The sequence below is a fragment of the Bradyrhizobium lupini genome, assembly GCF_040939785.1.
Lineage (GTDB): Bacteria > Pseudomonadota > Alphaproteobacteria > Rhizobiales > Xanthobacteraceae > Bradyrhizobium > Bradyrhizobium canariense_D.
This window is the reverse complement of the sequence record NZ_CP162553.1, coordinates 6,361,874-6,477,216: the sequence shown is the minus strand read 5'-3', so window position 1 is coordinate 6,477,216 and position 115,343 is coordinate 6,361,874. Positions and strand designations below refer to the sequence as shown.

Sequence of the window (115,343 nt, the reverse complement as noted above, 5' to 3'; positions counted from 1 at the left end):
GTAACCGCGTGGCCGCGGCGGGACAGTTCCTTGGTGATCTCCGACCCGGCCCGGCCCGAGGCGCCGGCAACTGCGATTTTCATGCAAGGCTCCTTTGCTTCTGTAGTAACCAACGGTGACTAAATATCGCAAAGAGCGCTGGTGTTAAGAGAGCACTTTGTGCTTACCTGATTACACGGGAGTAACCGGCGGCGGCCGGCAAATCAGCGGAATGGATCGTGAGGACCCGACGATGAAGCCAGACGTCTATGCAGCGAACTGCCCCACGCGACAGATCCTCGACCGCGTCGGTGACAAATGGGCGGTGCTGATCCTGCTGCTGCTGCGCGAGGATCCGATGCGCTTCAATCAATTGCGCCGCACGATCGAAGGCATTTCGCAGAAGATGCTGAGCCAGGTTCTCAAGTCGCTCGAGCGCGACGGATTGATCAAGCGTCACGCCATCGCAACCGTGCCGGTGACCGTGGAATATTCGATCACGCAGCTCGGCGTGACGCTCGCCGCCGCCGTCGATCCGCTGCGCGATTGGGCCGAACAGAATCTGAAAGACGTGCTCGCCGCCCAGCGCCGCTATGACGCGCAGTTGAAGGATGAAGCGGCGTAAGCCGCTACGCCTGCCCGGCCTTGGCGAGCTCGACCTCGACGCGCAGCTCGATCTCGGACAGCACCGAATCCAGGCCGGAATCGCCGGAGGACGATTTCAGGTTCGCCGCAGCGTCACGCAGCCGCATCACGGTCGTGGCGTCGAGCTTGCCGGAGAGGAGCCCCATCTTGAGATCGTCGAGCACGTCGAGCGCGGTCTTTCCGCGCACGACCGAGCGCTTGCGACGCTCGACGGGATCCTCCTCAATGCCTTGCAGCGCGAGCAGCCCGTCGATGTTGGCGGCCGCCTTCGGTGCGGCGGCGCCTCGCGTCTCCGGCGCCGACGAGGTGTCGGGTAGCACGAAGGTGCCTGAGCTCGTCCGCCTGGCCTGGCTGGCCGGCGTTCCAAGCGTGGTGCCGTTCGGTCCGTAGATGCGCATCGGAAGCAATCCGGGTGATCGATGCGCCACATTCGCCGTTTTATGGTTAACGGCCCGTAAACAGCTCGGCAAAATCTGCCGACAGGCGGCAGTTTCGCTCCTCAGGGACAACGCAGGCTGAGGTCGCTCGAAACAGATTTATTCAACCTATTCAGCGACCTACCCCCGCTGCCCCGAGTTGGCACAGTGCTCGCAAGGACAGCGTCGGACCAGCTCGTCATGGGAGTGTCGTGACGGTCCTTTGATTTGAGGAGCCTCGGGGAGCAGAGGATGCCAAGCGTTCGTTGGGTGAGACTTGTGGGGGTGGCCTGCGCCGCGCTGTCAGCGCTGGCGCTCTCGGTCAATTCTGCAAGCGCGACATCGCGCATCAAGGATCTCGCCAACATCGAAGGCGTGCGGCAGAACCAGCTCATCGGCTACGGGCTCGTCGTCGGTCTCAACGGCACCGGCGACACCCTGAACAACATCCCCTTCACCAAGCAGTCGCTGCAAGCGATGCTCGAGCGCATGGGCGTCAACATCCGCGGCGCCACCATCCGCACCGGCAACGTCGCCGCCGTGATGGTGACAGGCAATCTGCCGGCCTTCGCCACCCAGGGCACGCGCATGGACGTCACCGTCTCCGCGCTCGGCGACGCCAAGAATCTCCAGGGCGGCACCCTGCTCGTCACCCCGCTCCTCGGCGCCGACGGCAACGTCTATTCGGTCGCACAGGGCTCGCTCGCGATCTCAGGCTTCCAGGCCGAAGGCGAGGCGGCGAAAATCGTGCGTGGCGTGCCGACCGTCGGACGCATTGTCAACGGTGCCATCATCGAGCGCGAGATCGAATTTGCGCTCAATCGCCTGCCGAACGTCCGGCTTGCGCTACGCAATGCCGACTTCACCACGGCCAAGCGGATCGCCGCCGCGATCAACGACTATCTCGGCGTCAAGACCGCCGAGCCGATCGACCCATCGACCGTGCAGCTTGCGATCCCGCCGGAGTTCAAGGGTAACGTCGTCGCCTTTCTCACCGAGATCGAGCAGCTCCAGGTCGATCCGGATCTCGCCGCCAAGATCATCATCGACGAACGCAGCGGCATCATCGTGATGGGTCGCGACGTCCGCGTCGCCACCGTTGCGGTCGCACAGGGCAACCTCACCGTCACGATCTCCGAGAGCCCGCAGGTCAGCCAGCCCAACCCGCTGTCGCGGGGGCGGACCGTGGTCGCACCACGCAGCAGCGTCAGCGTCACCGAGGACGGCAAGAAGTTCGCCGTCGTCAAGGACGGCGTCTCGCTTCAGCAGCTCGTCGACGGCCTTAACGGTCTCGGCATCGGCCCGCGCGATCTCATCAGCATCCTGCAGGCGATCAAGGCCGCCGGTGCGATCGAAGCCGACATCGAGGTGATGTGATGCAGACCGGCATGGTCAACACCGCACGGCTCGCCAGCTCCGCCTTCTCGGTGGAGAGCCGCAATGGCCGGCCGGACTTCGATCTCGCCGCGGCACTGCAAAAGGTCTCGCCGAAGCAGCAGGCCAAGGCGCAGAAGATCGCCACCGACTTCGAGGCGATGTTCCTCAACAGCATGTTCTCGCAGATGACCTCGGGCCTGAAGGGCGAAGGCCCGTTCGGCGACACGCCTGGTACCGGCGTGTGGCGCTCGATGCTGACCGAGCAATATTCCAAGAACTTCGCCAACGCCGGCGGCGTCGGCATCGCAAGCGACGTCTATCGCACCCTGATCATGCAGCAGGCAAAAACGATCCGCACGGCATAAGGTCAAACGAGATGAACCATTTCAACGCCTCGCGTCAGCCCGTGCAAGCGCAGCGCCCGAACACCGCACCCGGCAGCGCCGAGTCGCGCAAGATCGCCGAGCAGTTGATGGATGCGATGAGCGCCCTGCTCGGTCTGATCGAGCGCGAGACCGAGCTCGTGCGCGCCGGCCAAGTCCGCGAGGCGATGACCCTCGAGAGCAAGAAGCAGGAGCTGTCGCGAAACTATGTCGGCGCCGTCACCCGGTTGAAGGCGAACCAAGCCCAGCTCGCCAAATCCGCGCCCGAGCTGCTCTCGACGCTGCATCGGCACCACGATGCATTCCGCGCGATGCTCCAGGTCAACCTCACCGTGCTCGCAACCGCTCACGCCGTGTCGGAGAGCGTCGTGCGCGGCGTCAACGCCGAGATCCAGAAGCGCAACGTGCCGAACACCTATACGGCCGCGGGACGACGCGCCACGCCGGGCCCGCGCCACATCACGCCGCTCGCGGTCAGCCGCTCGCTCTGAGCGCGCGCAACAACAAGCGACAATTTTATGAAAAACCGCGCGGCAACATCGTCGCGCGGTTAGGCACGTTTCCTTACCGGATGTTCAATCCCGGTGTTCCATGGTTGCGTATTGAGAGGGGTTGGGATTTGACTCACGTGAGGCAACCAGGAGGCTGCCATGAGTACAGATTTCAGCATCAGGCCGGTGGGGATACCGGTTGCCGTGCAGATCGTAGCGACGTCGAATGCGGCGGCGAACGAGGCCGTACAAACCGATCTGCCCGTGAGCCAGACAGTGGCCGCTGGCGAGGCGAGCGCGCCTGCACGCAATGATTTGCGAAGCAACGAGAACGTCTCACGCCAGGTCGTGTTCGACCAGGCGGCGGCGTCGTTCGTCTTCCAGGTCGTCAACGACAGGACCGACGCGGTGGTCAACCAGTTCCCCGACGAAGCAATGCTGCGCCGGCGGGCCTATTTCCATGCGCAGGATTTGAAATCCGAGCCCTCGCGTCCGGCCAGCACGGACCGCAGCGCCTGACAATCAGGCGTCGAGCGTCGCAACGGCAACATCGAGATCGCTCGAACCGGTCGCGGGACCGGTGACGACGTTCCTGATCTGCGTCTTGCCGGTATACGTCAGCATGAATTTGGTGTCGCCGAAGAAACGAGCCGTGCTCGATCACGGACGGCCGGACAGACCAGCGGCGATATTGCGGTTGATCTCGATCAGCGGACGGAAATGATCGAACTGCGGGCTCATCTGCAGTGCGGCGGTCTGGCTCAGCACGAACACGCTGATGTTGGCGATCTTCTGCCGGACGTCGATCGGCTGCGGATTGTTCTCGCGCATGGCCTCGCTCAGGAAAATCGTCCAGAGCTTGCGATTGAACATCAGAGCCTGCGTGGTCTGCTCGCTGAACGGCTCGGCGCTGTTGATCGCATCCTGAAGCTTGTTCGCGGCCTTGAGCAGGGTCTGCGCTTCGATGTCGCGAGGAGATGCGGTGGTCGTTGCAACACGCGCGTAGGCCGAGGCAGCGGAATTCGACATCAATCACACCCTGGAGGTTACCCAGCCCGTTGAACGCGCTTAAGGATTTCTTTCCCGACCCTAGGCAGCACCGCTTAAGATTTGCTTACGTGAGTGCTTGGAGGGGCTCCGGATAAATACGGGCCCGGAGTCCTTCGTCGTGAAGCTAGATGCGCGGATGCATGCTGTAAACACGCTTCCATGATGCGCATCAATCGCGATCCTGCCTTACCGATCTCAATAAAAACGGCGGAGCATGAGCCCCGCCGCGATATTCCGATTCAGTATCTTGCGCTCCGAGATTAGCGGAGCAGCTGCAGCACGCTCTGTTGCGACTGGTTGGCCAGCGACAGCGCGGACACCGCGATCGACTGGCGGGTCGACAGCGCCTGGCTGTTCGCCGCTTCCTCGTTGGTGTCGGCGAGCGTCAGGTTGGATGAGCCGGTCTGCAGCACGTTGATCAGGTTCTTCGAGAAGTCCTGGCGCACCTGCACGATCGAGAGGTTGGAGCCGAGCGCGGAACCTTCCGAGCGCAGCGTGCTCGAGGCCGCGTTCAGGCTCGTCAGCACCTTGTTGGTTGCGCCGTTGTCGATGAAGTCCGTGCCGGGGACGAGATTGCTGAGGCCGAGCCCCGCTGCGTTGAACACCACGCCATTGATGCCGAGCGTCGAGCTGCCGGTCTCGTTGAAGACCAGCTTCAGCGTGTCGCCGTTGAGCAGGTTGACGCCGTTGAAGGAGGAGTCCTGCGAGGTCGTGTCGATCTGCGCCAGGATGTTGTTGAACTGGCTGACCAGACCGGAGCGCGCCGTCTGTGCGACGGGATCCTGGATCGGGGGCTGTGCGGTGGTGAAGGCGAGCACACCGGTGAGCGTACCGCCGACCGCGCCGCCCGCGGCCGTCGAACCGAGTGTCGAAGAGGCGTATTCGTTGACGGTGGTGACGGTCAGCACGCCGTTGGCGTCGATCGTCGCCGTCAGATGGTTGGCCTGAAGCTGCACGTTGAGCTGGTCGAGCGTCTTGACCGTGCCGTTGGTGCCGTCACCGAAGGTGACGTTCACCGGCGTGCCGCCGTTGAACGAGCTGAAGGTGAGCGTCTTGCCGCTGACGCCGCCAACGCCGGAGGTGCGCGCCGCGCTGAAGGCGGTCGCCGTTCCGGTGTTGCCGCTGAGGCCGAATGCGGCGAGCGCATTGCCGGTGCCGGTGATCGAGAGGTCGGCGTTGATGCCGGTCGAGAGCGCCAGCTGGCCGCTGGTATTCACCGAGGACGGGATCTGGCCTGCGGTGGTCGAGAGCGTCGCGGCACCCAGGAAGATGCTGGCGGTCTTCACGCCGGTAGCAAGGTCGATCGAATTGAGCAGGTCAGTCAGCGTCGCGCTCTGGAGATAGATGGTCGAGTTGCCGTTGCCGTCGGTGACGATGTTGCCGCTAACGCCGCCGGAGGTCACGCTCGTGGCCGATTGCGGCGTCTCGGCGTTCTTGAAGGTAATGGTGTGGCCGTCGATGTTCAGCGTCGAGCCATCCTTGACGAGACTGCCGAGCGAACCCGCAGTCGTCTGGCGGTTGGCGCTCACGCTGGCATTGCCTGCGCCGGTCGCCGAGGTCAGTCCGAGCGCCTTCAGGAAGTCGGCCTTGCCAGTCACGCTCAAATCGGAACCGGTCGAGCTCTTCAGCGTAACCGCGCCCGCGGTAATGGACGACGGCGTCTGGGCCGTACCGACTGTCGCGCCGCTCGTCGCGATCGTGGCGGCGCCTGCGCTGATCGTCGCTGTCTTGACCCCGCTGGCAAGGTCCACCGCGCTGAGGAGGTCATTGACCGTAGCTGTGGGAGCGCCAGTCGTTCCCATGTAGATGATCGAATTGCCAGTGCCGTCCGTGGCGATATGGCCGCTCGGGTCGAGGCCCCAGCCGGTCGGCTGCGCCGAAGGTGCAGCACCGGTGCGGAACGTGACCGTCTTACCGTTCACGGTGATCGAGTCGCCGTCTGCCGGCGACGATCCGAACGTGGTCGCGGCGGTCGCCCCGATCAGCGTGTTGGTGCCGGCGAGGTTCGTGGCGTTGTCGGCTGCCTTGGCAACCGCGCCGGTCAGTGTGCCGGCGGTCGATCCGAGCGACGCACCGAGCGAGGCGCCTGACGTTACCGGCGTCACGCCGCCAGGTGCGCCGGTATAAAGCACGTTGCTGTTGGCGGTCGCGCTGGCATAGGAGGTCGTGCCGCGGAGATCGGCGGGCGTCGCACCGGGAATCGTGGTGGAGACGTTCGATTTGGTTGAGTAGCCGACCGTGGTCTGCAGCGCCTGGTTGGCGATTGACTTCGCAGAGTCGATCAGCTTCTGCAGCGAGGTGATGCCGGTGTTAGCGGCCTGGAGCACCTGGACACCGTTGTTGATGCCATCGAGCAGGTTGCTGATGTCGCTCGCCCGGTTATCCAGTCCCTGCGCCGTGAAGAAGTTGGTGGGATTGTCGAGCGCGGTGTTGACCTTCTTGCCGGTCGACAGCCGCTCCTGCGTCGTGGCCAGCAAGTCGGCCGTCGACTGCAGCGACAACAGGTTCTGGCGAACGGACGCCGAGAGAACGATGTTGGACATTGGCAGGTCTTCCTCTTGAACCGGATACGAATCGGCCACGCGGGTCTGGAAGCGGGCTTTTGTCCAGTATTAGAGCCTGTCCTTTAAAGTATGGTTAACGCCGGTTTAAGGGATACGGTTAATGCGGGGTTAGCGCCCCCTCCCCCGGTCTCACGCGGTTCCTGCGCCAAAAAGAAAGCGGCGGGGCCGAAGCCCCGCCGCTCGTAGTTATTGTTGTAATTACAGATACTTATTAGCGGAGCAGCTGGAGCACGCTTTGCTGCGAGGTGTTGGCCAGCGACAGCGCCGAGACCGCGATGGACTGGCGGGTCGACAGCGCCTGGCTGTTGGCCGCTTCAGTGTTGGTGTCGGCCAGGGTCAGGTTGGACGAGCCGGTCTGCAGCACGTTGATCAGGTTCTTGTTGAAGTCCTGACGGATCTGCACGACCGAGAGGTTCGAACCAAGCGCCGAGGCTTCCGACCGCAGCGTGCTGGACGCCGAGTTAAGGTTGGACAGCACCCTGTTGGTTGCGGCGTTGTCGATGAAGTCGACACCGACGCTCAGCGAGGCGAGGCCGAGACCCTTGGAGTTGTAGGTCACACCCGTGATGTTCAGGCTCGACTTGCCGGTCTCGTCGAACACCAGCTTGAGCTGGTCGCCGTTCAGCAGGTTGACACCGTTGAACGAGGAGTCGACCGAGGTCGTGTCGATCTGGTTCAGGATGTTGTTGTACTGCGAGACCAGGTTTGCTCGGGTCGACTGGGCCACGACATCCTGCACCGGAGTGGAGGCGGTCGTGAAGGTCAGCGACGAGGTCAGCGTACCGCCGATCGCACCACCTGCGACCGTCGACCCAAGAGTCGAGGACGCATAGTCGTTCGAGGCAGAAATCGTGAGCAGACCATTGGCATCGATCGTCGCGGACAGATTGTTGGCCTGGAGCTGCGAGTTGAGCTGATCGAGTGTCTTGACCGTGCCGTTGGTGCCGTCGCCGAAGGTGACGTTGACGGCGGTGCCGCCATTGAAGGCGGAAAAGGTCAAGGTCTTGCCGTTGATGCCACCCGTGCCGGACGTGCGGGCCGCCGTGAAGGCCGACGCATTGCCGGTGTTGCCGGCGAGACCGAACGCGGCGAGCGCGTTCCCAGTGCCGGTGATCGCGAGGTCGGCGTTGACGCCGGTCGAGAGTTTGAGCTGCCCGCTCAAGTTGATCGACGAGGCGATCTGGCCCGTCGTCGTCGTCACGGTCGCGGTGCCGCTGGCATTCGATGCAGACTGCACGCCGGTGGCAAGGTCGATCGCCTTCAGGAGGTCGGCAACGGTGGCGCCGCCGAGATAGACGGTCGAGTTGCCGCTTCCATCGGTGACGAGGTTGCCGGCAACGCCGGAGCCGGCCGGAACGTTGGCCGGAACCGGCGCATTGCCATCCTTGAAGCTGATGACATGACCGTCGACGTTCAGCGTCGAGCTGGTCTGGAGCAGCGAGGACAGCGTACCGGTGCCGGTGGTGCGGTTCGCCTGCACCGTCGCGGTGCCCGAACCCGCCGATGCGGTGAGGCCCAGCGCCTTCAGGGCGTCAGCCTTGCCGGTCAGCACCAGATCGGCGCCGGTCGTGCTCTGCAGCGAGATCTGACCGCCCGTGATGCTCGATGCGGTCTGGCCCGCAGTCTGAGCGAAGGCCGCCGTGCCCGCGGTGGAGGTGATCGTCGCCGTTTGCGTGCCGCTGGCGAGATCGAAGGCGTTGACGAAGTCGCCAACCGTGGTGTTGGCATTGAGGTAGACGGTCGAGTTGCCGGAGCCGTCGGTGACGACGTTGCCGAAGACACCGCTGGTGCCACCGATCAGAGTGGCTGCACCTGGGGTCGCCGCGGACTTCACGGTGACGGTCTTACCGTTGACGCTGAAGGTGTCGCCGTCAGCGAACTTGGTGGTGGCCTGCGTGGTCAGCGCGCCACTCGCACCGTAGATCAGCGTGGTGCCGGAGATGTTGGCGGGGGTACCGGCGTTGTCCTGCGTCACGGCGCCGGTGAGGACACCCGAGACACCGCCGAGCTTCGTGGTCGAAGCCGCAGCGGTCGCACCGCCGGCAGCGCCGGAGTACAGCACGTTGCTGCTCGCGGTCGAGCTGGCATAGGTAGTCGTGCCGCGAAGGTCAGCAGCAGTCGCGCCGGCGATCGTGGTGGAGACGCTGGACTTCGAGGAATAGCCGACAGTGGTCTGCAGCGCCTGGTTGGCGATCGACTTTGCGCTGTCGATCAGCTTCTGCAGCGAGGTCAGCCCGGTGTTGGCGGCCTGCAGTACCTGCACGCCATTGGCGATGCCGTCGAGCAGATTGTTGATGTCGCTGGCGCGATTGTCGAGTGACTGCGCGGTGAAGAAGTTGGTGGGATTGTCCAGGGCCGAATTGACGCTCCTGCCGGTCGACAGACGGTTCTGCGTGGTGGCGAGGAGGTCGGCGGTGGACTGGAGAGACAGCAGGTTCTGACGAACCGACGTGGATAGAACGATACCGGACATAACTCTTACCCTTCTGGTTTACGCGTCTTCGTTCGATCGCTTCGGATCGAGTGACGGGGACAGCGTGCCGCGACATGGCTAACAAAGGGTGAAACAACACGCGCCCGCATTAAGCGCGGGTTCACCATAAGCGCGCGGAAGGCGTAGTCGCGGCCGGCAATTAGGCTGAAATCATTGGCATTTATCCGCGCTTACTCTCCATTAACCATAACCACTGGTTACTTTTTTCAGAGCACTGCGTGGCTGCGAAATGTCGGCTGACGCACGAAAAAAAAGCGGCGGGGCCGAAGCCCCGCCGCCATGTCTTGCTTGCGATGTCGTCCGCTTCTTAGCGGAGCAGCTGCAGCACGCTCTGCTGCGACTGGTTGGCCAGCGACAGCGCGGAGACCGCGATGGACTGGCGGGTCGACAGCGCCTGGCTGTTGGCCGCTTCAGTGTTGGTGTCGGCCAGGGTCAGGTTGGACGAGCCGGTCTGCAGCACGTTGATCAGGTTCTTGTTGAAGTCCTGACGAACCTGCACGATGGTCAGGTTCGAACCAAGTGCCGATGCCTCCGAACGCAGCGTGCTCGACGCAGTGTTCAAGTTTGTCAGCACCTTGTTGGTCGCAGCGTTGTCGATGAAGTCCGTCCCTTGTGTCAACGCGGCGAGACCCAGACCCTTGGAGTTGTAGGTCACACCCGTAATGCTCAAGCTCGACTTGGCGGTCTCGTCGAACACCAGCTTGAGCTGATCGCCGTTCAGCAGGTTCACACCGTTGAACGAGGAGTCCTGCGAGGTCGAGTCGATCTGCGCAAGGATGTTGTTGTACTGGCCGACCAGGTTCGCACGCGAGGTCTGGGCAACCGTATCCTGGACGGGGGTCGAAGCCGTCGAGAAAGTCAGAGCGCTCGTCAGCGTGCCGCCGATTGCGCCACCGGCCGAAGCCGAGCCGAGCGTCGAAGACGCGTAGTCGTTGGTTGCATTGATGGTCAGCAGGCCGTTGGCATCGATCGTGGCAGTCAGGTTGTTGGCCTGGAGCTGCGTGTTGAGCTGATCGAGCGTCTTGACCGTGCCGTTGGTGCCATCGCCGAAGGTGACGTTGACCGCCGTGCCGCCGTTGAAGGAGCTGAAGGTCAAGCTCTTGCCGTTGATGCCACCCGTGCCGGCGCTACGTGCCGCGGTGAAGGCCGAGGCCGTGCCGGTGTTGCCGGCCAGGCCGAACGCCGACAGCGCGTTGCCGGTGCCGGTGATCGCGAGGTCGGCGTTAACGCCGGTCGAGATCTTGAGCTGGCCGCTCGAGTTGATCGACGAGGCGATCTGGCCGGTCGTCGTCGTCACCGTCGCGGTGCCGCTGGCGTTGGACGCAGACTGCACGCCGGTGGCAAGGTCGATCGCCTTCAGGAGGTCGGCCGCGGTGGCGCCGCCGAGATAGACGGTCGAGTTGCCGCTGCCATCGGTGACGAGGTTGCCGGCAACGCCGGAGCCGGCCGGAACGTTGGCCGCCGCGGGCGCATTGCCATCCTTGAAGCTGATGACATGGCCGTTGACGTTCAGCGTCGAGTTGGTCTGGAGCAGCGAGGACAGCGTACCCGTGCCGGTGGTGCGGTTCGCCTGCACCGTCGCGGTGCCCGAACCGACCGATGCGGTGAGGCCCAGCGCCTTCAGGGCGTCAGCCTTGCCGGTCAGCACCAGATCGGCGCCGGTCGTGCTCTGCAGCGAGATCTGACCGCCCGTGATGCTCGATGCGGTCTGGCCCGCAGTCTGAGCGAAGGCCGCCGTACCCGCGGTGGAGGTGATCGTCGCCGTCTGCGTGCCGCTGGCGAGATCGAAGGCGTTGACGAAGTCGCCGACCGTCGTGGTGGCGTTGAGGTAGACCGTCGAGTTGCCCGAGGTATCGGTGACGACGTTGCCGAGCACGCCGGTGGTGCCGCCGATCAGGCTGGCTGCCGTCGGGGCGGTCGCCGCCTTCACAGTGACGGTCTTGCCGTTGACGCTGAAGGTGTCGCCGTCAGCGAACTTGGTGGTGGCCTGCGTGGTCAGCGCGCCGCTCGCACCGTAGATCAGCGTGGTGCCGGAGATGTTGGCGGGGGTACCGGCGTTGTCCTGCGTCACGGCGCCGGTGAGGACACCCGAGACACCGCCGAGCTTCGTGGTCGAAGCCGCAGCGGTCGTACCGCCGGCAGCGCCGGAGTACAGCACGTTGCTGCTCGCGGTCGAGCTGGCATAGGTCGTCGTGCCACGCAGATCGGACGCGGTCGCGCCGGCGATCGTGGTGGAGACGTTGGACTTCGAGGAATAGCCGACAGTGGTCTGCAGCGCCTGGTTGGCGATCGACTTTGCGCTGTCGATCAGCTTCTGCAGCGAGGTGATGCCGGTGTTGGCAGCCTGCAGCACCTGCACGCCGTTGGCGATGCCGTCGAGCAGGTTGTTGATGTCGCTGGCGCGGTTGTCGAGCGACTGTGCCGTGAAGAAGTTGGTGGGATTGTCCAGGGCCGAATTGACGCTCTTGCCGGTCGACAAGCGGCTTTGGGTGGTGGCGAGAAGATCAGCGGTGGACTGGAGAGAGAGAAGGTTCTGACGAACCGACGAGGAGAGAACAATACCGGACATTGAGTGTTACCCTTCTGGTACGCGACGCAACAAACTTCGATTAGGATTAATCGATGTCCGGGACGGTGAACACAGACGGCTAACAAAGCATGAAGCGTGTCGCGCCAGTCCTTGCGCGGATTCACCATATGAGCGATCGGAGCCATCTCAGGCTCGTCCATATCGTCATGATAGCATGACGCTTTTTCGCGCAACGATCCGGCGTTTGCGACTTGTCAACCATAATCAGGGTAAGCAATCGGCTGCATCCGAATGCATCGTCCGCACTTCGTCCAGCGGCACTCTGATGCCGTTGCAAAAAAGCGGCGGGGCCGAAGCCCCGCCGCCATGTCTTGGTTGCGATGTCGTCCGCTTGTTAGCGGAGCAGCTGCAGCACGCTCTGCTGCGACTGGTTGGCCAGCGACAGCGCCGAGACCGCGATGGACTGGCGGGTCGACAGCGCCTGGCTGTTGGCCGCTTCGGTGTTGGTGTCGGCCAGGGTCAGGTTGGACGAGCCGGTCTGCAGCACGTTGATCAGGCTCTTGTTGAAGTCCTGACGCACCTGCACCACCGAGAGGTTCGAACCGAGGCTCGACGCTTCCGAACGCAGCGTGCTCGAGGCGGCGTTGAGGTTCGACAGCACCTTGTTGGTCGCAGAGTTGTCGATGAAGTCGACACCGCTGGTCAACGAGGCGAGGCCGAGACCCTTGGAGTTGTAGGTCACACCCGTGATGTTCAGGTTCGACTTGCCGGTCTCGTCGAATACCAGCTTGAGCTGGTCACCGTTCAACAGGTTCACACCGTTGAACGAGGAGTCCTGCGAGGTCGTGTCGATCTGGTTCAGAATGTTGTTGTACTGCGAGACCAGGTTCGCACGGGTCGTCTGTGCGACATTGTCAGCGACCGGGCTAGAAGCGGTCGAGAAGGTCAGCGACGAGGTCAGCGTACCGCCGATCGCACCACCCGCGGCCGCCGAACCAAGCGTCGAAGACGCGTAGTCGTTCGTCGAGGAGATGGTGAGCAGGCCGTTGGCGTCGATCGTGGCAGACAGGTTGTTGGCCTGGAGCTGCGTGTTGAGCTGATCGAGCGTCTTGACCGTGCCGTTGGTGCCATCGCCGAAGGTGACGTTGACCGCCGTGCCGCCGTTGAAGGAGCTGAAGGTCAAGCTCTTGCCGTTGATGCCACCCGTGCCGGCGCTACGTGCCGCGGTGAAGGCCGAGGCCGTGCCGGTGTTGCCGGCCAGGCCGAACGCCGACAGCGCGTTGCCGGTGCCGGTGATCGCGAGGTCGGCGTTAACGCCGGTCGAGATCTTGAGCTGGCCGCTCGAGTTGATCGACGAGGCGATCTGGCCGGTCGTCGTCGTCACCGTCGCGGTGCCGCTGGCGTTGGACGCAGACTGCACGCCGGTGGCAAGGTCGATCGCCTTCAGGAGGTCGGCCGCGGTGGCGCCGCCGAGATAGACGGTCGAGTTGCCGCTGCCATCGGTGACGAGGTTGCCGGCAACGCCGGAGCCGGCCGGAACGTTGGCCGCCGCGGGCGCATTGCCATCCTTGAAGCTGATGACATGGCCGTTGACGTTCAGCGTCGAGTTGGTCTGGAGCAGCGAGGACAGCGTACCCGTGCCGGTGGTGCGGTTCGCCTGCACCGTCGCGGTGCCCGAACCGACCGATGCGGTGAGGCCCAGCGCCTTCAGGGCGTCAGCCTTGCCGGTCAGCACCAGATCGGCGCCGGTCGTGCTCTGCAGCGAGATCTGACCGCCCGTGATGCTCGATGCGGTCTGGCCCGCAGTCTGAGCGAAGGCCGCCGTACCCGCGGTGGAGGTGATCGTCGCCGTCTGCGTGCCGCTGGCGAGATCGAAGGCGTTGACGAAGTCGCCGACCGTCGTGGTGGCGTTGAGGTAGACCGTCGAGTTGCCCGAGGTATCGGTGACGACGTTGCCGAGCACGCCGGTGGTGCCGCCGATCAGGCTGGCTGCCGTCGGGGCGGTCGCCGCCTTCACAGTGACGGTCTTGCCGTTGACGCTGAAGGTGTCGCCGTCAGCGAACTTGGTGGTGGCCTGCGTGGTCAGCGCGCCGCTCGCACCGTAGATCAGCGTGGTGCCGGAGATGTTGGCGGGGGTACCGGCGTTGTCCTGCGTCACGGCGCCGGTGAGGACACCCGAGACACCGCCGAGCTTCGTGGTCGAAGCCGCAGCGGTCGTACCGCCGGCAGCGCCGGAGTACAGCACGTTGCTGCTCGCGGTCGAGCTGGCATAGGTCGTCGTGCCACGCAGATCGGACGCGGTCGCGCCGGCGATCGTGGTGGAGACGTTGGACTTCGAGGAATAGCCGACAGTGGTCTGCAGCGCCTGGTTGGCGATCGACTTTGCGCTGTCGATCAGCTTCTGCAGCGAGGTGATGCCGGTGTTGGCAGCCTGCAGCACCTGCACGCCGTTGGCGATGCCGTCGAGCAGGTTGTTGATGTCGCTGGCGCGGTTGTCGAGCGACTGTGCCGTGAAGAAGTTGGTGGGATTGTCCAGGGCCGAATTGACGCTCTTGCCGGTCGACAGACGGTTCTGCGTGGTGGCGAGAAGATCAGCGGTGGACTGGAGGGAGAGGAGGTTCTGACGAACCGAGGAGGAGAGAACGATACCGGACATTGGGTGTTACCTTTCTGGTAAACGACGCTTACTGTTACGCGTCTGCATGGATCGAGTGATCCAGCGACCGGCGGACCGTGGGGCGGAGTCCTCTAACGAAACATGAAATGAAATCGGCGCTTTTGCTGAGTCGGCGCGCGATTCGGCCCATTTGCACACTGGCAACGCCACGCCGCCGGTCGATTTCAGCCTTGATATGATTGAGCTTTTGCACGGCATCGGCCGGGATTTACAACTCGTTAACTAGTCTTGATGGAGTATTGCGCCCTGATCCGCCGCAACACACGCTCGGTTACGAAAGCGTTGATGGAGAACAGGCATGGCCCTCAAGGTCGAGCTCAGACCGCACGAACGCATCATCGTCGGTAACTGCGTGATAACCAACACCGACCAGCGCGCCCGCCTTCTGATCGACGGCGACAACGTGCCGATCCTGCGCGAGCGCGACATCCTCACACCGGAGACCGCCGACTCGCCCGCCAAGCTCGTCTATCTGGCGGTCCAGCTCATGTACATCTCGCCGGATCCTCAGACCCAGCACGGCACCTATTTCAACCTGGTGCGAGACATCGTCACCGCGGTGCCGAGCTCCTGGCCGATCATCGAAGGCATCAACAACAACATCCTCAACGGCGACCTCTATCGCGCCCTGAAGGATGCCCGCAAGTTGATCGCCTATGAAGAGAAGTTGCGCGGCCAGTTCGAGGCCACCCATCCCAAGGCCGAAGCGAGCCAGGGCGACGTCAGCACCGCCGCCTGATCCTACGCGTTCGCGCGACCAGCCAACACGACCGACAACGGCCCCGGATCGTCTCCGGGGCCGTTGTCGTTCCAGACCTGCATCGAGCTAGTGTGCCGCGAGCGGCGGCGCATCGACCTCGATCACAGCGTCTCGGCTGCGACGCCCGCCGAATTCCAGCACGGCCGCGACCAGCGCGTCGATGTCGCTCTCGTCGGTACGGTGATTGACGATAGCGGCGCGGATCGCAAACCTGCCGTCGAGCGTCGTGCTTGAGGGCGCCGCGATACCGGACTCCTGGATGTCGGCAACGATCTCGCGGTTGACCTCGTCGGCAGCGCGGTAACGAAAGCAGACGATGTTGAGATTGACCGGCGCCAGCAATTCCAGCCGCGGCTCGGCGAGAACGCGCGTCTCCAGATATTTCGCCAGCGCACAGCTTCGTGCGATCACCGCACCGAGCCGATTTGTGCCGAACGTCTTCAACGTGAACCACGTCTTCAACGCACGGAAGCCGCGCGACAGATCGGGGCCGAGATCGCAGGGCCAGATTGCGCCGGCCGCAAGCCCCCTCGCCTCGCGACGCAGATAGGCCGCGGGCTGCGTAAAGGCCTGTCGATGCTGCTCGCCGTCGCGCACCAGCAGGAAGCCGGCGTCATAAGGCACCTGTCCCCATTTGTGGAAGTCGAGCGCAATGGAGTCCGCAAGCTCGATGCCGCCGAGCAGCGGCGCAAGCTCGGGCGACAGAATCGCGAGCGCACCGAAGGCGCCGTCGACGTGAAACCAGATTCCTTCCTCGCGACACAGCTCCGCGATCGCCTTGAGATCGTCGACCGCGCCGATATCGACGGTACCGGCGGATGCGACGACCAGGAACGGCCTGAAACCGACCTCACGATCGATCGCGATCTGCGCACGTAGCGCGGCAACGTCCATGCGATGATCGGTATCGACGCCGATCTTGCGCAGCGCATCGCTGCCGAGCCCAGCGATGTCCATCGCCCGCGAGACGCAGCCATGGGCGGCCCGCGATGTGTAAGCCGTGAGCAGCGCACCGTCATTGCCGATGCCGTACTGCCGCGCCAGCGTGCCGAGCGCGCTGGTGCGCGCCACCAGCACCGCCATCAGATTGGCCATCGACGTGCCGGTGACGAAGATGCCGCTCGCGCTTTCCGGGAAGGCGAACAGGCGTCGCATCCAGTCGACGACCTGGCGCTCCACCTCGATCGGCATGTGGTCGCGGCCGCCGAGATTGGCGTTGAGGCCCGCCGCGAGCATTTCCGCGACCATGCCGACCGCGGTACCGCCGCCATGCACCCAGCCCATGAAACCGGGATGGACGTTGCCGGTCGCATAGGGCGCGACATGTTCGGAGAAGTCGCGATAGACGTCGGCGAGGTCGTTCGCCTCGCGCGGCACATCGGCGTTGAACGCCGCACGAACGCCGTCGGGGATCGGCTGCCACACCGGACGCGCGCGAACGTTGGCGATGCCGTCGATCGTCTCGTCAAGCATGCGATGAGCGAGCGCGCGAAACTCGCTCCAGTCCTGCGGATCGAGCGAAGTGTGCGTGACGGAGCTTTGCGTGTTGCGGATGATCTCGTTCATGCTGCACTCTCCTCACTCGCTCTTGCATGCCGCGACAGCATCGCCGTGAATGCCACAAAGATCTTGCGCATCTGCGGCGGCTTGTACGGAAATACGGCCGGCGGATCCATGTTGTGCACAACGGCGGTATTGTCGGCTTCGAAGACCAGCAGCTCGCGGTTCTGGTTCTCGGCGCAATCGACGATGAAGTAATCGAGGCCGACGCGCCTGCTCATCTCGTCGAGCGCGATTTTGTGGCGCGCGGCGAAAGCATGGTCGAAGTCGAGCATGAAGACGGCTTCCTCGGCCCGCTTCTCCTCGCTGAACGCCATGAAGGCGTTGAGATACCAGATGTCCCAGCGATCGGCGATTGCCATGTGGCACGCATAGGCTTTGCCGTCGACCATCGCGAGACGATATTTGCGGTAGAGCCCGTCCGGACTCGCATAGTCGACGAAACGTGCGACGAAGAAGTCCTGCTCTTGTCGCTCGGCGAGATAGGCCGCGAGCGCTCCAGCATCGTCGAGTTTCGCGAGACCGACGCCGGCATGCGTACCGCGCGGCCGCACGATCATTGGAAAGCGCAGTTCGCCCGTGATCTCCTCGCAAACGATCCTGCCTCGCGAAAGCTCCGACAATTGCGCACGCGTCGTGGGGGCGGTCACGGGAATGTCGAGGCCGGGCACGCCCGTCAGCAGACGATACAGCTTGTCGCGATCGAGATTGCCAATGAGATCCGGACGATTGAGCAGCGGCTTCGGCCAGTGCGGCGCGGCCTTCTCGATCAGCGCGAGTGCCTCCCGGCACTCCTCGGAATCGGATGCGATCACGATGGCGACGTCGTGCTCGGGCAGAGTCTCCGGCAGGCCGATGCCCTTGACAACGTAGAGCGTCAACAGCTCGATGTCGGAATCTTCAAGCAGGAAGTCGATCGGCGTGTTGCCGCCCATGTCGATATCGGCGGCGAGCGCGAGCACGCGCAGGCGGGGTTTTGGAGCCGCGCAAGGCGTACGAAACAATTGGTGGAAGGAGAGCACCTCGGTCTGGATCACCAGCCCGGCCTCCTTCTCGCCGAGAAGCTGGGCAATCAGCGAGAGATCGAGGCCTTCGCCGGCCTCCGCCGTTCCCTCCTCGATCCGCGCCAGCAGCCGCTCGCGCAACGGATGCAGGTCGCCGCCCTCGAAGGCGCGGCGCGTCAACTGCGCAAAGCCGATGCGGTCGGCATGGGTCGGCGCGGTCACGCCGCCCGGCGCGGAAACTGGATGTTGCATCTCACACCTCGAACGCGGACTTTGCCGGCACGGCCGCAACCGCGCCACGGTCAAGCAGCAGCTCGATCTTCACCAGCACATGGGCGATGCGATCGAGAACGTGCTGCACATTGCGTTGCGCCTGCATTGTATTCGGCGACCATGCCTCGGTCACCAATCGTGCGCCGACGCAGAGGCGCAACACGGCCTGCGGCGCACCGTCCTGCCGCTCCAGTCGGACCGGCTGGCCGACGAGACAGCGCTGGGCGGTCACTTGCCGGTCCGCCGCGCTGCCGCTGATCTCCTCGGCCATGTCGCACGCCAGCGCCCGATGCACGGCGCTGGTCTCGGCGAGCGAGACCGGCTTGCCGCCGCGCAGCAGCGTGAACGGAAAGATCGTGGCTTGCACGAACTCCTCGTCGTCCGCGCCGGACTTCTCGATCGCGGTGGGAACGGCACGAAGCGACGGCGACAACGCGATCATGCTGTCGATGCCGGCTGCAAGCTCGGCCAGCATCCTGGCGCGGAAAGCCCCGGGCACGGCGTAGTAGCTGCCGATCTCGGCCAGCGCGGCCTCCCAGCGCAGCCATTGACCGAAATTCGGCCGGCGCTCGAACCGCGAGCGCAGCATCGTCCACGCCACCGGCCAGTCGCAGCGGCCGGCATAATCGAAGATGCCAGGCGCGATCCCGCCCATCCGGTCGATCGACCGCGACAGGCCTTTCGGCAGCAGCAGCGCACCGCTGAAGGCCGGTCCGCCGAAAAATTTCGAGCCGGTGATCAGCACCATGTAACCACGGTCGAGATAGGCGCGCAGCCGCCGGCGACCGAGCCGCGCCTGACAGGCATCGACGACAATTTGAACCTTGCGCGGCCAGCGCCGCGCGATCTCGTCGAGACACGCCTCGCTTGGGGCACGCCAACCGAGTTTTGACGAATCCATGATCTGCAACAAAACGCGCCGGCCTTGCGCGAGGCTGGTCTCGACCGCATGCAGCACCGCGGCATCGGCATCGGTGCGCATCGCAACGCCGGCCGCCATGTCGATCAGCGGCACCGCGATGCTGTCGCCGGCCAGCCCCGTCACCGCGCCGTCCTTGCGCACGGCCATGCCGCCTGCCGTCATCGTGCTGAAATGGTGGCCGCGTGCGGTATGCGGCGTCCCGCTTCCGGTCTGGTCGGCGCCGACCACGATCGTCACCGGCGCCGCGCCGAGCACCGCGCGGGCCACGAACAGGGCGTGAAGCTGGGAGTCCGTGCCGGACGGCGAGAACACGACGCCGATGCGCGACGAGAGCGCAAGGTGGCCGCGCAGCTCCTCGCGCATGTCCTCGCAGCGGGCGTCGAAGGCGATTTCGACCTCGTCGAACAGGCACTTGTGCATCAGCTCTTCGCGCGCCAGCGCGGCGCGGTCGTAGGCCATCTGCGAGATCGTCGATGCGGTCGCGGAGGCGAAATTCCAGAGCTCCGGCTCCGGCGAAGCCGCGCAGCCGTAGGCGTTGACACGGTCGTTCGGATCGAGCGCCAGCCGCGGATCTCCGCCGGAGGCGAGCAGCGTATCCAGTGGTGTGAAGAGATCGCGCAGGCGATAGCGCGAGCCGCCGACGGACGCGCGCTCGCTGGCTGACAGACGGGATGCGCCGGCGCTCATCCCGAAAGGCTCACGCCGCATCGGCCGCCGCCGCGGGCGCCGGTGCGAATTGCGAGGTGATGTCGCCGTGGAACACCGACGCTCCGACGTGATCGAGCGAGCTCTCGATGTCGGCCCAGATCTCACCGCCGATATCAGTCCAGCGTTTGCAGAAGGCGAAGTCCTCGGACAGATAGGTGCCGGTCGCCGCATCGATCATGCATTCGAACAAGGCAAACCGGTTGTGGCTCGCCGCCAGCGTATCGTGCGAATGCTCGTGGAAGAATTGCAGGGCCGCGTAGTCCGGATGGCGGCACATCGCCTCCAGCACGGAGCGCCGGATCATCAGGAAGCCGGTGCCGGCGTAGCGCACGCGGGTGAAGCCGTTCACCACCACGATGCGGTCGGGATCCTCGATCTCGAGCACGTAGTCGAGCGATGCGGCCGGCACGTCGGCGCGGCCGGACTGGATCGCCCGCGCGGCCTTGTCCCAGTTGATCCGCTTGATTGGATAACAGCCGGCGACGACGTCCGCGCCGCACTCGATCAGCCGGAACACCTGCTCCGGCTTGAAGCCGATGTCGGCATCGATGAAGAGGAAGTGCGTCGCTTCGGGATCGTCCAGGAACATCGCGGCCAGATTGGCCCGCGCGCGCGTGATCAGCGCATCGCCGTCGCGCAACAGAACCTTGAGCTCGAGATTGGCCATGCCGTGCACGGCGCGCTGGAGCGCGAAGATCGAGCTCGCATAGATGCTCGTCACCTGCCCGCCGAAACATGGCGTGGCCACCACCAGCTTCATCTTCTCCGACATCGTCAGCTCCGCCCCGCTGCAATCCTCACCAAGAGGTAAAGAGGCATGGTTAACGGCGCCTTAACGCCCGCTTACAGGAACTTGACGAGCGAGAGCTGCGCGAGGTTCGAGGTCACCTGGTAGGACGCCTGGAGCGCATTCTGGAGCGACAGGATCTCGCTCGCGACCTGGTCCGGCGAGGCTGATTCCGCCTGGTCGATGATGGTCTGGAGCTGCGCCTTGGCCTGGGTCTGGCGCGTGCCTGCGTCCTTCATGGTGTTCTGGGCCATTGCGATGTCGGTCTGGATGTCCTCGATGCGCTGCTGGCCTGGCTGCTTCGTCAGGGCCTGTGTCACCCGCAGACTCAGCGCGGCGACCTGCCCGCCCGAATACTGCCCGGTCGGTGAGGTCGAGAACGTCCCGAACACGGCGACCGCCTGCAGCTCCTTGCGGATCGCGTCCTCGTTCGCCTGCGCGCCATACTGCACCGTGACGGAATCGTCGACCCGGGCCATCGCGGTGGAGCGCGGCGAGCCGGGGCCGTCATTGCCCAGGTACCATTGCACGGTGGTGGCCGAGCCGTTCACCAGCGTCGTCGCCGAGCCGAGGGGCGACGAGCCGACGCGCAGCGGAGCCTTTGCCGCCGTGACCGGGGAGGTCGTGAAGCCGAGCGCCGCGAACGCCGTGCTGCTCGAGCTCGTGATGTTGAGGCTCCCGGGATCGTCCGTGTTGATCGTGATCACGCCGCCATGGATCGTCGACGGCTTCGTGGTGCCGGTGATCTGATCGATCTTGCCAAGCAGAGTTGTGATGTTGTCGGTGATGTTGATCTGGTTTGGGCCGCTGGCGCCCGAGGGGACAAAAGTCAGCGTCTGACCGTTCACCGTGATCGTATCGGGATTAACGGCAGGCGGACCCGCCGACCCCGCCTGGAACGCCGCTGAGAGGACTTCCGGGCCGCCCGTAGTCGCAATGCCGCTCAGCACAGTTGAACCGGTGATCTGAGGCGTCGACGCCACGCTGCCGCGCGTCACGCTGCTGAGACCGAGCGCCGTGGCCGCCGCGCCGCCGGTGACCGCCACGTCCGTGCCGGTGCCGGTCGCGATCTGGATATTGCCGCCGGCGCTCAGAGTTACGTTGGCGGCGGGGATGCCGGCGGCCGTCGCGATCGCATTCAAGATATCAGACACCTTCGCGGCGCTGCCCGAAGCCAGTCCGATAGTGGTATTGCCGCTGGCCGTTGTGGTGACGGTAGTGACGGTAGGGTCGAAGGTGATCGTGTGGGCGCCGCTCGCGCCGGTGATGGTCAGGGTGGTACCGGTCGGAGCGTTGGCGAGCGCGTTGAGAATGGTCCCGTTGAGATGGGGTGTCGCCGACGAATCGAGCGACGTGGTCGTAGACGCAGTCGCCAATGCGCTGTCCTGCAACGCGACCGAGCCCGTCCCGGTCGTGGAGGTATAGGAGCGCAGATTGCCGGTGGCCGCCACATTGGCAGTGGCGGATCCCGCCGTATTGAAGAAATTGTCCCCGGCGGTGACAGCGGACGCCGCCACCAGCGAGGTGCCGGCAAGCTTCTTAATCGCGGTGTTCAGCGCGGTGTTGAGGTTCGTCGCCGTGTTGTTCGGGTTGACCGGGACGCTTGCATCGATCGCAAAGCTGCCGACAGGCGTCGGCGTCGCGGTGGACGCCGTCAGGTCGATCTGCTCGGTCGAGCCGTCGGGCAGCGTGAACTGGACGCTGAGCTTGTCGCCATTCTTCGGATTGACGCCGTTGAGGTCGACCGAGAACGACACCGGCGAGCCGCTCGGGCCGGTGACCGTCGCGCCGGTCAGCGTCGAGGAGACCGCGGCGATCTTCAGGCCGAATGGCGATATGGCCGCGTCCTCCGACACCATCACAGAGCTCGGCGTCGGCTGTGGCGTAGCCAGCACCAGCCGGCCCATACCGTTAGCACCGAGGTCGGCGGCCTGGCGCTCCACCATAACGGTCTTGAAGCCCGCCTGCGTCGTGGTGCCGTTGATGATGTCGCCGGCATTCGCGACGGACGGCGTGTTGAAGGCGGTTCCGGAGAACAGATAGCGATTGCCGGACTGCGTGTTGAGAACGCCGACCATCGAGCCGAATTGCGCGGCTGCGGTGTTCTGCGCAACCGTCTGACCGTTGACGTTGAGATCCTGCGCGGTGTTGGCCGAGCCCGTCTGCACCGTGTTGCGGATCGTGGTCAGCGACTGCAGCGCGGTATTGGCGAGGTTGATGCTGACGTTGACGTTGGTCATCGTGTCGGTATAGGCGGCGATGTTGGAAAGCTGCGCGCGCCCGGCGATCGCAAAGCCCTCGTTGGTGCCCATCCCCGAATAGTTCTGCGACAGCTTGCCGGTCGAGAGCTGCGTCGACAGGTCGGTGAGCTGCTGATTGATGTTGCGGATCTGCGATCCGAGAATCGACGAGGAGTAATTGATGCTGCTGATCGACATGTTTCAGAGCCCTGTTACTTGTTACACTTGAGCCTGGAGCAACGTGTTCATCATGCCCTGCACCACCGACATCACATGGGCGTTGGCGGCATAGGCGTTCTGGAGCTGGATCAGGTTCGACATCTCCGAGTCCAGGTTGACGCTGGAGGTCGAGTTGAATTTCGCTTGGAGCGTCGAGACCACGACGCTCTGGCCCTGCTGGAGCGCGGTCGCCTGGGTCGCGGCGTTGCCCTGGACGCTCAGGAACTGCTGGAGGTAGTTCGAGACGCTGCCGGTGAAGGGCTGGCTCGCCGAGCCCAGACCGGATTGCGGCGAATAGGAGAACACCGCCGAGGTGAGCTGCGAATACAGATAGTCCGAGCGCTTGGTGTCGCCGGTCGGCGTCACCGGCGAAGTACTGTAGACCGAGAGCTTGGTCGGATCGGCGGTCAGCTGCGTGTTCACGGCGATGCGGCCGGCAAGGCCGGTCATCTGCGAGCCCGACGCCGTGATCGCACCGGTGTAGAGCGCCTGGCCGCCGTCGGTGAACAGCGGCAATTGCGGATTGCCCGAGGTCAGCGACGAAATCGTCCTGGTGGTCGAGGCCGAATTGACCTTGGCAAGGCCGCTGTTGTCGTCCGTGACGCGCAGAGTCGTCGGGGTCGCCGGCGACGGAGCGGCGGAGAAGGACAGATGCGCGCCGGGCAGCGCGGTGTTGAGCGCCGCCGCGATTCCACTCATGCCGCTGGAGAAATTCACGCCGATCTGAAACGGGTTGGCGTTGGTGGCGTTCGGAAGCGGCAGCGCCGCCGGATCGGTCACGTTGACGAGCGTGACCTGGCGCTGGGTGTTGGTAACTGTGTCCGTGTAGGTGATGTTGACCGTGTTGCCGGGTTGCGCGCCGGAAAGGTCGAGGTCGAATCCGGCCGGCGGGCCGGAGACGGTGCTGCCGGCCGTGGTCTTGTCAGACAGCGCGCTCGACATCGTGGCGGCGAGCTGGTCGATCTGGGTCTGTGCCTGCACCAGCGTCTGGTCGCGCAGCTTGAGATCGGCCGCGATCTGGCCGGACGAGACCACGTTGTTGGCGACGACGTCGATGTGCGAGCCGTTCGGCAGCTTGAGATCGAGTGCGCCGACGCCGGACTTGCTCGGATCGCCGTTGTAGAGCGAGGTCGCCGTCAGCGCGCCGGCGGAGGCAAAGGAGAATTGCGAGGCGAGCCCGGCGCCGACCAGCTGGAAGCCCGTGGTGGTGTAGATGTTGGCCTGGTTGGAGCCGTCGGTGGTGACACGCACGTCGACAAATTTCGACAGCGTGTTGATGGCCTGGTCGCGCTGGTCCATCAGTGTCGCGGCGGATGGATCGTTCGCCGAGAGGCCCTGGAGCCTGGTGTTGATGTCGGCGATCAGGTTCATCGCGGCGTTGGCCTGCTGCCCCGAGGTGCCGAGATCCTGCTCGACGTCGGAACGCAGCGACTGGATGCCCTTGGTGGTCACGTTGAGCTGCTGGGCCAGCCCCTGCGCGGCGCCGAGCGCGACGGTCTGTGCCGACGACGAGCCTGCGTTGGTCGACAGCGCCTGCAACGAAGTGGTGAAATTGTTGAGCGCGGTTTCGAGCGTGCCGCTGTTGCCGGGGGTGCCATAGACATTCTGAAGCTGCTTCAGGATGTTGGCCATCTGGTCGGCATAGCCGCTGCCACCGGTCTCGGTGCGCAGCTGGTTTTGCACAAAGGTGTCGAGTTCGCGGCTGACGCCGGTCGTCATCGCCGTCGAGCCGAAGTCGCCGGTGGTGACCTCGATCTGGTTCGGCGTCTGGACGACGTAACCCGGCGTCTGCGAATTGGCGACGTTCGAGGACACGATCGAGAGCGCGGCCTGATTGGCACGCAGACCGCTCATCGCACTGGCAAGGGCTGAACTCAAACCCATATCACTGGCCGCCTTTGGTTACGTCACGCGCGATCAGCGCAATACGTTGAGGAGGTCCTGCACCATCGAATTCGCCGTCGTGATCACCTTGGTGTTGGCCGAATAGGCCTGCTGGGTCACGATCAGCTTGGTGAACTCGTCGGCGATGTCGGTGTTCGAGCCTTCCAGCGACGAGCCGCTGATGCTGCCCGAGGCGCCGTCGATCGCAGGTCCCGACTGCTCGGTCGCAGAGAAAGCGCCGCCGTCGAGCGCCTTCAAATAGTTGGTGCCGTTGAAGTGCGACAGCGAGACCTGTGCGAGATCGAGGTTCTGACCGTTGGAGAAGGTGCCGACCACGAGGCCGTTGTTGTTGACGGCAACGGAGCGGAGCTGGCCTGCGGCATAGCCGTTCTGGGTGATGGTGTTGATCGTCACCGCGCCGCTGGTGCTGGCATATTGCGTCAGGCCGCCCTGGGAGATGTTGAGGGAGAGCGAGCCGAGCGACTGGCCGCTGACGCTGACATTGTTGATGGTAATGCCCGAGCTGCTCGGCGAGGTCAGCGAGCCGTCGGCGGCGAAGGTGAAGGCTTGTCCGGTATTGACCCAGCCGACTGTCGTGCCGGTCGCATTCGGATCGGTCTGGTAGAACAGGTTCCAGGTGTCGGAATGGCCGGTGCCGAGCGAGGCGCTGTCGGTCTTGGCCCAGCGCATTTGCAGGTTCACCGGCGTGCCCGCGGCGTTGTAGGCGGTGACCGCACCGCCGCTGATCGATTCCTTGGTGAACGTGGCGATGTCGTTGCCGATCACGCCGCCGGTGCCGGCCGTGCCGCCACCGCCGCGGTTCTTGGAAATGGCCGACGTGAAGCCGAGCGCAGCGAAGGCGGTGGAGTTGTTGGGGCTGGTCACCGTCAAGGTGGGATTGGCGATACCGGTGTTCAGCGTGATTACGCCGTTGTTGATCGAAGAACCGCTTGCACCGCTGAGGTTGTCGATCTTCTGAAGCAAGGTCGCGATGTCGTCCGTGACGTTGATCAGGTTCGGCGTCGCACTGGTGGCACCTGAGGCCACGAAGGTGATCGTATTGGCGCCTGCCGTGCCGTTGACCTGGATCGTGTTGCCGACCACGAAGGGCGTCGAGAGCACCTCCGCCCCGCCGGGCTGCGCGGTGCCGCCGAGCTGCGTCGCACCGGTAATCGCGGGGGTGGACAGCACGTTTCCGCCGCGCGTGATGCTACTGATGCCGAGCAAGCTTGCCGCGCTGCCGCCGATCGTCACGTCAGTGGTGGTGTTGGTCGTGATCTGGATGTTGCCGCTGGAGTTCATTGTCGCGGCGGCCGGGGCGCCACCGGCGCCCAGGACAATCGCATTCAGGACGTCCGACATTAGCGCGCCGGTAGGCGAGAGCAGGCCGATCGTGGTCGTGCTGCCGGTCGTCGAGGCGCCAGAAGCGGTGGCGGAAAAGTTGATGGTCTGGCCGTTGACCGTCAATGTCTTGCCGGCCAGGTTGGTGAGAAGGGTGGTGTTGAGATGCGGGGTCACACCGGAATCGAGAGACGTGCTGCCGGTCGCCACCGCCGAAGCGCTGTCCTGCAGCGCCACCGAGCCGGTCGCGGTCGTCGGCGTATAGGCCGAGCGCAGATTGCCGGTCGCGGCTGCGCCGGAGATCGTCGCATTCGTGTAGGGCGGCGGCGGCGTGCCGACGATCATCGGGTTGGCGGCGAAATCGGACGGGTTCAGGCCGCCCGCCGCCAGCAGCGAGCCGCTCGCCGCGGTCGAGCTCGCCGCCGTGTTCGGCACGCTCGGCAGGTTCGCGGCGTACTGGATCGAGGTCGTCGCCTGCGCCGGGATGAAGTTGTTCTGGAATTTCAGGACGGTCGCGACGTTGCCGGTCGGGTTGCCGGTCTTCGGGTCCACCGTGGTCCCCATCAGATAATAGCCGGCGCCGTTGACCAGATTGCCATTGGCATTGAGCTGGAAGTCGCCGCGGCGGGTGTAATAGGTGACACCGCTGAACACCGGAACGTTGTCGACGACGCCGGTTGCCTTCTGGATCGAGAAGAAGCCGTCCCCGGTGATCGCCATGTTGGTGGCGACGCTGGAGGACGAGATCGTGCCCTGGGTGGTGATGGTCGCCTTGGCGTTGGCGGTCACGCCGCCGGCGACCTGCTTGCTCGGCACCGAGGCGTCCGGAATGAGATCGACGAAGCTGGTGCCGATGCCCTTGTAAGCGGTGGTGGATGAGTTCGCGATGTTGCCGGAAATGTTCTGCAGCGCGTAGGACTGCGCCTGCAGGCCACCCACCGAGGTGTTCATTGCATCGAAGATACCCATAACTTTGTCTCCAGATCCGATCTCGGCGGCCGGTCGACCATGGCCGCAGTCGAAGGAGACTGTCGCAAGGGCTATGCCAATGCGGGTTTTATCATAAAATCAATGACTTAACGAAAAAGCCCCGGCCTGATGACCGGGGCACAATTGCCGGGACCGGCAACAATTGCCGGGACGAAAGCTAGGTTGCGGACGCCGCCGCGGGATGGAAGACCAGCCCGAAACCGTCGATGCAGTAGCGCAATCCGGTCGGCTTCGGACCGTCGTCGAAGACGTGGCCGAGATGGCCGCCGCAGCGCCGGCAATGCACCTCGGTGCGGAGCATGCCGTAGGTCCGGTCCTCGGTCTTGCCGACATTGCCCTCGATCGGCTGGTAGAAGCTCGGCCAGCCCGTGCCGCTCTCGAATTTGGTGTCGGAGGCGAACAGCGGCAGGTCGCAGCCGGCGCAGGCGAAGACGCCCTTGCGGTGCTCCTTGAGCAGCGGGCTGGAGCCCGGCCGCTCGGTGCCCTCCTTGCGAAGGATCTCATATTGCTGCGGCGTGAGCTGGGCACGCCATTCGGCGTCGGTCTTCTCGATCTCGAATTTCTGCGCGGCTTTCTCTCCAGCCTCAGCCGGCGATGCTCTGAGCCAGCGGAAGGCCGCAAGGCCGAACAGGCCGGCGACAGTCGTCAACAGGATGCGGCGGTCAAACATCTCATTCTCCATGCGGGAGCGTCTACGCCCTGAGATACGGGCTCTAACCGTCGACGTTACACTTCCGGGCGGAGTTTTTCTCACCTTATCGCGAGGCGCTGTCGTCCTGCGGGACTGGTTCCACGGCTTCCGCCACAGGCTTCGGCGGTGGGGCCGGCCGGGGCCGAACCCCGGGCGGCGGACGGCGCGGACCGGTCCCGGCGGCCCGGTTGGCTTCGGCCAGCCGCGCCTCGCGTTCCCGGTCCTTGACCCTGGCACGCTCGCGATAGCGGGCAAGCGAGCCTGCGGCGGCGGAACTCGCCCTGCCCCAGATTCCGACCAGTTGCCCGGCAACCCGCCCGGTCGTTCCCCCCGCCCAGACCAGCTCGAACGGCGAGAACAGCTTCCAGCGCTCGTCGCCCCACAGGATGCTGCGGGCGATCATCTGCCCGGCCATGGCCGAGGTGTTCATGCCTTGGCGGCCGAAGCCGCTTGCGACCCAGAGGCCTTTGCGCAACTGGCCGATCTGCGGCATGCCATGCACGGTCTGGCCGGTGGCGCCGCCGAACATGTCGGTGATCTCGACATTGCCGAGCTGGGGAAAGATCGACCGGATCCGCCGCCTGACGCTGCCTGCAAAGCGCTGCGGCCGTGCGGCCCAGGTGGTCTCCGGACTTTCCCACATCAGCCGGTCGCCATCGACGATCCGGAAATGATCGACGCCGTCGGAATCCATCACCGATCCCTTGAAGGCGATGATCTCGTGCACGCGCTCGCCGAGCGGCGCGGTGATGCCGGCATAGCGCCAGACCGGCAGCAGCGTCTCCGACAGGCGCCGCAACGGCGCGCCGAGATGGATGTTGCCGGCGAGCACGATATGGGTGGCGCGCAGCCGCGCCGAGGGCGTGACTATGCGCTTGCGGATGCCGGAATGATCGATGCTGACGACCGGCGTGTCCTCGAAGATGCGGGCGCCTGCGCGCCGCGCCAGCGCCGCGAGGCCGTGCACATATTTGCGCCCGTCGACCTGGAACGCCTTCGGATAATACACGCCGTGGAAGTAGCGATCGGTCTTGAGTGCGGCGCGGACGCGATCGACCTGCCAGCCCTCGGCCTCGGTGTCGAAATCCTCGTTCAACATCTGCAACCGGCTGATCAGCCGGTCGCCGGCATCGACGTTGGAGACCTCGAGCACGCCGTCGGTCGGGCCGATCCCGGGCATGTTCTCTTCGGTGGCGTTGGCCCGGACGAACTCGGCGCCCTCTTTCGACAGTGTCCACAATTCCCGCGCATCCTCGAAGCCGATGCGCTCGATCAGCTCGGCGAGCGGCAGCGCGAAGCCCGGCATCACGGTGCCGAGTTGATTGCCGGAAGCGTTCCAGCCGATGTGGCGGCCCTCGAGCACCGCGACGCTGGCCCCCAGCCGGGCCGCCTCGAGCGCAATGGAGAGCCCTGCAAGCCCCGCCCCGATCACGCAGATATCGGCGTCGAGATCAAACGACAGTCGCGCGCGTTCACGAAAGCCGGCTTCTTCCTGGGACACGCTTGTGAAAGTCTCGCTCATGCCGTTTCTTAGAGCATGATCCGGAAAAGTGTGCAGCGGTTTTCCGAAAAGATCATGCTCAAAACAAAAATTTAAAGCGCGATGGGGATTGTCCTAATCTCATCGCGCTTTAGAGGACTGTGCAGGCCCTTGTCACCTTGCCCTCAACCGGCACCTGTAGATTATTCTGGAACGCGTAACGATTCGAGAGTGCCATGCGCCGTTTGATGCTGCTGCGTCACGCCAAGACCGAGACTGACGCGCCGAGCGGCCGTGACCAGGACCGCCGGCTCGACGACCGCGGCCACAAGGATGCCGCCGAGATCGGCGACTGGATGGCCTCCCATCCCCCTTTCCCCAGGCCGTACTGGTATCGCATGCCGTCCGGGCTCGGCAGACCTGGGACATTGCCTGGGAGACCATGAAGGACCGCGTCGCAGCGCCGCAGGTCGAGGTCCTGCCGGAACTCTACGCCGCCGATCCCGCCCAGATCCTGGAATCCATTCGCACTGCAACCATTCCGGCTGATCCGAGGCAATTGCTGCTGGTCGGCCACAATCCGGGCATGCACGAGATCGCCCTGATGCTGACGGGCGGCGGCGATCCGGCCGCCGCCAAGGCGCTCGCCGACAACCTGCCCACGTCGGGGCTTGCGATCTTCGATTTTGACGTCAAGGATTGGGGTGACGTGGCTTACCGCCGCGGTAGGCTGGTGCTGTTCGTCAGTCCAAGGCTGCTTCGAAGCTAAGGCTACTTCGAAGTTAAGGTTGCTTCGAAGCTAAGGCTGTTTCGATCGGGTTGATCGCGCGACGTGCCGGCAAGACGTCCTGACTGGAAGATTTGGAGGCGCAGATGTTCAAGTCGATCCTCGTGCCCATCGACCTCGCCGACACCGACCTGGCCAAGCCGGCGATCGCGACCGCCGCAACGCTGTCGCAGACCTGGAGCGGCGTGGTGCGCCTGCTCAACGTGCTGCCGATGACGCCGGTGATGCTGGCCGAATACGTGCCGGCCGATTTCGACGAGCAGCAGCGCCAGACCTCGGAAGAAGCCCTCGCCATCGTCGCACGCGAGTCCGGCATCGAGCCTTCCCGCATCTCCAGCGTGGTGCGCCAGGGCGGCATCTATCACGAGATCCTGGAGGAAGCCGTTCACATGAAGGCCGAGCTGATCGTGATGACCTCGCACCGGCCGGCGATGCGCACCTATTTCCTCGGCTCCAATGCCGGACATGTCGTGCGCTACGCAAAATGCTCCGTGCTGGTGGTCAGGCACTAGGCACCGCACCAACTTCGTCATTGGGCGCAACTCGTAGCCCGGATGGAGCGTCCGAGCTACCCTATTTCCGGTTGCTGCCGACCGATCATGCGGACCTGGGATCGGCTGTCAGCGACATTCGTGCGCGGCCTAAAATGCCAGGGAAATACGTCGACGGCGGCGGCCCGCGCCGCCAAATTGCACACCGCGACCTTCAAGCACGGTGCTGGACCAGCTGCTTGAAAACCACGGGGACAATGGCGGCACAAGCACGCAACGCATACCGCAACAGCATGACCACCTACGCGAAGTCGCTGTTGGACGTGGCGGTCGGCGAATTGACACCGTGGTGGTCGTCAAGGTGATCAAGGTGGAGTGGAAGAGCGCGCCGCAGACCATGGATCGGGTTCCCCAGAGAATCGGCGAGGTGCTCCGCTTTGCCGGGGTGCGCGGCTTTCGCAAGCCGGGACCGCTGCCGACGCGCTAAGCCGATCGCCGCAGCGCGAGGCAACTGGTGGCTCCGCTTCGCCGAGCCGCGCAGTTGGGTTGCAAAAGGTCTCCAGCACTATGGCAAGGATAACTCAAGTTGCGCATTCGATCGCGCTTTGATGCTGTCTCGGTTTTGCCTCATAAGGGGCGCGCCGCGGGGGCGGCCCAACATAGGGAGTTCTATTAGATGAGAAAGTTTGTGCTCGCGTTGCTCTCGACCGTCGCTCTCGGCCCGATCAGGGCCCAGGCTGCCGACTTGGAGCCGATCCGTATGCCAGGGAAGGCTCCGGCTATCACCCAGCAGGCGGGCAACTGGACGGGCTTCTATATCGGCGGCAACGTTGGTTACGGCTGGGGCAACTACGGCGCTTCAAACGTCATCGGGACGTTCGTGAACTCGAACGGCGGTTCGGCCCCATATGGCTTCAACGCTGTATCTGACAACGGTAATGGCATCACCGCCGGTATTCAGGCCGGCTACAACTGGCAAATCGAGCAGACGGTGCTCGGCATCGAGGCTGATTGGCAGTATCTCAATTCAAAGACTAGCATCGGCAATTCGGCCATTGCCATTCTGCCCGCCATCGGCAGCAATTTCAACGGCAGCGCTTCCGTCAGCACCGATTGGTACGCGACGTTCCGCGGCCGAGTGGGTTATGCGTTTGGGCCGGCTTTGCTCTATGCAACTGGCGGTATAGCGTTGGCTGAAACCAAGCTGAGCGCGAGTGCTACTGGCAGTATCCCCACCAGCCTTTTCCCGCTTACCTATGGACCGTTAGGCTCCATGAACGCTTCTGACCGCGCCATTTTGGTGGGCTACGTGGTCGGCGGCGGCCTCGAATATTCCCTTGGGGCAGGTTGGTCCGTGAAGGGCGAGTATCTGCACATGGGCTTCGGCACGAACGGCTATAACTTAACTGGCTCGCTTCAATCACCGGCCGGCTTAACTGGCGTCATCACGAGTCGCGTCGATATCAAGTCGAGCGTCGACATCGCCCGTGTCGGCGTAAACTATCGTTTCTGATCGGCAAGTCTCAAAAGTGAGCAGAGCGCAATCCGGGGCCGCTGTGCCCGCATGGATGGAATCCCGGATTGCGCTGCGCTCCGTCCGGCTCAAAGCCCTTGCATTGCCCGTCGGGCAAAACACCCAAGCTGTCAGTCAACGCCCGCCGATGAAAATATTCCACTTTACCGAAATTCGGAAATCACGTATGTGTCACCGCAACCCGGCCCAAGGAAGAGGGCGTATCGCGATCGTCACGAACGCAGGCCGGACAGCGGCGGACGCTGGGCCACACCGGCGCGAATGGTTTCGCAGGGCGGGCAACCGTGAGCGAAGGCGTCGCGCACACGACCGGTGCTGACAGCGTACGGCAAAACCGTGTGTCCTGACGCCCGGGGTCTGTGCGTCAAGTCTTGTGGTGATGTGGCGGCCCGACCGGGTTCGCGCATCAGCCATCCATGAGGCGAGGGGGCAATAGTGCATCGCTCCCCGGGGAGAGCACGGCATAAGCCGTAAAACCGCTGCGCAGGGAAGGCCGGACGTTTTGGCTTCACCTGTATGCCGCTGTGCAGATTTTTTACTGCAACTTCGCACAGTGGACCGCGGGTGCCAGCCGGCGCCCGGTCTTCCCTGCGCCCTCTTTCATTTGAGGGTGAGACGGCGAAGCAAAGCTCGGGCGAAATGCGCCGCGAGGATGCGAAGGTGTGTCTGCGAGTGAGATGCGAACTCAAGGAGCGACAGTGCTACCCACAAACGCCGTCATTGCGAGCGCAGCGAAGCAATCCAGAGTCTTTCCGCGGAGGGATTCTGGATTGCTTCGCTGCGCTCGCAATGACGATGTTGAAGCAGGTGTGCCTGAAAACTCAGTGTGGTGCCCCGGACGCAGCGCGTCCGGGACAAGAGCGAAGCGCTTTACAGATACCGCGTCAGCTCTGCTTTGGCCTGGCCGTAGACCGCGTCCTCGATCTGACTGCGCGTGATGCCGATGTCGCGCAAGGCGCGGTCATCGAGATCGTTCAGCGTCTTGACGGCGGAGCGTTGCTCCAGGCGGTCGAACAGCGCATAGGCGCCGTTGGCCAGCTTGCGGAAAAATCCGTCCGACGAGGATGAGCGTAAACTCCGCCCGGCGGTCTGCGAGATCGTGGTCATTGTCCTTCTCCGGCCTGTTGTCCACGCGGCGAAGCGGATGCCGTTGGCGCAAGCGCCCGAGCGCCTGCACCTCATTTGCCTCGGATTGCTCTCGCTCTCCTCGGCTCAATCGTGAAGCTTGATGGAACTTAAATGATCCAGTACACTACTCGGAGCAAGTGAAACATTGCTCTCGGTGCAATAATGTCCAAGTTCGAATACGTGAAGCTTGCCGATGCCATTGCTCTCGATATCTCTAACGGCACGTTAAGGCCGGGCGACCGGCTGCCGCCGCAGCGCAATTTTGCCTATGACCGTGGCATCGCGGTCTCGACCGCGAGCCGGGTTTATACGGAGTTGCTCCGCCGTGGCCTCGTCGTCGGCGAGGTCGGCCGCGGCACCTTCATCTCCGGCGCCATCAGGCGCGAGGTCGAGGCGCTGAGCGAGCCGCGCGATGCGCGGATCGATTTCGAGGTCAATTACCCGCTGCTGCCGCAGCAATGGGCGATGATCGCCAAGAGCCTTGCAGGCCTCGAGCGCGTCGACGCGCTCGAATCCGCGCTGCGCGTCTCCACCAGCACCGGCACCAAGAGCGCGCGCAATGCGGCCGCCGCCTATCTCGCGCGCAAGGATTTCGCGCCGCAGGCCGAGCAGATCGTCTTCACCGCCAACGGCAAGCAGTCGCTCGCGGCCGCCCTCGCAGCCCTCGTTCCCACCGGCGGCCGCTGCGGCGTCGAGGCGCTGACCTATCCTTACGTCAAGAGCATCGCCGCGCGGCTCGGCGTGACGCTGGTCCCGATTCCGATCGACGAATTTGGCGCGCGCCCCGACGCCATCCAGAAGGCGCATCGCGAGGCGCATCTGTCGGCGCTGTATCTCCAGCCCATCATCCAGAACCCGCTCGGCGTCACCATGAATGCGACGCGGCGCGTCGACATCATGCGCGTCGCCGAGAAGCTCGATCTCACCATCATCGAGGATGCCGTCTACGGCTTCCTGGCCGACGACACGCCGCTGGCCGCGCTCGGCCCCGACCGCTGCATCGTGATCGACAGCCTTTCCAAGAAGGTCGCGCCGGGCCTCGCGCTCGGCATCCTGGTCGCGCCGCCGCGATTGCGCGAGAGCGTGATGAGCGCGGTCCGCACCGGCGGCTGGATCGCGTCCGGCCATGCGCTGGCATCCGGACAGCGGCTGATGGCCGACGGCACCGTCGCCGAGCTGACGCGGTTGAAACGCATCGACGCCGCGCGCCGCCAGCAGACCGCGGCAAGGCTGCTCGCCGGCTACCAGCTCGCCGCGGATCCGCGCTCCTATCATCTCTGGCTCACGCTGCCGGCGCACTGGCGCTCGCAGACCTTCGTCGCCGCGGCAGCCCGGCGCGGCATCGCGCTGACACCGTCCTCGACCTTCGCGATCGCCCATGGCCACGCACCGAACGCAGTGCGGCTCGCCCTCGCTCCGCCTTCGTTCGAGCAGCTCGATTCCGGTCTGCGCACGCTCGTGTCGTTGCTCGGCACCAAGGAAGAGGATTTCGACTCGACGGAGTAGCGCGCGCTTGCCCCAAGCTCAGGCCGCCGGCCATTCCGCGATGAAGCCCCTCGCCTTGTAAGGCTCGATCTTGTCCCATTCATGCAGCATGCGGCGGCAAAATTCGGGATCGGTGTGCCAGAGCGCGCGTGACGTCGCAAAGCTGTCGACCGTGAGCAGCATTTTCTCGACCTCCGGCCAGTGCCGGTGCAGCGTCATCGGATAACGCCGCGCGGTCCAGGTGTTGCCGAGGCAGATCACGCGGCGGACATTGTGCAGCCCGAGCGCCGCGTCGATGATCGGCAGCGAGAGGATCACGTTCTCGCCGGTGTTTAGGGCACGATGCTCCTCGAGGATTCGGTCGGCCGGAATGCCCGCCGCGACCATCGCCGCCTTGATGATCGTGCACTCGGATTGCTCCGAGCCCGCCGTCACGCCGCCGCTGACAATCGACCAGCGAAAATAGCCCTGGCGCCACAGTCGCCCCGCCGTATCGGCCCGCAGCGCCACGTCCTCTCGGGTGCCGAACATGAACAGGAGGTCCGCCGGCTGCAGCGGCGTCTCGATGAGATGGGCGCGGTTGATCTCGGAGATCTCATCCGCCGAAGGCCTCCGCGTGCTGCGATCCAGGGTTGACATGGCAGCACGATGCGACACCGCCGCAACGGCGCGAAGTCACGTTTGATTGCGGCCCATTGCACCAAAGGCAAGGCATTTAGGGCAGCAACGCTCTCGGCAGGCGATCGAAGCTGTAGCTCCGCGGCTGGTTACGCCGGACGAAACCGCCGATCTGCCAGGCGAACAGCGCGGCAAAACCGATGATGAACAGCGCGCCGGCGAATTCGCCGATCGCGAGCGCGCGGACCAGGAGCCCCGTCATCGCCACCGCAAGCACCGCAAGAAAAGCCAGTATTGTCGCGTAGGTCCTGCGGCCAAGGCCCGCGGTCAATTCGGCGCGGCTGCCGGCCTGCGCCATGCGCGCGTGCAGCGCGACGATGAAGTTGCGAAAGCCATTGTCCTGCGGCGCCATCAGGGCCGCGGTCTGCCAGCTCGTCGACAGGATCGCGATGCGGCCGCCACTGGCATGGCTGACATCGGCGCGAAAGCGGTGCTGCTGCATCGACACCGGGCGGAACGACAGCCGGATTGCACTGATCTCGCCATAACGCCACAGGCCCGAACGGCCGCCGATGTGCCAGGACAGCCCCTCCTCCGTCAGCTCGAAGCGATGCGCCGAGCCGATCAGCGACGCCTTGTAGGCATAGCTCGCACCCGCAGCCATCTCAGCTCCCGAATCCCGCATCTTCACAATCGATCCTATCCGGGCGATCCACTCTGCGATCCGCTTGCGTGAGCGCCCTGACCCATCCTACAAGCGAGCCATGGCTGAGACGATTTTTTTCCGCGCCGCCTGATTCTCGGCGCCGCCGTGATCTCCGGCGTGCTGCTCGCGCTCGCCGTGCACATGCTGGGCGCGCGCTACGGGCTCGACCTCGGCGGCCTCTGGCACTCGGACACGCACGAGTTCATACCGGCGGGCGCGGCGATCGCCTGGTGGCTGATCGCCTCCGTCGGCTTCTCCGGCGGCTATTTCACGGCGACATTGATGCAGAGCGCCGTCTCGGGCCAGATCCCGCAACGGATGCGACAATTCCTGATCGCGGTCGGCGTGCTGCTGCTTGCGGGTGCTGGCCAGGTGGCCTCGGCGCCGAGCCCGGTGCCGACGGTCTCGGGCGTGCTGGCCGGAATTGCCGCGCTGGGCCTCGGTGCTGTGATGGCGTTCTGCGGCGCGCATTTCGCACTGCGCCGCGGCTAACCTCAGGCGGTTGCGCGCAACGGCGGTCGGTCCAGCATGATCGCAACATCGGAAGCCGGCCGCGGCTTGCTGAACAAATAGCCCTGCGCCTGGGTGCAGCCTTCGCGCCGGAGCAGCTCGAGTTGCCCGTCGTTCTCGACCCCCTCTGCCGTGGTGACAATGCCGAGGCTGCGGCCGAGGCCAGTCACGGCACGGATGATCGCCATGGAATCCTCGCGCGTCGCGAGTTCCGACACGAAGGAGCGGTCGATCTTGATCTTGTCGAACGGGAAGCTGCGCAGATAACTCAGGGACGAATAGCCCGTGCCGAAATCGTCGAGCGAGATGCGCACGCCCATTGCGCGCAGCTCGTGCAGGGTGGTCAGCGTCGCCTCACTGTTCTGCAGCAGCACGGATTCGGTGATCTCGAGTTCGAGACGGCGCGCGTCGAGGCCCGACAACGCCAACGCCTCGGTCACGGATGCGATCAGATTTGGGTTCCTGAACTGCACGGGCGACAGGTTGACCGCGACGTCGACATCGTCAGGCCAGGTCGCGGCGTCGGTGCAGGCGGAGCGTAGCACGAAATCGCCGAGCTGGATGATGAGGCCGGTCTCCTCGGCCAATGGAATGAAGCTGAGGGGCGCGATCAGGCCGCGCTGCGGATGATTCCAGCGCAGCAGCGCCTCGAACGCGACGACGCGACCGCTGGCGACGTCGCGGATCGGCTGGTAGTACGGCTGGAACTCGTCACGTTGCAGCGCCGCGCGCATATCCATCTCCAGCAGACGCCGTGCTTGTGCGCGCGCATCCATGCCGGTCTCGAAGAAGCGATAGGTGCCGCGACCATCCGCCTTGGCGCGGTACAGCGCGAGGTCGGCGTTCTTCAGCAGTTCATCGGGATTGTCGCCGTCCTGCGGGGACAGCGAGATGCCGATGGAGACACCGATGATGATCTGATGGTCGTCGATCTCGTAAGGCGCCGAGATCACCTCGACCAGGCGGCCGGCAAGGGACCTTGCCGCGGCTTCCTCGGAACGTCCGATCTGGACCACGGCGAATTCGTCGCCACCGAGCCGCGCCACGGTGTCGTTCTCGCCGACGGTGACCTTCAGCCTGCGCCCGACCTCCTTGAGCAGCGCATCGCCGATGGGGTGGCCGAGCGAGTCGTTGATGTCCTTGAAGTGATCGAGATCGAGACAAAGCACGGCGAGCTGGTCGCCTGAATTGGTCCGGCGCAGTCCCTGCACGAGCTGCTCGTGGAACAGCACGCGGTTCGGCAAACTGGTCAGCGCGTCATGGCGGGCCATGTGCGAGATCTTGGCCTGGGCCTCCAGCCATTCGGTGATATCCTCGAAGGTCGCGACCCAGCCGCCACCCTGCATCGGCTGGTTGACGACCCGGATGGAGCGGCCGAACCTGGTCACGATGTCGGTCGTGGCGCGGCTCTCGCGCGCGTCGGCGACGAGGCGCGCGAAGAATTCGCCGGCATCGCCCTGCCACTGACCCTTCGCCTGCTCCTCCCGCAGCACGTCGACCAGCAGTCGGCCGGTGAGCAGGATGTCGGTGCGGCCAAGCATCGCAGCATAACGCTCGTTGAACAGGATGATCTTGCCGTCCGCATCGAACATGCACAGTCCCTGCGACATGTTCTCGAGCGCGGTATCCAGCACGACCTGCTGGCGGCCCAGTTCGCCCTTGGCGCGGCGATCAAGCAGCGCGGCCACCAGCGCAATCGCGATGATCGCAACTGCGGCACCCGCGGTAAGAAAGGACAACGAGGCCGGCGGGATCGATAACCCGCTGATCGCGAGCGTCGGATCCGGCGTCAGAACGACAGCGCCCATTGCGGTGAAATGATGTGCGACGATGGCGACCGTCAGCAGTGTGCTTGCGGTCAGCGCGTGGAAGAGGTCGTCGCGCCGCGCAGCGACGAACAGCGCGAGCGCCGCGAAAACAATTCCGAACAGTACCGAGGCGGCAACCGTGCTCCCGATCCAGTCGACCCGTGCCGGCATCTCCAGCGCCGCCATTCCGGTATAATGCATCGTCGCGACTGCGGCGCCGACGATGGCGCCGCCGAGCACGATCCACGGCGCGCGCACGGAAGTTGCCGCAAGACTCAACCCCACGAAGGTTAAGGAGATCGCGAAGATCAGGGAAAGGATCGTCACCGGGATGTTGTAGGCGCCGGCACCGCCCGGCCCGTAGGCGAGCATCGCAATGAAATGCGTCGCCCAGATGCCGCATCCGCTGACGGCGGCATCCAGGGCGATCCAGACCAGACGCCCGGAGCCGTGCGTCGCGCGCGCCCGGTGAAACAGGCTGATCGCCGCCGCGCTTGCGAGCAGGCACACCGCGCCGCCAAGCGCGACGAGCCGCCAGTCGTGCTCCTCGGTGAGACAGTAGAGAACTTGATGCATTGCGGGCCCCTATCGACCCACACTTGAACCGACAGAGATGGACAGTCGGTAACCGGCTACGTGCCTGTTTCGGGGATGGTGAACGGAAGCTGTGTTCAATCGCTCGGATTGTTCATCCGCGCGAAGGCGCGCCGAGGCCGATCACGGCGGCGGCGAGCAGCAGCACGGCCGCCGACACGACCAGCGACAGGTGCAGGCCGGTCACAAACGCGCCTTCCGAGGCCACCAGCGAACCGAACAGCGCAACGCCGAGCACGCTGCCTGTCTGCCGCGTCGCGTTCAGGACGCCCGCCGCGATGCCGGAGCGTGCCTTCTCGACGCTGCCCAGCAAGGTCGAGGTCAGCGGCGGCACCAGCAGCCCAAGTCCGCTGCTGATCGCGATCATCTGCGCAAAGATCGCCCAATAGCTTGTGCCGGCCTCGATCCACAGCAGGCCGAGACAGCCGAGCGCCGAGACGCAGGCTCCGACGACGATGGTCGGGCACGGGCCGATACGCTCGGCGAGGCGCGGCGCCAGCAGATTGACCGGCAGCACCACCGCCATCATCGGCACAAAGGCGAGACCGGTCCACCACGCCGACAGGCCGTTGATCCTCTGGAAGTAAAGGCTGAGCACGAAGATCAACCCGTAAATCGCGACGTTCACGAGCAGGCCGACGAGCGCGGTCAGGCTGAACAGCCGGTGATCGAACAGGGACAGGGGCAGCATCGGCTGCGTCGCGCGGCTCTCGCGCCAGACGAACAGCACCGCCAGGAGAGCGGCTGAAGCGAACGCCGCGAGCACAGCCAGATGCTGCCAGCCAAGCGCGCCCCCTCGATGATCGCGCCGGCGAGCGCCCCCAGCGCACCAATTGCCGCGAGCTGGCCGGGCAGATCGATCTCGCGTGAGGGCGCGCGCGTGGTCTCGGTCGCATAGCGCCAACTCAGCCAAAGGCCGATGAGGCCGATCGGAAGGTTGACGAGAAAGATCGCGCGCCAGCCGACCAGCGTGATCAGCGCGCCGCCGACGAAGGGGCCCGCGGTGAGCGCGAGGCTCGCACCGGCCGCCCAGATCGCGACGGCGCGGCCGCGCTCGCGGTCGTCCGGATAGGCATGATTGAGCAGGGCAAGAGAATTCGGCACCAGGATCGCCGCCGCCAGGCCCTGGACCAGCCGCGCCCCAATCAGGACGGTCGCATTGGGCGACAGCGCACAGGCGAGCGAGGCCGCGGTGAAGATTGCGAAGCCCGCCATGAAGACGCGCTTGGCGCCGATGCGGTCGCCGAGCGCGCCGGCCGTCAGGATGAAGGCGGCAAACGCAATGGTGTAGGCGCTGACAACCCATTGCAGCTCAGCGACGCCGCCGCCGAGCGTCCTGCCCATCGCGTCGAGCGCGGTGTTGACAACAGTGACGTCAAGTTGCACCACGCCATAACCAAGGCTCATCGCGGCAAGGGTGAGGGACGTTGCAAGCCGGGAGCCGGAATGCGGCACGCCGGCTTCGAAGGCTTCGTATCTTGCGGTGCTTACTCGCATGCTGCCATCTCGGTTGCAGCCCCATGCGAACGATACGCTTCCAGCCCCTCGTCCTGTTACGACAAGGATCGAATGATGGATGCGTGACGGATGCGTCATGTTCGAGCGTCGCGCGGATGGCCGCGCGACGCTCTATTCTGGCTACGCCTGGCCTCAGCTCGCAGCGCGCAGATTCACCTTGCTCTCGGCGATCGTGGTCAGCTTCTTGTCGGTGGCCTTCTCCTCCTCGAGCGTCTTGGCGAGCACGCTGGCGCAGTCGTTGCGGCCGAGTTGCTTGGCCCAGGCGATCAGGCTGCCGTAGCGGACGATCTCGTAATGCTCCGCCGCCTGTGCCGCGTTGATCAGCGCGGCGTCGAGCACCGCCTTGTCGGCGACTTCGCCGGCGGTCTCGTCGGCTTCCTCGATGATGCCGTCGATCGCGGGGCAATCAACCGCCTTCACCTGCGCACCGTGCATCTTGAACACTTCCTCGAGGCGCTTGACGTGCTCCCTGGTTTCTTCGAGGTGCGTCAAAAAGCCCTGCTTCAGCTGCGGATCGGTCGCCTTATCCGCCATTTTCGGCAGAGCCTTGGTGAGCTGCTGCTCGGCGTAATAGATGTCCTGGAGCTGATGCACGAACAGGTCGTTCATGGTTTTGATGTCTTTTGTGAACAATCCCATCGGTCCGATCCTCTCCGGGTTGTGGGAACACGGAGGCACCGGCTTGCAGGAGAAGCCGGTTATTCCGCCATGTTCGATTGCTGATGCGGCACTAACCAGCGCACGGCATCGTCGTTCCAAAAAAGCCCTCATCTCTTGCGCTGGAACAATACCGGCCATGCAGGATCTGAGACTATGTCACGGACGGACGCGACCGATCCCCCGACTCATATGCTTAACGCGCGTCCGATGTGAACCGCGTATGACAAAGTGGCTGGTCCAAGGCAGAACCTATCCTTGTCAAGGGCTGCACAAGTCACTGTTTTTGCCTTAAATGAGCTACATCATGCCTAGCGATCCAAGCCCACATCGGGCACTGATCGCATCCGACCGGCCAATGTCTGGCCTGGTCGGTCTTGCCCCCGCCGGGAGGATGAATGCACGGACTGCTGACCGCGCTGAAGCGCGGCTTCAAGAGATGGATCGGCTGGCGGCGACTCGGCGTTGCGGCGAGCGTCTTCATCATCGCGTTCGCGATCACCACGCTGGTGCGGACGCTGAAGGGCATCGACACCGGGGTCATCCTGACCGCGTTGACCGAGATCCCCCGCGGCAATATCGGGCTGGCGGCGATCTGCGTATGCTTCGCGTTCTGTACGCTGACCTTCTACGACTTTTTTGCACTGCGAACGATCGGCAAGAAGCACGTGCCCTATCGCATTGCAGCGCTCTCCAGCTTCACGTCCTATTCGATCGGCCACAATATCGGCGCCACCGTCTTCACCGGCGGCGCGATCCGCTTCCGGATCTATTCGGATTACGGGCTGAATGCGATCGACGTCGCAAAAATCTGCTTCCTGTCGGGCCTGACCTTCTGGCTCGGTAACATCTTCGTGCTCTCGATCGGCATGGCCATCCATCCGGATGCCGCCTCCTACATGGATCAGCTGCCGTCGTCGATCAACCGGCTGATTGCGATCGGCGGCCTCGCCTCGATCGGCGCCTATCTGGTCTGGCTGTGCATGGGCGAGAAGCGCCGCGAGCTTGGCCAGAAAGGCTGGAAGGTGGTGCTGCCCTCAGCGCCGCTGACGCTGGTGCAGATCCTGATCGGCGTCGTCGATCTCGGATTCTGCGCGCTGGCGATGTACCTTCTGGTGCCGGCCACTCCGCAGATCGACTTCCTGTCGCTCTCCGTGGTGTTCATTTTGGCGACTTTGCTCGGCTTCGCCAGCCACGCCCCCGGCTCGCTCGGCGTGTTTGACGCCGCCATGCTGGTGGCGCTGCCCGAATTCGGCCGCGAGCAGCTTCTGGCCACGCTCCTCGTCTTCCGCATCCTCTATTTCGTGATCCCGTTCGGTCTTGCCATCTCCATCATGGGCGCACGCGAGCTCTGGATGAATGTGGTGGAGCCCTGGCAGGAGCGCCGCCGGCTGGCGGAGGCCTGCGCGCAGGCCAACCTGCCCAAGCAGGTGGCAGCGATGGAGCGCGAGCGGTCGCTGCGGCAGGCCAGCAAACGCTGAGCGTGATATCCGGAGAAGTGCGAAGCGGTTTTCCGAAAAGATCATGCGCCCACGATAGTCCGCTGGACGCCGGCCCGCAAAACCGTCAGACCAATGTTGCAGGCGGAGAGCAGCTCTCTTATTTCCGCCTCAACTTTGCCGTTGAAGACGCGAGCCATGATCCCTTTATTCCATCGCCGTTTCCTCGCCGGTGCCCTCCTGCTCGCCGGGCTCCTCACCGCCTTGCCGCCGGAGCGGGCGGCCGCGCAGGACGCGGGCGCCATGCAGATCAGCTGGGAGGTACGAAACCGCTTCCGGCTGTTCCGCGAGGAGCGCGACTTCCTGCTCCATGTCGAGAACGCGCGTAACCGCAGCATCCTCGCCGCCGAGCAATCGCTGGAGCTCCAGAGCGAGGGCCGCGGCTGGGCCCGCAACATGGTCAACCGGCTCTGCATCGACCTCCAGGGCCGGGTCAACCAGCCCTGCACCCGCGACAACACGAAGGAAAACTACCTCACCCCCATCGACCATCCCGTCACCGTGCGCCTCGCCGGCGCGGTGCCGGTCGGCGCCACCTGCGCCTGGTCGTTCGACGACGGCGACGGGCCGCAACAATCCACCTTCGACTGCGCCGAGCCGATCAATCTGCGGGTCCGCTACGGCAAACAGACGGTCGCGAGCGTCGATGTCTCCTCCGGCTCCGATCCGACCCAGCGGGTCCAGACCGAGATCCAGGTCCGCGACATCTTCGTCGCTGGCCTCGGAGACAGCATCGCCTCGGGCGAAGGCAATCCGGACCGGCCGCTGGCGCTGTCGGACGAAGGTTTTTGCTTCCGCTCCTATCTCGGCACCGCCGGCGCGCAGTATTACCGGCCGAGCCGAGCCGGCTTCAAGGGCGGCCGCGCCTGCGAAGCGCCGGATACGCTTGCCAACTGGCAGCGCTACAGCGCCCTCTGGTTCAACTCGCCTTGCCACCGATCGCTCTACAGCTACCAGGCCCGCACCGCGCTGGCGCTTGCGGTACGCTACACCCACGTCGCGGTGACCTTTCTGCCGCTCGCCTGCACCGGCGCCAGCATCAGCGACGGGCTGCTCGGCTCGCAACGCGCCCGCGAATGCCCGCCCGGCAAGACCGGCGTCTGCAACATCAGCGTGAACGCGCAGGTCGCCGAGCTGCGCGAGGCGCTGACCGCCGCCAGGAAACGCCAGCCCGAGCGCACGCTCGACCTCGTGCTGCTCTCGGTCGGCGCCAACGACGTCTATTTCTCCGGCCTCGTCGCCGACGTGATCGTCGAGACCGCAACCGAGCGCGCGATATTCCGCCGCTCCGGCGTGATGGCGAGCGTCGATGATTCCCGCGATGCGCTGGCGCGCGAGCTGCCGCAGAATTTCGTCAAGCTGCGTGAGGCGCTGAAGCCGCTGGTCGGCGGCGACCTCTCGCACGTGGTCTACGTCTCCTACGCCAACCCGGCGCTCGCCGATGGCGGGGTGCCCTGCCGCGGCGGCCGCGCCGGCTTCGACATCCATCCATCCTTCAACGCCGATCCGCAGCGCCTCGCCCGCGTCTCGACTTTCGTCGACACCGAATTCCTGCCGCAACTGAAGGGGCTCGCCACCTGCACCCGCGGCGCGCTGTGCCGCGATCCCGAGGCCGATCGCATGACCTTCGTGGATTCGCATCAGGCGGCGTTCGCCGATCACGGCTTCTGCGCGCATTCGGGCAACGATCCTGAATTCGACCGCACCTGCTTTGCCGAGAACGGCCAGAGCTTCAATCCTGACATCGTGAGCGCGGCGAGCCAGCCAATGCTGTGCGGCCGCGGCGCCTCCGAATTCCGCGCCTATTTGCCGCGCGCGCGCTGGATCCGCGACGCCAATGACAGCTATTTCGCCGCGATGACCTATCCGCAAGGCTTGCCGGCAGCAAGCCAGCCGACTGACATCCATGACGCGACCTGGGGCGTGCTCTCCGCCGTCTATGGCGGCGCCGTGCATCCGAGCGCCGAAGGCCACGCCGCGATGGCGGACGCGGCGCTCCCGGCCGCAAGCGCCGTGCTGGGTCTGGATGCGGCACCGCCGGGCGTGACACGCGGGCTGCTCGCGCCGCTGCTGCCCGGCGCGCGGCAGTAAACGCGCGCGGCCTCTACCCGCACACTGTCGTCGCCCGCGCAGGCGGGCGATCCAGTACTTCGTGACAGACGTAATTGAATCGAGACGTCGCGGCGTACTGGATTTCCCGCCTTCGCGGGCAATGACAACGGCGTGCGTGGTGCCAATCTGGTCCATCACCTCAGTCGTTCCTCCGACCTGCCGTTCCATCGATCCAAAAGCAGCATCGATCGATACTGCCTTGAACTTGGACACTTTGCCGCGCGCACCTCTAGGAGTCGCAGTGGGGAAACGTTTCGAGTTCTAAGGAGGCGCGCAATGAGCGCAGTGATGTCCGCAACGGACGTGAGAAGGTCTCGCGTCAGGCTGTTCATCGTGACCATGTTGTTCCTGGTCACGACCGTCAATTATGCCGACCGCGCCACGTTGTCGATCGCGGGCCCCGCGCTCTCCAAGGAGCTGCATCTCGATCCCGTCGCGATGGGCTACATCTTCTCGGCGTTCGGATGGTCCTATGTGATCGCGCAGGTGCCGGGCGGCTGGCTGCTCGACCGCTACGGCTCCCGCCTCGTCTATGCCTTCAGCATCATCGTCTGGTCGCTGTTCACGACGATGCAGGGCTGGGTCGGCTTCTTCAGCGCCGGCACCGCGATCACCGTGCTGTTCGGCCTGCGCTTCCTCGTCGGCATCGCCGAAGCGCCGTCTTTCCCCGCCAACGCCCGCATTGTCGCGGCCTGGTTTCCGAGCAACGAGCGCGGCACCGCCTCTGCGTTCTTCAATTCCGGGCAGTATTTCGCAACCGTGATCTTCGCGCCGTTGATGGGCTGGATCGCGCACGACTACGGTTGGCGCTATGTGTTCTTCGTGATGGGCGCGCTCGGAATCATCATGGGCCTGGTCTGGATCAAGACCGTCTACGGGCCGAAAGAGCACCCCGGCATCAACGAGGCTGAATTCGACTACATCAAGGACGGCGGCGCGCTGGTCGATCTCGACGCGCCCAAAGACGATCTGAAGCAAGAGCGCGCGCCCGAGGCCGGCTCCGGGTGGGACCACATCCGCCAGCTGCTTTCCAACCGCATGATGCTCGGCGTCTATCTCGGCCAGTACTGCATCAACACGCTGACCTATTTTTTCCTGACCTGGTTCCCGGTCTACCTCGTGAAGGAGCGCGGCCTCTCGATCCTGCAAGCCGGCTTCGTCGCGACGCTGCCGGCGCTGTGCGGCTTCATCGGCGGCGTGCTCGGCGGCGTCATCTCCGACGCGATCCTGCGCAAGACCGGCTCGTTGACGATGGCGCGCAAGATCCCGATCGTCGGCGGCATGTTGCTGTCGATGTCGATCATCGCCTGCAACTATGTCGACGGCCAAGCGCTGGTGGTCGGCTTCATGGCGCTCGCCTTCTTCGGCAAGGGCATCGGCGCGCTCGGCTGGGCTGTCGTCTCCGACACCTCGCCGAAGGAAGCCGGCGGCGTCTCGGGCGGCCTGTTCAACACCTTCGGCAATCTCTCCTCGATCAGCACTCCGATCGTGATCGGTTACATCCTGGCCGCGACCGGCTCCTTCAACGGGGCGCTGATATTCGTCGGCGCCAATGCGCTGGTGGCCGCATTCGCCTATCTCGTGGTTGTCGGCAAGATCGAGCGCGTGGTGCTCAAACGTTCCTCCTGAGGGCTCCCCATGGGAGCTTGACCAGGCAACTTAACGGCGGCTTCACGGCCGCCGTCTTTGTTTTGGGAGTAATCGATGCTAGAAGCGCCGGGGAAACGCCTTATCCATCTAAGGCATGTATCGATGTTCGACCTCAACCAGCTCCGCTGTTTCGTCACGGTAGCGGAGGAATTGCATTTCGGCCGCGCCGCCGCACGGCTGAACATGACCCAGCCGCCGCTGTCCCGGCAGATCCAGGTGCTCGAGCACATCATCGATGCGCCGCTGCTGGAGCGTACCAGCCGCTCGGTGCGCCTGACGCCTGCCGGGCGCAGCTTCCTGCCGGAAGCGCGGCGCATCCTGAAGCTTGCGGAAAGCGCCTCGCAGGTCGCCCGCCGTATCGCGCTCGGCAAGTCCGGCTCGCTGAAGATCGGCTTCACCGCGGCCGCCGCCTACGGCTTCCTCCCCGAACTCGTCGCCGCCTGCCGCGCCAAGCTGCCCGAGGTGGACTTCTCGCTGAAGGAGATGGTGTCGGGCGACCAGTTCGAGGCGTTGACCTCGGGCCAGATCGATGCCGGCCTGCTCAGGCCCCCGATCGCGCGCCCCGAAATCGCCAGCCGCCGCGTCGTCGCCGAGCCCCTGCTCGCCGCGATCCCGAAAAAGCATCCGCTGGCGAATGCCGAGACCATCACGATCAAGGATTTCGACAACCAGCCCTTCGTGATGTATTCGCCCTATGAGAGCCGCTACTTCCACGACGTGCTGGTGGCGCTGTTCACCCGCGCCGACATCCTGCCGCGCTATGTCCAGCACCTGAGCCAGATCCACTCCATCCTCGCCATGGTGCGCGCCGGCCTCGGCCTCGCCATCGTGCCGGCGGCTGCGGCGAGCCTGAAGATCGCGGACGTCCGCCTGCGGCCGCTGAAGCTGCGCACCCGCGTCCCGGTCGAGTTGTTCATGGTCTGGCGCCGCGACGACGAGAATCCGCTGCTCTCGGCGCTCGTCAAGATCGCGAGCGAATTGTCCTCGGCGGAGGTGATGGAAGATTGATGCTGATTTCGCATCGGTCGATATAGGCTTTGGCTTGGACCCGCATCGAACGGTCTCCTAAACCACGGCGCATGGACGCGCAACCTTTGCGTCCTCCACAACACGAGACCAGGGAGCAGCGCCCATGAGCAAGATGACCCCGCAGGAAATGGCCCAGAAGATCGGATCCGGCCTGCTGTCTTTCCCCGTCACGCCGTTCAAGGCGGACTACTCCTTCGACGAGACGACCTACCGCGCCAACATGGACTGGCTCTGCGGCTATGACGTCGCAGGCCTGTTCGCCGCAGGCGGCACCGGCGAGTTCTTCTCGCTGACGGCGGCCGAGGTTCCGCAGGTCGTCAAGATCGCCGTGGATGAGACCAAGGGCCGCGTGCCCGTGCTCGCCGGCACCGGCTACGGCACCGCCACCGCGCGCGAGATCGCGATCGGCGCGGAGAAGGCGGGCGCCGACGGCTTGTTGCTGCTGCCGCCCTATCTCACCCATGCCGAGCAGGACGGCCTTGCTGCCCATGTGGAAGCGATCTGCGCCTCCGTGAAGATCGGCGTCATCGTCTACAACCGCGACAACGCCATCCTCCAGCCCGATACGCTCGCCCGCCTCGCCGAACGCTGCCCGAACCTCGTCGGCTACAAGGACGGCATCGGCGACATCGAGCTGATGACCCGCGTCTACACCAAGCTCGGCGACCGCCTGACCTATATCGGCGGCCTGCCGACCGCTGAGACCTTCGCGCTGCCCTACCTCGATATGGGCGTGACCACCTACTCCTCGGCGGTATTCAACTTCGTTCCGGAATTCGCCACCAACTTCTACGCCGCCGTGCGCAAGCGCGACCACGCGACGATCCACGCCGGCCTGAAGGACTTCATCCTGCCGCTGATCGCGATCCGCAACCGCAAGAAGGGCTATGCGGTCTCGATCATCAAGGCCGGCATGAAGGTGATCGGCCGCGATTCCGGCCCGGTCCGCCCGCCGCTGACCGACCTCACCGAGCAGGAGATCGCGGAAGTCACGGCGCTGGTGAAGAATCTGCCCGCCATCCGATCGTCACAACAGGCTGCAGAATAACAACAACACAGGGAGGAGCCTGCGATGGTCAAGACCGAGATCACTGGCGCACCGGTCGTCACCGCGATGCAGGTGATCCCGGTCGCAGGCCGTGACAGCATGCTCCTCAATCTGAGCGGCGCGCATGCGCCGTTCTTCACCCGCAACATCGTCATCCTCACCGACAATGCCGGTCACACCGGCTTCGGCGAGGTGCCTGGCGGGCAGAAGATCTGGCAGACACTGCAGGACGCCCGTGATCTCGTGATCGGCAAGACCGTCGGCGCGATGAACAACATCCTCGCCGATATCAGGACCGCCTTCGCCGATCGCGATGCCGGCGGCCGCGGCAAGCAGACTTTTGATCTCCGCGTCATGATCCACGCCGTCACGGCCGTGGAGTCCGCGCTGCTCGATTTGCTCGGCCAGCATCTCAACCTGCCGGTCGCAGCCCTGCTCGGCGAGGGCCAGCAGCGCACCAGCGTCGAGACGCTGGGCTATCTCTTCTTCGTCGGCGACGGCCGCAAATCCAAGCTCGACTATGTCGGCGGCGAGACCGGCAAGGCGGAATGGTTCAACCTCCGCCATCAGGAGGCGATGACGCCGGAGACCGTGGTGCGGCTCGCGGAAGCCACCCACGACCATTACGGCTTCGCCGATTTCAAGCTCAAGGGCGGCGTGCTGCGCGGCGAGCAGGAGATCGAGGCCGTCACCGCGATCGCCAAGCGCTTTCCGAATGCGCGCGTGACTCTGGATCCGAACGGCGCATGGTCGCTCGACGAGGCCATCAGCCTCTGCAAGGACATGCACGGCATCCTCGCCTATGCCGAGGACCCCTGCGGCGCCGAAGGCGGCTTCTCCGGCCGTGAGATCATGGCCGAGTTCCGCCGCGCAACGGGCCTGCCCACCGCGACCAACATGATCGCGACCGATTGGCGGCAATTGTCCCATGCGCTGCGCCTCGGCGCGGTGGACATTCCGCTGGCCGATCCCCATTTTTGGACCATGCAAGGCTCGGTGCGCGTGGCCCAGACCTGCCGCGACAACGGCCTGACCTGGGGTTCGCACTCCAACAACCATTTCGACATCTCACTCGCCATGTTCACCCATGTCGGCGCCGCCGCCCCGGCAAGGTCACCGCGATCGACACACACTGGATCTGGCAGGACGGTCAGGCCCTGACGAAGGAGCCGCTCCAGATCAAGGCCGGCAAGATCGCGGTGCCGGATAGGCCGGGCCTGGGTATCGAAATCGACAGGGCCGCCATCGACGCCGCGCATGACCTCTACAAGCAGCATGGACTCGGCGCCCGCGATGACGCTATTGCCATGCAGGACCTGATCCCCGGCTGGACCTTCGACGACAAGCGTCCTTGCCTGGTTCGTTAAAAACTCTGGAGGAAGCTATGACTGCGATCCTGAAGAACTTCATCGGCGGCGAATGGGTCGATGGCTCCGCCGTCACCAAGAACATCAACCCCTCCAACACCAACGACGTCGTCGGCGAATACGCCAAGGCCGACAAGGCCCAGACCGAGAAGGCGATCGCAGCCGCCAAGGCCGCCTTCCCCGCTTGGGCGCAGTCGACACCGCAGGCGCGTTATGACGCGCTGAACAAGATCTCTCTCGAAATCATCGCCCGTAAGGAAGAGCTCGGCCGCCTGCTCGCCCGCGAGGAAGGCAAGACGCTGCCGGAAGGAATTGGCGAGGTCGCGCGCGCCGGCCAGATCTTCGCATTCTTCGCCGGCGAGGCGCTGCGCATGATCGGCGAGAAGGGCGCTTCCGTCCGTCCCGGCATCGACGTCGAGCTCACCCGTGAGCCGATGGGCGTCGTCGGCATGATCACGCCCTGGAATTTCCCGATCGCGATCCCGGCCTGGAAGATCGCGCCGGCGCTCTGCTACGGCAACACCGTGGTGTTCAAACCTGCCGAACTGGTGCCGGGCTCGGCGCATGCGCTGTCCGAGATCATCACCCGCTCCGGCATCCCGGCCGGCGTGTTCAACCTCGTTGTCGGCTCGGGCTCCGTGGTCGGCCAGACCCTGATCGAGCATCCCGACGTCGCCGCGATCACCTTCACCGGCTCGGTGCAGACGGGGCGCAAGATCGCGCAGGCCTGCGTGACCTCGAGCAACATGAAGAAATTCCAGCTCGAGATGGGCGGCAAGAACCCGCTGGTCGTGCTCGACGACGCCGATCTCAAGACCGCCGTCGAAGTCGCCGTCAACGGCGCCTATTTCTCCACCGGCCAGCGCTGCACGGCGTCCTCGCGCCTGATCGTCACCGAAGGTATTCACGACCGTTTCGTTGCGGCGGTGACCGAGCGCCTGAAAGGCCTCACGGTGGACGACGCGCTCAAGGCCGGCGTGCATATCGGCCCGGTGGTCGACCAGAGCCAGCTCGACCAGGACCTGCGCTACATAAAGATCGGCCAGGACGAGGGTGCCAAGCTCGCCTGGGGCGGCGAGTTGCTCAAGCGCGAAACGCCCGGCCACTACCTCCAGCCGGCGCTGTTCACCGAGGCCAACAACAACATGCGCATTTCGCGCGAGGAGGTCTTCGGCCCGGTCGCCGCCGTCATTCGCGCCAAGAACTACGAGGAGGCGCTCGCGATCTCCAACGACACCGAGTTCGGCCTCGCCTCCGGCATCTGCACCAGCAGCCTGAAATACGCCTCGCACTACAAGCGCAACAGCGAGTCCGGCATGGTGATGGTCAATCTGCCGACGGCCGGCGTCGACTATCACGTGCCGTTCGGTGGCCGGAAGGGTTCGAGCTACGGCGCCCGCGAACAGGGCTCCTATGCCCGCGAGTTCTACACGACGGTGAAGACCGCCTATACCTATCCCGGCTAACCACGGGCAAGATATCGTAGGGTGGGCAAAGCGAAGCGCGCCCACCGCTTACGTTCGGCACGAAGCATGGTGGGCACGGCGCTTTGCGCCTTTGCCCACCCTACGACTTGAGTTTCCGAGGTAAAGCAGATGGACCAGTCAGTCGCAGCGAAAGAGCAGCCTCGCTACATCAAGCTCAACGAGCGCGACAACGTCGCGATCGTTGTCAATGATTTCGGGCTTCCCGCCGGCTCCCGCTTCGCCAGCGGGCTGACGCTGCGCGCCTTCGTGCCGCAGGGACACAAGACGGCGCTGGTCGACATCCCGCAGGACGCCCCGATCATCCGCTATGGCGAGGTAATCGGCCATGCGCTCGCGCCGATCCTGGCCGGCGAATGGCTGGACGAAGCGCGCATCCGTATGCCGGAGGCCCCTGCCCTCGACAAGCTGGAAATCTCCACCGCCGTTCCCGCGCCGCTGCCGCCGCTCGAAGGTTTCACGTTCGAAGGCTTTCGCAATTCCGACGGCTCGGTCGGCACCAAGAACATCCTCGGCATCTCCTCCTCGGTGCAATGCGTCAAGGGCACGATGGAATATGCGGTGAAGCGCATCCGCGCCGAGCTGCTGCCGAAATATCCGAATGTCGACGACGTCGTGCCGCTGACGCATGCCTATGGCTGTGGCGTCGCCATCAACGCGCCTGATGCCGTGATTCCGATCCGCACGCTGCAAAACATCGCACAGAACCCGAATTTCGGCGGCGAGATCCTGGTCATCAGCCTCGGCTGCGAGAAGCTTGCGCCCGAGCGTCTGGTGCCGGAAGGCGTCAGCAATGCCATCGTGCGCATGCAGGACGAAGCCTTCGACGGCTTTGGCGCCATCGTCGAGGCAATCATGACCCAGGCAGAGGCCCGCCTCAAGATCCTCAACAAGCGCACCCGCGAGACCTGCCCGGCCGCCGATCTCGTCATCGGCCTGCAATGCGGTGGCAGCGACGCGTTCTCCGGCGTCACCGCGAACCCTGCGGTCGGCTTCGCCGCCGACCTGCTGGTGCGCGCCGGCGCCACCGTGATGTTCTCGGAAGTCACCGAAGTGCGCGACGCGATCCAGTTGCTCACGCGGCGCGCCATCAACGAGGACGTCGGCCGCGCGCTGGTCCGCGAGATGGCCTGGTACGATTCCTATCTGGCCCGTGGCGGCGCGGACCGCAGCGCCAACACCACGCCCGGCAACAAGAAGGGCGGCCTCGCCAACATCGTCGAGAAGTCGCTCGGCTCGATCGTCAAGTCCGGATCAAGCGCGATCACCGGCGTCCTCTCGCCCGGCGAGAAGGCGACGCAGAAGGGCATGCTGTTTGCGGCAACGCCGGCGTCCGACTTCATCTGCGGCACGCTCCAGCTCGCCTCCGGCATGACGCTGCAGGTGTTCACAACGGGCCGCGGCACGCCTACGGCCTTGCGGCTGCGCCCGTGATCAAGGTCGCGACTCGAAGCGAGCTGGCGCGACGCTGGAAGGACCTGATCGATTTCGATGCCGGCGGGATCGCCACCGGCGAGAAGACCATCGAGGAGACCGGCTGGGACCTGTTCCGCCTGATCCTCGACGTCGCCAGCGGCCGCACCAAGCCCTGGTCGGATCGTTGGGGCATCCACAACGATTTGACGCTGTTCAATCCGGCGCCAGTGACCTGAGCGCCGCGCGCGGACGCTGCCTCGCCGCGTGGATGCATTGGTGCCGTTTCGGGACGTGGGGCACCGACGCGTCACCGCGCGACCGCTCCCGCGAAACCGTCCGGAAACATTGGCGCGGAAAACTTCCTTCGCGCTTCGTCGCTCGACATCACGCAATCAAATAGTCAGCGACCGCGATCTAATGGTCGCATACGAGCGAACCTGTTGCGGCATCGCCGCGACCTAACCTCCGATTGCCACTTCTCACGGAGATTTTCCAATGCGCGTTCTTTCGATGATTGCCGTTGCCGCAGCGATGATTGCCAACTCGTCAGGCGCGTTCGCCGGCGAGCTTCCCTCTTACGAAGTGACGTCGTTTCCGATCTCGGCGACGCAAGTCCAGGTGCTCGGCGGCGCGGGCGTCGAGGAGCAGTCGACTGCGCCCGCGATGATCGTCGCCGGCATGCCCGCCTCGCCCGCGCAGATGTCGGTGCTGTCGCCACGCGTGAAGCGGCTTGCGAACGTCAGCGCGAACAACGAGGCGCGCTAAGCCTCGACGCCATTCCGGGTTCGACGCTGCGCGGCGCCCGGGATGACGTTTCACTCTAGGTCATGCTGCCCGGCATGAAGCAGCGCACCCGCGGATGGCCGTCGATATAGTGCTTCCACACCATGGTGCGGCCGATCTTGTTCGGCTCGGTGATGACGGCGCCGTCGGGCACGATCACCCATTCGCCGTCGAGATGCACCCGATAACGGCCCTTGTCGGATTCCCAGTCCACGTCGGCGACCATATAGCCGTCGGCATCCGAGCAGCATTGGCCGTATTCGCTGTGCAGGCTCTCGAACCAGGGTTTTAATGGCGAGTTGGCGTAGCGCCCGTCGTCGCGCGCCATCATCGGGACCGTCAGCAGCTCCGTCAGGACCAGCAGCATGGCGGCACACGATATTGCACGTCTCATGTCGTCTCCGCGGATCGAGATCATCGCCGCGGGGCGATAGCTGCCGTCCGCCTTCCGCGACTCGGCGAAGGCGTCAAGGACGGCGACTCATCCCCCAACAGCTTTGCGGATAGCTATGCAAATCCGGCGCCACCGCGCATTCCGGGAACTACTGGGCGCGCGTCCGGCACGCATTGGTCTTTCGACGGGTATGACCGCTGCTCGCGCGCCAAGTTCTCCGCTGTCTCAGCCGGCCGCATGCGCGATTGCGCACGGAGTCCACGGACACCGCGCAAGAACACCGAGAGGCTGCGGCGTACTGGAGTCCCCGCCTTCGCGGGCAATGACGGCGGTGTGTGGAGCTACGGAAGTTCAGGCGGCACAGCGCGTGACGTAGACCCTACTGCTTCGGCACCGGCGCCATCATCGCGCCGCCCTTCTTCGCCGCGGGCACGGGCACGGGCTTGGTCGCGGCGGTTGCTTGCGCCGGGAGATATTTGGCGACGATGGCGGGATCGACCTGCGCGATGTTGGCGTCGGGAAGACGCGTCCAGGTCTCGTCCTTGCCGAACAGGGAGATGCCGAGGAAACCGCGCATCGTCAGCGTCTGCCCATCCGGGCTGACCGTCATCTTGGCCTTCCAGATGTTGCCGTCGCGAGGATTGACCACGTTGCCGCCGTCATACTTCAGGCCGTCGCGCTTCATGTCGCGGATGAAGGAGAGCCCAAGCACCGGCGCGTTCTTGCGATCGTCCGTGCATTTCGCGCAGACCTCGTTCGGGTCGTCGCCGGGTCGCGGGAAGGTTTTTGCGATGACTCCTTCGAACACACCGTTGTGGTCGATGAAGAGAAACCATCCCACCGTCTTGCCGTCTTCGACCTTCTGCCAGAGGCCTGCGGCGGTCGGCTGCTGCACTTGCGCCACAACCGGGCTCACCGCACCGAGCGTCATCGCGAGCGCGAGGAGCGAGAACAGCCGAAAGCTGGAAAAGAGAGTCCGCATTATCATCACCTTGCTGAGCCAATCGCCTTGCTAAGCCGCCAACTGCAATGGCCGCAGACTACGGCGATTTCGCGAACTGTTCCAGCACCAGAAACATGGGGCATCGCCCGCCGCCATCAGTTGACGCCGAGCTTCTTTTGCAGGCTGGAGGACGACGTCGTGTACTGGAACACGAGCCGCTTCTCCGGATAGACGTAGCGATGGGCTTTTTGCGACATCAGCGCGCCCTCGTGGAAGCCGCACAGGATCAGCTTGATCTTGCCGGGATAGGTGTTGATGTCGCCGATCGCGAAGATGCCTGGCACGTTGGTCTCGAACGCGGATGTCTCGACCGGCACCAGATTGTTCTCAAGCGCGATGCCCCAGTTCGCGACCGGACCGAGCTTCATGGTCAGCCCGAAGAACGGCAGCATGGTGTCGCAGGTGATTTCGTTCACGCTGTTGTCGTTGCCCTTCACGGTGGCGCCGCTCAGCTTGCCCTCGCTGCCTGACAGCGCGGTGACCTGGCCGAGGCGCAGATCCATCTTGCCGGCAGCGACCAGCGCGCGCATCTGCTCGACGCTGTGGGGGGCGGCGCGAAAATCGTCGCGACGGTGCAAGAGCGTGATGCGCTTGGCGATCGGATGCAGATTGAGCGTCCAGTCGAGCGCGGAATCGCCGCCGCCCACGATCAGCACGTTCTTGTCGCGGAACGTCTCCATCTTGCGCACGGCGTAGTGCACCGAGCTTCCTTCATAGGCTTCGATCCCCGGCACCGGTGGACGCTTGGGCTGGAACGAGCCGCCGCCGGCAGCGATCACCAGCACCTTGCATTCGAACACCTTGCCGGCGTCCGTGGTGCAGCGGAACAGCGGATCGCCGATTTTCTCGACGGTCTCGATCATCTCGCCGAGATGGAAGGTCGGATGGAACGGCTTGATCTGCTCCATCAGCGCGTCGGTGAGGCCCTGCCCCGAAACCTGCGGAATGCCGGGAATGTCGTAGATCGGCTTTTCCGGATAGAGTTCTGCGCACTGGCCGCCGACCTTGTCGAGGATGTCGACGAAATGCGTCTTCATGTCGAGAAGGCCCAGCTCGAAGGCGGCGAACAGACCGCAGGGGCCGGCACCAATAATCAGCACATCGGTTTTGATCGCGTCGCTCATGTCGTCTCTTTATCGGTCGTTCGGTGGGACGGCGCCCTTTGGGCCGAGGTGACCCTGCCTGTCTAGCCAACGGGGATGGATCAGGGAAGGCATAAAAGCGGGAGCGCCCCGCGGCCGCGCCCACTTGCCGGGTCAGGATAACTGGGCTGTAACCAGCAACGATATGACGGAGATCAATCGGTGAACGCACCAAGTCGCCTCGATACGACGCCGCGCCTGGAGGACTACCCTTTTCGCCTCAGCGACAATGTCCGCTTCGGCGATCTCGACCCTAACCAGCACGTCAACAACGCGGTCTACGCCACCTATTTCGAGACCGGCCGTGTCACGCTGATGAAGCTCCCGGAATACGGCCTGACGCCGCCCGGACTTGCCTGGATCATGGTGCGGCTCGACATCCATTTTCGCGCGGAGCTGCATTGGCCGAACACGATCGAGCTCGGTCTCGGCGTCGTGAAGCTGGGACGAACGTCGGTGACGTTCGAGCAGGTGGTGTTTTCGGAAGGGAAGTGCATTGCATCGGCGACATCGGTCGCCGTGATGATCGACGAAGCGTCGCGCCGGCCGACGCCACTGATCGCGGAAGTGCTTGAGAAGCTCAGCCCCTGGCACAAGCGCGGCATCCAGGTCGCGCCGCCGAGCACATGATAGCTAACTGAGTTAGGCTTGGCGTTCCGGCGTCGCCACCACCAGGCCGTCGAGCTCGTCGGAGACCTTGATCTGGCAGGACAGGCGCGAGTTCGGGCGCACGTCGAAGCCGAAGTCGAGCATGTCCTCTTCCATCGGCGTCGGGCTGCCGACCTTCTCGCGCCACGCTTCGTCGACATAGACATGGCAGGTGGCGCAGGCGCAGGCGCCGCCGCATTCGGCCTCAATGCCGGGAATGCTGTTGCGGATGGCGGCTTCCATCACAGTCGCGCCGTTCTCGACGTCCACCGTACGGGTTTCGCCCTTGTGATCGACAAAGTGGATTTTCGCCATGTGTGCTCGTGCTGCCGCGATCTAGGGAATGAAGGAGGGTCCGGGCTGTCCTATAACGGGTCGGTCGGCCCGGCGCCATAGCGTTTTGATGAAGTCGCGAATACCGCTTCGCGGGAAGAAGACCCGTCAAAACAAAAGACTACAGCACGGTTCTGGCCCTGTCGGCTTAAGGATTCAGGATCGCCTCGATGGCGGCGCGCGCCTCGGTCACCGCCTCTTTCAGCGCGGCGAAGGCGTGAGGCCGGCCCTGCCCGGTCTGGATCGCGGTCTCCAGGCTGGCTGCGGCGTCCGCCACCGCAAAGGCGCCGATCCCGCGCGCCGATCCCTTGAGCTTGTGGGCGAGCGCGCCGGCCTCGGCCGGGAGCGCTGCCATCGCCGCGATCAGGCGCACCGCCTGCTCGGCAAACATCGCCAGCACTTCCTGTTTCAGCTCGGAATCGCCGAGCGTCATGCGGGAGAGATGATCGAGGTCGAGCGGGCTGTCGATGGGTGCAAGCGGGGGCGAGGGCATCCAGTCCATCCGTTGCAGTTCAGGTATCATGGCGCAGGCCCCGGCATCGCGCGATGTCCGCCGGTCCGGCGGTCAAGTTCCCTCCACCCAAGCACGGAATGGTTAACGAAATGTTCCGGCCGTTTTGCGCAAATCTGCCCGTTTATTGACGAAAAGTTGCCGCAATCCGGCGAGTCCGGTGGAGAATTCCATTTATTGCTAAGGCCTTACGGCACGATCCTGTTAACGATGATTAAGAATGTCTTAATCGCGGGCATTTCATTCGCGACGCTCTGCCAATAGGATGTTGGAGAAATTGGCGGACAAGCCGTCCGGGTGGGGATGGCTCGGAGATCCGCGTAAGCGGCATGATCCGGACTGTGGGCTTGCGTAGCGCGCAGAGCTCGCGGGGGGACGCGTACAAGTAACGAGGGCTCGGACTGAACATGGCAAACACTCCGAAAAAGGTCAAAGACCCCACAGAAGATGCGCTTTCTGCAATCCAGGAGGCCCTGAACATCAGCGACACGGCCGCGGACACAAGCCGCAACGCCTCGATGCGCAGCGAAGCGTCGCCCCCCGTCGCGCCACCGGCTCCCCCGATGTTCGACGAACCGAGCTTCGACGCGCGCCCCGCCGCGAACGAACGCGCGGTGTTCGACCAGATCGAGGAGCCGCGCTCCTCGCGCCGCGCCGCCAATGACGACCGTGCGACCATCGGCCAGCTCTTGCAGACGTTGCAGACGGGACGCCCGACCCGCAACATCTACACCGGCGCGACAATCTTCACCGTCATCTGGCTGGCCGCCTGCGCCGCGCTGACGGTCGGCTTCCTGCCTTCGATCCAGGCGGCGATGGGCCAGAGCGGCGGCGTGTTGGCCATTGCCGGCCTCGTCACGATGTTCTTCGCGCCAATCATGCTGTTCTTCTTCCTGGCGAGCCTCGTCTGGCGCGGCCAACAAATGAGCTCGGTCGCGCAGGCTATGGCCCAGGTTGCGATCCGCTTCTCCGAGCCGGAAGGCTCGGCTTCGATTCCATGGTGACCGTCGGCCAGGCCATCCGCCGCGAGGTTGCGGCGATGGGCGACGGCATCGAGCGCGCCATCGCGCGCGCCGGCGAACTCGAGACGCTGGTCGCCAACGAGGTCGCGGCGCTTGAGCGCGCCTATTCCGACAACGAAGTGCGCATCCGCGCCCTGCTCCAGGACATCGCGCATCAGCGCGACAATCTGGTCGGCCAGGCCGAGCAGGTCCGCAGCGCCATCTCCGGCGTGCAGATCGATTTGCGCCATGACATCGCCCTGATCTCGGACGCGATCGCCTCGCGCGTCGACGAGGTCGCCAAGTCCATCACCGGCGCACTCGAAGAGCGCGGCGCCCACATCACCGGTGCGCTCAGCAACGCCGGCGACAACATGATCCTCGCGCTCGGCGAGCGCGGCGGCGACCTGCTCGACCGCCTCGAGGAGGCCAGCAACGAGACCACCCGCGCCGTGCTCGACGCCAGCGAGCGGCTGACCACCAGCCTCAATTTCAAGACCGGCCACGTTCACGACGAGTTCGTCGACCTCGCCGACCGCGTCCACGAGATGTTGAACGAGCGCATCGACCGCATCACGGGCGAGTTCGAGCAGCGCTCCGCCGCGATCGTCGACGGCATCTCCGAGCGCACCGAGCAGGTGCACGACAGCCTGAAGAATTCTTCGGACTCGCTGCTGCTCGAGCTCGAGCTGCGCTCCAACGACCTCTCCGCCAAGATCGACGACGCCGGCAACCGCCTCGCCGGCCAGATCATGACCTCCGGCGACAAGGCGAGCGAAGCGCTCGACGCCACCGTCAACACGCTGGTCGCCAAGGTCGTCAGCCAGACCGAGACCGCGCACGACTCGCTGTCGCTCCAGATGAGCGCCTTCGACGAGCTGGTGAAGAACCAGGGCACCGAGCTGGTCGAGAAGTTCGCCCGCGACTCCGGCACGCTGGGCGCGCTGATCACCCGCCACATCTCCGAGTTCGACCGCACCGTGAAGACCTTCGGCGGCGAGATCGTCGATCGGATGGGCCAGCGCACGCAGGACATCCATGAATCGCTGAAGACCTATGTCGATAATTTCGACACTCGCTTCACCGCCAATGGCGGCGCGATCACCGCCGTGCTCGACCAGCGCCTGGTGCAGTTCGAGACCACGATCGGCGAACGTGTCAGCAACCTCGATGCCTCGCTGAACGGCAAGATCTCGAGCCTCGACTCCACGATCGACGGTCACATCAAGACCTTCGACGAGCAGCTCGTCGGCCGCGTCGCCGCGCTCGAACAGTCGTTCGATACCCGTGCGAAGTCGGTTACCGAGACCATCGACGGACGGCTCAACACCCTCGCCTCGTCGCTGACCGACGGCGCCGCGCAGGCGATCCAGTCGATCGACTCCCGCCTCACCCACCTCACGACGTCGCTGACCGACGGCGCGTCTCAGGCTGTCGAGACCATCGACAACCGCCTCAACCACCTCGCGACCTCGCTGACCGATGGCGCGTCGCAGACCATCCAGACGATCGACACGCGCCTCACGCATCTGACGACCACCCTCACGGGCGGCGCGTCGCAGGCGCTCGAATCCATCGACACGCGCCTCACCTACCTGACCAGCGCGGTGACGAACGGCGCCTCGCAGGCCGTGCAGTCGATCGATTCCGCCTCACCCTGCTGACCTCGACACTCACGGACGGCACCGCGCAGGCGATCGAGGCGGTCGATCGACGCATCACCGGCGTCGCCGAGATCATCGATGGCCGCAGCATGCACCTGACCGACACGGTCACGGCGCGCTTCCAGGACATCCAGCAGGCCATCGAGACCAAGGTCGGTGCGGTCGCCAGCGACATCGACGTGCGCGTGGCGCAGTTCGAGGACCTGCTCGGCTCGCGCGTCGAGGCCGTCGCCGGCCGCATCGAGAGCAGCGGACGCCAGGCCAGCGACGACATGATGTCCCGCGCCGAGATGATCTCGACCGCGATCTCGCTCGCATGTCGAGGACGCCGAGCGCTCGCTCACCAACCTCGTGGTCAACACCAGCGAGACCATCCAGACCGGTGCGCGCACCGCGCAGCAGTCGCTGATGACGGTCTCCTCCGACGTCAACGCCCAGCTCAAGATGACCTCCGCCGAGGTCGAGCGTGCGCTGACCGCCGTCGGCACCGGTGCCGCGAACTCGATCCTGACCAGCGCCCGCGAAGCCCAGTCGACCCTGGTCGCCGCGTCGGGCGATGCCTCCAACCAGATCAAGGGGCTCGCGGCCGACGTCGAACGCACGCTGTCGTCGGCAGGCTCGGCGACCGCCGCCTCGATCCTGGCCGGTGCCCGCGAGGTGCAGACCACGCTCGTGACGGCGTCCTCGGATGCGGCCAACCACGTCAAGTCTCTCACCGCCGACGTCGAACGCACGCTGTCGTCGGCAGGCTCGGCGACCGCCGCCTCGATCCTGGCCGGTGCCCGCGAGGTACAGACCACGCTCGTCACGGCGTCCTCGGACGCCGCCAACCACGTCAAGACCCTCACCGCCGACGTGCAGCGCTCGCTGTCGATGGCCGGCACCACCACGGCGGAATCGATCACCGCCGGCGCCCGCGATGCGCAGAGCGCGCTGATCGCGGCCTCGAGCGAGACCGCCAACCAGATCAAGGCGCTGTCCTCGGACGTGCAGCGCTCGCTCTCGATGGCGGGCACCGCGACGGCAGAGACCATCATGACCGGCGCCCGCGAAGCCCAGAGCACGCTCGTCAACGCGTCCTCGGATGCGGCGAGCCAGGTCAAGTCTCTCGCCGCCGAAGTGCATCGCTCGCTCTCGCAGGTCGGCCAGTCGACCGCCGAGACGATCACGACCAGCGCCCGCGATGCCCAGAGCACCCTGCTGGCGGTCTCCGCCGAACAGACCGGCCAGGTTCGTTCGCTGGCGGCCGAGATGCAGCGCGCGCTGGCGACCGCCGGCGGCGCCACCATCGAGGCGCTCACCAGCGGCGTACGCGAGGCCCAGGGCACGCTGATCTCTGCCTCGACGGACGCTGCGAGCCAGATCAAGTCGCTGACCACGGACATCGAGCGCACGCTGACCTCGGTCGGCGCCGACACCGCCTCGACCATCCTCAACAGCGCGCGTGAGGCGCAGACCTCGCTGACCTCGACCTCGGCGGATGCCGCAAGCCAGATCCGCACGATCTCGAGCGAGATCGAGCGTACGCTGAGCACCGCCACCGCGAACGCGACCAACGACATCCAGACCAGCGCGCTCAACGCCCAGAACGCGTTGATCAACGCCTCCAACGAGGCGAGCTCGCGGGTCAAGTCGAGTTCGGCCGACGTCGAGCGGTCGGTGCTCGCCGCCAGCAGCAGCTTCGGCCAGGCCATGACCGGCAAGACCGACGAGATCGTCACCTACGTGCAGCAGCAGTCCGACCGTCTCGCCAACATGATCGACGCCAAGCGCGGCTCGCTCGTGGACGCGATCGGCTCGAAGACCAGCCAACTCACGCTCGACATCGACCGCGTCACGTCCGACGCGCTGAAGTCGATCGAGACGCGCGGCCATGCGTTCTCGCAGACCATGATGGGCAACGGCTCCGAGGTGGCGCGGACCATCAACTCGGCGAGCGAGATGGCGACCGGTGCCGTCAACAAGTCGCTCAAGGACCTCGAGCAGGCCTCGCGCGCGGCGATCGACCAGTCGCGCCAGGTCTCGATCGCGGCCGTCACCGAGATGCAGGAGACCAGCAAGATCCTGCGCACCGACACGGTCGCCCTGTTCGAGCGCCTGCGCGAAGGCAACATCCTGCTCCAGGAGGTGCTGACCGGTGCGCACGACAACCTCAACTCGCTCGAGCGGGCGCTGGTGACGCGCGTCGCCGACTTCGTCTCGGCGATGAACGACGTCACCTCGCGCAACGGCGCTGCGACGCAGAACCTGGAAGACCAGCTCAACGTCTTCAACAGCAAGACCACGCGGGCGCTCCAGGATCTCGGCGAGCTGTCGACCCAGTTCGACGCGCACGGCAAGGCACTGGTCGAGGCCGCGCAGGTGGTGGAACAGAGCAACAAGAACACCACCGCCTCGCTCGCCGAACGCAAGGAGGCGCTGGAATCGCTCGTCACCACGATCGACCTGCGCACGGCCGATCTCGACCAGCGCCTGTCGCGCTTCACCGGCCTGCTCGATGAATCGCTGGCGGCTGCCGAAGAGCGTGCCCGCGACATCGCCCGCGTCGTGGCGGAGACCGCCGGCGCAGGTTCCGCCGCGATCACCCGCCAGTTCGAGGCGGTGCGGTCGGCCTCCGAAGAGGAGCACCGGCAGACCGTCGAGGCCATGCACGACATCTACCGCCAGACCACCGACGAGGCGGATGCGATGTTCAAGCAGTCGACCGAGAAGTTCACCAACCTCGTCTCCAGCATGAAGCAGATGGCGTTCGAGATGCACAACGAGCTCGAAGCCACCCGCAACGAGCTGCGCCGCGGCGTGCTCGAGATGCCGCAGGAGGCCGCCGAGAGCACTGCGCAGATGCGCAAGGTGATCGTCGACCAGATCGAGGCCCTCGCCGAGCTCAACCGCATCGTGGCCCAGCACGGCCGCGGTCTCGACGTCTCCACGACGGGCCGCGCCAGCGTACAGCGGCAGGAAGAGCCGATGCTGGCGGCCGTCGGCGCGCGCAGCACCGAGACGCGCATGCGCGAGAGCGCCAGCGCCTCGACGCTGCCGCCGCCGGACCTCGGCATGCCCGCCTCCTCGCGCCGCACCGAAGCTCCCCCGGTGGCGCCGGCCGGCAACGACCAGGGCCGTGACGGCTGGCTGTCCGACCTGCTGAGCCGCACGGACGCCAACCAGGGTGCGCCCACCGGACGTGAGCCCCAGCGCGGCCGCCAGGCTGCACCGGCTCCGCAGCCGCAGGCTCCGCAAGGTGGCGGCAATCCGCTGGAATCCTTGTCGCTCGACATCGGCCGGCTGATGGACCGCAACCTCGCGTCCGAGATGTGGGACCGCTACCAGCGCGGCGAGAACAAGGCCTTCACCAAGCGCCTCTACACGCCCGCCGGCCAGAAGGCCTTTGACGAGGTCGCCCGCAAGTATCGCTCCGACCGCAACTTCAAGGCCACGGTCGACCGCTATGTCGCCGAGTTCGAACGCCTGCTCGACGAAGTCGCCCGCGACGGACGCGGCCCGCAGGAGCTGCGCAACCACCTGACCTCGGAGACGGGCCTGGTGTACACGCTACTCGCGCACGCAGCGGGCCGGCTGGGATAAGCGGTTCGCAGCGATAGCGAAGAGCGAATGAAAAACGGAGCCCCCGCGGGCTCCGTTTTGTTTTGGGTGTCATTAGGACCGAAGCGATCGACCAAACACTCGATGTCGTCCTGGCCTAGTGCGCAATTGCGCACGGGAGCCAGGACCATTACCCAAGGGAGGAGTTTGGCGAAGATCAGTCGTTCGGTACTCCCATCGATCGCAATCGATGGACCTCGCGGTATGGGTCCTGGCTTTCGCCAGGACGACATCGGGGACCCTTACTGCCGCCTCGGCGTCGCCGCAGGCTTCGGCGGCTCGGGCGGCGGTGGCGGCGCGGCTGGCGGCGCGTTGTTGCTGGCGCCGAACAGGACGCGGGTCGGGTTGCGGTCGAAATTGTTGACGGCGCGGCTGATGTCGCCGAGCGTGCGGCGGCCGTCGGTCATCAATGCGCCGGAGCGCTTGTCGAAATCGTCGGCCAGTTCGCGGATCGACTTCACCGCCTGGAACAGCTCCCCGCCGTCCTTGCCGCCGGCGAGCGTGTTGAGGCCGAGCATGAGGCTATCGGCCTTGAGCATCACGCCGTCGACCTTGGCCATCACGCCGTCGATCTTCTCGGAGTTGCGGGCGAGCGAGTTGGTGAAGGTCTCGAGGTTCTTCAGCGAGTTCTTCACCGACCTTGATTGTCGGCGACGATCTTGTTGATGTTCTGGAGCGTCCCGCGGATCGCCTCGGTGACGTCCTGGAGCTTGTTGGGATCGGCCGTCAGCGTCGGAATGCCGTCCTCGTCGAGCGGCGGCGCAGGCGCTGCCTCCTCGCCGCCCTTGAGCGAGATCGCGGCAACGCCGGTCAGGCCCTGGAATTCGAGGCCGACCAGGGTGTCCTTGCGGATCGGGGCGTTATTCTCGACCATGGCGAGTGCGACAACCCGCCGCGGGTTGTCGAGCTTCACCGAGACCACCTCGCCCACCCGGATACCGTTGAAATTGACGCTGCCGCCGTTGCGCAGGCCCGTGGCCGGGCCCTCGAACACGACGCGCAGGGGGCTGCGCTGCTTGGTGGTGTGCAGCGACTGAAACCACAGCACGAAGCCGATCGCGGCGGCGATCACCGCCAGCGTGAACGACCCGATCAGCACGTAATTTGCGCGCGTTTCCATCAGCTACTCCGGCACCTCAGCCCATCACCGCGCGAGCGCGCTTGCCATGGAAATATTGCCTCAGCCAGGGATGCTGCGAGGCCTGCATGTCGGCGATCGACCCTGCCGCAATGATCTTACCGTTGCCTAAAACGGCGATGCGGTCACATGCTGTGTAAAGGCTATCGAGGTCGTGGGTTACCATGAAAACGGTCAGCCCCAAAGTACGCTGCAGAGTCCTGACCAGTTCGTCGAAGTCGCCGGCGCCGATCGGGTCCAGGCCCGAGGTCGGCTCGTCCAGGAAGACGAGATCCGGGTCGAGCGACAGCGCGCGCGCCAGCGCCACGCGCTTGATCATGCCGCCCGACAGTTCCGAGGGAAAGCGATCGGCGACCTCAGGCTTCAGACCCACCATGGTGAGCTTGGCGATCGTGATCTCGTCCATCAGCCGCTGCGACACCCGCAGATATTCGCGCATCGGAAACTGGATGTTTTGCCGCACCGTGAGCGAGGAGAACAGCGCGCCCTGCTGAAACAGCACGCCCCAGCGACGCTCCACGTTGCGACGCTGCGACGTATTGGAGGCATCCAGGTCGACGCCGAACACCTCGATGCTTCCTGCGACCTTAGGCACGAGGCCGATGATCGTGCGTGTGAGCACGGATTTGCCCGCGCCGGAAGGGCCGACGAAGCCCAAAATCTCGCCGCGCCTGACGTCGAGGTCGAGCCCGTCGAGCACGCGCGTCGCGCCGAACTGCACGGTGATGTCTCGGACGCGAATGATCGGGTTCTGAATTTCGGGAGCCATCGTCACATCCCGATCGCGGCGAAGAAGATGGCGAACACGCCGTCCATGACAATGACGAAAAAAATGCCTTTCACGACAGACGACGTCGTGTGCTGCCCGAGCGATTCCGCGCTGCCCTGCACCGCGAGCCCCTCGACGCAGGCGACGATGCCGATCACCGCGGCCATGACAGGTGCCTTGACGATGCCAACGATGAAATGGTCGATCGAGATAGCGTCGCGCAGCCGCAGCAGGAAAGCCTCCGGCTGCACGCCCCCATAGAGCCAGGCGACGAGGCCGCCGCCATAGAGCGCGGCCATCGCGCCGAGGAAGGCCAGGATCGGCAGCGCGAGAACGAGCGCGAGCATGCGCGGCAGCACCAGCACCTCGATCGGGTCGAAACCCATGGTGCGCAGCGCGTCGATCTCCTCGCGCATCTTCATCGAGCCGAGTTCGGCGGTATAGGCGCTGCCCGAGCGGCCCGCGACCATGATCGCGACCAGCAGCACGCCGATCTCGCGGAGCACCAGCACGCCGAGCATGTCAACGACGAACAGGTCGGCGCCGAACCTGCGGAAATGGAAGATGCCCTGCTGGGCGATGATGCAGCCGATCAGGAAGGTGATCAGCACCACGATCGGCACCGCGCGCCAGCAGACCTGCTCCAGATGATGCACGGTCGAGGTCAGGCGGAACGAGCGCGGATGAATCAGGGTGCGCGCGACCGCCGCGAGCACCGCGCCGAGCATGTCGACCAGGCCTGCGACCGTGCCGGCAACACCGGCCACGGCCCGGCCGATCTGCTCCAGCATGCCGGTGATGGTGATCGTGCTGGCGTCGATGACGGGCGTCGCCCTGACCCGCCGCACCTCGTCCACGAGGCTTGAATAATTGGCGGAGAGGCCGGCGATCTGCGCCTCGACGGCGCCCTGCGTCAGGCTGCGGCGCAGCCGCTCGATCAGCCAGGCACCAAAGGTGTCGAGCTTGGAGACCTCGGAAACGTCGATGAAGATGCTTTGCGGGCCGCCGGCGAGCTTCTCGGCGTCAGCCACCATCCGCTCCAGGACCGGCGCGAAGCTCGCGGTCCAGGTTCCGGTGGCGCAGAGTGCCAGCGCATTGCCCTTTGCAATCCGTTCCAGCTTCGGATCGCCGTTCAAGATGTCCGCTCCCGTGCCGGGGCGCGAGAAACGGTTGAAATCAGATGGTTGCGCACGCGCCCTTACCCGGAGAAGGTATCCCCAACTGGTTAACCTTAGTTGCTAGAGGTAACCAGCAGGTTCAGATTTCGCCAGAGTTCAAAATGACTTCCAGCAAAGTTCCTGCCCTCGCTGCGCGAATCGAGCGCTTTCCCATCGCAGGCAGTTTCACCATCAGCCGGGGCGCCAAGACCGAGGCCGTCACCGTTGTGGCCGAGGTCCGCCGGAAGGGCCTGACCGGCCGCGGCGAATGCGTGCCCTATCCCCGCTACGGCGAGACGCCGGAGGCGACCCTTGCCGCCATCAAGGCCATGCAGGACGCCGTGGCCGGCGGCCTCACCCGCCAGGCCCTGCAAGCCGCCATGCCGCCCGGGGCGGCCCGCAATGCCCTGGATTGTGCCCTGATCGATCTGGAAGCCAAGGCGGCCGGATTGCGGGCCTGGAGCGTGCTCGACCGCCCGGCGCCGGGCGAACGCACCACGGCTTACACGATCTCGCTGGACACGCCCGAGGCCATGGCGGCGGCGACTGCCAACGCGGCGCACCGGCCGCTGCTCAAGATCAAGCTCGGCGGCGACGGCGATCCGGAGCGGATCACGGCGGTTCGCGAGGCGGCGCCCGAATCCGAGTTGATCGTGGATGCCAACGAGGCCTGGACCGAGGCCAATCTGGAGCAGAATCTTGCGGCCTGCGAGGCCGTCGGCGTCACCTTGGTCGAGCAGCCGCTGCCCGCGGGCCAAGACGACGCGCTGGCGCGGATCAAGCGGCCGCTGGTGGTTTGCGCCGACGAGAGCGTGCACGACCGCACTTCGCTCGCAGCCTTGCGCGAGCGCTACGACGCCGTGAACATCAAGCTCGACAAGACCGGCGGCCTCACCGAGGCGCTGGCCATGGCGGACGCCGCGCAAGCGCTCGGCTTCGAGATCATGATCGGCTGCATGGTCGCGACCTCGCTGTCGATGGCGCCTGCGATGCTGGTGACACCGCAGGCGCGCTTCGTCGATCTCGACGGCCCGCTGCTGCTGACGCGCGACCGCGATCATGGCCTGCGTTATGATGACAGCCTGGTCTACCCGCCGGACTCGTCGCTCTGGGGATGAGCTTTCAGCCGGTGCCGCGCCGACCAGATCACAAGCGCACCCACACCGGCCATCGCGGCCATGACGCAATACAGGCCGTCGCCGATGCGGGCGTAGACCGCGCCCGACGCGATCGAGGTGGTCGCACCCAGCAGCCCGTTGCACGCGGCGTAATAGCCCTGCCCCCGCGCGATCTGATGCGACGGCACGCGCTGCACCAGCAGACTCATCGTGCCGAGAATGGTCATCCCGAAGGTGAGGCCGTGGCCGAGCTGCACGACCACGAGCAGCGCGAGCGGCGGGTCGTACGCGGTGACGACCCAGCGCACGACCGCGCTCGCGCCCCCGATCGCCATCAGCGAGGACGGGTGCAGCGAGAAGCGCGGCGACAGCGCGAACACGACGATCTCCGCGATCACACCTAACGTCCAGAGGCCCGCGATCGTCAGCCCGCCGAGGCCGTGGGCCTGCCAGTTGATGGCCGAGAACGTATAGTACGCGACGTGACTGCCCTGGATCAGCGCGGCCGAAACGATGATGGCCCAGAAGCCGGCATCGCGCAGCAGCGCCTTGCCGGCGTGCACCGTTGTCGTCCGTCGCCTGACGTCGTCGAGCGGCTGAAGCAGCATGCCGGCGGCGACCGCAACCCCGGCCCAGGCGACGATGACCCAGATCAGATCGCGCGCCGCGATGTGGTCTACGAGATAGCCGCAGGCGAGCGAGCCGACCGCGAACGCTGCCGAACCCCACAGCCGCACCGGCCCGTAATCGAGCCCGTAGCGGGCGACGCCACGCAGCGCATAGGCGTCGGTCAGCGGCATGGTCGGCGTCCACATCATGCAGGTCAGCGCATAGATCAGGAACAGCGCCAGCGGCTGCTGCTGCAAGCCGACCGCCGTGAACCCGATCGCCGTCGCCAGCACCGACACCATCATGCCGGCGCGAATCGCATGTCTCTTTTCAGCAAAGGCGGTGATCTGCGGCAGCGTGGTGAAGCGCGTGATCGCGGGCAGCGCGTTGATGAGGCCGATCCAGGCCGCGTCGATGCCGATCGCCTTCAGCCAGACCGGAAAGAACGGCAGATGCGTTCCCGACACCGCGAACACGGCCGAATAGAACAGCGCGAGGCTCACGGCGAATCGCCGCTTCTGAGATGCTGCGATGGGGATTTGTGATTCGGGTGCCATCAAACCAATTGCGATTCGGTCGATATCGTGATGATCGTTACTGTAACGCGCGGTGATTTGCGCGACGAGATTGACATGGCCAACGAAGCATTCGCCCTCTCGCCTATGTCTGCCCGTGCGGCCGAGCCGAACGAGCAGGATTACGACGCGATCCGCGAAGCCTTCATGGAGACCGCGCGCGGCCGCTGGTTCCTCGGCGAATACGCCAAGCGCAACCGCAATGCCGATACCCGCATGGTGCTCGACGCGGTCGCGAAAATCGAAGAAGCCCTTGCGGCACAGCGCCAACCCGTCGTCGAGGACCGCCTCCCCGAAGCCTTGGTCGCCATCCGGCACGCGATTCGTGAAGCCGAGACGATCGCAATCGCGGCGTTCGATCCTGCTGCGATCGAGGCGAGCCTCGCACCGATCCCGCGCGGCCTGCGCATCATCAAGGAGATCTCCTGGCGCTGGCGCGAGATCGGTGCCGACGGCCGAATCTGCGACCTGATTGATTCGCAGCTCGCCTCGATCGAGGCGGCCTGCGCGCAGGTTTCGACCATCGACCCCCGCGCCGACCTCAAGGCCGCATTCGATCTGCTCAAGGACCGGATCGACCAAACCGACGCTGACGCAACACCGCAGGCCGCGCGCCCCTCGCCGGCTCCGGTGCAGGAGGCACCGTCGTCCGCTGCGGAAGCTCCGCTGGCGGAGGCCGCGCCCGCGGCGATGGCCAGCGAAGCACCCGTGGCTTTTACGGAGGCGCCGCAAGACATCGCAGAGGCGATCGAGCCCGAAGCCGCCGTGGAAGCGGCCGGAATCGTCTCCGAGGCCTTCTCCGTTGCCGAGCAGGCGACGGACGCCGCGCTCGAGCCGGAGACCGTCGCCGAGAGCCGGATCGCGCCTGAAGACATCGCTTTTGAAGAGCCGGCCACTGAGGCTTTCGCGGAGGTGACGGACGAATTTTCGCTCGATGCCGCCGCCGAAGCCGAGGACGAAGCCATCCTCGAGGCCATCGCGCTGGAGATGGCCGCGCCCGACCCCGAATTCGACGAGATCATCGAACCGGTCGAGATGGAAGCGACCGTTCCGGAACCGGTGGTTGCGGAGGCTGCAGCGCCCATCGCAGCGGAGATACCGGAGCCGGCCGCAGCCGAGCCAGTCGCCGCCGCAGCGGTGGTGGAGGAGCCCGTAGAGGAAGCGCCGATCGCGATGGAATCGCTGGCGCGCCTCACCAACGCCATTGCGGAAGCCGCCGCCGAAGTGATGGAGCAGCCGGCGCCCGTCATGGCAGCATCCGCGACATTCGGCGCGGCGCAGGCCACGACGCTCCCGATGACGTCGCCGGTTCCGGAAGCTTCGCTTGGCGCCACCATCCTCGCCAGCGGCATCCTGCAAAAGCCCCGCGCCGCCGCCAACGATCCCATGGCGCCAATCCGCCGCATGACCCAGGCCGAGAAGATCGCGTTCTTCTCGTAAGGGGATGCGGCCTCCTCCGTCTCGTGTCCCGGACAAGCGAAGCACAGATCCGGAACCCACGAGCCACAGCTTCCGTCGCCACATGGCCCCGGCTCTGCAGCGCACCGTCGAAGAGACGCCAGGCTGCGTCCGCCGCACGAGAGCGGAATGAGGAAAACACTCTCTCCTCAACGTCATTGCGAGCGCAGCGCGCTCCGCTCGCAATGACGGATGCTCAGCCGATCACCCGCAATTCCACACCGCACCGATCGGCGTCCGCGTCCAGCACGGCCCAAAACTGCCGCCATTGTAGCGGCCGCCGCCGAAGCCGGGCCGGCCGAAATAGCGCCACTCGCCGTCCCAGCCGTAATATTGGGGGACCGGATCGATATACCAATGGCGCCGGTCGCTAGGCGACATCCGCCGCATCGCTTCCTTCTGCTTGTAGAGCGGAATGCTGTTGCTCAGCGGCTGGCGATAGCCCGGCAGGAAGCCGTAACCATGCCAAGCTTGCTTGGGACGCTTTTGGATCGAAGCAGCCGGCGCGACAGCCGGCAGCAGCGATAGGACGATAGCGACAGATAGACATAAAAAGCGTGACATGGATGGACGATAGACGGCCGCTTGCGGAATGACCATTCAATTTCGAGTGCCAAGTAACAAAGCCCTCACGAAACCGAATAGCAGATCGAGCGGCAGGAATCCTATTGATTAAGGGCAAGGAAACATGATTGGCGAAGTGATTGTCATTGGCGATCTGCAATTGCGTGACGGCGCCTCTGTCGACGAGCACGACCGGCTCGGCGCGCGCATGTACGACATCGTCAGTCGTCTTCCCGGCTTTGTATCGGTCAAGTCGTTCAAGGCCGACGACGGCGAGGAGCTCACCGTGTTCCGTTTTGCCTCTGAGGAAGCGCTCGAAGCCTGGCGCACCCATCCCGAACATGTCGAGACGATGAAGCGAGGACATGCCGAATTCTACGCCAGCGGCTTCCTGCAGATCTGCAAGGTGATCCGCGAGGTCGGACCATTCGAGCACGCGTGACGCCGTCCCGCATCGTTCGATCGTGCGCTGCTAGCTGATCACACCCTTCCTGATCAGGAAGCATCCGTAACTGCTGCTGTCGCCGACCTGCACGACGCCAAAGCTCGCCGCCGCCGCGCGATAAAAATCCGGCCGGGAGAGTTTTCCGGGCGTGACGGGCCGGCCGGCGGCGCGTTCGATCTCGGCGAGCACCGCGCGCTGCACGTCGGGGACGCGGTCGGGATCGTCGACCGGCATCATCACGCGGACCGGATCGGGATCGAAATCGTCGAGCGGATAGACCGACATGATGGCGCGAATCGCGGTCTCCATGCTCATGCCTGGCAACTGGATCAAGCGCTGCGAATGCGTGCTCTGCGCGATGCGCGCCGAGGGGTGATTGGCATCGACGAAAGCGAGATCGTCGCCATGGCCCATGGAAGCCAGCAGCCAAAGCAGGTCGGGCGTGAGGATCGGATCGATCGATTTCAGCATGTGACGGACTGTCCTCCCATTGGGCGCCCACCTCGGCAGGTCCAAGCGTGATTCAGATCACGCAGCCTACCATGGTGATGGGAATCACGGACATGAAACTCGAACGCGGCCAAGTTTGCCGGCAACCAATCTCGTATCGAGATCAGTGCCAAAGGAGCACGCCATGTTCCGCCTAAAACCTTTCCTGATGACGGCTAGCCTGCTGGGGAGCCTGTTCGGCTTTGCCTGCGGCCCAGTTTCCGCGCAAGTCGCCCCGGTCGAGCCGGCCCGCACCGCGCTGCAAGGCCCGGAACAGCGTGTCGCGCTGGTGATCGGCAATTCGAACTATCAGAACGCGCCGCAGCTCGCCAATCCGGACAACGACGCGGAGTCCATGGCGAAGTTCCTGAACTCCGCCGGCTTCGAAGTGGTCGCCGCGACCGACCTGACCCAGAACGACATGCTCCGCGTCGTCCAGGACTTCTCCGCCAAAGTGTCGGCGCGTGGTCCGAACACGGTGGCGATGGTCTACTATGCCGGTCACGGCGTGCAACTCGCCGGCGAGAACTACCTCGTTCCGGTCGACGCCAAGGTCTCGAGCCAGACCGAACTCGTCAACAACTCCGTCCGCCTGGTCGACGTGATGTCGACGCTGGAGACGATCCCGAGCCGTATGCGCATCGTCATCCTCGATGCCTGCCGCAATAACCCGTTCCCGAACGTGAACGATGCCGGCCGCGGCCTGGCCATCGTCGATGCCCCGAACGGCTCGATCGTCGGCTACTCGACCGCGCCGGGCGCCGAAGCGCAGGACGGCACCGGCGGCCACAGCCCCTACACGCAGGCCTTCCTGAACGTCGCGCGCGAGCCCAACGTGCCGATCGAGCAGCTGTTCAAGCGCGTGCGCCTCGAAGTGAACCAGACCACCAGCGGCGCGCAGATCCCGTGGGAGAGCTCGTCGCTCACGTCCGACTTCACCTTCTTCGGCGACACCGCGGTTGCCGCCAGCCGCGCACCGGTGAATGCGCCTGTGGTGCAGATGGCCTCCAATCTGCCGAGCCGCTCGACGCGCCAGGCCTATGACTACGTCGTGTCCGAAGCACGGCCGGAGTACTATCAGGAATTCATCACGATGTATCCGCACGACCCGCTGTGCGATCACGTCCGCTGGCTGCTCAACAACCTGCTGCTCACGCAGGCCTGGCACAAGGCGGTGCTCGCGAACTCGCCGCTCGGCTACAAGAACTTCTACGACAGCTACGGCAACACGCCCTATGCGCAGGTCGCGCTGAAGCTCCAGATGCAGCCGAAGCAGATCCCCTTGATGCAGGCGACCAAGTTCCTGGCGCCGCAGAATATCGCCCCGACCTTCAAGATCGGCAATCTCGGCCAGCCCAAATACATGCCGCTGCAGCAGGGTAATGGCGGCGCGCAAGTGAACGGCAATTTGCCGATCGTGCAGAAGTCGGGCGACAATAACGGCATCGGCAAGCTCGGCAATGGCGGCCAGATCGTCAACCTGCCGGCGGGCAACAACCAGCCCAACCAGCAGAACGGCACGCCGTCGCAGACCCCGGGCAAGATCGTGACCCTGCCTGCGCCGACCAACACCACCAACAACAATGGCGGCATCGGCAAGATCGTGACGCTGCCTGCGACCAACAAGACGCCGAATGGTACTGCCAACGGCACAACCAGTGGCAATCCTGGCAAGATCGTGAGCATGCCGGTCAATGTCGGCAAGGGCGGCACGACCATCGATACGAAGCCCGTCAACGTTCAGACCCAGAACAACCCGATCCGCATCAACAACGGGGCGAAGATCAGCAACAACCCCGTGAACAAGGTGCAGGTGCAGAACAACAACCACCCGCAGTTCAATGAGACCAACCGGATCGTCAACAACGGCAGCAACAACTTCCGGCAGTCGATGAACCAGAGCCAGGGTGGCAACGGCGGCAACAACCACCGCGGCTTCATGCACTGATCGCGGTCGGCCACACACGACAAAGGGCAGAGCGGTGACGCTCTGCCCTTCTTGATGTCAGAAGATTGATTATCAGGCCACCAGCTCGGCAAACAGATCAGCGTCGACATTGCCGCCGGAGAGCACGATGACGACATTCTTGCCGGCAACATCAAGTCGTCCCGCAAGCAGCGCCGCCAGGCCGACCGCTCCGCCCGGTTCGACCACGAGCTTCAGCTCGCGATAGGCAAAGGCGACGGCCGCGCCGACTTCCTTGTCCGAGGCGGTCACGCCGCGCGCGAGCAGCTTGCTGTTGATCGCAAAGGTCATCTCGCCGGGGATCAGGGCCATCAGCGCATCGCATATGGTGCGGCCGGCGGGTGCGTGCGGCTCGCGATGGCCCGCGGTCAGCGACAGGCCGTGATCGTCGAACGCGTCGGGCTCGGCCACCACGATCTCGGCCAGCGGAAAACGCGCCTTCACAGCCGTTGCAACGCCGGCGATCAGGCCGCCGCCGGAGGCCGGGGCGACCACGATGTCGGGGCTGAGACCGAGCGCCGCCATGTCCTCGGCGATCTCGCGGCCGGCGGTGCCTTGACCGGCGATCACGAAGGGATCGTCATAGGGCCTGACCAGAGTCGCGCCGCGCTTCTCGGCGATGCCGCGCGAGATCGCCTCGCGGTCGTCGCGGTCGCGGTCGTACAGCACGACCTCCGCACCGTAGGATTTGGTTCGCTCGCGCTTTGACAACGGCGCATCCGCGGGCATCACGATGGTCGCCTGCATGTCGAGGATCTTTGCCGCCGCCGCCACGCCCTGGGCGTGGTTGCCGGAGGAGAACGCGACCACGCCGCCGGCGCGCTTGTCCTGCGGGATCGAGGCGACCTTGTTGAAGGCACCGCGAAACTTGAACGACCCGGTGCGCTGGAGCATCTCCGGCTTGAGATAGACCTTTGCGCCGACACGCTCATTGAGCACGGGAAAGGACAACAGCGGGGTGCGGACGGCGAAGGGTGCGATCACGCGTGCTGCGGCGTCGATATCGGCAGGGCCGATCGGGAGAAGCTGTTCTGTCATGCCTGATGTTATCGCGCCGGATGAGGCGCGGGCAAGGCATCTCCGGGCGAGGGCTTCTTCCCCTCAGGCGACGAATCGCGCCGGTTCTGCCCCGTTCCGGCCGGGCATCACGCCGACGGCCAAAATGCTGTCGACAAAAGCCCGGGCCGAGGCCTCCCAGGTGTAGTTGGCGGCGAATTCCACGCAGTCCTGCCGGCAGATGTCGAGCGCGGCGAAGCAGGCGCTGCGCAGATCGTGATCGAGCGCGCCGACCGGCGCATCGCCGATCACGTCGCGGGGCCCCTTCACCGGAAACGCCGCGACAGGCAGGCCGCTCGCCAAGGCTTCGAGCAGAACGAGGCCGAACGTGTCGGTCTTGCTCGGAAACACGAAGACATCGGCGGCCGCGTAGATGTCCGCCAGCTCCTCGCCATGCTTTTCGCCGAGGAAGATCGCGTCCGGATAGGCCTCCTCCAGCGCGACACGCGCCGGGCCGTCACCGACGATCACCTTGGTGCCGGGCAGCTCGAGGTCGAGGAACGCCTCGAGATTCTTCTCCACCGCGACCCGACCGACCGAGAGGAACACCGGCGCCGGCAGGCAGAGATCGATCGCGCGGGGATGGAACAGATGGGGGTCGACGCCGCGCGGCCACAGCACGACATTGTCGAAGCCGCGCTCGGTCAGCTCACTGGCGAGCGCCGGCGTCGCCGCCATCACGGCGCGGCTGGGGCTATGGAATCGGCGCAGCGCCCGCCAGATCAGCGAGCCCGGCACCGGCACGCGGGCGCGGACATATTCGGGAAAGCGGGTGTGGAAGCTGGTCGTGAAGGGCAGCTTGCGCTGCCGGCAATAGCGGCGGACCATCAGGCCGATCGGCCCCTCCGTCGCGATGTGGATGCTGTCCGGGCGCGCCTCTTCGATCAGCTTCGCGATTCTGCCCGGGCGCGGCATGGCCACCCGCACGTCCCGATAGCTCGGCATCGCAAAGGTGCGGAACGATTGTGGCGTCAGGAACGAGAATTCGACGTCGAGACTTTTGGCGGCGTCGGCAAGCTTGGTCAGCGTCCGAACCACACCGTTGACTTGCGGGTGCCAGGCGTCGGTCGCGACCAGGATGCGCATCAGGCTGCCTTTCATGCAGCTCTGGCTGCGACCTGCGGGACCTGTGCCGGCTTCTCGGCCTGGTCCGCCCAGGTGATGATCTCGAAATGGCCGTCGTCGTGCTCGACCAGCGCCGTACAGCTCTCGACCCAGTCGCCGCAATTCATGTAGCGGATTCCGCCCTCGTCGCGGATCACCGCGTAATGGATGTGGCCGCAGATCACGCCGTCGGCGTCGTGGCGCCGCGCTTCGGCGGCGAGCGCCTGCTCGAACGCGCCAATATAGTTGACGGCGTTCTTGACCTTCTGCTTGGCCCATTGCGACAGCGACCAATACGGCACCTTGAACATGCGCCGGAAGAAGTTGACGAAGCGATTGAGCTGGATCGCGAAATCGTAGGCCTTGTCGCCGAGATGGGCGAGCCAGCGTGCGTTCTGCACCACGAGGTCGAAGATGTCGCCATGGATGACGAGATACCGCTTGCCGTCCGCGCCGGTGTGGACGGTGTTCTCGACCACGTCGATGCCGCCGAAATGCGTGCCGTAATAGTTGCGCAGGAACTCGTCGTGATTGCCGGGGATGTAGATGACCTTGGCGCCCTTGCGCGCCTTGCGCAAAAGCTTCTGGACGAGGTCGTTATGCGATTGCGGCCAATGCCAGCTCGATTTCAGCGCCCAGCCGTCGACGATATCGCCGACGAGATAGATCGTGTCGGCATCATGGAAACGCAGGAAATCGAGCAGAAGATCGGCTTGAGAACCGCGGGCTCCGAGATGAACGTCGGAGATGAACAACGTGCGAAAGCGCCGCTCCGGGCTCTCGTCACTCACATCGTAACTTCCCATGCGCCAGCCTGTAACAATGTCCCGTGACAGGGGGATGACCAATCGAACCTTTGAGGCACCCTCAGATACGAATCGCGCTTGCCTCGCCCACCCGCGAATATCAGTCGCATGCGACAATCAGGCGACATGGCGTCGCAGCGCCCTCCGCAAGAACCCGGAGCTGCATGGCGGGAGGGACTAGCAGTGGCGCGCTCGCGACCGGCGTTCAGTAAAATTTATGGAAATGATGGATCGGGCCGTGTCCGTGGCCGACGCTGAAGCGGTCGGCGGCGGCGATCGCCGCGCTGATCCAGGTCTTGGCGTTGCGCACGGCGCGCTCGAGATCTTCGCCTCTGGCGAGCCCTGCGGCGACCGCCGAGGACAGCGAGCAGCCGGTGCCATGGGTGTTGCTTGTGGCAACGCGCGGCGCGGCGAGCGCGATCGTGGTGCTGGCATCGACGAGATAATCGATACTCTCGGCGCCCTCGCCGTGGCCGCCCTTGATCAGGACCGCACGACAGCCGAGCGCCAGCAGCCGGCGCCCCTGGCTTTCGATCTCGGCCTCGCTGGCCGCGACCGGCTCGTCGAGCAGAGCCGCGGCCTCGGGCAGATTGGGTGTGATCACCGAGGCCAGCGGCATCAGCTTGATGCGCAGGGCATCGACGGCATCGGACGCGAGCAGGCGATCGCCCGACGTCGCCACCATCACGGGATCGAGCACGATATGCCCGGGCGCCCAGCGCGACAGCGCGGCCGCGATCGCATCGATGCTGGCGGCTTGCGCCACCATGCCGATCTTGACCGCGCCGACCTCGAGATCGGAAAACACCGCGTCGATCTGCGCGGTGACGAATTCGGCGGGCACGGCGTGAATGCCGGTGACGCCGCGGGTGTTCTGCGCCGTCAGCGCCGTGATGGCGGAAGCGCCAAAAACGCCGAGCGCGGCAAAGGTCTTCAGGTCGGCCTGGATGCCGGCGCCGCCGCTCGAATCGGAGCCGGCAATGGTCAGCGCTACGGGTGTCGTCATGGGGCGCTCTTCAGCGTTTTCGAAGCCATGGCCCGTCCTAGCGCGCCTCTCCCAGCCCAGCAAGTTCGCTTGCTAAATCCGGCCGGGTTTGGCCTATTAGCCGTCAGATATGCTTTCGGAGTGACCGCGATGGTTCCCTTTTTCGTCCAGATCAAATGCAAGCTCGGCCAATCCTATGTGGTCGCCAATGCGCTTGCCGAAGCCGAGATCGCCTCCGAGATCTATTCCACGGCCGGGCAATACGACCTGCTGGTGAAGTTTTACGTCGACAACGACACCGATATCGGCCACTTCGTCAACGAGAAGGTGCAGGTGCTGCCCGGCATCCAGGACACCCTCACCATCATCACCTTCAAGGCGTTTGGCGCGAGTTGACCGTCCGAAAAAGGGCAGGCCCGATCAGGAGCCGCCCTCCTTGCGCTTGGGACGCGGCGGACCGTCCACCGGCGGCAGCGATTTGAGATAGTCCGCCATCGCCGCGAGATCGTCGTCCGGCAGTTGCGAGGTGTTCTTGATCACCCGCGTCATCGCGCCGCCGACGCTGTCGCCGTCGGGCAATTCGCCGGTCTTCAGGAAATAGGCAATATCCTTCGCGCTCCACTCGCCAAGGCCCTTCTGGGTGATGTTGGGCACCCATCCCTCGCCTTCCGGATTGGGGCCTCCAGCGAAGCGTTGTGCGGCGGTGATGCCGCCAAGCGCGTTGCGCGGGCTGTGGCATTCCGCGCAATGGCCAAAACTGTTGACGAGATAGGCGCCGCGATTCCACTGCGGTGACTTCGCGCTGTCGGGGACGAAGGGCTTGTCGTCCAGAAATAAGAATTTCCAAATGCCGACGTTACGCCGGATGTTGAACGGAAAGCGCACATCGTGGTCGCGCACCTTGCCTGCGACGGCCGGCAGCGTTTTCAGGTACGCAAAGAGATCGAGCACGTCCTCGCGCCTGGCGTGCTGATAGGACGTGTAGGGAAAGGCCGGAAAATAATGCTGTCCGTCGGGCGAGACTCCGTGCATCACCGCATTGACGAATTCGGCCTCGCTCCATTTGCCGATGCCATCGGTCGGATCGGACGAGATGTTCGGCGCGTAGAACGTTCCGAACGGCGACTTGATCGCGACGCCGCCGCCGAGCCTGAGACGATCGGGCTGGTCGGGGACGGCATGGCATGAGGCGCAGCCGCCGGCGTTGAACATCACCTGGCCATTGGCAAGATCAGGGACGCGGGCAGGCGCGGTGCCGACGGCCGCCCCCACCGGCGCGCTGAGCCACCAATAGACGCCGGCTGTGGCGAGTGCGGCGAGCAGCGCCACGGAGATTGTTCGTCGCAACATGCGGTCCTTTCGTCATCGCGGCGAAGCTTATGACCGATGTCCTCGCGGCTCCAGCCACGAAGAATTTAGCCCACCGCGGCCTGAAACGGGAATAAACTGCAATGCCGGCTGTTGGAAGTTTGGCAGCCCAAACGGGTTCAGCAGGGAGAAAAATCATGAACAAGATCGTCATCGCCATGTCAGTGCTTGGCGCCGTTGCTTTTGCGGGTTCGGCCAGCGCGGAAAAGCTGAAAGCAACGCTCGACGCCAAGTCGGAGGTCCCCGCAACGACCAGCAGCGGCACCGGAACGGCCGATCTGGATTACGACGCCGCCAGCAAGAAGCTGTCCTGGAAGGTCACCTATTCCGGCCTGTCCGGCCCTGCCACCGCCGCGCATTTCCACGGACCTGCCGAGCCCGGCAAGAACGCCGGCGTTGCGATCCCGATCCCAGGCGCTGCGACCAGCCCGGCCGAGGGCTCGGCGACGCTGACCGACGCGCAGGCCGCCGATCTGCTCGGCGGCAAACTCTACGTCAACATCCACACCGCGGCCAATCCGGGGGGGCGAGATCCGTGGTCAGGTGACGAAGTAAGCTTCGCACAGACCAACAAAAGGGGCGGCTGCTTGCGCAACCGCCCTTTTCGATTCCGCGTAGCGCTGGCGCAGGCGTCACACCTCAGGTTCGGCTGCGTTCAGCGCCTGCGCGAGGTCGGCGATCAAATCCGACGGGTGCTCGATGCCGATCGACAGCCGGATCGTGGAATCGAGCACGCCGATCTTCCGGCGGATGTCGGCGGGGACGCCGGAGTGGGTCATGGTGGCAGGCAGGCTCGCAAGCGACTCCGTTCCACCAAGGCTCACCGCCAGCTTGAGGATTTGCAGCGCGTTGAGGAATTTCATGGCGGCGGCCTTGCCCCCGACGATGTCGAACGAGAACGTGGACCCTGCCCCCGAGCATTGCCGCGCAAACACAAGTCCGTCCGGCGACGCCGCGTCGTGATGACCGAGATAGTGCACCTTGGCCACTTTGGGATGATCGCGCAGATAGTCCGCCACGAGGCGCGCATTCGCATCCGCCTTTTCCATGCGCAGGCTCAGCGTCTCGAGCGAGCGGTTGATCATCCAGCAGGAATGCGGATCGAGCTGGGTGCCGATGGCGCCCCGCAGCGCCTTGATGCCTTTCACCACCGCCTTCGCGCCGAGCGCGGCGCCCGCAATCAGATCTGAATGACCGCCGACGTATTTCGTGAGCGAGTACAGGGAAATATCGGCGCCGTGCTCGATCGGTCGCTGAAACACCGGCCCGAGCAGCGTATTGTCGCAGGCGATGATCGGAACGTGTCCTTGCGCCTTTCCGATGGTGTCGGCGACACGCCGCATCATCGCGATGTCGACCAGCCCGTTGGTCGGGTTGGCCGGGGTCTCGATCAGGATCATCGAAACCCGGCCCTTGCGCATCGCCTCCTCCGCGGCCTGGCTGACCACGGCTTCATCGACGCCATCGGCGAAGCCGACGGCGCCGATCGACAGACGCGCAAGCGTATTCGTCAGCAGCGTTTCCGTGCCGCCGTAGAGCGGCTGGGAGTGCAGAATGACGTCGCCGGGGCGGACGAACGTCAGGATCGTGGTCGCGATGGCCGCCATTCCGGATGAGAACAGCGCACAGCTCTCGGTGCGCTCGTAGATCGCGAGCCTGTCCTCGACGATTTCGCTGTTGGGGTGATTGAAGCGCGAATAGACCAGGCCTGCGCCCATCCCTTCCGGCGGCTCACGCCGGCCGGAGACGAAATCGAAGAAGTCCTGCCCGTCCTCGGCCGTCTTGAACACGAAGGTCGAGGTCAGGAACACCGGCGGCTTGACCGCGCCTTCCGACAATTGCGGATCGTAGCCATAGGTCAGCATCAGCGTTTCCGGATGCAGCATATGGTTGCCGATGTGCGTCTTAGACGGGAACGGTTTTACCATGGCTTGTCTCGCTGTTGCTGATTGAGGCGCTCGCCGCGGGTTGGAACTCCTGATGTCGTGACGCAGTCAGGAGAGAGATGCGTCAGCGTCAAAAGCTCACGCCAATGCCGCGGCGGCTGGAGCAAAGATAGCTGCTCCGGCAGCGATCCGTCAGGCCTTGCGGATAGAATTTCCAGCAGCGCTGCGCGCCGACATGAAAAAAGCGGCTGCTTTCGCAACCGCTTTTTCCCGATTCCCAGTAGCCCGGATGGAGCAAAGCGCAATCCGGGCTACGAATCTTTTTCTTCCGTCAACCGTTCTTCACACGAAACGTCTCGTGGCAGCCGCCACATTCCTTGCCGACCGCGGGGAAATTCGCCTTGAGCGAGTCGAGATCCTTGATCTTGCCCTTGGCCTCGCCGACGACCTTGGCGAAGCTCGCGACCTTGGCATCGAACCCGGCCTTGTCCTCCCAGATCTTCGGCGAGGCGCTGTAGTCGCCGTCGGGCTTCATACCCTTTGCGCTCGCCGGAAACAGGTGCGGCAGCTTCTTGGCGGTGTCCTCGAACTGCGCCAGCGCGCTGTCCACAGTGGCCTGATCATAGGGCTTCTCGCCCTTGACCATGGCCGCCACTGCGCCGGCGTTCTTGCCGTTGCCCTTCATGAGAGTCTGCACTTCCTTGACGGAGTCCTGTTGTGCCCAAACCGCGCCCATACCGAGCAGGAGCGCACCCCCAACCACCAACACTCGCTTCATTCGCAAAATCCCTTTCCTTGATGCAGGATCGTGCTGACCCCTCAATGGGCCAACACCGCTCGGCAGATTTCATTCCCGTGGAAGATTGTCACAGGCTGTGACGGCGATGGTGCTCGTTGATGGCGATCCACACCCGTTCCGGGGTCGCCGGCATGTCGATGTGGTCGATCTTGTATTCGCGCCACAGCCCGTCGACGATGGCGTTGACGACCGCCGGGCAGGACCCGATCGCACCGGCCTCGCCCGCGCCCTTCACCCCCAGCGGATTGGTCTTGCAGGGAACGTTGGCCGTCTCGAACACGAAGGCCGGGCCGTCCGCCGCGCGCGGCAGCGCGTAGTCCATGAAGGTCGCGGTGACGAGCTGGCCGTCGCCCGCGCCATAGACCACCTGCTCCATCAGCGCCTGGCCGATGCCCTGCATGGCGCCGCCATGGACCTGGCCGGCCAGCAGCAGTGGATTGAGCGTCATGCCGAAATCGTCGACGATCACGTAGTTGACGATTTTGATGATGCCGGTGGCCGGATCGATCTCGACCTCCGCCACATGGGTGCCGTTGGGATAGGTGCCGTCGGCGCTGGCGAAGGTCGCGCTCGCGTTCAGCTTCGAGGGATCCGCGCCGGGTCGCTTGGCGAGATCGGCGAACGAGATCGAGCGGTCGGTGCCGGCGATGCGCACGATGCCGTCGGTGATCTCGAGGTCGCCGGCGCTGGCTTCCAGCGCCTGGGCCGCGATTTCCTTCAGCTTCTGCCCGAGCTCGCGGGTCGCGCGCTCGACGCTGACACCGCCCGACGGGATCGAAGCCGAGCCGCCGGTGCCGAGGCCCGTGGCGATCATGTCGGTGTCGCCCTGGTGGACGTGCACGCGCTCGGGCGCCACGCCGAACTGCTCGGCAACGATCTGCGCATAGGCGGTCTGGTGGCCCTGCCCGCTCGACTGGGTGCCGATCAGGACCGTGATATCGCCATTGGGGTCCATCCGCACATTGGCGGTCTCCTCGCCCATGGTGCCGCAGACCTCGACATAGCTCGCAAGTCCGATGCCGCGGATCAGGCCGTTCTTCTTGGCCGCCTTGGCGCGCTTGCCAAACTCCTTCCAATCGGCGATCTCCATCGCGCGCTTCAGATGCGCGGCGAAGTCGCCGGAATCGTAGACTTTGCCGGTCGCGGTCTTGTAGGGCAGCGCCTTCGGCTGGATGAAATTCTTGCGGCGGATGGCATCCACCGTCATGTCGAGCTTTCGCGCGCAGGCGTCCACGAGACGTTCGATGACGTAAGCAGCCTCGGGCCGCCCGGCGCCGCGATAGGCATCGACCGGCACGCTGTTGGTGAAGATGGTGCGCACCCGGCAGTGGAACGCCTGGATGTCGTAGAGGCCCGGCAGCATGCCGGCGCCGCCATGCGGGATATAGGGCCCGAAGGTCGACAGATACGCGCCCATGTCGCCCATCAGGTCGCAATCCATCGCCAGGAACTTGCCGTCCTCGGCCAGCGCCATCTTCGCGGTGGTGACGTTGTCGCGGCCCTGCGCGTCGCCCATGAAATGCTCGGTACGGTCGGCGGCCCATTTCACCGCCTTCTTCAGCTTTCGCGCGGCGACTGCCAACAGGGCGTATTCCCGATAGGGAAACAGCTTGGTGCCGAAGCCGCCGCCGACGTCGGGGCAGATCACCCGCATCTTGTCGGTCGGAATGTTGAGCACGTTCTGGCAGAGGATATCGCGCAGGCGATGGCTGCCCTGGCTGCCGACCGTCAGCGTCAGATGGTCGCGCTTGGCGTCGTATTCGCACACCGCCGCGCGCGTCTCCATGAAGTTCGCGACCACGCGCGGATTGACGATCGAGATCTCGGCCACCGCATGCGCTTTGGCAAACGCCGCTTCGGTCGCTTTCTTGTCACCGATCGAGACGTCGAACAGCACGTTGCCGGGCTTGTCCGGCCAGACCTGCGGCGCGCCCTTCTTCACGGCATTGACGACACCGGTCACCGCCGGCAGCGGGCTCCATTTGACCTCGATCGCCTCGATCGCGTCGCGGGCCTGGTCGATGGTCTCGGCGACCACGAAGGCGATGGAATCGCCGACATGGCGCACTTCGTCCTTGGCGAGGATCGGGTAAGGCGGCCCGGTGAAGGGATCGGTCTCGAGATTGAACAGGCAGGGCAGATTGCCGAGATCCCCAACGTCGTCGGCGGTCAGGATCAGCGCGACGCCGGGAAGGGTGCGGGCGCGGCTCGCATCGATGGTGTATTTGGCATGCGCATGCGGCGAGCGCAGCATCAGGGCGTGAAGCACGGCCTGCGGCGCATAATCGTCGGTATAGCGGCCCTTGCCGCGGATGAGCGCGTCATCCTCCTTGCGCAACACGCTTTGGCCAACGCCAAACTTGATGGGAGCCGCCATTTTTCTCGTCCCGTTTCTCATGGTTGTTTTGCCGGCATATTGCCGTGGAAAAACTGGCAAGGCAAACGGGTTTAGCCATGCGAAAACCGTCCAGCGCCCTCACCTGTCAGAGCAGGATGGAACGGGAGCGCCGCAACTCGGTCATTTCGCCGTGAGGAACGGTCCGCTTGATGGCATGATAGTTGCCGAACCCGCCCGCAGTGCACGCCTGAGAACAAGCAGCCGTGCTGACGGCTGCTTGCTCGCAAAGCGCATCTCCGCTTCGGATGGCTCATCAGTTACATCCCCCCGCGGCTCCATAGATCTCTGGCGTGATCCCTCAGCCTATCGATAGCCCGTTCCGGCGAGATGTAGTCGATCTCGCCGCGCGTCAGGCCGATATCCATCAGCTCCCGGTCACTCAGGTCCCGCAAGGCGATTTGTGGGCCCTGCCGCCAGCGCCAGTCCTGGAGCGCACGCCAGTATCGCGCGAGCAAGCCTGGGATGCTCCACGTCGAGGCAAGCTCGAGGGGGAGCCTCTCCGGCTCGGATGTCATGATCGTCTGTTGGGGTGGCATGGGACGCTCCTGCTGTTGTGCCGGCAGGGAAGCGTGGCCAAACAAAAGGCCCCGTCCGATGCCGGCGGGGCCTGGTGAAAAGATGTCGTCGTCGAATTTCTAGCGCGCGACTCCTTCCACGGCCCGGCCGAAGCGGGTCATGTGGTTGCGGTTGAGTTTGCGCACTGATTTGATCATGCGCTGCGATTACCATAGCAATCGCGCAAAATCAAGAGATGTGTGGAGGTCGGTTGCACGCTGGAAGCGAGCCCCTTACTCTGGCGCTTTCTTGCCCCTACACACGCCTCAGGACTTCGTCTGCTTCGCTTCCACGTATCGTGCGAAGTTGTCGAGGATTGCCTGCCAACCGCCTTGCTGCTGCTCGACCGAGTGCGTCGATTCGCCATCGAAGACCACGCGAACCAGAATGCCCTTCGGGCCGGGCACAAACTCGACTTCGGCATTTCGCTCGCCGAACGCGTATTCGATACGCTTGTGCTCGACGATTTTCGTGTAGGTACCGGCGAAGTCAAAGCCCATGCTGCCGTCCTTGGCCTCCATGCGCGATGAGAAGACACCGCCTTCTCGCAGGTCGACGGTCGCCTTGGTCGTATGCCAGTCGTCGGACGCGGCGTTCCACTTCATGATGTCGGCAGGCGTCGTATAAGCGCGCCAGACCTGATCGATAGGAGCTGCTACGTTGGTTTCGACGGTGATCCTCATAAACAGTGCTCCTGGTTCGAATTTTGCCGGCTCGAGGTGACGGCATCACGTCAATTGTGCAGGGTCCATCCGCCGCACTTCCGAGATGTGTCCATCCAAGGACGATCGAGACTGGCCCGTGCCGACAAGCTCGAGCCGTCAATGCGTTGAAAATATGAAAAAGTTAACCCCGCACCAGTGAGACCAGCCAGCGGCGCCCGAACAGCGCAAGGATGGCGAGCGCATAGACGATCGTACCTCCGACGGCCAGCAGAAGCAGCGTCAATTCGTCCCGGAAGTGCATCGAGCCCAACGAAGGACTGCTGAAGCGCGCGATGAGCCAGAAGGCGGCGGCCAGGATGAGCCCGGTCAGCAGGAATTTGGCGAGCGACAACAGCCAGGCGCGGTCCGGCACGAGAAAGCCTCGCCGCACCGCGAAGAACAGCACCAGTAGCAGGTTGGTCCAGACGCCGACGGCAGTGGCCAGCGCAAGCCCGATCTGGGCCAGCGATCCCATCAAGGCAATTTTCAAGGCGACGTTGACCGCGATGCCGGTCAGCGACGCCCGCACCGGCGTCGCCGTGTCCTTGCGCGCGTAGAAGGTCGCGACCGCGCTGCGGATCAGTACGAAGGGGATCAGGCCGATGGCATAGGCCGCGAGCGTGGCGCCGGCAGCGGCGGCATCGGCTTTCGAGAACGCACCACGGGCGAACAGCGCGCGCATGATCGCGTCGGGCACGGTGAGGAAGGCGGCCACGAACGGCACCGAGAACAGCAGCGTGAAATCGAAGGCGCGGCGCTGCGCCTTCATCGCACCGTCATGGTCGTTGGCCGTGATCCGCCGCGACATCTCCGGCAGCAGCACCGTGCCGATGGCAATGCCGATCACGCCGATCGGGAGCTGGTTGAGACGGTCGGCGTAATACAGCGCCGACAGCGCGCCCGCCGGCAGGAAAGTCGCGATGATGGTGTCGGCAAACAGCGCGAGCTGCGTGCCCATCGAGCCCAGCGTCGCCGGCCCGAGTGCTTTAAAGAATGCGCGGACGTCTTCGTCGAGCTTGAGCGGCGCAAAGCGCGGCAGGCCGCCATGGCGGGCGAGATCGCCGGCGAGCAGGAAATACTGCAAAAAACCCGAGATCAGGACACCCCAGGCGGCAGCGTGGCCCGCGCCGGGAAACCATGCGGCGAGCGCCAGCGTCATCATCATCGAGATGTTGAGGAAGATCGACGCGGCTGCGGCGCTCGCGAAGCGCTGCATCACGTTGAGCATGCCGCCGTAGAGCGTCACCAGCGTGATCAGCAGCAGATAGGGAAAGGTGATCCGGGTCAGCTCGATCGCGAGCTTGCGCTGCTCGGCGTCCTCGGAAAAGCCGGGCGCCAAAATGCTCATGGCCTGCGGCATGAACACCCAGGCGACGATCAGCAGCACCACCTGCGAGGCCAGCAGCAGCGTGAAGATGCGGTCGGCGAACAATCTTGCCGCCCCCTCCCCGCGCTCACCGTGCACGTGCGCATAGGCCGGCACCCAGGCGGCGTTGAAGGCGCCCTCGGCGAAGATCGCACGGAAATGGTTGGGCAGCCGCAGCGCCACGAAAAAGGCGTCGGCCACGGGGCCGGCGCCGAGAATCGCGGCAAGCATGATGTCGCGGGCAAACCCCGTCAGCCGCGAGAGCAGCGTGTAGCCACCAACCGTGAAGATACGTCCGAGCATCGTTCCCTTCTAAAGGAAGAGCTCGCGCAGCAAAACGGGGAAATCAGGCTGAAAGCGCGCCGCGCACGGCCGCGATGATTCGCTCCTGATCGGCTTCGGTCAAATAGGCATGCATCGGCAGGCTGATGACGTCCTGCGACAGGCTCTCGCAGCCCGGCAGGCCGCCCTCGGCGACCGGGTACTGCTTGTAGGCCGTCTGCTGATGCATCGACTTGCCGTAGTAGATCGCCGTCGGCACGCCCTGGGCCTTCAGCGCGGCGGCAAAGCCGTCGCGGTCGGTACCCTCAGGGAGGCGGATCGTGTACTGCGCCCAGACCGACGTATTGCCGCGCGCCACGCGCGGCACCGTGACCACATTGCTGAGACCGCGTGCGTAGCGCTCCGCGACCTTGTTGCGGGCGGCGATCTCGTCGTCGAAGATCTTCAGCTTCTCGATCAGGATCGCGGCCTGCATGGTGTCGAGCCTGCCGGTCAGGCCGAGGCGGACGTTGTCGTATTTGTCGACGCCCTGCCCGTGCACGCGGATGCTGCGCAGCGTCGCCGCGAGCTCATCGTCATCGGTGAAGATCGCGCCGCCGTCACCGAAGCAGCCGAGCGGCTTCGCGGGAAAGAAGCTGGTCGCAGTGGCGAGCCCAAAGGTGCCGAGCTTGCGGCCCTTGTAGCTCGCGCCAAAACCCTGCGCAGCGTCATCGAGCACGAACAGGCCTTCGGCCTTGGCGATCTCCGCGATGGCGTCGTGATCGGCCGGCTGGCCGAACAAATCGACCAGGAATCACCGCGACCGGCTTGAGGCCGGCCTTGCGGGCGGTCGCGATGCCGCGCTTGAGCGATTCCGGGCTCATGTTGAAGGTGGTCTCGTCGACGTCGACATAAACCGGCGTCGCGCCGGTCCGGGCCACGGGCGAAGCCGTCGCGATGAAGGTGAAGGACGGACACAGCACGGCGTCGCCCGGCCCGACATTCTTCGCCATCATCACCATCAGGATCGCATCGGTGCCGCTGGCGCAGCCGATGACGTGCTTGGCGCCGCAATAGGCCGCAAGCTGCTTCTCGAGCTCGGCGACTTCAGGGCCGTTGACGAACTGACAATGATCGAGAACGCGCTTCACGGCGGCATCGAGCGAGTCGCCGAGCCGGCGGCGCTGCGAGGCGACGTCGATGAAGGGAATGGGTTCGGAACGCAGATGCTGGTTCATGGCGCCTTGCGGGTTTTGATCGGTCAACATGGAATGGGATCAGCCGGCGACGCGGCGCGGGCCCTTGAGGGCGGACGACTTGGCGGCCGGCCGCGACGGCGTTTCCAGGCACTGCGTCGCGATCTCAAGGCTGGCGACGCCTTCGTCACCGGTGACCGCCGGCGTCTCGCCGTTGCGCACGGCCTTGAGGAACGCGATCAGTTCGGCGCGGAGCGGCTCGTCATGGCCGACCGGAAGATGCCGCATCGAATAGCTGCCGTCAGGCTTGAAGCCGAAACATTCAGTGACCTGGCGCGTCAGGAGATCGCCCATCACGTATTTGCCGCGGGTCGCGACCGTGACGCTGCGCGCCTTGAACGGCGTCAGCCAGTTGGTGTTGATGTGGGCGAGCACGCCGTTGGCGGTGCGGAACTGCAAGAGCGCGATGTCCTCACGCTCGGCGACCGCACTCGACAATTGCGGCTGCACCTCGACGATGTCGGATTCGGTGAACCAGCGGATCAGATCGATGTCGTGCACGGCAAGATCGATGACGACGCCGACATTGGACATGCGCGGCGGGAATGGGCCGACGCGCGTGATCGCGATCGACAGAATATCCTCGCCCGCGATCGCCTGCTTGACGGCGGCAACGGCCGGATTGAAGCGCTCGACATGGCCGACCATCAGCGTAACGCCGGCCTTTTGCGCAGCCGTGACGATCTCGCGGCCTTCCGCGACCGTGGACGCAATCGGCTTCTCGACCATCACGTGGATGTTCTTGGCGATGCAGGCGAGCGAGACCTCGTGATGCAGATGAGTCGGCGCCGCAATGGTGACGGCATCGACCCCTTCGGCCAAGAGCTGGTCGAGCGTCTCGAAGCTCGCGCAATTGGCAAGCTCCATCGCCCGCGTGCGATGTGCCGGCGAAGGATCGACGACGCCGACGAGGCTGACACCGGGAAGACCCGCGAGCACGCGCGCGTGGTTGCTGCCCATCACGCCGGCGCCAATGACGCCGACGCGCAAGCCGGCCTTTGCCGGTGCAGATCCTGTGGAACTCATTTGAGCAAACCCCGATTCAACGCAATCCCCGGGGCGCTTCTAGCACGGACGCCACATTTGTGGCGAATGCGGAGCTAGCGGTCCGGACACGATTTGATTCAAAAAGTTACACGTTTCGCGGGCCTTAAGCCTCTGGAAGAGACCACTCTTTTGGCCCGGGTCGCGTGATTCGGAGTGTGCTGGTTACGACCTTTGATAGTCGTCTTCAATCCGGATGATGTCGTCTTCCCCGAGATAGCTTCCCGTCTGGACCTCGATCAGCTCCAGCATGATTTTACCGGGGTTCTCCATCCGGTGCACCGCGCCCATCGGGATGTAGATCGACTCGTTCTCGTGCACGCTTTTGACGGTCTCGTTGACGGTGACGCGGGCGGTGCCGCGGACCACGATCCAGTGCTCGGCGCGATGATGGTGCTTCTGCAGCGACAGACGTCCGCCCGGCTTCACCACGATGCGCTTGACCTGGTGGCGCTCGCCATTGTCGACCGACTGGTAGCTCCCCCAGGGCCGATGCACCTTGAGGTGCTCCTCGGTGACCTTCGGCGCGACCGCCTTGAGTTTTGTGACCAGCCGCTTCAGCCCGTTGGCATCCTTCTGACGCGAGACCAGCACTGCGTCCGCGGTCGCCACCACGATGAGATCGTCGACACCTTCGAGCGCGACCAGCGCAGAGTCGGTGGTGACGTTGCAGTTGCGGGAATCCTCGAACACCGCACTGCCATGCGAAGCATTGCCTTGCGCGTCCTTGTCCGACAATTCCCACACCGCGTGCCAGGAGCCGACGTCGGACCAGCCGCACGACACCGGCACGACCGCTGCGCGCGCGGTCTTCTCCATCACCGCATAGTCGATCGAGATCGCCTTGGCCGCGCCGAACGCCTCGGGCTCCAGCGTCACGAAGCCGAGATCGCGACCGGCATTGGTCACGGCATTGGAGATGGTCTCCACGCTCGCCGCATCGACCTTGCGGTATTCGTCGAGCAGGACGCTGGCCGGAAACATGAAATTGCCGCTGTTCCAGAGATAGCCGGAATTGAGGTAGTCGGCCGCCTTCACCGCATCCGGCTTCTCGACGAAGCGCGCGACCGCGTGCACCTCACCGGAGATGACCTCGCCCGGGCTGATATAGCCGTATTCGGTCGCCGGCCGCTCCGGCTTGACGCCGAACGTGACGATGCGCCCGGCGCTCGCGGCGGTGAGGCCCTGGCGGCACGCCGCGACGAACGCGGCATTGTCCTGCACCACGTGGTCGGCGGCGAGCGCGAGCACGATCGCCTCACTGGCGCGGTTCTGCGCAAACACCGCGCCGGCGGCGATCGCAGGACCGGAATCGCGCCGCATCGGCTCGAGGATCACGTCAGCCTCGATGCCGATTTCGGCGAGCTGCTCCAGCACCATGAAGCGATAGGAGGCATTGGTGATGACGATCGGGCGATCGAACAGCGAGGCCTCGGAGACGCGGAGCAGCGTGTCCTGGAAGGTCGAGCGCGTGCCGAACAGCGGCAGGAACTGCTTGGGGCGCACCTCGCGCGAAGCCGGCCACAGCCGCGTTCCGGCACCGCCGCACATGATCAGGGGGATAATGCGTTTGTCCATCGTCATTTCAAACCTTGAGGTCGTTCCGATACCAGGTGACAAAATTACGAATTCCGTGCGCGATCGGCGTTGACGGTGCAAAGCCGGTATCGCGCATCAGATCCTCGACATCCGCGAACGTTTCCAAAAGGTCTCTCGGCGGCAATTCTTTGATCGCCGTCCGACCCAGCTCCGGCTCCAGAACTCCGACGACGTGCATCAGCTCTTCCGGGCGGTGGTTGCCGACATTGTAGACCTTAGACGGCGCATTTGCGGCAGCCGGACGAACTGCGGTGATCCCTCATCCTGTTCCCAAGGACCGCTTCGCCCGATCCGTCGCTCGATCTTTCGCCCGCGGCGCCTCTTTAGCCTCCGCATCGACGGGGCCGCAATAGCCGGCCGCCCTGCATGCGGGCTCCTGATCACCGCTATTGCAAGATCGGCGCCAAAACCATACCAAAGCGGCCGAATTCGGCGCCTTGCGTCGGGTTGCTTCAAAACCCTTGTTCATGCGGGCGAAATGCGCCGAATCCTGCTGTCGACGGCCAAGATCCTGATTTCCGGAGCGCTGCTATACCTGGCGCTGCGCAAGGTCGATCTGTCCGAACTGTTTTCGCGCTTCACCGTGACCAGCCTGTTCTGGATCGGCTTGGCGATCGCCGTCACGTTCCTGCAAATCTTCGTCGGCGTGTTGCGTTGGCGCGAGATCAGCGCCGCATGCGGTGCCCCGCTCGAGCTCGGCCGGGCCATGCGTTACAACGTAATCGGATCGTTCTTCAACCAGACCCTGCCCTCGGCGATCGGCGGCGATGCGGTCCGGCTGTGGCTCGTCGCGCGCGCCGGCGCCGGCTGGCGCGCTGCGACCTACTCGATCTTCGTCGACCGTGCGATCGGTTTGATCGCGCTCGCGATCATGATCGTCGCGAGCCTGCCCTGGAGCTACGGCCTCATCGCTGATCCGCACGGGCGCTCGGCGCTGCTGCTCGTCGACCTCGCGGCGCTCGCGGGTGGCCTCGGCTTCCTGGTCTTCGGCGCGCTGAAATGGCACTGGCTGAAAACCTGGTGGGCCACGCATCACATCCACGCCTGTGCCGTGATCGCCAACCGCGTGATCTTCAGCCGCTCGCGCGGACCGGCCGTCGTGATCCTGTCGCTCGCCGTGCATGTGCTGGCCGTCGTGGTCGCCTGGTGCGTCGTGCAGTCGATCGCCGCGCCGGTCGGATTCAGCGACGTCTTTATGCTGGTGCCACCGGTGATGCTGATCACGATGATGCCGATCTCGATCGCCGGCTGGGGCGTGCGGGAAGCCACCATGGGCCTCGCGTTCGGCTTCGCGGGGCTGGCCGCAAACGAGGGCGTCAACGTCTCGCTGCTGTTCGGCGCCGTGTACTTCATCGTCGGCGCGATCGGCGGTCTGGTCTGGATCCTCAGCGCCGAGAAAGCCGCGCAGGGATCGGCGCCGCTCGGAGTGCCGGAGTGAGCGCGGCCATCGATGCGCTCGGCGCCGTCCCCTCGCTGCTTGCCGTTGCGATTGCCGCGCTGGTGTCGGGCGTCATCACCTGGACCAGCCGCCCCCTGCTCCAGCGTTACGCATTGGCGCGGCCCAACGCGCGGTCCTCTCATCGCATCCCGACCCCGCAGGGTGCGGGCATTGCCGTGATATCAGCGACGCTGCTGGTCGCATCAGCCTGGGCAGTCTGGGCGAACGTCGCGATTCCGCCGGCGCTGATCGCTGCGACAGTCTTGATCGCCGTGGTCGGATTTGCCGACGACATCAAGTCGCTGCCGGTGCTGGTACGGCTCGTGCTGCAGGCCGCAGCCGTCGGCGCCGTCGTGTTCACCACGCCCGAGACCGCGCGCATCGTGCCGGCGCTGCCGCTCGCCCTGGAGCGCGGACTGATCCTGCTGGCGGGCGTGTGGTTCGTGAACCTCGTCAACTTCATGGACGGGCTCGACCTGATGACGGTGGCGGAAGTGGTGCCGGTCACCGCGGCGCTGCTGCTGCTGGGACTGCTCGGCGATCTGTCGTGGCCGGCCGCGCTGATCGCCGCGGCGCTGTGCGGCGCCATGCTCGGCTTTGCGCCGTTCAACAAGCCGGTCGCAAAAGTCTTCCTGGGCGATGTTGGCAGCCTGCCGATCGGCCTTTTGCTCGGCTGGTGCCTGCTCGAGCTCGCTTGGCGCGGGCAGCCCGCCGCGGCGCTGTTGCTGCCGGCCTATTACCTCGTGGATTCCACCATCACACTGTTCCGGCGCATCGCCAGGCGCGAGCAGTTCTGGTCGGCGCATCGCTCGCATTTCTACCAGCGCGCCACCGACCACGGCTTCACGGTCTCCCGCGTGATCGGCGAGGTGTTCGCGCTCAATCTCGTGCTCGCGGGGCTTGCCATCGCCACCGCTCGCGCCGGCTCGGTGACGATCACGTTGATCGCGCTGCTGGCGGGCGCTATCGCGATCGGCGTTGTGCTGCGGCGGTTCTCCCGTCCTCAGGCGTCCTGAGCCGCCAGCGCCAGCCGCAGCCCCTCGTCGAGAGACACCGGCGGCTGCCACCCGGTCGCAATCGCCTTGGACAGGTTGAGCTCGAGCGAGCCGATCAAGCTGTCATGCGTTTCTTGCCGGCGCATCACGATGAGAAGCTTGCTGAGCAGGTCCGGCGGCATGGCGAACAGCCGGGGGTTCTTGCCGGACGCGTTGGCCACGCGCTTGATGAAGTCAGGCGTCGAGACCTGTTCCCTATCAGCCACCAGGAAAACCTCGAAATTGCTGGCGGGGTCAGGATGGGCGAGCCGGCGCAGGATGAACGACGACAGGTTCTGTACGGCAAGGAAGGCGCGGTGATTGCGGATCGCGGCAAAGGGCAGCGGCAGCCCGAGGTTCACGGCGCGCGTAAGCAGCGCGAAATTGCCCTTGGCGCCCGCACCATAGACCAGCGGCGGCCTGATCACCGAGACCTTCATGGCGCTGTCGCGCGCCAGCGTCTTCAAGCCCGCTTCGGCCGCGGCCTTGGACATGCCGTAGAGACCGCGCGGCGTCAGGACATCGTCCTCGCTGAACGGCGCGCGGCCCTCATTGCTGCGACCGTGCACGAGAACGGTGCTGATGAAGATGAACTGGCGCACGCCGGCCGTCGCCGCGCTGCGCGCCAGCTGCAGCGTGCCGGCAATGTTGACGTTGCGGTAGAGCTGGACCGCATGCTCTTCGTGCTTGTGATGCACCCGCGCAGCGAGATGAACGACGGCGTCGACGCCTTGAAGCGCGGCCTGCCAGTCGGTTTCGGGGCCGATCGTTTCGATCACGACCTCGTCGTCCACACCTTCCGGCCTGCGCACCGCGCGGCGGATCGACCAGCCCTCGCGCGCCAGCGCGGGCACGACATGACGGCCGACGAAACCGCTCGCACCCGTCACCAGCACGACTGGCTTGCGCTCGTTCATCGTTGCTCCGGCAGTTCGGGGTTGCGCAACAATTCGTCGACCAGGGCGGCATAGGCGTTCATCGCGGTGACGCGATCGAACTTCGCCGCCGCCTTCACCGCGCGCTCCGCAAAGGCGACACCGTCGGAGCAAGACGCCGCGCGGATCGCCTCGGCCAGCTGATCGGCATGGCCTGGCGTCACGACCCAGCCCAGCCCGTTCTCCACCACCGTCAACGCGGCCTCGGCCTCGGGTTCGGAGACCAGCACCACGGGACGACCGACCGCCAGCAGATTGTAGAACCGGCTCGGCACCGACACCCCCGCAACGTCCTTCCGGTACGGAATGATCCAGAGATTGGCAGCCGCCAGGAATGGTTCGAGCTCGGCATCCTCGACCCGCCCCACGAAGGAGACATTGGGCAAGTTCGCTTCAGCCTGCAACTGCTTCAACCGCTCGAAGCCGATGCCCCAGCCGGAGAGCAGGAAATGGATGTCAGGCTCGGCCCTCAAAAGGCGCGCCGCCTCGAACACGATCTCCGGATCATGGGTGAAGCCGAGATTGCCCGACAGGCCGACAACGAAACCCGCCGAGAGCGCTTTGCGGAACGGATTATCCGCTGTCACCGGCCGGGGTGCGGCCACGAGCGTCGCCCAGTTCGGGATGAAGCGGATCTTGTTCCGCGTCATGCCGGAATAGCTCAGCAGCGGCCGTTCCGCATCGCGGCCGATGGTGATGACGGCATTGAGCGCGCGGAACATCAGGCCGTTGGCGGCGCGCATCGTCATAGCCAAGATCGAACCGGGCTTCAGCAGGCCCGCCATCACCAGCACGTCGGGAAAGAGGTCGTGCATGATCAGCGCCGAGCGCGCGCCCTTCAGCCTCGCCGCCGCCGCGACCGCGTAAGGCAGCATGAACGGTGCGGTGACGGTGAGCACGACGTCACCTCGCCGCAGCTCCCGTGTCAGCGCCAGGAACGTGCGCGCCGCGAACAGCAGCTCGGAGGCGCCGCGCCGCACCAGCGCCGCCTTGTCCGCCATCCGGTTCTTGACGGCGACGATGCGCGGCTTGCCCGGGCCGGTCTGCGAGTCCGGCAACGCGCCCGGTGAGCCCGACAACACCACGACCTCGTGATCCCCGGCGATGCGGCAGGCGATCTCGGCCATGATCGCTGCCGTCGTGCTCGGATCAGGCGGGTAGTGCTGGCTCGCCACGACGATCTTGCCTCGAGGCTGCATGATCAGGCCGCGGTCGACCCGAATTCCGGAATCGCGTCCTTCAGGATGGTCCTGATGGTGGCCCGATCGTCGCGCGCGATCGCCTGCTCCAGCGCCGCAATCCATTTGCGCAGCGTCTGCATCGGCGGCTCGTTCGGCTGCGCGGCCATGATGCCGGCGACGCCGATCTCGCGGGTCGGCTCCTCGGAGGCGAACAGGATTTCGTGCAGGCGTTCGCCGGGCCGCATGCCCGTGAACACGATTTCGATGTCGTAGCCGGGTTGCAGGCCCGAGAGACGGATCATGCGCTCGGCGAGATCGACGATCTTCACCGGCTGGCCCATGTTGAGCACGTAGACGGACACGTCCGAGCGCTGCGTTCCGAGCGCATGCGTTGCCGCCGTGATGACGAGATCGCAGGCCTCGCGGATGGTCATGAAGTAGCGGACCATGTCGGGGTGCGTGACCGTCACGGGACCGCCGGCATCGATCTGGGCCTTGAACTTCGGCACCACCGAGCCGTTCGACGCGAGTACGTTACCGAACCGGACCGAGATCAGCCGCATCGACCGCCTGGCGCCGCCGTGACCCGCCGCAAGATCATGGTCGAGCGCCTGGCAATACATCTCGGCGAAGCGCTTGGTCAGGCCGAGCATCGACACCGGCTCGATCGCCTTGTCGGTCGAGATCATCACCATGGCTTCGGCGCCGGCGCTGTGCGCGGCATCGGCAACGTTGATCGAGCCGAAGATGTTGGTCTTGACGCCCTCGCTCCAGTCGCGCTCGAGGATCGGCACGTGCTTGAGCGCGGCGGCATGGAACACGATGTCCGGCTTGAACTCGGCCATCAGGCGCATGATGCGCTCACGGTCGCGGATGTCGGCGATCCGCCCTTCGATCGAAGCAGCAGTGCCGAGCGCCGCGAGCGTCTCCGTGATCGCATAGAGCGCCGGCTCGGAATTTTCCACGATCAGAAGGCGCGCGGCGCCGAACGCGACGACACGCTCGCAGATCTCGGAACCGATCGAGCCGCCTCCACCGGTGACGATCACCGCCTTGCCCTCGATCAGGGCCTCGAGCCGCGCATAGTCGATCTTTTCGCTCGGCCGCAGCAGCAGGTCCTCGACGGCGACGGCCGTGAGCCGTGGGGTATCGCCGCTCTCGAGCGAGGGCATGCGGCTCACGATCACGCCGAGCTTGCGCGCCCGCATCAGGATCGATTCGGGATGGGCCTCCGGCTCGAATGCCGTTGGCGTCATCACGACGCGCGCGATCCCCTTGCCGCGCTTGGTGAAGTCGGCGATGACATCCTCGATGTCGTCGACGCCGCCCAGAACCGGGACGTTGCGGATGAACTGGCCGCGATCGGAACTCGACGGCGACAGCACGCCGACCGGCCAGATGCGCTTGATCGCCCCGCTCTCGATTCCGCGCAACAGCACCTCGGCATCCGCGGCGCGGCCGATCAGCAGCGTCGGCGCGGCATCTCCGGTGCGGGCGTGACGCCGAACCCGCGTATAGCGGAAATAGCGGTAGGCCATGCGCAACGCGCTGAGGAAGGAGATCTCGAGGAACCAATAGAGGACGATGGTCACCTTGCCGAGGAAGAAGGCACCACGGACGTTTGGGGCGACGAAGATGTAGTCGAGCGCCAGGAGCGCAACCGTCAGCACGGTCGCGACGCGGATGATGTTCAGCGCGTCGGGCAGCGAGATGAAGCGCCATTTCGTCGTGGTCAAGTTGAAGACGAAGAACACGACCACGCTGAAGGCGAGAAAATAGGGCAGGATCTGAATTAGCAGCGGCAGGCGGTCGAAGAAGCCGTCGCCGCCCTCGAAGCGCAGATAGAAGGCGGCGAACAGCGCCGCCGTGGTCGCCAGCAGGTCGTGGAGCGCGATCATGAAATTGCGCAAGGTGAGATGCGAAAGACGCGTCATCCGCTGACCGAAAATCCAGTTAGATGCAACCTGATCGCGCTGATAACCCATCTCGGCCGGACATGCCAGTCAAGGCTTGTCAGTCAAGGTTTGCCATCCGGCCGGCCGTTCAGGAACCTGCTTCCGCCGCTTTCGCCCCGGCCTGCTGGGCCCGGATCACCATGCCGCCGGCAACGCCGACACCGATGACGTACATCCAGCCCTCGTGGAAGTCGAACAGATGGGAGTTGAACAGCGAGGTGAAGACGTTCTGGACCACGACCAGGAGGCCGACCCAGTTTGCGAGCCCGTCGCCGCGAAACAACAGCAGATGCAGGATCCAGATGGCGTAGAGAACGGCGACCCCGATGATGCCCCATTGCACGGCCACGTTCAGCGTCTGGTTATGCGGGTTGCCGATCACCTCGGCGGACGCCTGATACTGAGCATCCCCCGGCGTCGCGGCACGTTCGAACAATCCGCGCGTCGAGCCCGTGCCGTGCCCCTTGACCGGCGCCTCCGCGAAGAAGCCGAGGGATTTTCGCCAGAATTCGAGCCGCAAGCCGGCCGAGGTCGGCGCGCCTTTTTCGACATAGCGCGTGTAGTCGCTGGCAAAGCTGTCGGCGGTCTTGCGCAATTGCGGCGAGGCCTGCCAGGCGAGAACCGCGCCCGCGAGCAGGGCGGCGGAGATGATCGCGATGCTGCGCCATCTCAGATGAAGCAACGCAAACACACCGAACAGGATCGGAATGGTGAGCAGCGCGGTGCGCGATACCACCACGAACACCATGTTGACGAAGAAGGCGAGCGCAAGCGCCGTGAGCAGCGCGGCGATCCAGTAGCGCTTCTGGCGCAGCAACTGCACGATCGGATAGGCGAGCGCGACGGCGCAGAGCGTGAACTCCTGGCTCTGGTCGATGTAGTTCTTGACGAAGATGCCGCGCTCGACGCGGTCGGATTTGAGCGCGAGGTCTGGGTAGAAGGCGACGAGCCAGGACATCACCGACAACAGTGCGCAGGACATTAGGAAGGCGACAAACACCCAATGTCCGCGCGGCGAGCGCGCAAATGATAGAACAGGACCGGCAGCACCAGCAGCTTGACGGTCGGATTGACCGCGTAGAAGCGCGCCCCCAGGCCGCGTCCGACCACAGCGTCCCGACCAGCGCGAGCAGGACCAGCGCAATCGGCGCCGCACAGATCGGACGCTTGAGCGATTGCAGGAACTCACGGACGTCGAGGAACGGCACCATGCAGAGCAGCATCAGGACATTGAATATCGCCGCAAGCGACGTCGACCATGGCAGCGAGGCCGCAGTCAGGATCGCAAACAGATCGACCGTCTCGGACCAGGCCGCCGGACTGCGCAGACGCCGCCACAGCACCTGGCCGGTCGTCGCCCCGGCGAGCGTCGTCACTTGCCCTCGCCCCGCGCGCGATGAACCAGCGCCGTCGTGCTGAAGCCCTGGAGAATGTCGACCAGCACCACGGTCCCGCCCGCGGCCTCGACGACCTCATGGCCGACCACCTGCTCGCGGGTGTAATCACCCCCTTTGATCAGCGCGCTCGGCTTGATGCGGGTGATCAGGTCGATCGGCGTATCCTCATCGAAAATAACGACCAGATCGACGGCTTCGAGCGCCGCCAGCACTTCCGCACGCGCTCGCTCGTCCTGAACGGGGCGGTCGGCGCCCTTCAGCCGCCGTACCGAGGCGTCGCTGTTCAGCCCCACGATCAGGCGGTCGCAGGCGGAGCGCGCCGCTGTCAGCACCTTGACGTGGCCGGGATGCAGGATGTCGAAGCAGCCATTGGTGAAGCCGACGCGCTGGCCTTGCTTCTTCCATTCCGCGAGCTGCGCGTCGAGCGCGCCGGGCTCGAGCACGATCTTCTCCTCGGCCGCGAGATAGGCATGCGGCAAGATCTTTCGCTTCAGCTCGGCCGCACTCACGCTGGCGGTGCCCTGCTTGCCGACGGCGACGGCGGCCGCGGCACTGGCCATGCGAAGCGCCGTGTCCCAGTCCGCGCCCGTGGCGAGCGAGACCGCGAGCGCCGCGGCAACGGTGTCGCCGGCGCCGGAGACGTCGCGCACCTTGACCGGAAACGCCGGAACGTGAACGGCCTCGCCGTTGCGCGGCACCAGCGTCATGCCGTGCTCGCCTTGGGTGACGAGGATCGCTTCGCAATCGGCGAGCCGCATCACGTCCTCGCTGGCATCGACGATGCTCTGCGGCGTGTCGGCGCGGCTTCGGGTCGCTTCCGAAAATTCCTTGCGATTGGGCGTGAGCAGCGTCGCGCCGCGATAGATCGCCCAGTTCAGGCTTTTGGGATCGACGATCACGGGCTTACCGAGTTTTCGCGCGGCGTCGATGGTGTGGCGGATGACGCGGGCGGTCAGCACGCCCTTGGCGTAGTCGGACAGCAGCACGATGTCGGCGCGCGCGATCTGCGGCAGGATCGCTTCGATCAGCTTGGTCTCGATCGTATCGGAAGCAGGCTGTGCCTGCTCCCAATCCGCACGCAGCATGTGCGTGGAAAAATGCTCGGAGACGAAACGCACTTTTCGCGTGGTCGGACGCGAGGGATCGCACACCAGCACGCTTTCGATGGCGCCCTGCTCCGCAAGCGTCGAGGCGAGCTGCCTGCCCGCCTCGTCCTCGCCGACGAGGCCGACGAAGATGCAGCGCGCGCCGAGCGCGGCGACGTTGCGCGCGACATTGCCGGCGCCGCCGATATGGATCTCGCTGCGCTGGGCCGCGATGACAGGCGCCGGCGCCTCCGGCGATATCCGCGACACCTCGCCATAGACGAACTCGTCCAGCATGATGTCGCCGATGCACAGCACCGTGCAGCCTGAGATGGCTTGCGCGAGGGCATCGAAATCGAGAATGGGCGTCGGCATGGTGATGGACCTCAGCGGAAGCGGTCGGGCCGGTCGAGATAATCCCCGACATAGGCCTTCACCGCGTCCTCGAGCGTCGTGAAACCGCCATTGTAGCCGGCGCGGTGGAGGCGATCGACCTCGCTCTGGGTGAAGTACTGGTAGCTGCCGCGGATCTGCTCGGGCATGTCGACGTATTCGATGTTGGGGCCGGCGCCGAGCGCGGCATAGGCCGCCAACATCAGGTCCCTGAAGCTGCGTGCCTTGCCGGTGCCGACATTGAACAGCCCGGACACCGAGGGCGTTGCCAGCAGCCACATGATCACGCGCACGACGTCGTCGACATAGATGAAATCGCGGCGCTGATCGCCGTCGGCGATGCCCTCGCGATGCGACTTGAACAATTGCACGACGCGGCCCGCTTTGACGTCGTCGAAGCGGCGCGCCAGAACGCTCATCATCGAGCCCTTGTGGTATTCGTTGGGGCCGAACACGTTGAAGAATTTCAGTCCGGCCCATTGCGGCGGCAGCTTCTCGCCGTTCGCGGCGCGCTTGGCGACGGCGAGATCGAACAGGTGCTTGCTCCAGCCGTAGAGGTTCATCGGCCGCAGTTTTTTCAGTGCAGACACAGAGCTGTCGTCGTCAAATCCTGCCTCGCCGTCGCCATAGGTCGCCGCCGAGGAGGCGTAGATCAACGGCACCGCATTCGCCGTGCACCAGTCCAGGAGGCGCATCGACAGGCGGAAATTGGTCTCGAACACCAGGTCGCCGTCGGTCGCGGTGGTCGCGGAAATCGCCCCGAGGTGGATCACGGCATCGAGCTTGCGGCCCTGCAGCCAGTCCGGCAGCTCAGCTGGCGGCACGATATCCAAAAGCTGCCGCTTGGTGAGGTTGCGCCATTTGCCCTCGTTGCCAAGGAAATCGCAGACGACCACGTCGCTGCGGCCGGCCTCGTTCAGCGCGGCGACGACATTCGATCCGATAAAACCGGCCCCGCCGGTCACCAGCAACATTTCCAACTTCCCTGCCAGATTCCGCCTGCCCGAAGTTTTGCGGCCCGGTTCTGCCCTAGCGCATGATCCGCCAAAGTGTAAGCGGTTTTGGGATTGCCACTCAGCCGGCTTTACCTGCCGGCCCGGAGCGGCTAACCGAACCGCCACATCAGCGCACCCCGGCCCTTTAACGAATGAACCAAGATCTGCAATTTAATGGGGAGGCAGATGGGGGCGACACGCGCCCGATCCTGATCGTCCCCTACATGTGGATCGGCGATTTCGTCCGGAATCACACCGTCGTGCGGGTCCTGAATGAGCGCTGGCCGAACCGGCCGGTCGATCTGCTCACGACCTCCCTATGCGCGCCCCTGGTCGATTACATGCCGGGCGTGCGCGAAGCGATCGTCTGGGACCTGCCGCGCGGGCGACTCGCGGTGGGCCGCCAGCTCGGCTTGGCGAAGCTCCTGCGCGAGCGGAACTACGGCACCGCCCTGGTGCTGCCCCGGACCTGGAAGGCCGCCATTGCGCCCGCTTTGGCCGGCATTCCGGAAAGGGTCGGCTTCGTCGGCGAGTTCCGGTTCGGCCTGCTCAATCGCTGGCGTTGGGGCGAAAAGAAGCTGCCCCGCTTCATCGACAAGAACGCCGCCCTCGCCCAGCCCGATGGCGCCCCGCTGCCGGCGGAATGGCCGGTGCCGCAGTTGCGGGTTCCGACCGGGGACATCCTCCGCTGGCGGCAGGCCAATGGCCTCAGCGCCGGCGCCGCGGTGGCCCTAGCCCCCGGCTCGGTCGGCGTCTCAAAACGTTGGACCTACTATCCCGAGGCCGCCCGCTTGCTGGCCGAGCGCGGCCTTGAGGTCTGGGTTGTCGGCGGCCCCGGGGAAAAGGGCCTGGCCCAGGAGATCGTCGCGGCCGGCGGCCCGGGGGTCCGGGACCTCACCGGCAATGATCTGCGCAACGGCGTGCTGGCCATGGCTGCAGCCGGCGTCGCGATCTCCAACGATTCCGGCCTGATGCACATCGCAGCCGCCCTGGGCACGCCGACCATGGGCATCTTCGGGCCGACCAGCCCCTATCTCTGGGCCCCCTCAACGGCCTCGCCGCGACCGTGGTGCAGGACAAGAGCGTGCTCTCCTGCCAACCCTGCCAGAGCACGACCTGCAAGATGAACGACCACCGCTGCATGCGAGATATCGCAGCGAGCGAGGTGGTGGAGATTGCGCAGCGGGTGCTGGGTGAGGTGGAGACAAGGGCTTCGACGTGAAGGCCGTCGAGGCTACGCCGATGATGACATTATGCCGGTGTTTTGCCCGACGAGTCAAATCGACTTCGTAAAATCCGCAGCTTCGGGATGCCGGGGAAGCCATTGATTTCGTTGGCCTCGGCTACTGTGCATGGGGTTGTTTTCGAGTTTTTTTGTTTGCTGCCCTGAAGGCGATGTCAAAGCAGCGGCCGATAGACGTCCCCGATCCGTGACGCCTCCGCATCGAGACTGAATTGCGCGAGCACCCGTGCCCGCCCGCGCTCGCCCATAGCGATCGCGGCGGCCACGTCACGCATCAGCGGTTCGACCGCTGCAGCCAGCGCGTCCGCATCACCGGTCGGGATCAGCACGCCGGTCACGCCATCCTCGACCACGAGTTCGGCCGCCCCGGCGCGCGCGGCGACCAGCGCGCTGCCAGCCGCCATCGCCTCGATCAACGTCAGGCCAAAACCTTCGTTGCGCGAGGTGAAGGCGTAGATCGTCAGCCGCTGATACCAGCGCTGCACGTCTTCGATCGGCAGCTCGCCGATGATGACGATGCGCGATTGCAGGCCGGCGGCCTCGATCCGCTTCTTCAGGTCGTTTGCAAAAACGGTTTGCTCCGGTGTGACCTGGCCGACGATGATTGCGGTGAAATCCGGAAAGCGCGGCAGCAAGCGGCACATCGCATCGACGAACACATCGGTGCCCTTCTGCGCGCGTACCCGGCCGAAGCAGCCGATCGCATAGCGGCCCGGCAACGCGGTTTCCGCGAAGGCAGCAGTGCGGTCGAGCGGCGGCGCATAGACGGCGGTGTCGACGCCATGCGGAATCACCGTCGCCTTCACCTTCAGGAACGAGGCCGAAAGATCTGATGTCGCGATGATCGCGTCCATGCGCCGGATCAGCCAGCGCGTGATCCAGCTATGATGGCGCTGTGCCGCCGAGGTGAAGACGAGCTTGAGCGGCCAACCGAGCGCGCGCAACAGCACACCCGCGATCATCTCGTTGTTGCGGCGCGCGTGCCAGATCAGCGGCGCCTTGCGGCGCCACAATCTCAGGAGATCGGCACCGTTCAGGCGCGCGATCCCCTCCGGCGCGTCGGAGCCGAACCACGCGGCGCGATAGAGCTTTGCCAGCCGCGGCGCCACCATCCGGTTGGTCGCGGTGACCCCGGAATAGCGCCTGTGCAGATTTGGCACGATCACTTCGAGATCGCCTGGGGAATTCGCCACGCCACGCTCCGTTTCGAAAGTCCCTATACGCAACATTAAGCATAGTGACCAGTTCAGCCGCGCCGACACCCACTCTTCACCACGTAAACGTTAGCTTGGAGCGTTGATCGAGGACGGGTGAGATCATGACTGTGCTTGTCACCGGCGGTGCCGGCTATATCGGAAGCCACACGGTTCTGGCGCTGGCGGAAGCCGGCGAGGACGTCGTCGTGATCGACGATCTCTCCACCGGTTTCTCGTCCTATCTGCCCGAAGGCGTGCCGCTGTTCATTGGCGATGCCGGCGACGAGAACCTGCTCGAAGGCGTGATCGCCCAGCACAACATCGAGAGCATCATCCATTTCGCGGGCTCGGTGGTCGTGCCGGATTCGATGCGCGATCCGCTCGGCTATTACCGAAACAATTTCACGACCGCGCGCAACCTGCTCAACGTCGCGGTCAAGCGCGGCATCGACCGCTTCATCTTCTCCTCGACCGCGGCGGTCTACGGCGATCCGGACCAGGTGCCGGTGCCCGAGCATGCGCCGACACGGCCGCTGTCGCCCTACGGTTCGTCGAAGCTGATGACCGAGATCATGCTGCACGACGTCGCCGCCGCCTACGGCATGCAGTACGTCACCCTGCGCTATTTCAACGTCGCCGGCGCCGATCCGCAGGCGCGCATTGGATTGGCCACCGTCGGCGCCACGCACCTGCTCAAGATCGCGGTGGAAGCCGCGACCGGCCAGCGCGCCAAGATCGACGTGTTCGGCACCGACTATCCGACCCAGGATGGCAGCTGCATCCGCGACTTCATCCATGTCACGGACCTGTCGCAGGCGCATCGCTCGGCGCTCGCTTATTTGCGCAACGGCGGCGCCTCGACGACGCTCAATTGCGGCTATGGCCGCGGCTACTCGGTGCTGGAGACCATCGACGCGGTGCGCCGTGTGTCGGGCCGCAGCTTCGCCGTACAATACGCCCCGCGCCGGCCCGGCGACATCATGACCATGGTCGCCGACACCAGCCGGATCCGGGGCCTGCTCGACTGGAAGCCGCAATACGACGACCTCGAGACCATCGCCGCGCATGCGCTGGCGTGGGAGGACAAGCTGTTCCGCGAGCGCCACGGCGAGCTCCGCCACGCCGCCTCGGCCTAGATTCCATTCCAGCGCAAGCCCTAATTGGGCTTGAAAAGCGCTGGCTTAGCGGGCACAGAGGCCGCTCGATCCCTGACGCGCGGGCAGGCTTATTCCTGTGCCGTCAATGGACTGCGGATGGCTCAGTTTCCAAAGAAAATCACCGACGATCCCTATGCGGCAGCGGTGCTGATCTGCCGCCTGGTCACGGAACAGGGCATCATCTACTGGCGGCGCTACCTCGTCGCCTTCGCGCTGATGGCGCTTGCCGCCGGATCGACCGCGGGCGCGACCTACGTGCTCGGCCAGGTCATCAACCAGGCCTATGTCGACAAGAACATCCCGGGCATCGCGATGTTCTCGGGCATCACCGTGATCCTGCTCTTCATCAAGGGCGTGGCGACCTACGGCCACATGGTGATCCTGACCAAGATCTCCAACGCCATCCTCGCCACCAACCAGCGCCAGCTGTTCGCCAAGTTGATGCGCGAGAGCGTCGGATTCTTCTCCGAGCGGCATTCGTCGGAATTCCTGGCGCGGCTGACGGCCGGCGCGAAGTCCATCACCGATGTCCTCAGCATGCTGGTCAACGCCGTCGGGCGCGACCTCATGATGCTGCTCGCCATGATCGGCGTGATGGTGTGGCAGGATCCGGTGATGTCGTTCATCGGACTCGTCGCCGTGCCACCGGCGATGCTGGTGCTGCGCAAGCTGGTCAAGCGCATCAAGGGGCTCGCCTACAACCAGTTCACCGGCACCGCCGACATCCTGGAGACGATGCAGGAATCGCTGCAGGGCATCCGCACGGTGAAAGCATTCACGCTCGAAGACACCATGCAGACCCGCATCGACGAGAACATCGCGATCGTCGAGCGCAACGCCAACAAGATGGCTCGCGTCGCCAACCGCTCCAATCCGCTGATGGAGATGCTCGGCGGCTTCGCGGTCGCCGGCTGTTTGCTTTACGGCGGCTATAGCGTAGTCGCCCTCAACGCCACGCCCGGCGCGTTCTTTTCCTTCATGACCGCGTTCCTGATGGCGACCGAGCCGGCCAAGCGGCTGGCGCGGCTCAACATCGACCTCAACAGCCAGCTCGTTGGCGCCCGCATGCTGCTGGAAGTCGTCGACAGCCCCGCGAGCGAGCATTCCGACGACGACAAGCCGGCGCTGAAACTGTCGACTGCGCGCATCGAGCTGCGCGACGTCAGCTTTTCCTATCGCAACGGTGAGACCGTCCTCAATCGCATGAGCTTTGTTGCCGAGCCCGGCAAGGTCACTGCGCTGGTCGGCCCCTCCGGCGGCGGCAAATCGACCGTGCTGGGGTTGCTGCTGCGCTTCTACGAGGTGACGCAAGGCGACATCGTGATCGACGGCCAGTCGATCGGCGCGGTCTCGCGAAAATCGCTGCGGGCCCAGACCGCCTATGTCGGTCAGGACGTCTATCTGTTCCGCGACACCATCCGCAGCAACATCGCGTTCGGCCGCGCGGGCGCGACCGAAGACCAGATCATCGACGCCGCCAAGGCGGCCTGCGCGCATGATTTCATCATGGGCTTCCCGCTCGGCTACGACACGCCCGTCGGCGAGCACGGCACGCAGCTGTCCGGCGGCCAGCGCCAGCGCATCGCGGTTGCGCGCGCGCTGATCAAGAACGCGCCGATCATCCTGCTTGACGAAGCCACCGCCGCGCTCGATTCCGAGTCCGAGCGGCAGGTGCAAGAGGCGATCGAGCATCTCTGCCAGAACCGCACCACCATCGTGATCGCGCACCGCCTGCACACCATCATGCACGCCGATGCGATCCTGGTGGTCGAGGGCGGCGAGATCGTCGAGCAGGGCCGGCATGACGAGTTGCTCCGCCGCGGCGGCCGCTACGCCTCGTTCTTCCGCCTGCAACATCACGACGCCGGTGCTCTGGCGCCGATCAGCGCAACCGCATAGAGTTCCCTTCACCTCAAGAGCAGCGAGATCGCACCATGAACGCCGCCCCCTACGTCATCCCGCTTCCGACCCAAGCTTCGCTTCCCGTCGTCGGGGAAAGCGGCCGTTATCCCGTGCGCCGCATCTGGTGCGTCGGCCGCAACTATCTCGAGCACATCCGCGAGATGGGCAATGACGAGCGCGCCCCGCCGTTCTTCTTCGCCAAGCACGCCGACATGCTGGTGCCCGACGGCGCCACCATTCCCTATCCGCCGCTGACCAAGGATCTCCATCACGAGGTCGAGCTGATCGTCGCGATGAAGAGCGGCGGCCTCAACATTCCCGCCGACAAGGCGCTCGACCATGTCTACGGCTATGCCGTCGGCATCGACCTGACCCGCCGCGACCTGCAGATCGCCTCGCGCAAGAAGGAGCGTCCGTGGGAGGTCGGCAAGTCGTTCGACTATTCGGCGCCCTGCTCCGCAGTGCAGCCGGCATCGAAGATCGGCCACCCCGCCAAGGGCAAGATCTGGCTCACGGTCAACGGCAAGGAAGCGCAGAAGGGCGACCTCACAGAGCTGATCTGGAACGTGCCCGAGATCATCTGGCAGCTCTCGCAGCAGGTGAAGCTCGCCGCCGGCGACATCATCATGACGGGCACGCCGGCCGGCGTGTCGCAGCTCCAGCCCGGCGACAAGCTCGAATGTGGCGTCGACGGCGTCGGCACGCTGAAGGTGAGCATCGGTCAGCCGGAATAAGGCTGAGCTCGAGATCACGGGACAGCGAAGCCCCGGGCATCGCGTCCGGGGCTTTTTTGCGGATTCAAGTTCGTCGCTCGTACGCCCCCGCGGCGTTGATGTCCTTTCCCGTGTAATCGGTCATCATCGCGGTCGCCACCAGCGTCACGACCGCGCAAATCGCGATGTAGATCGCGATCGCGGTCGCCGAGTGGAACGTGCCGTACAGCCAGGTAGCGATCAGCGGTGCGGGGCCACCGGCGATCACGGATGCGAGCTGATAGCCTAGCGAGGAGCCGCTGTAGCGCAGGCGTCCGGTGAAGCTCTCGGCGATCAAGGCGGCTTGCGGTCCATACTGCATGTCGTGCGGAATCAGCGACAGGATGATCGCGAGGAAGATGATGGTCAGCGACCCCGTATTGAGCATGGCGAAATAGACGAAGCCGAAGATGCCCGTCACGGCAGCGCCGAGCATATACATGTTCTTGCGGCCGATCTGATCGGAGATATGTCCGCACAGCGGGATCGACACGAACGACAGCACCGAGGCCGAGAGCACCGCGGTCAGCAGGAAGTCGCGCGATACGTGCAGGGTGCCGATGCCATAGGAGAACACGAAGGCCGTGAAGATGTAGAACGGCGCCTGCTCCGACATGCGCGCAAAGGCAGACAGTAGGATCTCCTTCGGGTATTCCCGGATCACCGTGAGCATCGGCGTGCGATCGACCTGGCGTTCGGCCACGAGCTTGGAGAACACCGGGGTTTCGAGAATGCCGAGCCTGATATAGAGGCCCACGCCGACCAGGATGATGCTGAGCGCGAAGGGAATACGCCAACCCCATGCCAGGAACTGATCACCCGCCATCTGGCTGAACACCAGCACGGCAAGATTGGCGAGGAAAAGCCCGCAGGGCACACCGAACTGCGGCCATGATGCGATCAATCCACGGGATCGGTCGTTGCGCGCCCATTCCATCGACATCAGTACCGAGCCGCCCCACTCACCACCGACTCCGACGCCCTGAATGAACCGCAGCACGGTCAGGATCACGGCGCCCCAGATACCGATGCTGGCATAGGTCGGCACCACGGCCACCGCAGCGGTCGCCAGTCCCATCAAGAGCAAGGTCGCGATCAGCGTGGATTTACGTCCGATGCGGTCGCCATAATGCCCAAAGATTGCCGCGCCGACGGGCCGCGCGGCGAATCCGACCGCGTAGATCGCAAACGCCTCCAGCGTGCCGACCCAGGGATCGGAGTGAGGGAAGAAGAGCTTTGCGAAAACCAGACCCGTGACGGTGCTGTAAAGAAAGAAGTCATACCACTCGATCGCAGTCCCGATTGTGGAGGCGATCACGGCGCGGCGAAGCTGGCGCTGATGCTCGGGGACGGCAAGTCGGGTGGCGTCGAGATCAAGGGTTGCCATGGGAGCGCATCCTCAGATAGGCCCCCGCTTGCGTGGTTTCACCTGTTATTGTTGCTGAAAAAACGACATTGGGTTCCAAGGGTTCCAACCGAGTTGGAATGAGAGGGTAAAACTTTAGTCGGCCCGCAAGCCCGGCGGCACTACCAAGCCTTCACCGGCCGATCGGCGTGGCTTGTCTGCGGCACACCCCGATTGAGCGACATGTGGGAATGCACACATAGCCAAGCATCGCCATATCCTGAAAACACCATCGTGGCCCGGCCGGGGCGTGGAAACGCGCTGCCGTCGGGATGATAGCCCGTGCTCGTCCACGGCACGACCACGGTCGCTATCGTGCCATCGGACGATGCCAGGACCGAGGCCTGGTTGATGACGAAACGGAAGTCGGACGTCTTCGGCCACACGTTGTCCCATTGCGTGGTGACCCATTGGTCGAGGCCGGGAATGACGTCATTGTGCGTGCCGAAGGCCAGCACTTGCGGATGGAAAAGCGGCCGCGCCGAAGCATAGTCGACCTCGCGGACATAGCCCGCGAAGGTCTCCAGCCAGTGCTGAAAGAACTGCGTGATCACGGTATTCGCGGTCGGCAAAGAGACCATCGTCTGCTCCATGTTCGCAACTCAATCGCGGCAATCTTTGTTGCCATGAGGCGAACCGTCCAGCAAGATATGTGGAGAGCACCGGTGGAGATCGATCGACCAGCCGGGCCGATTTCATGGAGCCAGACTCATGAGACGCCTTCTCCTGCTTGCAGCCACGCTTATCGTCTCGTGCAACGTTGCCAGCGCGCAGTCCGTTCAGCCCTATGCCGGTCTTGAGCATCGCCCCATCAAGGCGCTGTCGCAGCAGCAGATCGACGATCTTCGAGTCGGACGTGGCATGGGCCTGGCACTTGCCGCCGAGCTCAATGGATATCCCGGTCCGAGCCATGTTCTCGAGTTCGGTGATCGGCTTGACTTGACCGCGGATCAGCGCATCCGGGTTCAGCGCCTCTTCGATGCCATGAAGCAAGAGGCGGTCCCGCTAGGTAACAAGCTGGTCGAGCAGGAAACGGAGTTGGACCGCCTCTTCTCCGCCCGCGTCGTGACGTCGGAGTCACTCAAGGCGGCCCTCGTGGCCATTCGGAAACCCAGGCACTGCTCCGCGAAAGCCACCTCAAATACCATCTATCGACAACCGCCCTGCTCGATCAGAGCCAAATGCAGCGATACGCGGAGCTGCGCGGTTACCAACGCCCTGATGACTCCGAACAACACAAGCACCGTCACTAAAGGCGATCACCGCAATGCCGACAGCACGATGAGACCGAGGATCAGCGCCGTCAGCGAATATTTGAGCGTGTAGTAGACGTTGCGATTCCATTCCTTGACCTTGCGGCTCGCAAGATGGATCTCATAGAGCTTGCCGAACACCTTGTTGAGCAGGCCGACGCTCTCGCCGTCGACGTTCTGGGTTGCAGAGGCCTTGACGATGTGGTGGCTGACCCAACGGTTTATCGCGGTCATGAAGCCGTATTTCATCGGACGCTCGACGTCGCAGAACAGGATGATGCGGTTGACGTCGGTGGCATTCTCCGCACTGTGGATGAAGGTCTCGTCGAACATAAAGGCCTCGCCGTCGCGCCAGACGCATTCGACGCCGTCGACCAGGATGCGGCACTTGTTCGAGTTCGGCGTGACAAGACCGAGGTGGTAGCGCAGCGAACCGGCGAAGGGATCGCGGTGGGCGCCGAGCTTGCCGCCCGGCGGCAGCATCGCAAACATCGCACCATGCACGCTCGGAATGGAGTTGAGCAGCTCCACCGTCTTCGGGCACAGCGTGCGCGCCGAAGGCAGGAAGTCATCGTACCATTTCAGGTAAAAGCGTTTCCAGCCGCTCTTGAAGAACGAATAGAAGCCCCAATCGTTGTTCTTCGCCGCCGCGCGAATGAAGCCTTCGTCGAACAGGCGAACGGCCTCGTCGCGAATGGTCTCCCAATTTTCGCTGAGGGCTTTCAGCTCCGGAAACTGCTCCACCGGGATCACCGGGTTGTTCGGCACCGCCGAGCCCGCGTACATCAGCACATTGTAGGGCGCGAGATAGGTGGAGTGGTCCCCGAGCTGGCGCGCTAAGCGCAGCCGCTGCTTGCCGCGGAAATGAACGTAGATCGTCGATGCCGCCAGCACATAGAGAATGACGAGTTGCGGCGCAAAAGCTGTTTTAACATCTCCCCCGTTCCCCGGTGATTCAACCGGGGACGTGATCTATCCCGACGCGGCCCGAGCGGCAAGATATTCGCCGGTGGGTTGCAATCACGCTCCGGAGATCATCAGGGCTGGGAACTTGAGGCCGAACCGAGCCGAATCAGGCCCGTGACAGGGCCTGGAGGCCCTTGAAGGTCAGGCGCTTGGGGTCGGTGACGCCGGCAAGATACAGGCGGCGGATGAACGCGATGACGGCGGCGCGGTCGCAATCGGTCAACGCGACGACGGCGTCGACCGCGATTCTCTGGGCTTCCATTGGGCTCACCTCGGCCTTGCAAGTAACCCCGGCCGAGACAGGCTAGGAGTCCGCGGTTAATCCGGCGTTAACCGTTCGGGCAACATGGCCGATTCACCCGACCCGCCGTATACGCAAAACAACGCATTGCCCGTGCCCGCAGCGGCTCACCGGGCAGTGATGCCGTTCTTGAGCCGAGCAAACTGTTTCTTCAGCCGCGGCACCGCAAAGTCCGTGAAGGTCCGCACCTTCGGTACCGAGAGCCGGCCCTGCGGACAGATCAAATGCGCGGGCATCTCGGGATCCTCGTGGCCGGCCAGGACGATCTCGAGTTCGCCGCGCGCGACCTGCTCACCTACCCGGTACGAATACATTCGCGCCACACCGCGGCCGGCGACGGCCGAGGCCACCGCCGCATAGGTGCTGTTGACGACGAGCCGCGGCGTGAACTGCACCGTGCGGGCGGCCGACGACCCGGCCTGCGGTGCAAAGGTCCAGGAATTGGGAAGGTGCGCCATCGCGACGATCTGGTGCTTGGCGAGGTCGCCGGGCTCGGTGATGCGCGGGTGCTGCTTCAGATAGCGCGGTGATGCTACCACGACGCGGCTGATCTCGCCGACCCGCATCGCGACCATTGCCGAATCCGCGAGATGACCGATGCGAAGCGCGACGTCGACCCCCTCCTCGATCAGATTGACGGCGCGATCGAACAGCAGGAGTTTTGCCGAGACGGTCGGATAGGCATCGAGAAACGGATCGAGGATCGGCCGCAGCACCATCTCACCCGACACCACGGGCGCAGTGATCGTGAGCAAGCCGCGGGGCGCCGTGCGCGGCCCGGCCGCGATGTCGTCGGCCTCCTCCAACTCGGTGAGCACGCGGCGACAGACCGCGACATAGCGCTCGCCCTCCTCGCTCAGCTTGATGGAGCGTGTGGTCCTGTGCAGCAGCTCGGCACCGACCCGCTGCTCCAGGAAAGCAATGGCGCGGCTCACCGCCGCCGGCGAACGGCCAAGCTTGCGGCCGGCGGCGGCGAGGCTGCCCTCGTCCACCGCAAGGACAAACACCTTCATCGCATCCAGACGATCCATAGGTTTCCCGCCAGCCCATCGAGCTCCGACTGCAAGCTAGGCGTTCGCTCCCGCTGCGACAACCACCGCCGGGAGCCGGTCCGGCATTCGTTCGCGCTGCGAAAGAGTGTCTGCCGGACAACGCGTATTCGCAGCCGGCCCGCTGCGGCGTACCTCATCGACTAAGTCAGCCGCTGCTGGCGCAGGTTCTGAAAGCCAACAACAGGAGCCCATCATGGGTATCGAACAGAAGGTTGCCATCATCACCGGTGCTTCGCAGGGCATCGGTGCCGCCCTGGTCCAAGGTTTTCGCGATCGCAACTATCGTGTCGCCGCGACGGCGCGCTCCATCAAGCCGTCGGGCGATGACGATGTCCTCGCCGTTCCCGGCGACATTTCCGAGAGGGCCACGGCCGAGCGCGTGGTCTCGCATGCCATCTCCCGCTACGGCCGCGTCGACACGTTGGTCAACAACGCGGGCATCTTCGTCGCAAAGCCGTTCACGCAGTACACGGCGGAGGACTATGCGGCGGTGATGGGCACCAACGTCGCGGGCTTCTTTCACGTCACGCAGCTCGCCATCGCCGAGATGGAGAAGCAGGGGTCGGGCCACGTCATCCAGATCACAACCACGCTGGTCGACCAGGCCAATTCGAACGTGCCCTCGGCGCTGGCCTCGCTGAGCAAGGGCGGCCTGAACGCCGCGACCAAGTCGCTCGCGATCGAATATGCCAAGCGCGGTATCCGCGTGAACGCGGTGTCACCCGGCATCATCAAGTCGCCGATGCACCCCGTCGCGACGCACGCCCAGCTCGATGCGCTGCATCCTGTCGGCCATATGGGCGAGATGTCCGACATCGTCGATGCCGTACTTTATCTCGAGAGTGCCTCCTTCGTCACCGGCGAGATCCTGCATGTCGACGGCGGCCAGAGCGCCGGCCACTGAACGCAGCCGCGCCTTCGCGTGCGCGAGGACGACATGGCAGACGCAGATGCCAAGCAGCAAGTCCGCACCCGACCGCATCAGCGGTCGGGTTCGATATCAGAGACTTCTTCACGGTAAGCCTGGCGATATACGTCGCGATCAGGAGTACCGCATCACGCCGTCGTCGATCCGGCCGAACCGCAAGGAGACGATGTCGAGCGCGTAGTTCTGGTAGAGCCGCCACGGCTGCTTCGAGCCTTGCTTCGGCATCTTCGCGACCGAGCGCTGCACATAACCCGAGGTGAAATCGAGCGACGGCTGCGCGGTAATCGTGGGATCGTCATTATGCGGCATGCACTGCCGGAAATTGTGCCGGTCCATGTAGTTGATGAGCCGACAGACATATTCGCAGGTGAGGTCGCATTTCAGCGTCCATGATGCGTTGGTGTAGCCGAACGCGGAAGCCATGTTGGGCACGTCGGCATACATCATGCCCTTGTAGGTCAGCGTGTTGGCAAAATCGACGACGCGGCCGTCGACATTAACCTCCAACCCGCCGACCACCTGGAGCACCAGCCCCGTCGCGGTCACGATGATGTCCGCCGCAAGCTCGCTGCCGTCCTTCAGGCGGATACCGTCGTGCGTAAACCTGTCGATCTCTTTGGTGACCACCGAGGCGCGCTTCTCGCGGATCGCCTTGAACAGATCGCCATCCGGCACGAGGCAGAGCCGCTGGTCCCAGGGATTGTAGCGCGGCGTGAAGTGGGTCACGACGTCGTAGTCGGGGCCGAGCGCCATCTGCACGCCCTTGAGAACCAGATCCTTCACTTTCGCAGGGCGGCGCCGACTGAGCTGGAAGAAGAACATCCCCCACATCACGTTGCGCCAGCGGATCAGGTGATAGGCAAGCCGCGTCGGGAGATTGCGCCGCAATTTGTTGGCGACGGGATCCTGCGCCGGGCGCGACACCACATAGGTCGGCGAGCGCTGGAGCATGGTGACCTGCGCGGCCGACTTGGCGAGCTCCGGCACCAGCGTCACCGCGGTCGCGCCCGAGCCGATCACGACGACCCGCTTGCCGGCGCAGTCGATGTCGTCGGTCCACTTCTGCGGATGCACGATGCGGCCGGCGAAATCCGCTACGCCCGGAAACTCCGGCGTATATCCGGCCTCGTATTTGTAATAGCCCGAGCACATGAACAGGAAATTGCAGGTGAAGCGCACGAGTTCGGTCGCGCCCTCGCCGGTGATGCGCTCGGCCTCGACCGTCCAGAGCGCCTCATTCGTCGACCACGCCGCACGCTTGACACGATGGTGGAAGCGGATGTGCTTCTCGATGCCGTTCTCGGCCGCGGTTTCG

Annotated in this window: 88 protein-coding genes and 11 pseudogenes (2 of these 99 running past the window's edge); 38 read left to right on the top strand and 61 right to left on the bottom strand. The window is 64.8% G+C overall.

What is annotated here, in order from left to right:
* Positions 1–83, bottom strand: the 5' portion of a protein-coding gene (locus tag AB3L03_RS30765; RefSeq protein WP_085349417.1) for an NAD(P)-dependent oxidoreductase. The gene continues 529 nt to the left of window position 1, outside the view; only the first 83 of its 612 coding nucleotides appear in the window; its start codon is at positions 81–83; its stop codon lies off the left edge, out of view.
* Between the two features lie 149 nt (positions 84–232).
* Between AB3L03_RS30765 and AB3L03_RS30760 the strand changes: the two genes are divergently transcribed.
* Entirely contained in the window at positions 233–604 is a 372-nt protein-coding gene (locus AB3L03_RS30760; RefSeq protein WP_026233175.1) for a helix-turn-helix domain-containing protein, read from the top strand.
* A 4-nt stretch (positions 605–608) separates the two neighbouring features.
* Here AB3L03_RS30760 and AB3L03_RS30755 read toward each other — a convergent pair whose 3' ends face one another.
* Positions 609–1,022 (bottom strand): flagellar assembly protein FliX, encoded by a 414-nt coding sequence (locus AB3L03_RS30755; RefSeq protein WP_368507629.1) that lies wholly within the window; start codon positions 1,020–1,022, stop codon positions 609–611.
* A gap of 270 nt (positions 1,023–1,292) precedes the next feature.
* On the opposite strand from AB3L03_RS30755, the gene AB3L03_RS30750 reads away from it, so the two are divergent.
* From AB3L03_RS30750 to AB3L03_RS30735, 4 genes are all read left to right on the top strand, one after another.
* Complete coding sequence (locus AB3L03_RS30750) at positions 1,293–2,417, top strand: flagellar basal body P-ring protein FlgI (protein ID WP_026233176.1); 1,125 nt, start codon at positions 1,293–1,295, stop codon at positions 2,415–2,417.
* On the top strand, positions 2,417–2,782 hold the full coding sequence (flgJ, locus tag AB3L03_RS30745) for a flagellar assembly peptidoglycan hydrolase FlgJ (protein ID WP_085384327.1): 366 nt from the start codon (positions 2,417–2,419) through the stop codon (positions 2,780–2,782). Before AB3L03_RS30750 ends, flgJ begins: the two co-directional genes overlap by 1 nt.
* An 11-nt stretch (positions 2,783–2,793) precedes the next feature.
* Complete coding sequence (locus tag AB3L03_RS30740; protein WP_085358967.1) at positions 2,794–3,291, top strand: hypothetical protein; 498 nt, start codon at positions 2,794–2,796, stop codon at positions 3,289–3,291.
* Positions 3,292–3,450: 159 nt separating this feature from the next.
* Positions 3,451–3,810, top strand: a complete 360-nt coding sequence (locus AB3L03_RS30735; RefSeq protein ID WP_085358969.1) for a hypothetical protein — start codon at positions 3,451–3,453, stop codon at positions 3,808–3,810.
* 141 nt (positions 3,811–3,951) lie between these two features.
* Here the strand turns inward: AB3L03_RS30735 and flaF are convergent, their stop codons facing one another.
* The 5 genes from flaF to AB3L03_RS30710 form a co-directional block, all read right to left on the bottom strand.
* Positions 3,952–4,320, bottom strand: coding sequence for a flagellar biosynthesis regulator FlaF (gene flaF / locus AB3L03_RS30730; protein ID WP_007612319.1), 369 nt, complete (start codon positions 4,318–4,320; stop codon positions 3,952–3,954).
* Between the two features lie 281 nt (positions 4,321–4,601).
* Complete coding sequence (locus AB3L03_RS30725; protein WP_085358971.1) at positions 4,602–6,884, bottom strand: DUF1522 domain-containing protein; 2,283 nt, start codon at positions 6,882–6,884, stop codon at positions 4,602–4,604.
* A gap of 232 nt (positions 6,885–7,116) precedes the next feature.
* Positions 7,117–9,378 carry a DUF1522 domain-containing protein gene (locus tag AB3L03_RS30720; protein WP_368507628.1) on the bottom strand — a complete coding sequence of 754 codons (2,262 nt, stop codon included), beginning with the start codon at positions 9,376–9,378 and terminating at the stop codon, positions 7,117–7,119.
* Positions 9,379–9,706: 328 nt separating this feature from the next.
* A complete protein-coding gene (locus tag AB3L03_RS30715; protein WP_317246105.1) occupies positions 9,707–11,968 on the bottom strand; it encodes a DUF1522 domain-containing protein in 2,262 nt (753 codons plus the stop codon).
* A gap of 355 nt (positions 11,969–12,323) precedes the next feature.
* Complete coding sequence (locus AB3L03_RS30710) at positions 12,324–14,585, bottom strand: DUF1522 domain-containing protein (RefSeq protein WP_317246104.1); 2,262 nt, start codon at positions 14,583–14,585, stop codon at positions 12,324–12,326.
* 319 nt (positions 14,586–14,904) lie between these two features.
* Between AB3L03_RS30710 and flbT the strand changes: the two genes are divergently transcribed.
* Positions 14,905–15,345 carry a flagellar biosynthesis repressor FlbT gene (gene flbT, locus AB3L03_RS30705; RefSeq protein WP_368507627.1) on the top strand — a complete coding sequence of 147 codons (441 nt, stop codon included), beginning with the start codon at positions 14,905–14,907 and terminating at the stop codon, positions 15,343–15,345.
* Between the two features lie 87 nt (positions 15,346–15,432).
* On the opposite strand, the gene AB3L03_RS30700 is transcribed toward flbT, so the two are convergent.
* The 9 genes from AB3L03_RS30700 to AB3L03_RS30660 all read right to left on the bottom strand — a co-directional run bounded on the left by AB3L03_RS30700 (position 15,433) and on the right by AB3L03_RS30660 (position 29,507).
* Positions 15,433–16,932 carry an aspartate aminotransferase family protein gene (locus tag AB3L03_RS30700; RefSeq protein ID WP_085348250.1) on the bottom strand — a complete coding sequence of 500 codons (1,500 nt, stop codon included), beginning with the start codon at positions 16,930–16,932 and terminating at the stop codon, positions 15,433–15,435.
* Positions 16,929–18,182, bottom strand: coding sequence for a RimK family alpha-L-glutamate ligase (locus AB3L03_RS30695; RefSeq protein ID WP_368507626.1), 1,254 nt, complete (start codon positions 18,180–18,182; stop codon positions 16,929–16,931). Before AB3L03_RS30695 ends, AB3L03_RS30700 begins: the two co-directional genes overlap by 4 nt.
* A gap of 1 nt (position 18,183) precedes the next feature.
* Positions 18,184–19,833, bottom strand: a complete 1,650-nt coding sequence (locus tag AB3L03_RS30690) for a hypothetical protein (protein ID WP_368507625.1) — start codon at positions 19,831–19,833, stop codon at positions 18,184–18,186.
* Positions 19,823–20,605, bottom strand: coding sequence for a hypothetical protein (locus tag AB3L03_RS30685; protein WP_368507624.1), 783 nt, complete (start codon positions 20,603–20,605; stop codon positions 19,823–19,825). Before AB3L03_RS30685 ends, AB3L03_RS30690 begins: the two co-directional genes overlap by 11 nt.
* A gap of 71 nt (positions 20,606–20,676) precedes the next feature.
* Positions 20,677–23,058, bottom strand: a complete 2,382-nt coding sequence (locus AB3L03_RS30680; protein ID WP_368507623.1) for a beta strand repeat-containing protein — start codon at positions 23,056–23,058, stop codon at positions 20,677–20,679.
* Between the two features lie 21 nt (positions 23,059–23,079).
* Positions 23,080–24,963, bottom strand: coding sequence for a flagellar hook-associated protein FlgK (gene flgK, locus AB3L03_RS30675; RefSeq protein WP_368507622.1), 1,884 nt, complete (start codon positions 24,961–24,963; stop codon positions 23,080–23,082).
* Between the two features lie 33 nt (positions 24,964–24,996).
* Entirely contained in the window at positions 24,997–27,273 is a 2,277-nt protein-coding gene (locus tag AB3L03_RS30670) for a flagellar hook-basal body complex protein (RefSeq protein ID WP_368507621.1), read from the bottom strand.
* A gap of 178 nt (positions 27,274–27,451) precedes the next feature.
* Positions 27,452–27,964 carry a peptide-methionine (R)-S-oxide reductase MsrB gene (gene msrB, locus AB3L03_RS30665; RefSeq protein WP_026233843.1) on the bottom strand — a complete coding sequence of 171 codons (513 nt, stop codon included), beginning with the start codon at positions 27,962–27,964 and terminating at the stop codon, positions 27,452–27,454.
* 85 nt (positions 27,965–28,049) lie between these two features.
* Positions 28,050–29,507, bottom strand: a complete 1,458-nt coding sequence (locus AB3L03_RS30660) for an NAD(P)/FAD-dependent oxidoreductase (protein ID WP_368507620.1) — start codon at positions 29,505–29,507, stop codon at positions 28,050–28,052.
* Between the two features lie 194 nt (positions 29,508–29,701).
* On the opposite strand from AB3L03_RS30660, the pseudogene AB3L03_RS30655 reads away from it, so the two are divergent.
* The 4 genes and pseudogenes from AB3L03_RS30655 to AB3L03_RS30640 all read left to right on the top strand — a co-directional run bounded on the left by AB3L03_RS30655 (position 29,702) and on the right by AB3L03_RS30640 (position 32,256).
* Positions 29,702–30,234, top strand: a pseudogene (locus tag AB3L03_RS30655) (histidine phosphatase family protein).
* A 104-nt stretch (positions 30,235–30,338) separates the two neighbouring features.
* A complete protein-coding gene (locus AB3L03_RS30650; RefSeq protein WP_007602088.1) occupies positions 30,339–30,764 on the top strand; it encodes a universal stress protein in 426 nt (141 codons plus the stop codon).
* Between the two features lie 325 nt (positions 30,765–31,089).
* Entirely contained in the window at positions 31,090–31,230 is a 141-nt protein-coding gene (locus AB3L03_RS30645; protein WP_368507619.1) for a hypothetical protein, read from the top strand.
* Between the two features lie 189 nt (positions 31,231–31,419).
* Entirely contained in the window at positions 31,420–32,256 is an 837-nt protein-coding gene (locus AB3L03_RS30640) for an outer membrane protein (RefSeq protein ID WP_368507618.1), read from the top strand.
* Between the two features lie 891 nt (positions 32,257–33,147).
* On the opposite strand, the gene AB3L03_RS30635 is transcribed toward AB3L03_RS30640, so the two are convergent.
* Positions 33,148–33,384 (bottom strand): DUF1127 domain-containing protein, encoded by a 237-nt coding sequence (locus AB3L03_RS30635; protein ID WP_027566875.1) that lies wholly within the window; start codon positions 33,382–33,384, stop codon positions 33,148–33,150.
* Between the two features lie 183 nt (positions 33,385–33,567).
* Here AB3L03_RS30635 and AB3L03_RS30630 point away from each other — a divergent pair, with 183 nt between their 5' ends.
* Positions 33,568–34,911, top strand: a complete 1,344-nt coding sequence (locus AB3L03_RS30630) for a PLP-dependent aminotransferase family protein (RefSeq protein ID WP_368507617.1) — start codon at positions 33,568–33,570, stop codon at positions 34,909–34,911.
* A gap of 18 nt (positions 34,912–34,929) precedes the next feature.
* Here AB3L03_RS30630 and AB3L03_RS30625 read toward each other — a convergent pair whose 3' ends face one another.
* A complete protein-coding gene (locus tag AB3L03_RS30625; RefSeq protein WP_085348846.1) occupies positions 34,930–35,529 on the bottom strand; it encodes a YdcF family protein in 600 nt (199 codons plus the stop codon).
* Between the two features lie 76 nt (positions 35,530–35,605).
* Positions 35,606–36,193, bottom strand: a complete 588-nt coding sequence (locus tag AB3L03_RS30620) for a hypothetical protein (protein ID WP_247337387.1) — start codon at positions 36,191–36,193, stop codon at positions 35,606–35,608.
* Between the two features lie 126 nt (positions 36,194–36,319).
* Between AB3L03_RS30620 and AB3L03_RS30615 the strand changes: the two genes are divergently transcribed.
* Positions 36,320–36,706, top strand: a complete 387-nt coding sequence (locus AB3L03_RS30615; protein ID WP_368507616.1) for a hypothetical protein — start codon at positions 36,320–36,322, stop codon at positions 36,704–36,706.
* 2 nt (positions 36,707–36,708) lie between these two features.
* On the opposite strand, the gene AB3L03_RS30610 is transcribed toward AB3L03_RS30615, so the two are convergent.
* The 3 genes and pseudogenes from AB3L03_RS30610 to AB3L03_RS30600 form a co-directional block, all read right to left on the bottom strand.
* Positions 36,709–39,108, bottom strand: coding sequence for an EAL domain-containing protein (locus AB3L03_RS30610; protein ID WP_368507615.1), 2,400 nt, complete (start codon positions 39,106–39,108; stop codon positions 36,709–36,711).
* 112 nt (positions 39,109–39,220) lie between these two features.
* Positions 39,221–40,623: pseudogene (locus AB3L03_RS30605) on the bottom strand (MFS transporter).
* A 153-nt stretch (positions 40,624–40,776) separates the two neighbouring features.
* Entirely contained in the window at positions 40,777–41,283 is a 507-nt protein-coding gene (locus AB3L03_RS30600) for a ferritin-like domain-containing protein (RefSeq protein WP_007612365.1), read from the bottom strand.
* A gap of 416 nt (positions 41,284–41,699) precedes the next feature.
* Between AB3L03_RS30600 and AB3L03_RS30595 the strand changes: the two genes are divergently transcribed.
* From AB3L03_RS30595 to AB3L03_RS30550, 10 genes and pseudogenes are all read left to right on the top strand, one after another.
* Positions 41,700–42,782 carry a YbhN family protein gene (locus AB3L03_RS30595; protein ID WP_018457547.1) on the top strand — a complete coding sequence of 361 codons (1,083 nt, stop codon included), beginning with the start codon at positions 41,700–41,702 and terminating at the stop codon, positions 42,780–42,782.
* Positions 42,783–42,938: 156 nt separating this feature from the next.
* Entirely contained in the window at positions 42,939–44,891 is a 1,953-nt protein-coding gene (locus AB3L03_RS30590) for a hypothetical protein (protein WP_247398560.1), read from the top strand.
* 297 nt (positions 44,892–45,188) lie between these two features.
* A complete protein-coding gene (locus AB3L03_RS30585; RefSeq protein ID WP_368507614.1) occupies positions 45,189–46,541 on the top strand; it encodes an MFS transporter in 1,353 nt (450 codons plus the stop codon).
* Positions 46,542–46,664: 123 nt separating this feature from the next.
* A complete protein-coding gene (locus AB3L03_RS30580) occupies positions 46,665–47,570 on the top strand; it encodes a LysR substrate-binding domain-containing protein (protein ID WP_027518955.1) in 906 nt (301 codons plus the stop codon).
* 124 nt (positions 47,571–47,694) lie between these two features.
* Complete coding sequence (gene kdgD / locus AB3L03_RS30575) at positions 47,695–48,639, top strand: 5-dehydro-4-deoxyglucarate dehydratase (protein ID WP_027518956.1); 945 nt, start codon at positions 47,695–47,697, stop codon at positions 48,637–48,639.
* A 24-nt stretch (positions 48,640–48,663) separates the two neighbouring features.
* Positions 48,664–49,820, top strand: a pseudogene (locus AB3L03_RS30570) (enolase C-terminal domain-like protein); the annotation flags it as partial.
* 18 nt (positions 49,821–49,838) lie between these two features.
* On the top strand, positions 49,839–50,006 hold the full coding sequence (locus AB3L03_RS30565; protein WP_368509134.1) for a hypothetical protein: 168 nt from the start codon (positions 49,839–49,841) through the stop codon (positions 50,004–50,006).
* A gap of 17 nt (positions 50,007–50,023) precedes the next feature.
* Positions 50,024–51,472, top strand: coding sequence for an aldehyde dehydrogenase family protein (locus AB3L03_RS30560; RefSeq protein ID WP_085357952.1), 1,449 nt, complete (start codon positions 50,024–50,026; stop codon positions 51,470–51,472).
* A 129-nt stretch (positions 51,473–51,601) separates the two neighbouring features.
* Positions 51,602–53,142: pseudogene (gene garD, locus AB3L03_RS30555) on the top strand (galactarate dehydratase).
* Positions 53,143–53,401: 259 nt separating this feature from the next.
* Positions 53,402–53,671 (top strand): hypothetical protein, encoded by a 270-nt coding sequence (locus AB3L03_RS30550; RefSeq protein WP_085394480.1) that lies wholly within the window; start codon positions 53,402–53,404, stop codon positions 53,669–53,671.
* A 55-nt stretch (positions 53,672–53,726) separates the two neighbouring features.
* Here AB3L03_RS30550 and AB3L03_RS30545 read toward each other — a convergent pair whose 3' ends face one another.
* The 3 genes from AB3L03_RS30545 to AB3L03_RS30535 form a co-directional block, all read right to left on the bottom strand.
* Positions 53,727–54,083, bottom strand: a complete 357-nt coding sequence (locus tag AB3L03_RS30545) for a hypothetical protein (RefSeq protein ID WP_368507613.1) — start codon at positions 54,081–54,083, stop codon at positions 53,727–53,729.
* A gap of 379 nt (positions 54,084–54,462) precedes the next feature.
* Positions 54,463–55,065, bottom strand: a complete 603-nt coding sequence (locus tag AB3L03_RS30540; protein ID WP_204511761.1) for a DUF2147 domain-containing protein — start codon at positions 55,063–55,065, stop codon at positions 54,463–54,465.
* A 116-nt stretch (positions 55,066–55,181) separates the two neighbouring features.
* Positions 55,182–56,210 carry an NAD(P)/FAD-dependent oxidoreductase gene (locus tag AB3L03_RS30535; protein WP_368507612.1) on the bottom strand — a complete coding sequence of 343 codons (1,029 nt, stop codon included), beginning with the start codon at positions 56,208–56,210 and terminating at the stop codon, positions 55,182–55,184.
* Positions 56,211–56,390: 180 nt separating this feature from the next.
* On the opposite strand from AB3L03_RS30535, the gene AB3L03_RS30530 reads away from it, so the two are divergent.
* Positions 56,391–56,858, top strand: coding sequence for a thioesterase family protein (locus AB3L03_RS30530; RefSeq protein ID WP_085357942.1), 468 nt, complete (start codon positions 56,391–56,393; stop codon positions 56,856–56,858).
* Between the two features lie 12 nt (positions 56,859–56,870).
* Here the strand turns inward: AB3L03_RS30530 and AB3L03_RS30525 are convergent, their stop codons facing one another.
* The gene (locus AB3L03_RS30525; protein WP_045008721.1) at positions 56,871–57,191 is read right to left on the bottom strand and encodes a 2Fe-2S iron-sulfur cluster-binding protein; all 321 of its coding nucleotides are present in this window, start codon (positions 57,189–57,191) and stop codon (positions 56,871–56,873) included.
* Positions 57,192–57,357: 166 nt separating this feature from the next.
* Complete coding sequence (locus AB3L03_RS30520; RefSeq protein WP_085383991.1) at positions 57,358–57,702, bottom strand: Hpt domain-containing protein; 345 nt, start codon at positions 57,700–57,702, stop codon at positions 57,358–57,360.
* A 425-nt stretch (positions 57,703–58,127) separates the two neighbouring features.
* Between AB3L03_RS30520 and AB3L03_RS30515 the strand changes: the two are divergent.
* A pseudogene (locus AB3L03_RS30515) lies at positions 58,128–63,967 on the top strand (negative regulator of septation ring formation).
* Positions 63,968–64,227: 260 nt separating this feature from the next.
* Here AB3L03_RS30515 and AB3L03_RS30510 read toward each other — a convergent pair.
* From AB3L03_RS30510 to AB3L03_RS30500, 3 genes and pseudogenes are all read right to left on the bottom strand, one after another.
* Positions 64,228–65,105: pseudogene (locus AB3L03_RS30510) on the bottom strand (MlaD family protein).
* A 16-nt stretch (positions 65,106–65,121) separates the two neighbouring features.
* Entirely contained in the window at positions 65,122–65,892 is a 771-nt protein-coding gene (locus tag AB3L03_RS30505) for an ABC transporter ATP-binding protein (protein ID WP_027518968.1), read from the bottom strand.
* A gap of 2 nt (positions 65,893–65,894) precedes the next feature.
* Positions 65,895–67,028, bottom strand: coding sequence for an ABC transporter permease (locus AB3L03_RS30500; protein WP_204511765.1), 1,134 nt, complete (start codon positions 67,026–67,028; stop codon positions 65,895–65,897).
* A gap of 143 nt (positions 67,029–67,171) precedes the next feature.
* Between AB3L03_RS30500 and dgcA the strand changes: the two genes are divergently transcribed.
* Positions 67,172–68,167 (top strand): N-acetyl-D-Glu racemase DgcA, encoded by a 996-nt coding sequence (gene dgcA / locus AB3L03_RS30495; protein WP_368507611.1) that lies wholly within the window; start codon positions 67,172–67,174, stop codon positions 68,165–68,167.
* On the opposite strand, the gene AB3L03_RS30490 is transcribed toward dgcA, so the two are convergent.
* Positions 68,137–69,333: an MFS transporter gene (locus AB3L03_RS30490; protein ID WP_368507610.1), complete on the bottom strand. Its 1,197-nt coding sequence runs from the start codon at positions 69,331–69,333 to the stop codon at positions 68,137–68,139. The genes dgcA and AB3L03_RS30490 overlap by 31 nt on opposite strands.
* A gap of 75 nt (positions 69,334–69,408) precedes the next feature.
* Between AB3L03_RS30490 and AB3L03_RS30485 the strand changes: the two genes are divergently transcribed.
* The gene (locus AB3L03_RS30485) at positions 69,409–70,791 is read left to right on the top strand and encodes a hypothetical protein (RefSeq protein ID WP_162496464.1); all 1,383 of its coding nucleotides are present in this window, start codon (positions 69,409–69,411) and stop codon (positions 70,789–70,791) included.
* Positions 70,792–71,013: 222 nt separating this feature from the next.
* Here AB3L03_RS30485 and AB3L03_RS30480 read toward each other — a convergent pair whose 3' ends face one another.
* A complete protein-coding gene (locus tag AB3L03_RS30480; RefSeq protein ID WP_039800124.1) occupies positions 71,014–71,373 on the bottom strand; it encodes a hypothetical protein in 360 nt (119 codons plus the stop codon).
* A 124-nt stretch (positions 71,374–71,497) separates the two neighbouring features.
* Between AB3L03_RS30480 and AB3L03_RS30475 the strand changes: the two genes are divergently transcribed.
* On the top strand, positions 71,498–71,815 hold the full coding sequence (locus AB3L03_RS30475; protein ID WP_007602028.1) for an antibiotic biosynthesis monooxygenase: 318 nt from the start codon (positions 71,498–71,500) through the stop codon (positions 71,813–71,815).
* Positions 71,816–71,845: 30 nt separating this feature from the next.
* Here AB3L03_RS30475 and AB3L03_RS30470 read toward each other — a convergent pair whose 3' ends face one another.
* Positions 71,846–72,289: an RbsD/FucU family protein gene (locus tag AB3L03_RS30470; protein ID WP_018457525.1), complete on the bottom strand. Its 444-nt coding sequence runs from the start codon at positions 72,287–72,289 to the stop codon at positions 71,846–71,848.
* A 163-nt stretch (positions 72,290–72,452) separates the two neighbouring features.
* On the opposite strand from AB3L03_RS30470, the gene AB3L03_RS30465 reads away from it, so the two are divergent.
* Positions 72,453–74,255 (top strand): caspase domain-containing protein, encoded by a 1,803-nt coding sequence (locus AB3L03_RS30465; RefSeq protein ID WP_368507609.1) that lies wholly within the window; start codon positions 72,453–72,455, stop codon positions 74,253–74,255.
* A 72-nt stretch (positions 74,256–74,327) separates the two neighbouring features.
* On the opposite strand, the gene AB3L03_RS30460 is transcribed toward AB3L03_RS30465, so the two are convergent.
* From AB3L03_RS30460 to thiD, 4 genes are all read right to left on the bottom strand, one after another.
* Positions 74,328–75,311: a threonine/serine dehydratase gene (locus AB3L03_RS30460; RefSeq protein ID WP_018457523.1), complete on the bottom strand. Its 984-nt coding sequence runs from the start codon at positions 75,309–75,311 to the stop codon at positions 74,328–74,330.
* Between the two features lie 63 nt (positions 75,312–75,374).
* Complete coding sequence (locus tag AB3L03_RS30455; RefSeq protein ID WP_247412173.1) at positions 75,375–76,415, bottom strand: glycosyltransferase family 1 protein; 1,041 nt, start codon at positions 76,413–76,415, stop codon at positions 75,375–75,377.
* 11 nt (positions 76,416–76,426) lie between these two features.
* Positions 76,427–77,239 (bottom strand): UDP-2,3-diacylglucosamine diphosphatase, encoded by an 813-nt coding sequence (locus AB3L03_RS30450; protein ID WP_007602023.1) that lies wholly within the window; start codon positions 77,237–77,239, stop codon positions 76,427–76,429.
* Between the two features lie 205 nt (positions 77,240–77,444).
* Positions 77,445–78,245: a bifunctional hydroxymethylpyrimidine kinase/phosphomethylpyrimidine kinase gene (gene thiD, locus AB3L03_RS30445; RefSeq protein ID WP_085394499.1), complete on the bottom strand. Its 801-nt coding sequence runs from the start codon at positions 78,243–78,245 to the stop codon at positions 77,445–77,447.
* Between the two features lie 129 nt (positions 78,246–78,374).
* Here thiD and AB3L03_RS30440 point away from each other — a divergent pair, with 129 nt between their 5' ends.
* A complete protein-coding gene (locus AB3L03_RS30440) occupies positions 78,375–78,620 on the top strand; it encodes an Lrp/AsnC family transcriptional regulator (protein ID WP_007602021.1) in 246 nt (81 codons plus the stop codon).
* A gap of 24 nt (positions 78,621–78,644) precedes the next feature.
* On the opposite strand, the gene AB3L03_RS30435 is transcribed toward AB3L03_RS30440, so the two are convergent.
* Complete coding sequence (locus tag AB3L03_RS30435) at positions 78,645–79,574, bottom strand: cytochrome c (RefSeq protein WP_085348821.1); 930 nt, start codon at positions 79,572–79,574, stop codon at positions 78,645–78,647.
* 155 nt (positions 79,575–79,729) lie between these two features.
* Between AB3L03_RS30435 and AB3L03_RS30430 the strand changes: the two are divergent.
* Positions 79,730–80,147, top strand: a pseudogene (locus tag AB3L03_RS30430) (CHRD domain-containing protein).
* Between the two features lie 77 nt (positions 80,148–80,224).
* Here AB3L03_RS30430 and AB3L03_RS30425 read toward each other — a convergent pair.
* The 10 genes and pseudogenes from AB3L03_RS30425 to AB3L03_RS30380 all read right to left on the bottom strand — a co-directional run.
* A complete protein-coding gene (locus AB3L03_RS30425) occupies positions 80,225–81,520 on the bottom strand; it encodes a cystathionine gamma-synthase family protein (RefSeq protein ID WP_085383979.1) in 1,296 nt (431 codons plus the stop codon).
* A gap of 289 nt (positions 81,521–81,809) precedes the next feature.
* Positions 81,810–82,256, bottom strand: coding sequence for a cytochrome c (locus tag AB3L03_RS30420; RefSeq protein WP_085383980.1), 447 nt, complete (start codon positions 82,254–82,256; stop codon positions 81,810–81,812).
* Between the two features lie 88 nt (positions 82,257–82,344).
* Entirely contained in the window at positions 82,345–84,654 is a 2,310-nt protein-coding gene (locus tag AB3L03_RS30415; protein WP_368507608.1) for a xanthine dehydrogenase family protein molybdopterin-binding subunit, read from the bottom strand.
* A 278-nt stretch (positions 84,655–84,932) separates the two neighbouring features.
* A complete protein-coding gene (locus tag AB3L03_RS30410) occupies positions 84,933–85,211 on the bottom strand; it encodes a DUF1127 domain-containing protein (protein ID WP_085348852.1) in 279 nt (92 codons plus the stop codon).
* Between the two features lie 285 nt (positions 85,212–85,496).
* A complete protein-coding gene (locus tag AB3L03_RS30405) occupies positions 85,497–85,913 on the bottom strand; it encodes an SRPBCC family protein (protein WP_085348818.1) in 417 nt (138 codons plus the stop codon).
* 163 nt (positions 85,914–86,076) lie between these two features.
* Positions 86,077–87,603, bottom strand: a complete 1,527-nt coding sequence (murJ, locus tag AB3L03_RS30400) for a murein biosynthesis integral membrane protein MurJ (RefSeq protein ID WP_354264249.1) — start codon at positions 87,601–87,603, stop codon at positions 86,077–86,079.
* 43 nt (positions 87,604–87,646) lie between these two features.
* A pseudogene (locus AB3L03_RS30395) lies at positions 87,647–88,799 on the bottom strand (DegT/DnrJ/EryC1/StrS family aminotransferase).
* Positions 88,800–88,838: 39 nt separating this feature from the next.
* Complete coding sequence (locus AB3L03_RS30390) at positions 88,839–89,843, bottom strand: Gfo/Idh/MocA family protein (protein ID WP_026233387.1); 1,005 nt, start codon at positions 89,841–89,843, stop codon at positions 88,839–88,841.
* Between the two features lie 183 nt (positions 89,844–90,026).
* Positions 90,027–91,439, bottom strand: a complete 1,413-nt coding sequence (locus AB3L03_RS30385; RefSeq protein WP_247456794.1) for a mannose-1-phosphate guanylyltransferase/mannose-6-phosphate isomerase — start codon at positions 91,437–91,439, stop codon at positions 90,027–90,029.
* Between the two features lie 7 nt (positions 91,440–91,446).
* Positions 91,447–91,701 (bottom strand): annotated as a pseudogene (locus AB3L03_RS30380) (UDP-glucuronate 5-epimerase); the annotation flags it as partial.
* A 237-nt stretch (positions 91,702–91,938) separates the two neighbouring features.
* On the opposite strand from AB3L03_RS30380, the gene AB3L03_RS30375 reads away from it, so the two are divergent.
* Together AB3L03_RS30375 and AB3L03_RS30370 are read left to right on the top strand one after the other, a co-directional pair.
* On the top strand, positions 91,939–92,898 hold the full coding sequence (locus tag AB3L03_RS30375; protein WP_247819921.1) for a lysylphosphatidylglycerol synthase transmembrane domain-containing protein: 960 nt from the start codon (positions 91,939–91,941) through the stop codon (positions 92,896–92,898).
* Positions 92,895–93,914, top strand: a complete 1,020-nt coding sequence (locus AB3L03_RS30370; protein ID WP_204511779.1) for a glycosyltransferase family 4 protein — start codon at positions 92,895–92,897, stop codon at positions 93,912–93,914. The genes AB3L03_RS30375 and AB3L03_RS30370 overlap by 4 nt, the downstream gene beginning before the upstream one ends.
* Here the strand turns inward: AB3L03_RS30370 and AB3L03_RS30365 are convergent.
* The 6 genes and pseudogenes from AB3L03_RS30365 to rfaD all read right to left on the bottom strand — a co-directional run bounded on the left by AB3L03_RS30365 (position 93,902) and on the right by rfaD (position 101,852).
* Positions 93,902–94,849 carry an NAD-dependent epimerase/dehydratase family protein gene (locus AB3L03_RS30365; protein ID WP_247412162.1) on the bottom strand — a complete coding sequence of 316 codons (948 nt, stop codon included), beginning with the start codon at positions 94,847–94,849 and terminating at the stop codon, positions 93,902–93,904. The genes AB3L03_RS30370 and AB3L03_RS30365 overlap by 13 nt on opposite strands.
* Positions 94,846–96,066 (bottom strand): glycosyltransferase family 4 protein, encoded by a 1,221-nt coding sequence (locus AB3L03_RS30360; RefSeq protein WP_368507607.1) that lies wholly within the window; start codon positions 96,064–96,066, stop codon positions 94,846–94,848. Before AB3L03_RS30360 ends, AB3L03_RS30365 begins: the two co-directional genes overlap by 4 nt.
* A gap of 2 nt (positions 96,067–96,068) precedes the next feature.
* Positions 96,069–97,982: an SDR family NAD(P)-dependent oxidoreductase gene (locus AB3L03_RS30355; RefSeq protein ID WP_247541671.1), complete on the bottom strand. Its 1,914-nt coding sequence runs from the start codon at positions 97,980–97,982 to the stop codon at positions 96,069–96,071.
* A gap of 109 nt (positions 97,983–98,091) precedes the next feature.
* A pseudogene (locus tag AB3L03_RS30350) lies at positions 98,092–99,379 on the bottom strand (O-antigen ligase family protein).
* Entirely contained in the window at positions 99,376–100,860 is a 1,485-nt protein-coding gene (gene rfaE1, locus AB3L03_RS30345) for a D-glycero-beta-D-manno-heptose-7-phosphate kinase (RefSeq protein WP_354264243.1), read from the bottom strand. Before rfaE1 ends, AB3L03_RS30350 begins: the two are co-directional and overlap by 4 nt.
* Before the next feature lie 11 nt (positions 100,861–100,871).
* Positions 100,872–101,852 carry an ADP-glyceromanno-heptose 6-epimerase gene (gene rfaD / locus AB3L03_RS30340; RefSeq protein WP_368507606.1) on the bottom strand — a complete coding sequence of 327 codons (981 nt, stop codon included), beginning with the start codon at positions 101,850–101,852 and terminating at the stop codon, positions 100,872–100,874.
* A 173-nt stretch (positions 101,853–102,025) separates the two neighbouring features.
* Here rfaD and waaF point away from each other — a divergent pair.
* Positions 102,026–103,095 (top strand): annotated as a pseudogene (gene waaF / locus AB3L03_RS30335) (lipopolysaccharide heptosyltransferase II).
* A 176-nt stretch (positions 103,096–103,271) separates the two neighbouring features.
* Here waaF and AB3L03_RS30330 read toward each other — a convergent pair.
* The gene (locus tag AB3L03_RS30330) at positions 103,272–104,309 is read right to left on the bottom strand and encodes a glycosyltransferase family 4 protein (RefSeq protein ID WP_247367552.1); all 1,038 of its coding nucleotides are present in this window, start codon (positions 104,307–104,309) and stop codon (positions 103,272–103,274) included.
* 125 nt (positions 104,310–104,434) lie between these two features.
* Here AB3L03_RS30330 and galE point away from each other — a divergent pair, with 125 nt between their 5' ends.
* The 3 genes from galE to AB3L03_RS30315 all read left to right on the top strand — a co-directional run bounded on the left by galE (position 104,435) and on the right by AB3L03_RS30315 (position 108,105).
* Positions 104,435–105,448: a UDP-glucose 4-epimerase GalE gene (gene galE / locus AB3L03_RS30325; RefSeq protein WP_368507605.1), complete on the top strand. Its 1,014-nt coding sequence runs from the start codon at positions 104,435–104,437 to the stop codon at positions 105,446–105,448.
* Positions 105,449–105,565: 117 nt separating this feature from the next.
* Positions 105,566–107,368, top strand: a complete 1,803-nt coding sequence (locus AB3L03_RS30320; protein WP_368507604.1) for an ABC transporter ATP-binding protein — start codon at positions 105,566–105,568, stop codon at positions 107,366–107,368.
* Positions 107,369–107,403: 35 nt separating this feature from the next.
* The gene (locus AB3L03_RS30315; RefSeq protein ID WP_368507603.1) at positions 107,404–108,105 is read left to right on the top strand and encodes a fumarylacetoacetate hydrolase family protein; all 702 of its coding nucleotides are present in this window, start codon (positions 107,404–107,406) and stop codon (positions 108,103–108,105) included.
* A gap of 64 nt (positions 108,106–108,169) precedes the next feature.
* On the opposite strand, the gene AB3L03_RS30310 is transcribed toward AB3L03_RS30315, so the two are convergent.
* The gene (locus AB3L03_RS30310) at positions 108,170–109,510 is read right to left on the bottom strand and encodes an MFS transporter (protein ID WP_368507602.1); all 1,341 of its coding nucleotides are present in this window, start codon (positions 109,508–109,510) and stop codon (positions 108,170–108,172) included.
* 140 nt (positions 109,511–109,650) lie between these two features.
* Complete coding sequence (locus AB3L03_RS30305) at positions 109,651–110,109, bottom strand: nuclear transport factor 2 family protein (protein ID WP_368507601.1); 459 nt, start codon at positions 110,107–110,109, stop codon at positions 109,651–109,653.
* Between the two features lie 130 nt (positions 110,110–110,239).
* Between AB3L03_RS30305 and AB3L03_RS30300 the strand changes: the two genes are divergently transcribed.
* Positions 110,240–110,854 carry a hypothetical protein gene (locus AB3L03_RS30300; protein WP_368507600.1) on the top strand — a complete coding sequence of 205 codons (615 nt, stop codon included), beginning with the start codon at positions 110,240–110,242 and terminating at the stop codon, positions 110,852–110,854.
* Here the strand turns inward: AB3L03_RS30300 and AB3L03_RS30295 are convergent.
* The 3 genes from AB3L03_RS30295 to AB3L03_RS30285 all read right to left on the bottom strand — a co-directional run bounded on the left by AB3L03_RS30295 (position 110,788) and on the right by AB3L03_RS30285 (position 113,079).
* A complete protein-coding gene (locus AB3L03_RS30295; RefSeq protein ID WP_368509092.1) occupies positions 110,788–111,753 on the bottom strand; it encodes an aspartyl/asparaginyl beta-hydroxylase domain-containing protein in 966 nt (321 codons plus the stop codon). The genes AB3L03_RS30300 and AB3L03_RS30295 overlap by 67 nt on opposite strands.
* 100 nt (positions 111,754–111,853) lie before the next feature.
* A complete protein-coding gene (locus tag AB3L03_RS30290) occupies positions 111,854–112,009 on the bottom strand; it encodes a hypothetical protein (RefSeq protein WP_247338248.1) in 156 nt (51 codons plus the stop codon).
* A 146-nt stretch (positions 112,010–112,155) separates the two neighbouring features.
* Complete coding sequence (locus AB3L03_RS30285) at positions 112,156–113,079, bottom strand: LysR family transcriptional regulator (protein WP_368507599.1); 924 nt, start codon at positions 113,077–113,079, stop codon at positions 112,156–112,158.
* A 214-nt stretch (positions 113,080–113,293) separates the two neighbouring features.
* Between AB3L03_RS30285 and AB3L03_RS30280 the strand changes: the two genes are divergently transcribed.
* Positions 113,294–114,004: an SDR family NAD(P)-dependent oxidoreductase gene (locus AB3L03_RS30280; protein ID WP_368507598.1), complete on the top strand. Its 711-nt coding sequence runs from the start codon at positions 113,294–113,296 to the stop codon at positions 114,002–114,004.
* A 138-nt stretch (positions 114,005–114,142) separates the two neighbouring features.
* On the opposite strand, the gene AB3L03_RS30275 is transcribed toward AB3L03_RS30280, so the two are convergent.
* Positions 114,143–115,343 carry the 3' portion of a flavin-containing monooxygenase gene (locus AB3L03_RS30275; protein WP_368507597.1) on the bottom strand. 266 nt of this gene lie beyond the right edge of the window, so only the last 1,201 of its 1,467 coding nucleotides appear in the window; its start codon lies beyond the right edge, outside the window — the gene reads right to left on this strand; its stop codon occupies positions 114,143–114,145.

Coding starts and splice junctions, on each gene's coding strand:
- AB3L03_RS30470 (WP_018457525.1), bottom strand. CDS start 72,289: ATGCTGAAATCGATCGATCCGATCCTCACGCCCGACCTGCTTTGGCTG.
- AB3L03_RS30490 (WP_368507610.1), bottom strand. CDS start 69,333: ATGGCACCCGAATCACAAATCCCCATCGCAGCATCTCAGAAGCGGCGA.
- AB3L03_RS30740 (WP_085358967.1), top strand. CDS start 2,794: ATGAACCATTTCAACGCCTCGCGTCAGCCCGTGCAAGCGCAGCGCCCG.
- AB3L03_RS30320 (WP_368507604.1), top strand. CDS start 105,566: ATGGCTCAGTTTCCAAAGAAAATCACCGACGATCCCTATGCGGCAGCG.
- AB3L03_RS30480 (WP_039800124.1), bottom strand. CDS start 71,373: ATGTCACGCTTTTTATGTCTATCTGTCGCTATCGTCCTATCGCTGCTG.
- AB3L03_RS30690 (WP_368507625.1), bottom strand. CDS start 19,833: ATGCGGCGTGAGCCTTTCGGGATGAGCGCCGGCGCATCCCGTCTGTCA.
- AB3L03_RS30610 (WP_368507615.1), bottom strand. CDS start 39,108: ATGCATCAAGTTCTCTACTGTCTCACCGAGGAGCACGACTGGCGGCTC.
- AB3L03_RS30735 (WP_085358969.1), top strand. CDS start 3,451: ATGAGTACAGATTTCAGCATCAGGCCGGTGGGGATACCGGTTGCCGTG.
- thiD (WP_085394499.1), bottom strand. CDS start 78,245: ATGACGACACCCGTAGCGCTGACCATTGCCGGCTCCGATTCGAGCGGC.
- dgcA (WP_368507611.1), top strand. CDS start 67,172: ATGACTTCCAGCAAAGTTCCTGCCCTCGCTGCGCGAATCGAGCGCTTT.
- AB3L03_RS30355 (WP_247541671.1), bottom strand. CDS start 97,982: ATGACGCGTCTTTCGCATCTCACCTTGCGCAATTTCATGATCGCGCTC.
- AB3L03_RS30455 (WP_247412173.1), bottom strand. CDS start 76,415: ATGCGCATCCTGGTCGCGACCGACGCCTGGCACCCGCAAGTCAACGGT.
- AB3L03_RS30415 (WP_368507608.1), bottom strand. CDS start 84,654: ATGGCGGCTCCCATCAAGTTTGGCGTTGGCCAAAGCGTGTTGCGCAAG.
- AB3L03_RS30590 (WP_247398560.1), top strand. CDS start 42,939: ATGATCCCTTTATTCCATCGCCGTTTCCTCGCCGGTGCCCTCCTGCTC.
- AB3L03_RS30300 (WP_368507600.1), top strand. CDS start 110,240: ATGAGACGCCTTCTCCTGCTTGCAGCCACGCTTATCGTCTCGTGCAAC.
- AB3L03_RS30715 (WP_317246105.1), bottom strand. CDS start 11,968: ATGTCCGGTATTGTTCTCTCCTCGTCGGTTCGTCAGAACCTTCTCTCT.
- AB3L03_RS30750 (WP_026233176.1), top strand. CDS start 1,293: ATGCCAAGCGTTCGTTGGGTGAGACTTGTGGGGGTGGCCTGCGCCGCG.
- AB3L03_RS30550 (WP_085394480.1), top strand. CDS start 53,402: ATGCGCGTTCTTTCGATGATTGCCGTTGCCGCAGCGATGATTGCCAAC.
- AB3L03_RS30450 (WP_007602023.1), bottom strand. CDS start 77,239: ATGGGAAGTTACGATGTGAGTGACGAGAGCCCGGAGCGGCGCTTTCGC.
- AB3L03_RS30475 (WP_007602028.1), top strand. CDS start 71,498: ATGATTGGCGAAGTGATTGTCATTGGCGATCTGCAATTGCGTGACGGC.
- AB3L03_RS30485 (WP_162496464.1), top strand. CDS start 69,409: ATGGCCAACGAAGCATTCGCCCTCTCGCCTATGTCTGCCCGTGCGGCC.
- AB3L03_RS30660 (WP_368507620.1), bottom strand. CDS start 29,507: ATGAGCGAGACTTTCACAAGCGTGTCCCAGGAAGAAGCCGGCTTTCGT.
- AB3L03_RS30520 (WP_085383991.1), bottom strand. CDS start 57,702: ATGCCCTCGCCCCCGCTTGCACCCATCGACAGCCCGCTCGACCTCGAT.
- AB3L03_RS30420 (WP_085383980.1), bottom strand. CDS start 82,256: ATGAAGCGAGTGTTGGTGGTTGGGGGTGCGCTCCTGCTCGGTATGGGC.
- AB3L03_RS30540 (WP_204511761.1), bottom strand. CDS start 55,065: ATGCGGACTCTCTTTTCCAGCTTTCGGCTGTTCTCGCTCCTCGCGCTC.
- AB3L03_RS30640 (WP_368507618.1), top strand. CDS start 31,420: ATGAGAAAGTTTGTGCTCGCGTTGCTCTCGACCGTCGCTCTCGGCCCG.
- AB3L03_RS30525 (WP_045008721.1), bottom strand. CDS start 57,191: ATGGCGAAAATCCACTTTGTCGATCACAAGGGCGAAACCCGTACGGTG.
- AB3L03_RS30720 (WP_368507628.1), bottom strand. CDS start 9,378: ATGTCCGGTATCGTTCTATCCACGTCGGTTCGTCAGAACCTGCTGTCT.
- AB3L03_RS30310 (WP_368507602.1), bottom strand. CDS start 109,510: ATGGCAACCCTTGATCTCGACGCCACCCGACTTGCCGTCCCCGAGCAT.
- AB3L03_RS30595 (WP_018457547.1), top strand. CDS start 41,700: ATGCACGGACTGCTGACCGCGCTGAAGCGCGGCTTCAAGAGATGGATC.
- rfaD (WP_368507606.1), bottom strand. CDS start 101,852: ATGTTGCTGGTGACCGGCGGGGCCGGTTTTATCGGATCGAATGTCGTC.
- AB3L03_RS30695 (WP_368507626.1), bottom strand. CDS start 18,182: ATGCAACATCCAGTTTCCGCGCCGGGCGGCGTGACCGCGCCGACCCAT.
- AB3L03_RS30710 (WP_317246104.1), bottom strand. CDS start 14,585: ATGTCCGGTATCGTTCTCTCCTCCTCGGTTCGTCAGAACCTCCTCTCC.
- AB3L03_RS30725 (WP_085358971.1), bottom strand. CDS start 6,884: ATGTCCAACATCGTTCTCTCGGCGTCCGTTCGCCAGAACCTGTTGTCG.
- AB3L03_RS30650 (WP_007602088.1), top strand. CDS start 30,339: ATGTTCAAGTCGATCCTCGTGCCCATCGACCTCGCCGACACCGACCTG.
- AB3L03_RS30760 (WP_026233175.1), top strand. CDS start 233: ATGAAGCCAGACGTCTATGCAGCGAACTGCCCCACGCGACAGATCCTC.
- AB3L03_RS30390 (WP_026233387.1), bottom strand. CDS start 89,843: ATGAGTTCCACAGGATCTGCACCGGCAAAGGCCGGCTTGCGCGTCGGC.
- murJ (WP_354264249.1), bottom strand. CDS start 87,603: ATGCTCGGACGTATCTTCACGGTTGGTGGCTACACGCTGCTCTCGCGG.
- AB3L03_RS30435 (WP_085348821.1), bottom strand. CDS start 79,574: ATGTTGCGACGAACAATCTCCGTGGCGCTGCTCGCCGCACTCGCCACA.
- AB3L03_RS30755 (WP_368507629.1), bottom strand. CDS start 1,022: ATGCGCATCTACGGACCGAACGGCACCACGCTTGGAACGCCGGCCAGC.
- AB3L03_RS30460 (WP_018457523.1), bottom strand. CDS start 75,311: ATGACAGAACAGCTTCTCCCGATCGGCCCTGCCGATATCGACGCCGCA.
- AB3L03_RS30360 (WP_368507607.1), bottom strand. CDS start 96,066: ATGCAGCCTCGAGGCAAGATCGTCGTGGCGAGCCAGCACTACCCGCCT.
- AB3L03_RS30425 (WP_085383979.1), bottom strand. CDS start 81,520: ATGGTAAAACCGTTCCCGTCTAAGACGCACATCGGCAACCATATGCTG.
- kdgD (WP_027518956.1), top strand. CDS start 47,695: ATGAGCAAGATGACCCCGCAGGAAATGGCCCAGAAGATCGGATCCGGC.
- AB3L03_RS30700 (WP_085348250.1), bottom strand. CDS start 16,932: ATGAACGAGATCATCCGCAACACGCAAAGCTCCGTCACGCACACTTCG.
- flgK (WP_368507622.1), bottom strand. CDS start 24,963: ATGGGTTTGAGTTCAGCCCTTGCCAGTGCGATGAGCGGTCTGCGTGCC.
- AB3L03_RS30410 (WP_085348852.1), bottom strand. CDS start 85,211: ATGCCACCCCAACAGACGATCATGACATCCGAGCCGGAGAGGCTCCCC.
- AB3L03_RS30505 (WP_027518968.1), bottom strand. CDS start 65,892: ATGGCTCCCGAAATTCAGAACCCGATCATTCGCGTCCGAGACATCACC.
- AB3L03_RS30685 (WP_368507624.1), bottom strand. CDS start 20,605: ATGTCGGAGAAGATGAAGCTGGTGGTGGCCACGCCATGTTTCGGCGGG.
- AB3L03_RS30535 (WP_368507612.1), bottom strand. CDS start 56,210: ATGAGCGACGCGATCAAAACCGATGTGCTGATTATTGGTGCCGGCCCC.
- flgJ (WP_085384327.1), top strand. CDS start 2,417: ATGCAGACCGGCATGGTCAACACCGCACGGCTCGCCAGCTCCGCCTTC.
- rfaE1 (WP_354264243.1), bottom strand. CDS start 100,860: ATGCCGACGCCCATTCTCGATTTCGATGCCCTCGCGCAAGCCATCTCA.
- AB3L03_RS30280 (WP_368507598.1), top strand. CDS start 113,294: ATGGGTATCGAACAGAAGGTTGCCATCATCACCGGTGCTTCGCAGGGC.
- galE (WP_368507605.1), top strand. CDS start 104,435: ATGACTGTGCTTGTCACCGGCGGTGCCGGCTATATCGGAAGCCACACG.
- AB3L03_RS30545 (WP_368507613.1), bottom strand. CDS start 54,083: ATGAGACGTGCAATATCGTGTGCCGCCATGCTGCTGGTCCTGACGGAG.
- AB3L03_RS30440 (WP_007602021.1), top strand. CDS start 78,375: ATGGTTCCCTTTTTCGTCCAGATCAAATGCAAGCTCGGCCAATCCTAT.
- AB3L03_RS30680 (WP_368507623.1), bottom strand. CDS start 23,058: ATGTCGATCAGCAGCATCAATTACTCCTCGTCGATTCTCGGATCGCAG.
- flaF (WP_007612319.1), bottom strand. CDS start 4,320: ATGTCGAATTCCGCTGCCTCGGCCTACGCGCGTGTTGCAACGACCACC.
- AB3L03_RS30365 (WP_247412162.1), bottom strand. CDS start 94,849: ATGAACGAGCGCAAGCCAGTCGTGCTGGTGACGGGTGCGAGCGGTTTC.
- AB3L03_RS30385 (WP_247456794.1), bottom strand. CDS start 91,439: ATGGACAAACGCATTATCCCCCTGATCATGTGCGGCGGTGCCGGAACG.
- AB3L03_RS30560 (WP_085357952.1), top strand. CDS start 50,024: ATGACTGCGATCCTGAAGAACTTCATCGGCGGCGAATGGGTCGATGGC.
- AB3L03_RS30600 (WP_007612365.1), bottom strand. CDS start 41,283: ATGGGATTGTTCACAAAAGACATCAAAACCATGAACGACCTGTTCGTG.
- AB3L03_RS30285 (WP_368507599.1), bottom strand. CDS start 113,079: ATGGATCGTCTGGATGCGATGAAGGTGTTTGTCCTTGCGGTGGACGAG.
- AB3L03_RS30620 (WP_247337387.1), bottom strand. CDS start 36,193: ATGCGGGATTCGGGAGCTGAGATGGCTGCGGGTGCGAGCTATGCCTAC.
- AB3L03_RS30375 (WP_247819921.1), top strand. CDS start 91,939: ATGCGCCGAATCCTGCTGTCGACGGCCAAGATCCTGATTTCCGGAGCG.
- AB3L03_RS30670 (WP_368507621.1), bottom strand. CDS start 27,273: ATGGGTATCTTCGATGCAATGAACACCTCGGTGGGTGGCCTGCAGGCG.
- AB3L03_RS30625 (WP_085348846.1), bottom strand. CDS start 35,529: ATGTCAACCCTGGATCGCAGCACGCGGAGGCCTTCGGCGGATGAGATC.
- msrB (WP_026233843.1), bottom strand. CDS start 27,964: ATGTTTGACCGCCGCATCCTGTTGACGACTGTCGCCGGCCTGTTCGGC.
- AB3L03_RS30630 (WP_368507617.1), top strand. CDS start 33,568: ATGTCCAAGTTCGAATACGTGAAGCTTGCCGATGCCATTGCTCTCGAT.
- AB3L03_RS30580 (WP_027518955.1), top strand. CDS start 46,665: ATGTTCGACCTCAACCAGCTCCGCTGTTTCGTCACGGTAGCGGAGGAA.
- AB3L03_RS30465 (WP_368507609.1), top strand. CDS start 72,453: ATGTTCCGCCTAAAACCTTTCCTGATGACGGCTAGCCTGCTGGGGAGC.
- AB3L03_RS30405 (WP_085348818.1), bottom strand. CDS start 85,913: ATGAGGATCACCGTCGAAACCAACGTAGCAGCTCCTATCGATCAGGTC.
- flbT (WP_368507627.1), top strand. CDS start 14,905: ATGGCCCTCAAGGTCGAGCTCAGACCGCACGAACGCATCATCGTCGGT.
- AB3L03_RS30585 (WP_368507614.1), top strand. CDS start 45,189: ATGAGCGCAGTGATGTCCGCAACGGACGTGAGAAGGTCTCGCGTCAGG.
- AB3L03_RS30315 (WP_368507603.1), top strand. CDS start 107,404: ATGAACGCCGCCCCCTACGTCATCCCGCTTCCGACCCAAGCTTCGCTT.
- AB3L03_RS30290 (WP_247338248.1), bottom strand. CDS start 112,009: ATGGAAGCCCAGAGAATCGCGGTCGACGCCGTCGTCGCGTTGACCGAT.
- AB3L03_RS30635 (WP_027566875.1), bottom strand. CDS start 33,384: ATGACCACGATCTCGCAGACCGCCGGGCGGAGTTTACGCTCATCCTCG.
- AB3L03_RS30305 (WP_368507601.1), bottom strand. CDS start 110,109: ATGGTCTCTTTGCCGACCGCGAATACCGTGATCACGCAGTTCTTTCAG.